Below are 115,343 nucleotides of genomic sequence, written 5' to 3' on the forward strand. Positions count from 1 at the left end.
AGCTCGACGAGTTCGAGACATTCGAGGAAGGGGACCTCATCGTTCGGCTCCATCCGGAGGAGGCGCCGGCGATAAGGGACTACGTAATCGACGTGGCGCAGGAGGCGCTCGACACGCTCTCTGCCCTGTACAACATGACGCCCGAGACCCCGGTCCTCATCGAGATCTTCCCGCGCCACGACGACTTCGCCGTCCGCACCCTCGGCCTTCCCGGGATGGTGGGTGCGTTGGGCGCCTGCTTCGGCCGCGTCGTGACGATGGTTTCGCCGCGGGCGAGCCCGTCCGGCAGCTTCCACTGGCTTTCGACCCTCTGGCACGAGATGGCGCACGTCGTCACCCTGCAGATGTCGAACCAGCGGCTGACGCGCTCGCTGAGCGAAGGCATCTCGTCGTTCGAGGAGAAGCGGCGGCATCCCGCCTGGGAACGCGACCAGTTGTTTGAGTTCCTGACCGCGATCAACGCCGGCAACCTCCGTTCGATTGCCGAGCTCGACAGCGAGTTCACGCAGGGGGGGCTCGGTCTTGCCTATTTCCATGCGTCGCTGGTCGTGCAGCACATCGTCGAGACATACGGCGACGACACGCTGCAGACCCTGATCCGTGCTTACGGCGACGGACTCGATACCGAAGGCGGGCTCGAACGGATCGGACTCACTTTCGACTCCCTGCAGGCAGGCTTCGATGCCGACATCGAGGAGCGCTACGGCGAATTGCGGCGCGCTCTGGAGGGCGCACCGGCCTTTCCGCCCGGGGAAGGGGAAGACCGGCTGGAGCTTCTGCACGGGCTGGCCGAGGAACACCCGGGCAGCTTCCAGGCCCAAATGGCCCTCGGCGTCGCGGCGCGTGCAGCGGGCCTGCCGGACGAGGCGCGCGCGGCGTTCGAACGGGCGGTCGAACTCTTCCCGATCACCGTGGGTCTGGAGAGCCCCCGCGGGCAACTGGCGCTGATCGCCGAAGAGGAGGGCGACACCGAACAGGCGATGCACGAGCTGGAGCTGCTCCTCGAGCATGACGAGAGTTCTCCCGAAACGGCCCGCATGCTGGCGGCGCTCGCGGAGGGAGCGGAGGATGACCGGCGGCTCAGGATTGCCTACGAGCGGCTGATCGAGATCGATCCTTTCGATCCCATCCCGCACCAGACACTCGGCCGGATGGCGAAGGAGGATGGGCGGACGGAGGTTGCCCTGCGTGAGCTTCGGATTGCGCTGGCGCTCGGTCCCGTGGATCGGGTGGCGACGCACACCGATTACGCCGAGACGCTCATCGCCGTGGGCGATCTCGACGCGGCGAAGCGGCAGGCCATGCTGGCGCTGGAGATTGCCCCGACGTACGAGCGGGCGCAGGATGCGCTTCTGAGGGTTATCGAGGCGTCGCCGTGAGAGCGGCGGCCATCCTCGCGGCCGCGGTGATCCTGGCGCCCTTGGGAACCGGGGCCGTGGGAGCCGGCGTCATGGGAACCGGCCTCGCCGGAACCGGGGCCGCCGCACAGGATGTCCCGCTACCGGAGCGCGACGGACTGACCGGCCTGGAGTGGCGCTTCGTTCGAGTCCGCTACACCACGCCCACCGATCAACTGGCCGAGTTCCTGCGCATCTACGGAGTCGATCCCTGGACGGTGGACGCGCCGGTGGCGGAGCAGAACCTGTCGCGCCGGATGGCGCGGGTCACGACGATCCAGGTGAACGAGCCCATCGTCGCCGCGTTGACCGATGACGCCCTCTGGGAGCAGCCCTGGATCTACATTGTCGAGCCGGCCAACATGATGCTCACCGACGACGAGGTGGCGAACCTGAGAGAGTTCCTGCTGCGGGGAGGAACCGTAACGTTCGACGACTTCCACGGCCCGGCCGAGTGGGAGCTGTTCGCGCGGCAGATGGAGCGGGTCTTTCCGGACCGCCCGATCGTCGATCTCGGTCCCGGGCATGCGGTCTTCTCGTCGTTCTACAACCTGGACGCCTACCCTCAAATCCCCGGCCTCGGGTCGTTCTTCAACAACGTCACCTGGGAGAAGGGCGGCTTCGAGCCGAAGCTGCGCGCCATCCTCGCGGACGACGGACGCGCCATGGCGCTGATCAACTTCAATACGGACATGGGCGACGGATGGGAGTGGTCGAACGCCGAGCAGTACCCCACGTACGTGCAGTACACGGCGCAGTCGTACCGCATGTTCATCAACGAAATCGTTTACGCGCTGACGCACTGATGGCTAACGGGTCGACGACAGCGCCGGCCGCGGTGACGGCGAGTGACGCGGTGGCCGCGGCGGCGGAGGCCACCGAGCGGGTCCGCGAAGCCCGCACCCGCATCCTGCGTGAGCTCCGCAAGGTAATCGTCGGTCAGGACGAGGCGATCGACCTGGTTCTGACCGCGCTCTTCACCGGCGGGCACTGCCTGATCACCGGAGTGCCGGGCCTCGCCAAGACCCTCCTCATCAAGACACTTGCCGACGTGCTGCACCTGTCGTTCAAGCGGATTCAGTTCACGCCGGACCTGATGCCGGCCGACATCACCGGGACCGAGATCATCGACGACTCCGCCGGCCACCGCGAGCTGACGTTCGTCAAGGGACCGATCTTCGCGCAGATCATCCTGGCGGACGAGATCAACCGGACGCCGCCGAAGACGCAGTCCGCCCTTCTGGAAGCGATGCAGGAGCATCATGTCACCGCGGCGGGCCGCACGTTCCCACTCGACGAACCTTTCCTGGTGCTCGCGACGCAGAACCCGATCGAGCTCGAGGGGACCTATCCGCTGCCGGAAGCGCAGCTCTCGCGCTTCATGTTCAACGTCGTCATGAGCTATCTGCCGGTGAGCGACGAGGTGGCGGTGGTGACGAGGACCACCTCGGACGAGACGCCGTCGGTCGACCGGGTGCTGGAGGGGAGCGACATTCTGGCTTTCCAGCACCTCGTCCGACAGGTGGTGGTCACCGAGGAGGTGGCGCGCTACGCGGTGTGCCTGGTCGACGCGTCGCGTCCCGGTCGCGCCGACACGCCGGACTACGTCGAACGATGGGTCACCTGGGGCGCCGGCCTTCGCGCGTCACAGGCGCTCGTCCTCGGCGGCAAGGCGCGCGCGTTGATGGATGGGCGATACCACGTCTCGGTCAGTGACATCCGGGCGCTCGCGAGGCCGGTACTCCGCCACCGCATCGTCACGAACTTCTACGCCGAATCCGAGGGTGTCGATGTCGAGGCGATCATCGCGCGGCTGCTCGACACGGTGCCCGTTCCGTCAAGCGGGATGTGATGCCGCGCCGGACGCTCGGCCGGGCGCGGGATACCGGCGTGGCCGGCCCCGGTTGGCTCGACCCGGCGGTCGTCGCCAGCCTCGGCTCGATGGAGCTGCGTGCGCGCACGGTCGTGGAAGGGTTCCTTCTCGGCCTGCACCGCAGTCCGTACACCGGCTTCAGCGTCGAGTTCTCGGAATACCGCCCCTACATACCGGGCGACGATCTCTCCACGCTCGACTGGAAGGTGTACGCACGGCTCGACCGCTACTACGTCAAGCGATTCGAGGAGGACACGAATCTCGAGTGCCGGCTGCTCCTCGACATCTCCGCATCGATGAGCTACGGCTCGGGACCGGTGTCGAAACTGGAGTACGGATCGTACCTCGCCGCCGCCCTGGCCTGGCTGATGGAGCGCCAGCGGGACGCGGTTGGTCTGGCGACCTTTGATGACCGCGTGGTTGCCGACATCCCGCCCGGCGTGCGACCGGGGCACCTGCGGCGGATCCTGATTGCGCTTGACCACCTGGAGGCGGGCCGGCAGTCTGACGTCGCCGCCCCCCTCAACCGGCTCGCCGCCTCCATGCGCCGGCGAAGCATGGTGGTGGTGATCTCCGACCTGCTGGACGATCCCGAGCGGGTCATCGGTGGTCTGCGCCACCTGAAGTTCGGGCGCAACGACGTGGTCGTCTTCCACCTGCTGGATCCCGCTGAACTGGCCTTCCCCTTCGAGCCGCCGACGCGCTTCGAGGATCTGGAGACGGGCGAGACGATCACCGGTGTGGCCGCCGAGCTGCGCGACGGCTACCTGCGGGAGATGGACCAGTTGCTGGAGTGCTACGCGCGTGAGCTGCCGCTCAGCGGCATCGAGTACCGTCGGGTCGACACGTCGCAGCCGCTCGACGACGCGCTGCGCGCGTACTTCTCGTCGCGGATCGCGCGAGGCTGAGCCACGGGCTCCTAGATGTCGTTCCTGTCGCCGCTGTTCCTGATTGGCGTCCTGGCTGCCGCATTGCCGGTGATTCTGCATTTCACCTTGCGCGGGCGCGCGCCGCGCCTACCATTCAGCCACGTCCGTTTCCTCGAGCGGGCGTTCGTCCACCGGGACCTGCGTCGGCGGCTGCGCGAGTTGATCCTCCTCGCCTTGCGCGTTGCCGCGATAGTCCTGCTCGCCCTCGCTTTCGCCCGGCCGTTCCTGGACGCGACGGACAGCGCGACGGAAGACGACGATCGAGCGGCTCGCGCCGCCGATTCGGTGGCGGGCGGTGGGGCGCCGGCCGTCACGGGCCCGGCCGGGACCGTCGATCCGACCGGCGTACTGGTGGTCGTGAACGCCGGGACCCTGGAGCCCGATGCGCTGTACCTGACGCGCGCGATGGACGCAGCCCCGCCGGAACGGCCGTTCGCCGTTCGCGCCGTCGCGCCGGAAGCGGTCGCGTCGGCCGAACCGCCGGTATGGGATGCGACCGACGTCGTGGTGGTCGTCGGGACCACCGGACTGAGTCGTCCGGGACGGGCACGCATAGCGCAGTTCGTGGGTGACGGCGGTGGCCTGTTGCTGGTTGCCGGACCGGGCGTCGACCCCAGCCTCGTGGGCGATCTGCTCGGCCCGCCGGTCGAGCTGGCGATGTCGCCGCCGGAGGAGGACGGCGCCCGTCGCCTCGCCGTCGCGGATCCGCGCCACCGCGTCTTCCGGCCGTTCGGCGATCGCGCCGCAGCCCTTGGGCAGGCGCAGTTCTCCACCACGGTCCGGACCACGCTGCCGGCTGCGGAAGTGCTCGCCCGCTTCGACGATGGCGCCCCGGCCCTGCTCGAATACCCGGACGCCCCGGGCCGGGTGCTCATCTTCGGTTCCGATCTGAACGATGACTGGAACGACTTCCCGCGACGGCCGGGCTATGTACCCTTTGTCCACGAAGCGCTACGCTACCTGGCGCCCCGAACCCCGGACGGGCCTCCTCCGGGTGACGCGGAGGCGGCATCCCGGCCACCGCCGGCCGATGTTGAACCGGACGCAGAGCCGGCGCTCTGGTGGTACGTCGTCGTGGCGCTTGGCCTCGTGCTGGTGGGCGAGCTGTTCGTGGGCCGCAACATGGTCTAGCAGCCCGTGGTGAAACCCCCACACCATTCGAGCGGCGATGCAACGCGCGTCCCGTGGGACCGTGGCATACACTGAGGCGTGATGGAAGCGTCCCGGGCCGACATCACGGCGCTGCTCCGGACGGTTCGCCGGCGGTGGGCCGCTGCCCGCCTGATGACCGCGGCGGCCCGGACGGCAGGAGCGGCGACGCTCGTCCTGGCCACTCTGCTGGGCATCGATCGTCTGCTGGGTCCGAACGATGGATTTCTCGCTGCCGTCGGCGTTCTTGCCGCCGGTCTGATCGTAGGGTTCGCCATCCGGTTCTTCCTTCCGTTCCGCACGCTGCCGGACGACCGTCAGGTGGCCCGGTTCATAGAGGAGCATTGCCCTGAACTGGAGGATCGTCTGGCGAGTGCTGTCGCGGTGCGTCCATCGGCGTCGCCGCTCGGTCGCCTCGTCCTGGACGACGCGGCGCGGCGCGCCCGGAGGGTGGATCCTGGCCGGATCGTGGACCGCGGCACGTTGCGCCGCGCGCTGGCGGCGGGTATCGGCGCGACTGCCGCTTTCGTCGCGCTGTCGGTCGCGGGCGCCGACTTCCTGGGCCGCATCGCACAGGCGGGTTGGCTGTATGCCGCCTCGCCCGGCGGCGTAGCCGCACCGGACGGCCGCGACGCGCCTGGAGGCGCAGCCGCGCCGCAGGTCGAGCGGATCGACGTGGCCTACGCCTATCCGGCGCATACGCGACTTGCTTCGCGGGTGGACCGCGGCGGCGGCGACGTCTTCGCGCCGGAGGGCACCACCGTCACCATTACGGTCTATACCGACGCGCCGGTGCGCACCGGTTCGCTGCGGTTCGGGTCGGGCGGGACGCTGACGCTCGCTCCCGCAGCCGCCGCATCGCTTGCCGCGACGTTCGACGTCGTGGGGGACGACGCGTATCGGGTGGCGCTCGGAAATGCGGGCAGCCAAGGGACGGAGTACCTCGTCCGGGCGATTCCCGATCGGCCGCCGGTCATCGAGCTCCGCCGTCCTGCCGGGGATCGCGAGATCACGTCGGTCGAAGAGCCGGTTGTCGAGGCCCACGCGGAGGACGACTACGCCCTGCAGGAGCTGGAGCTTGTCTACACCGTGGCGGGCCGCGATCCACGACGGGTGAACCTGTTGGGTGAACCGGCGGCGCGCGTTGCCGGCGCTCACACGCTCTACGCCGAACGACTCGGCGTGTCCCCGGGAGACGTCATCAGCTACTACGTCCGGGCCCGCGACGGGAACCCGCGCCGGACCCGGGATGTCCGCAGCGGCATCTACTTCATGACGGTACGTCCCTTCGCCCGAGAGTACCAGGTCTCGATGGCGCGGTCCGGAGCCGGCATGGACGCCGACACTATCCGCCGCCTTGCGGAGATGCAGAAGGAGATCGTCGCCGCTACCTGGCAGATCGATCGGGGCACGGAGACAGCCCCTGCCGTTCGGGACGATCTGACCGCCCTCGCCGATGCGCAGGACGAGTTGCGCGAACGGACCCTTGGCGCCGCGGCCCAGATGTTGCAGCGCGGACGATCACAGGCGGAGCGGGATGCGCTGGCCGCCGCGGTGGCGGCGATGGAGCAGGCGGAGGCGCAGCTTCGGATCGGGTCTGCGTCCAGGGCGCTGCCGCCGCAACTGGAGGCCCTCAACCAGTTGCATCGCGTCGAGGCGGCGATCCGGCGGATGGAACTCTCGTTCGGGCAGGCGCAGGGGAGTTCGGCGTGGTGGCAACCACAGGAAGATCTCTCCTCCCTTTTCGATCGCGATCTGCGCCGCGAGCAGCAGACCAACTACGAGGCGCTGGAGTCTTCGTCGGCGGATGGCGCCGCGGACGAGGAGAGTGATGCGCTCCGCCGGGTCCGCGAGCTGGCGGCGCGGCAGGAAGCCCTGAATCGGGCGCAGGCGGACCTTGTCCGGCGGGAGGACGCCATGAGCGCCGAGGAAGCGGCGCGCATCCTGGCCCGCCTGACGCGCGAGCAGCAGCAGTTGCGCGAGCAGGCGGAAGCGCTCCAGCGTGACCTCCAGCAACGGCTTGACGGCGCCGGCAGCGGTGACGGAACCGCCGACGGAGTGTCGGAGACGGCGCAGGCGCGACGGGCGCTCAATCAACTGCAGACCGAAGTGCGCGCGGCTGAACTCACCGCCGAGTTGCAGGCGGTGGAGGCCTTGCGGCGCCGGCTGGAGGCGAGCGGCGAGTCGGCTGGCGGCGAGGAGGATGGCGGCGCGTCGGGCGACGACGCCGGCGGGGAAGAGCAGGGAGAGGGTGGCGCAAGCGCAATCGGTGTTGCCGCACAGGCGCTGTTACGGCAGCTTGAGGCGTCGCCGGGCCTCGAAGCGGCGCTCCGCGGAATGCGTCCCGAGGCAGTGGAATCACTTGAGCGGTGGGCGGAACACCGGTTCACCGGGAGCTCTCCGGGAACGGAGGCGTTCAAACAGGACTACGCCGACTGGGAGATGCTCCGGGCTGGCCTGCGAGAGGCGCTCGAGGCAATCGCCGCCGACCGTGCTGGCGCCCTGCAACGCGCCCGGCGCGAGGGGCGGCTTGACGCGGGCGCGGACGACGCTGCACCGGACGGTTACGAGGCAGCCGTCCGGCGGTACTTCCGCGCCCTGGCGGAACCGCGGGCGCCAGCCGGCGCTCGCTAGATGGAATTCGGTCTTTCTGTTCCCTGGTGGGGTGTCGCCGCCGCCATCGCCGTCGCGGGCGGGCTGGCGTGGTGGGCGTACGCGCGGCCGCCGGTCGCGCTGACGCGGGGGCAGCGCGCGACGCTCACCGTGCTCCGTCTGGCCGTGCTGCTGGCCGTGGTGTTCTTGCTGCTGCAGCCGGTCCGGACGGAGCCGGCGCCACCGGGCGGTGTGGTTGCCCTTCTGATTGACCAGTCGCGGAGTATGGCGATCGCTGATGTCGATGGCGGCCAGCGCGTCGATCGCGCGCGCGCGATCGTGCGCGACACGCTGCAACCGATGCTGGCCGATACGGTGTTCGGGATCGCGACGGTCGATTTCGACGACTCGGACCTCGCCGGCGCCCTCGACGGCGTCGTCGAAAGGCTGGACGGCGAGGATGTGGCGGGAGTTGTCCTGCTGACCGACGGCGCCGACACCGGCGACGGCGACGCGGTGGAGGCGGCGGCGCGGATCGGCGCGCCGTTGCACGTTGTCGGTATCGGCGCCACGGCGTCGGGCATCGATCTGGAGGTGGCGGGATTGACAGCCGGTGAAGCCACGGCGCCCGGGTCGCTGATTGACCTGACGGCGACGATCGCCGCGCACGGCGGGAGCGACGCGCTGGCGACGCCGTCGGGGTCCCCTGCCCCTGGTGCAACCGGAGGCAGGTTGCGCCTCCTGGAAGCGGACCGTCTGGTCGAAGTACGGCCGTTCAGGCCAGCGGGCGAGGGGACACCGGTGGTCGAACGGTTTCGCGTGCCGGCCGTCCCGGACCGGCCGATCGCGTACACCGTGGAGGTGGCCGGCGACACGGTGGATCCGGTTCCCGGCAACAACCGGCGAAGCGTTCTCGTGCCGCCCGCGGCCGAGGAGCGCCGAATCCTGATGGTCGAGGGGGCGCCGGGCTACGAGCACAGCTTTCTGAAGCGGACATGGCAGGCGGATCCTGGCCTGACCGTCGATGCGGTGGTGCGTAAAGGGCAAAACGATCGGGGCGAGCAGACCTTCTACGTGCAGGGCGACGCCGGACGAACGGCGGCGCTCGCGGATGGCTATCCGCGTACCCGCGCCGATCTCTTCCGTTACGACGCGGTGGTCTTCGCCAACATCGAGGCGGAGTTCTTCCGGCCGGAGCAGCTTGGCCTGACCGCGTCGTTCGTCACCGAGCGCGGTGGGGGTCTCCTGCTGCTCGGCCCCTCGACGCTCCGCCGCGGCGGCTATGCCGGGTCGGCGATCGAGCCGGTCCTGCCGGCCGCGCTGGTCGAGCGGCTCGGCTTGTCGTCCGTAGACGACATCGCGGGCGCGGACCGTGTGCGTATGGCGCCGACGGATGAGGGATTGGCCCACCCGATGATGCGGCTTGCGGGCACCGCGGACGAGACGCGCGCCCGGTGGGACGCCTTGCCAGCCTTGAGCGGGAGTGTTCGACTGGGTCCGGTCCGTCCGGGCGCAACGGTGTTGGCCGCGGCTCCACCGGCAGGAGGCGAACGGACGGAGCGCCCGATGGTGGCCGTGCAGCGCTACGGCGCCGGGCGGTCGATGGTCTTTGCCGGGCGCGGCGCGTGGCGCTGGCGGATGCTGTTGCCGAGCGAGGATCGGACGTACGAAACTTGGTGGGGACAGACGGCGCGCTGGTTGACGGCTGGCGCACGCGGGCGACTCCACGTCACGGCGCGAGCGGCCGGGTCGCCCGAGGCGCGCGTGGAGGTCCGGGTCAACCTTCACGACGAGCAGTTCCGGCCGGTTCAGGATGCCGACGTGGTGGTGGTCATCACGGACCCGGCCGGTGAAGCGGAGGAGGCGCGCGCGGCGCCGGCGGCGGCGCCGGGACGCTATGAGGCATCAGCGGAGCGGATCGCCGCGGAGGGGGTTCATCTGGTGGAGGTGACGGCGACCCTTGGCGGAAACGCGATCGAGCAGGGCCGTGCCTGGGTGCTTGCGGGCGGCGCCGACCCGGAACTGGCGGATCCCTGGCTGCGTCCCCTGCGCCTCGCGCGGATGGCGGAGGCCGGGGGCGGAGAGTACTTCGACGGGTCGGCCGTCGCCGCACTGCCGGCGCGGGTTCAGGAAACCGCGCCGTCGCCGGCCCGGCACGTGACCCGCCAGATCTGGCATCATCCGCTCGTGTTTCTCCTGCTGGTGACGCTGCTCGGAGCGGAGTGGGTATTCCGCCGCAGGTGGGGGATGCGGTGAAGTGCCCGCAGTGCGGACAGGTGATCGACGACGACGCCCTCGTCTGTTACCGGTGCGGAGCCGCGACGAGCGAGCGAAAGCACGAGCCGGCGAGCCTGGAGGAGAAACGGGACCCGCGCCGATGGTCGCCGATCCTGCTCGGGCTCATTCTCGTCTGCAGCACGTTCCTCTTCGTGGGGCTGTCGATCACCGGGCGACCGGTCGATCCGCTGGTGTGGGCGATGCTCGCGGTTGCCGGCGGCCTCCTGGCGTGGCGGCTGCGTATCCGCTAGCTGCCAGGCAGCCTGTGGAAGGCGGCCAGGAGCTGGGCGCCCGCTCGCCCGCAAGGGCGCGCTAGCGGCGGCCGTGCGACGCCCTGGGAGCATCGGCTCCACCCAGCGTCATCTTGAGCACGCGCCCGCCGCCGGAGCGGCCACCGTGGGCGTTCCACATGCGCGAAGCGAGCCGCGTCGCGATTCGACTGATGTCGAGCAGCTTCGCCTGCCCGGCAACGAACTGGCCGTGCAGGCGACGGCACTCCTCGGTGATGTCGCGGTCGAGCGCGTCGAGCTGCGTCGCCCACGCTTCACTACGCCCAATTGGCGACTCGATGCTCCGTAGCAGACCCTGCAGGATCTCCAGATCGTGCAGCCGTCCCAGCGTCTCCTGCAACTGCTTCAGGCCGGCGACGGCGCTGGCCGTCTGCTCCGCTACGGCACCCGCGGCACCGGTGTCGACCGTCAGCTCGAGCGCGTACCGAAGCTGCTTGCCGACAATCCGCACTTCGTGAACCCGTTCCGAGACGTACATCGGTCCGGCTTCCCTCACTGCCTCGCGCAACCGCTCGGCCCGGCGCTCGATTCGGGTCGACAGGACGAGCGCCCATTCATCCGTGGCATCGTGCGTCCCGATCGCCTTCAGCACCTCGGCGACGTCGCGCTCGACCTTGCGCAGCGCGGCCGGCTTCAACCGGGTGTACATCCGTTGACGTTGCCGATCCCGCTCCTCGCGAACCCGCTGCCGCAGCCGAGCGGCGCCGGCGGGCTGAGCCCACCCTTCCTGCTCCAGCTCCAGCACGAGGTCCAGCGCCACATCCAGCTCACGAACCGGTCCGAGCGTGCGACCAAGCCCCCGGGCGCGACGCCGAGCCCGGCCCGCCAGCCGGCCGGTCAGCTCCGCCTCGCACAACGGCAGCAGCTCGCGCAAACGTCGGGTGGCCACGCGGCACTGGTGCAGCGGTTCCACATCGCCCGCCAGCATCGGCCGAATCGAACGGACCAGGGCGCGGACACGCCGTTCGAGCGGCGCCTTCAGCGGGTGCGATCCGGTCATCCGCGCGCCGGCCAGCCTGAATCGGTCATGGTAGGATGCCCCCGGCTCTAAAACAGGCGCGTTTCGGGAACGTAGGCGATTATACCGAAGCCGCCCTGCCACGCCACACGAAGTCACCCTTCTCTCGGGAAGGGAATGCTCCTGCATCGCTGACAAGTGCGCATAGCCGCCATCGACATCGGCACCAACTCGGTCCACATGATCGTGGTGCAGGTTCGCGACGACCACTCGTTCGAGGTGGTCGACCGCGAGAAGGAGATGGTGCGCCTCGGCGCGGGCGGCCTGGGCGGTCGCGCGCTGACCGAGGCGACGAGGCGATCGGCACTGCTTGCGCTGGCCAGGTTCAAGCGCCTCGCCGACTCGCATCATGTCGATGAAGTGATCGGCTGCGCGACGAGCGCGGTGCGCGAGGCGGAGAACGGCCGGGAATTCCTTGCGGAGATCCAGCACCGGACCGGCATCCAGACCCGCATGATTTCGGGCAGCGAAGAAGCGCGCCTTATCCACCGCGCCGCGGTCTACGGCGTCGACGTGGCGGGGAGCGCCGCGGTGGTGGTCGATATCGGCGGCGGCAGCGTCGAACTGACCCTGGGCCGGGCGTCCCGGCCGCAGATCGCGGAGAGCCTGAAGCTGGGTGTCATCCGGCTGACCGAACGTTTCGTCCGGAGCGATCCGATCAGCGACCGCGACGAGCGGCGAATGGTACGCCACATCATGGCGGAGCTGGCTCCGGCCGTGACGAAGATCCGCGAGCAGGGCTTCGATCGGGTAATCGGCACCTCGGGCACGATTCTCAGCCTCGGCGCGCTGGCGGCGGACGCCGCGCGCGAGGATCGACCCGACGAGCTCCGGAACCTGCGCGTGCCGGTGAAGCAGGTCCGACGGCTCCGCAAGGAGTTGACCGCCCTCGACCTGCCGGGGCGCATCGCCATCCCGGGACTCGATCCGCGCCGCGCCGATCTGGCCGTCGCGGGTTCGATTCTGCTGAGCACAATCCTCCGGCTCCTCGGTGCGCGGGAGTTGACGCTCTGCGATCTGGCGCTCCGGGAGGGGCTCGCGCTCGACTATATCGACCGGAACCGGGCTCACATCGCCAGGGTGGACCAGTTTCCCGACATCCGGCGCCGAAGCGTCGTGGAACTCGCCGACCGCTGCCGGGCCGAAGAACCCCATACGGAGCAGGTCGTGCGAATGGCCCTGGCCCTGTTCGATCAGACCGCGGCGTTACACGGCCTCGGCGCGCGCGAGCGTGAATGGCTGGAATACGCGGCGATGCTGCACGACGTCGGCGTCCACATCAGCTATCCGCGGCACCACCGGCATTCGTACTACCTCATCAGGAACGGCGACCTGCGCGGTTTCGAGCCGGGCGAAGTGGAGGTGATGGCGCTCGCCGCACGCTACCACCGGCGCGGCTTGCCGAAGCGGTCGCACGGAGAGTTCGGCGGTTTGCCGGGCGACAAGCGGCGCACGGTCAGAGTGCTCGCGGCCATTCTGCGCGTCGCCGAAGGGCTTGACCGGAGCCACGCGCAAAGCGTGGGGTCGATAGAGGTGGTCGCGGGCCAGCAGGACTGTGTCATTCGCGTGACCCCGGCCGGCGATACGGAGCTCGAGCTGTGGGCCGCGCAGCGAAACGCCGGGCCGCTCGAGAAGCTGCTCGGCCGCGTCATCCGGTGCGAGCTCGCGATCACGGCGCCGGCCCGCCCCGCGTTGGCGGCCCGCGCCGCGCTGACTTCATCGCCGGCACCTGACGGCCGGCGACGCGCCGATCTACAATCCCGCGGCAACCGGCTCCGCTCGACCACGCCCGCGGCGCGACCGAGCGGAACGGCGTCCGGGGAGTGGCCGTGACGAGCGAGGCGCGTTGCGCCCACTGCCGGAAGCGGCCGGTCGATCCAGCGTGGCGGCCGTTCTGCAGTGAGCGCTGCCGCCTCTTCGACCTGCAGAACTGGCTTGACGGCCGCTACCGAGTAGCCGGCGGGCCGATGTCGGTCGCCGACGCGGCGGAGCAGGACGGCGGCGGGTTGGAGACGGACGGCGGCGAAGGCCGCGACGGAGAACGACGGAAGGAAGGCGACAGGCAGACATGGGCGACACGCTGACCATTACCGACAACCGGACCGGGAAGCAGTACGAAGTACCGATTGTTGACGACACCATCCGGGCGATCGATCTGCGGAAGATCAAGGTGGATCCGGGCGAGTTCGGGATGATGACGTACGACCCGGCCTACCTGAACACGGCCAACTGCCGCAGCGCGATCACGTTCATCGACGGCGACAGGGGAATCCTCCGCTACCGGGGTTATCCGATCGAGCAGCTCGCGGAGCACAGTACGTTTGTCGAGACGGCCTGGCTGCTGATCAACGGCGAGCTGCCGACGCAGACGGAGCTGGACGCATGGACGGCCGAGCTGGATCGGGAGGCGCTCGACGCCGGCTCGCCGCTCAACCGGCAGGTCGAGGCGTTCATGGGTGGTTTCGACGACGGCGCCCATCCCATGGGAATCTTCCTCGCGACGATCGGCGCTCTCTCCACCTGCTTCCCCGACGCGAAACGGGTGCGCGATCCCGAAGTGCGCCGTGCGCAGATGTCCCGTCTGATCGCGCTCGTGCCGGGTATCGCCGCCTGCGCCTGCCGCCGCAGCAGCGGACGGTCGTTCGCCACCCCGGGTGACGGACTTGACTATGTCGGCCGCTTCCTGAGCGTTCTCTACGACGCGGAGGGAAAGCCCTATACCCCCAATCCCGTGCTCGAACGGGCGCTGGACATCCTCTTCATCCTGCATGCCGACCACGAGCAGAACTGCAGCACCAGCGCGATGCGCGGCATCGGCAGCTCCGAGGCCGACCCCTTCGCCTCGCTCGCCGGCGCGGCGGCGGCCCTTTCCGGGCCGCTGCACGGCGGGGCAAACGAGGCGGTGCTCCGGATGCTGCGCCAGATCGGATCGGTCGACAACATTCCGGACTTCATTCGATCCGTAAAGGACGGCGAGGGGCGCCTCATGGGCTTCGGCCACCGCGTCTACAAGTCGTACGATCCCCGGGCGACGGTGATCAAGAAGACCGCGTACGAGGTGTTCGAAGTCACCGGACGCAATCCGCTGCTGGACATCGCGATCGAGCTGGAGCGGATCGCGCTGGAAGACGACTACTTCGTGCAGCGCCGGTTGTACCCGAACGTCGACTTCTACTCGGGACTGATCTACGAGGCGATGGACTTCGATCCCGCCATGTTCACCGTTCTCTTCGCCATCGGGCGCACCCCGGGTTGGGTGGCGCAATGGAACGAACTGATGGGTGACAAGGAACAGAGGATCGCCCGTCCCCGGCAGGTCTTCACCGGTCCGGACGCCCGCGACTACGTTTCCCTCGACGCCCGCGGCTGAGGACGTCAGTAGCGGAATAGATACTGGAACTTCAGGAACGCCGCGCGGTTCGTCCGCTGCCGTCCGGTCACGTGCCGCCGCCGGACGCCCGTGCCGTACCAGTCCAGCAGGTCACCCTCTATCAGGTCGGCCTGCTGGTAGTGGTCGTCGTAGCCCGCGTAGAAAACCGTGCCCGCGTTTACGCGGTAGGTGAGCAGGAAGTTCAGGTCGAGCTTCCGGTCCAGAGTGTCGTACTCGCTGATGTTGCGAAAGAGCAGCCGGTTGGTGAACTGATAGGTCGTCAACGCGCGGAAGATCCGGACATCGAACACCACGTCCCTACCGCCTAGGGGGCCGGTGAACCGGTTGGTGGTGACGTTGATCGCCGACCGCAGGCGCGAGACGGGGCGGAGGTTGATCGATGCGGAGATCCCCTGCTCGTGCCCCAGGTAGGGGTTGATCGGGTCGAGCAAGATCTGGTCGCCCCGCCGGTACTCGAGAGTGAAGCCGACCCGCCGGCTCGTATCCACCCGGCCGAAGACGCGCGAGCGGGTCTTGAAGAAGTCGAGCCCCTCGTAGCGTTCCAGCTCCCGGCGCACGTTTCCGGCCACGAACATGTTCCTGAAGAGCGCCAGGTTGATACCCGCGTCGGCGATCTCGTCCTGCAGCACCCCGGTGAAGTCGTAGCTGCGCGTGTAGAGGAACTCCGGACCCCAGTTGCGGAGCCAGTGCTCCGGCCACCAGCGGTACCCGCCGGTGAGGCTCGTGAGCCGCTGGTCCGTCCGGGGCACGTGCCCGAGATCCGTCCTGAAATCGGGAGACAGCGCGTAGGTGGCCAGGGAGTAGCGCAGGTTCCGCCCGCGCTTGCGGAACGCGGCGTCGAGCAGGTAGCCCCGGGCCCCGGGGTCCCGTCCGTCCCGATGGTCGGTTCCCATGGCGAGGAACGACACCGAGTGGGTGTCGCCGAGGCGGAATCGCGCGTCCACGCCGCCGAGCCGGCTGTAGCCTTCGAGCGGCTCCCGGCTGGTAAAGATGGCGCCGACGTGGGATTCGGCGTAGAGGTCGTAGCGCATTCGGCCGACGAAGGCGTGGCCCGGCGCTCCGGATGCCGGATCCTCGCCGTCGCCCACGTTCCCGGGCTCCGCATCGTTGGCGTAGAGCACGCCGACGGTGGTCCGCCCGACTTTGCCGGTCAGCTTGGCGCCGAACGCGGGGTCCACGATCTGGCGCGTGTGGACCGGCGTGATCGCCGTCGGGATATCGAAGATCTCGGCGCCTTCGAGGAAGAACGGGCGCAGTTCCGGATAGAACAGCGCGAAGCGCTGGTTGACCTCGATCTGCGGAAGGTCCGACTCGACCTGCGAGAAGTCGGGGTTGAACGTCACGTCCGCGGTGAGGTTGGACGTAACGCCGTACTTGACGTTGACGCCGCTTTCGGGTGACAGGTCCTTGTCCGCGAAGCGGCCGGTCGCGCGGTTCAGGGAACCGAAGCGGATCGCCGTGAGTGTGGGCAGGATCTCCAGGTTGTGGCTGCGCGACAGGTCGGTCATACCTTCCAGGACGCCCATCTGCGGCAGGAAGCCGGCGATGTCGCGCGAGGTGGGCGACCAGACGTCGGCTTCGTCCCGGCCGCCGACGATCCGCGCAATCTGCAGCCCCCAGCGGTGCGGAACCCCGGCCTCGCGCCGCGGATACCGGAGACTCTTGAACGGAATGGCCATCTCGGCGACGAAGCCGTCGTCGACGAGCTCGGCCGCCGTCTCGAACAGGACGTCCCAGGAGGCGTCGCCGCGGGGGACGCCGAAGCGGCCGCCGCCGATGGCGCCTGCCTGCAGGATGGCGTCGCCCTGCACGCCGTAGCCGTTCACCGTGAAGACGTACGCCCGCTGCTGATCGAGGAAGGGATCGAGGTAGATCAGAAACAGGTCGTCCTCGATGGTCTGGTCGCGGTCGCGGCGGTTCGCACGGAGCATGCCGGGGTCGCCGTAGTGCGCATGCAGCCCCACGTAGAGGTTGCTGTCGTCGTAGGCGAGGTAGATGTCGCTCGCTTCGCTGGCCGGTATCCCGTCGAACGGCCGACGCTGAACGAGCTCCGTGATGCGCGCGGCTTCGCGCCAGACCACCTCGTCGAGCCGCCCGTCGATGGTCGGTGGGCGCGCCAGCCGTGGCGGGCGGACGGCCGGGCGGCCGGTCAGGACGCCGGCATCGACCGCCCGGGTCGCCCCAGGCTCCTGCCCGGGGACCTGACCGGCCTGCAGCGCAGACGGGCTGCCCGCGCTGGCCAACCCGATCACAAGGGCCAGGAGTCCGCCGCTCGGCAGCGTCCCGCCCGATGAAGTCCCCGTCACCCTCACCGCCCGTTCCTTCCCATGCTCGGCGACCGGATCGGTCCGCACGGGACCGAACGGATCCGGCACTCGCCCGCAAGGGCGCGCTAGCCGCCCCGCAGGAGCCAGCCGGCGGCGGCGCCGGCCAGGATCAGCCAGGTCGAGTTCGGCTGCTTCCACAGCAGCAGGCCGGTGGCGGCCGCCGCAACGGCCGCCGTGGACAGATCGACCACCGTGGTGCGCGCGAGCACCCAGGCAACCGCGCCCATCAGACCAAGCGAGGCCACCACCACGCCGTCGAGCACGCCGCTCAGCAGGCGCGACGCCCGCAGTTTCGGAATGAGCGGCTGACTGAGCGCCACGAAGACGAATCCGGGCGCGAAGATCGCCGCCGTCGCGAGCGCCGCGCCGCTCCAGCCGCCCAAGAGGTACCCGATGAACGTCGCTGTCGTAAAGACCGGCCCCGGTGTCACCTGTCCGACGGTAATCGCGTCAATCAACTGCTGATCGGTCAGCCACCCCCAACGTTCGACCAGGTCGGCGCGCAGGAAGGCAAGCAGCACATAGCCGCTCCCGAACAGCACCGAGCCCACCTTCGCGAAGAACAGGGCCAGCCGCGTCAGCGTGAACGGCAGCTCTGCCGCCGCCACGGCGGACGCCTGCGCCGCGACCTGGCCGATGCTGGTGGCTACCGCCGCCAACGCCGCCATCGCGGTTGCCCCGGCGCGTGGCCCGATCGCGAGGGCCAGCCCCGCCACTGCCCCGGCGGCCAGCAGCACCAGTTCGTTCACGCCGAGGATCGACAGCACCAGAACCGTGCCGCCAATCAATCCGAGCGCCACCCCGCGCACGGCGCTCACGCTCAACTTCACGATGGCCTGCGCGACGATGGCGATGACGACCGGACCGATGCCGTACATCAGCCAGCCCACCTGCGGCGTTTCGCCGTACCGCGCATAGCCCCAGGCGATGATCCCGACGATGAGCGCGGCGGGGAAGATGAACGACGCGCCCGCCACCAGCAACCCGGGGATTCCGCCGTGCCGGTAGCCAAGATGGATCGCCAGTTCCGTCGAGTTCGGCCCCGGGATCAGGTTGGTGGCGGCGACCAGGTCGAGGAACTCGCGGTCCGTGAGCCAGCGCCGGCGGTCCACGACTTCGTCGCGCATCATCGCAATGTGCGCGGCGGGTCCCCCGAACGCAGTGACGCCGAGCCGTACGAACAGCCCCGCCAGCTCGGTCAGGGGTACGCGCGGTGCCGCCACGGGTTGCCGTTCGCTAGAGGCTGTCCAGCAGGACAGCCGGGTCGAACTCGTCGATCTGCACCGGCCGCATCCTCGGGAGCGGGCCGTTCTGGAACGCCCGGGCATCCGTCTCGAGATCGAAGATGTCCAGATTCGGCATGTGCGTGTAGTCGGCGGCGAGGTATTCCCTGAACGCGAGGACGCCGATGTGGCGGTCGTCGTTACTTCCGAGCGCGGCGAGGGCTGAGGAGAAGTCCTTGTCGTGACTCAGCAGCAGGACGTCGCCCTCGCGGGCCTCGAGGGCGTGGAGCGTTTTCTGGATTCCTTCGTCCACCACCTTGCGGCCGTCCCGGCCGGTGAGCAGGACCGGACGGAAGTGGCAGGCCAGCAGTGCCTGCACGAAGGGCCAGGGAACCGTCGCTTCCGGGCGGACGTTGATGAAGAACATCGCCTTGGCAGAGCGTCCTCCCCAGAGGTTTTCGGCGAAGCGAAAGACCGTCTCCCAACGAGGCCGATCCTCCGATTGCGGCGGCCGGTTCAGGATCGTGCTGAGAGTCCCGTCTACGTTCTCGCCGTCGACCAGAACGTACACGTTGTGCCGGGAGTTCCCGTTGGTAGAGAGCATAAGTTCACTTCCTTTCCGGATATAGCCTGTCGTCGGCCAATCTACCACGCACGTCCAGACGGCGCGGGCGCCAGCCCCGGGGTGGACGCCGAAGGCGCCAGGCCACTACAGCTCGCGGATGCCGTGACTGCGGACGAGGAAGTAGGCGGCGATCATCACCAGCACTCCGCCGTTCATTGCGATCACGGTTGGGGTCGGGAGCGCGGTGGTCAGCCAGCCGCTTACGAGGCTGCCGATCGGCATGCCGCCGCGGAAGGCCATCAAGTACACGCTCATCACCCGTCCGCGCAATTCGTCCGGGACGGTCAGTTGCACCAGCGATGCCGTGAGCGAGAAGACCACCAGGAGGGCCGCTCCCGCCTGCACCAGCAGGGCGTAGCTCACGAGCGTGATCGGCAGCAGGGCGAACGCCGCGATGGTGGCGCCGAACAGGCCCAGCACCCAGAGCAGCGTCTCTCCCATGCGTTCGAACTTCCCGAGCCAGGCGACTATGAGGGCGCCGAACACGGCGCCGACGCCGAGGCAGGTCATCATCCGGCTGAGGGTTTCCGGGTCACCGGCGAAGACCGGCAGGAAGGCGCGGATAGGCAAACCCAGCGACGTCGTGCAGGCGGCAAGGACGGTCAGGGCGAGGAAGACACCGCGGCTGACGAACCGGAGCCCGCCCTTTATCTCCTCGGTCATCGGTTGGCGGTTGGCGCGGTTGGGCGGCGGCAACTGCATGAGAGCCAGGACGACGATTACCACCAGGAACGAGACGCTGTTCAACCCGAAGCAGGCGGCGAGGCCGAGGGTCGTGAACACCAGGCCGCCTATGAAGGGACCGACGGACTGCGCCAGGTTGAACTGAATCGAATTGAGCGCCACCGCGTTCGGCAGCGTGCTCCGCGGCACCAGGGCCGGGATGATGGACTGGAATGCCGGCCCGCCGAACGCCTGGGCCAGCCCGGTAGTGAAGGAGAGCGCGAGAATGTAGGGAACGCTGACCGCCCCGGTGAGGACCAGGGCGGTCAGCGTGAGGGCGCAGACCATCTGGATCGCCTGCGATGCCATCAGCAGGTGGCGGCGGTCGTACCGGTCGGCGGTCACGCCGCCAATCAGCGTGAACAGTAGCAGCGGAACAGCTCCGACAAACATGTCGAGTCCCAGGTAGAACGCCGACCCCGTCAGGTCGAAGATCAGCCACTGTTGCGCGAAGCGCTGCATCCAGGTGCCGACGGCGGATGTGAACGCGGCGGTCCAGAGGTTGCGGAAGTCCGGGAACGTAAAGGCAGCGCCCAGGCGGAGGAGGGCGCCGGTCAGACCGCGGCCGGCGGGCCGCGCCTCCTTGATGGGCGCGTCTGGTTCCGTGGCCTCGCCTACCGGTTCGGCCACGGAATGTAGAGCCCCTCACCCAGGAAGACGATGCCGGTCCAGAGCGCGGTCGCATGGCGGTGAAGAACGAACGGCCCGATTCCCGCCACCGCCATCCAGATGACCATCAACTGCGTTGTCGTAAGTGAGGTGAAGGACCGCATGAGCAGGTAGCCCGCAGCGACGACGCCAAGCGTCAGGCCGAGGTTGATGTAAACGGCGCCAAGCGACTGCCCCGGTTCACGTTCGAACGCCTCGCCGCATGCCGAACAGCGCTCGTGCAGCCGCGTCGCCGACTTGAAGAGCCGTCCGTAGCCGCAGCAGGGACATCTCAGCCGGCATGCGCGCAGCAGCATGACGACAACCTCGCGGAACACGGGCCACCCCCTGTGGCGGGCATGTTAACACCGTGCCGTCAGCGGCCGGCGCTGGCGCCACGCGACGGACGGCGCGCTTCCTCACCGGTCAACGCCTCCTCGAGCAGCGCCTCGGCCGTCGTGAGGGGGCCGTTCAGGTAGCGGACCACCGGCGCCAGGACCGTGAAGTCGCGCAGGAGCGAGGCGTAGAAGCGGGGATCGGTTGCGAAGGCCGGTTCGTGGGCCCGCCCTGCCAGGTATTGCTTCAGTCGGAGCAGGTCGGCCGCCGGATGGTCCGCGGCGTACCCGCGAGGCGTTCGCTGCAGACGCTCGCCGGCGAGATCGCCGAAGGTTTCCTGGAACGGCGGCGCGGCGACTATCGCGCGCAACTGCCGATGGTGGCCCGCGATGTACTCGCGCAGTTTCGCCAGTTGCCGCGGCTGCGGCCGGTACAGTCCGCCGCCGACGAACACGCCGTCCAGCGCGATGTGCACGTAGAGTCCGGCGCCCTCGTGTTTGGGCAGATCCCGATGCGGGAAAATCGCCGCGACGTGCGTCTTGTACGGCGTCTTGTCGGGCGAGAAGCGGGTATCGCGGTAGATTCGGTAGATCGACCGCTTCGGTTCGGCGATGAGATCGGGGGCGATGGCCGGCAGGTCGAGGGCCAGTTGCTCGACGAGCGCCACCATGGGCGCGCGGACATGTTCCTCGAAGCGGGGGCGGTTGGCATTGAACCACTCGCGGTTGTTGTTCCGCTTGAGGGCGCGGAGAAACGTGAGCGTCTTCGGTGAGAAGCAGGGTGTCGACATCGATGGTTCCGTTCGTCAGCGCGATGATGGGTCCTGGACGCGGGTCGTCCAGCCGGGTGTCGGCGCCCGCGGAGGCGGGTCGACGAAACGCACGATCGGGGTGAGCGACCAGTCGAACCCGTCGAGCCCATCGGGGCCCAGCCGTTCCACCTCAGCGCGGATCCGCGCCGCCTGGGCGAGCAGGTCCGACACGTTCACCGTCTGGCACGCCGGTGCGAACGGCCTCAGGTAGTCCGGTCCCCGGGTCAACATGTGCATCGCCCCGTGATGGTTCAGCCGGCCGATGTGGTACATCGCCACGCCGACCTGCAGGATGCCCTGGTATAGCCGTCGCACGTCGCGCGCCTCTGCGCGCCACAGGTCTTCAAGCGTCTCATGTTGTTCGAAGAACTCACCCCGGTTGAACTGCGCCACGCCCTCCAGCAGCAGCCGCGGGGGCGGTTCGCCGCACCAGTCGATGGTTTCCATGGGCGGGAGGATTATCACTCAGGCGCCCGTCATACGCGATACGATGCGCCGCGATGCAGTACGTCTACCTGCACGGATTTGCGTCGTCGCCGGCGTCGTCCAAGGCCGTGTACCTGGCGGAACGCCTGGCCGGGACGGGCTCGGTGCTCCACCTTCCGGACCTCAACGAACCCGATTTCTCGACCCTGACGGTTTCACGGGTCATCGCGCAGGTTTCGGCCCTCGTCGCGGAGCTCCCGCCCGATCCCGTCACCCTCTTCGGATCGAGCCTGGGGGCTTTCGCCGCGCTGCACGCGGCGGAGCGGCAGTGTGGCGGCGACTCCCGCCCGATCAGCCGCCTCGTGCTGCTTGCGCCGGCCCTCGACTTCGGCCGGGCCGCGATCGGTGAGTTGGGGGCGGAGGGAATGGCCCGGTGGCGCGAGACCGGTTGGTGGGAGCTGACGCACTACGCGTCGGGCGCGACCACGCGCGTTCACTACGAGCTGTATGCCGATGCCGCGCGGTACAACTCGTTCGCTGCGCGGCGTCGCATCTCCACCCTCGTGCTACAGGGGGACCGCGACGAGATCGTCGACGCCGCCATGGTGGCGCGCTGGGCCGAACGACGGCCGCACGTTCGGTTGGTCCACCTGGACGATGACCATCAACTCGCCGCCAGCCACGAACGGATCTGGTGGGAGACCGCCCGATTCCTGGATCTTCCCGCATGATGTCTGCCGCCCCGGTGGTCTCGATAGTGATCCCGGTGTTGCGGGACTCGGTAGAGCTGGAAGGCCTGCTCGGCAACCTTGACGACGCGGCGACGCCCGATGCCGGGGACTCGCCGGAGGTAATCGTCGTCAACAGCGAACCGGCCGATCCGGCGATAGCGGCGTTGCGGCGGCGCTTCCCGGCTGTGCGCTGGATGGATGGCGCGCGCGGGCGCGGCCGGCAGATGAACGCCGGGGCGGCGGTGGCCGGCGGGCGATGGCTCCTGTTTCTTCATGCCGACGCACGACTGGAGCCCGGGTGTCTGCGGGCCGTTGCGGGGCTGGATCGGGAAGATGTCGTGGGTGGCGCGTTCCGGCTGGCGATCGCCTCGCCGCACTGGTTTGCCCGGACCATCGAAAGGGGAGTGGCGCTTCGCACGAAGTGGCTGCGGTTGCCATACGGCGATCAGGGCATCTTCGTGCGCCGCGAAGCGTTCGATGCACTCGGCGGCTATGCGCCCTTGCCGCTGATGGAGGACGTCGATCTGATCCTGCGCCTCTGGAGGGTGGGGCGGTTGCGCTTTCCGCCGGAGCGCGTGCGCGTATCGGCGCGGCGATGGGAGCGGGATGGCTGGCTGCCCCGCACGATCTCCAATCTCTGGCTGCTGGTGCGCTACGTCGCCGGCGCATCGCCGGCCCGGCTGGCGCGCGCCTACTACGGCGAGGACCGGGTGCGGGCGGCGACCGAGTCCGCCGGATCAGGCGGCGGAGCCGCCACGAGCGGCGCGGTCTCGGTGATTATCCCGGCTCTGAACGAGGAAGCGGCGATCCCCGAGGTACTGGACGAGATCCCGGAGATTGCGGATCGCGTCATCGTTGCCGACAACGGCTCGACCGACGAGACCGCAGAGCTCGCACGCGCGGCGGGCGCGACGGTGGTGAGCGAACCGGTGCGTGGCTACGGAAGGGCCTGCCTTGCCGGGCTGCGTGCGTTGCCGCCCGCCGGAGGTGACGATATCGTCGTCTTCCTCGACGCGGACCGGAGCGACTATCCGGAGGAGATGCCTCTGCTGGTCGAGCCAATCCGCCGCGGCGAGGCGGACTTCGTGCTGGGTAATCGCGCCGGCGCCGGCCGTCCCTGGTCGGCGCGGTTCGGCACCGCGCTCTGCGTCTGGCTCATCAACCGCCTGTGGGGCACCCGCTACCGCGACCTCGGTCCGTTCCGCGCGATCCGCCGCGACGTCCTCGATGACCTCGGGATGAAGGATCTCACTTGGGGTTGGACGATAGAGATGCAGGTGAAGGCGGCCGAGGCGGCGCTCCGCGTCCGCGAGGTTCCGGTCCGCCAGCGCACCCGCATCGGGCAGTCGAAGATCTCCGGCACCGTCATGGGCACCCTCCGGGCCGGCGCCCGCATGCTCCATATCATCTGGTCGCTCCACCGCACGCGGCGGGCCCGGCGCGGCCGGCCGGAGGGAGGAGGCGGCGCGGAGTCGCGCAGCGCGTCATGACGGCCCGGATTGTCGCCTGCGGCATCGTCCTCCTGGTCGCCCTCTCCGCCGCCGCCGCGATCGACGCGCGCGCCAACGCCGAAGCGTTCGTCGCCTTCCTCGCCGTCGCGTCGATTGCCTACCTGACGGCGCTCCACGCGATCACGCGGCAGCCGCCGTCCCTGGACGCTCCGCCGCTCATCCGCCCCGCGCCGCCGGGGGCGGGAGGGCCCGGGGTGAGCCGGTCCCTGCTCTTCTGCCTTGCGCTCGCCCTGATCTGGCGCATCGTGTTCCTGGCCGCCAGCCCGCTCGTCTCGGATGATGTCTACCGCTACATCTGGGATGGCCGTGTCCAGCAGATAGGCGTCAGCCCCTACGCCATCGCGCCGGCCGATCCCACCGGAGCGGTTCTCCACACCGAGGCGACCCGTCGAATCGACCCGACCAGCGCCGTCCTGCCTTCCGTCTACCCGCCGCTGGCGCAGCGCTTCTTCCTGCTCGTCACGCTGGTAGACGACTCCGCCGTCGCGATGACGCTCGCCGTACTCCTGTGCGACCTGCTCGTTGTCGCCCTGCTCTGGCACTGGTTCACGGCGGCGGGACGCAGCCGCTGGTGGGTGCTTGCCTACGCCTGGCATCCTCTTGTGGCACTCGAGGGGGCAGGCGGCGCGCACGTCGACCTGCTCGGCACCCTGCTGCTTGTCGCCGCGGCCTACGCGCTGGCGTGGCGCCGGTCCCTGCTGGCCGCGGTCGCGCTTGCGGGGGCCATAGCGGTCAAGTTCCTGCCGGTCGTCCTGCTGCCGGTCTTCTGGCGGCGCATCCGGCCGATCGACGCAGTGGCCGGCACAGCGGTTATCCTGCTGCTGTACCTGCCGTTCATTACCGCGACCGGCGACTGGTTGCCGGTCGGATCGCTCGGAACCTACGTCGCCCAATGGCGTTTCAACGGCCCCGCGTTCCGTTGGCTCGAGGCGGGGCTCGGCGCGCGCGGGGCCGTGGTCGTGGCGGTCGCGGCGGGACTCGGGGTTGCGGCGTACATGCGCCGGACCCGGCTGCCCTACGATCCGGCGGCGTGGGCATGGCCGCTCGCGGCGACACTCAGCCTGATGCCGGCCGTCTACCCCTGGTACCTGGTCTGGCTGGTGCCGTTCCTGGTGCGGCCGGCCGCGTCGCCGCCGGTGATTTGGCCGCTGGGCGCCTGGACGCTCGCGTCCACCGCAACCTATGTCGTCTGGACACCGTTTCTGGCCGGTGAGGGATGGGTCTTGCCCGCGTGGGTGGAACTGGCGGAGTACGGGTGCGTCGCCGCGGCCGCCATCTGGGTCTGGCGGCGCCGGACGACCGCCGCCGGTGGACCTGCCCGGCGGCCGTCCCTGTGGGGGCGCGGTTGACAACGCCTCAGTCGTAAGGGGACCATGAAGCTGATGAGACCAGCCGCGAGGCCGACGCTGGATTACCGCGCGTCCCGACGGGAGAGAACAGACCGATGCTGATAAAGAAGGCGTCCGACATCCGCTCATCGGAGATCACCCCCGAGCACCTCTACTGGAACCGCCGCCAGTTCATCCAGACGGCTTCCGGCGCCGCACTGGGCGGCGCGGCGCTGCTCGGGCATTCCGACTCCGCGCTCCACGCGCAGGAGCCGCTGGGCGACCTCAGCCCCAGCCCATTCAGCACCGACGAGCGAAAGAACTCGTACGACGAGATCACGAGCTACAACAACTTCTACGAGTTCGGACTCGACAAGGAAGACCCGAAGCGCTACGCCGACGAGTTGACAGTCGAGCCGTGGTCGGTCCGCGTGGAAGGGCACATGAATCGCCCGGCGGCCGACTACGCGCTGGAGGATATCCTCAGCCCGCACCCGCTGGAGGAACGGATCTACCGGTTGCGCTGTGTCGAGGCGTGGTCGATGGTGGTCCCGTGGGTCGGGTTTCCGCTGGCCGACCTCGTCAAGCGATTCGAGCCGACTTCCCGGGCCAAGTACGTCCGGTTCGAGACGCTGTACCGCCCGGAGGAGTTCCGTGGCCAGCGCGCCCGCAACCTTGAGTACCCGTACGTCGAGGGGCTCCGGATGGACGAGGCGCTCAATCCGCTGGCGCTGATGGTGGTCGGCATCTACGGCCGCTCGCTCCTGAACCAGAACGGCGCACCGCTCCGCCTCATGGTTCCCTGGAAGTACGGTTTCAAGAGTCTCAAGTCAATCGTCAAGATCGAGTTTGTCGAGGATGAGCCGCGCAACACCTGGAACGTGGCCATCCCGCACGAGTACGGCTTCTACGCGAACGTGAACCCGGAAGTGGATCACCCGCGCTGGTCGCAGGCGAGCGAGCGCCGGATCGGCGACTTCTTCCGGCGGCCGACCGAGATGTTCAACGGCTACGGCGAGCAGGTGGCCCACATGTACGCCGGGATGGACCTGCGGGAGAACTACTAGCAGCCAGGAGGTCGTAGCCACTTAGCCATGGCGCTGTCGTCAGCACAGTGGATACGCCGCGTCAAGCCTGCTGTTTTTCTTGTCTGCCTCGTTCCCGCGCTGCTGCTCCTCCGGGACGCCTTTACACCCGGCGGGCTGGGCGTCAACCCGATTGAGACCATCACCCATCGCACCGGCGACTGGGCGTTGCGTTTCCTCCTGATTTCGCTCGCCGTCACTCCGGTGCGCTGGCTCACCGGCTGGCAGTTGCTCATCCGCTTCCGCCGGATGTGGGGACTGTTCGCCTTTTTCTATGCATGCCTGCACCTGTCGACGTACGTCGTCTTCGATCACTTCTTCAGCGTGACGGCGATCATCGACGATGTGATCGAGCGGAAGTACGTCACCGCCGGCATGTTCGGCTTCCTGATGCTGCTCCCGCTCGCGGTGACGTCGACGCAGGGGTGGATCCGGCGGCTCGGCCGCCGCTGGACGACGCTGCACCGGCTTGCCTACGTCGCCGCCGCGGCGGGTGTCGTCCACTTCCTCTGGCTGGTGAAGATCTCGATCTTCGAGCCGATGATCTACGGCGTGATCCTCGCCGTGCTCCTGGGCGCGCGCGTCGCGAAACGGTACAGCTCAGGCGTTGTGGGTGCTGCCCGGGGTCTTACCCCAGGCTCGTAGGAGCTTGCGCTAACGCTCCCGTAAGGGCGCGCGGTCTCGATACGGCGCCTACCCCCGGCGGTGTCAGAACACGTGCCGGTCCGGCTCCGGCCGCTTCGATGCCAGCCCGACCAACGCCTCCTCGCGGCGCGAACCGTCCATCCGTCCCGTCAGGTAGGCGCCTACCGCCGGACCCAGCTTGAAACCGTGCCCCGATCCGCCGCCGGCGAGCCAGACGTTCTCCGTTTCCGGGTGCCGGTCGAGCAGGAGGTCGCCGTTCCAGGTATTCGCGTACTGACACACGCGCGCCTCGACGAGCGGCGCGTTCCGCAACCCCGGCAGCCGCTCGGCGGCCGCGGCGCGGACCGCCTCCATGGCTCTTGCCGTCGGCATCCGATCGCCCGTTTCGGGATCGAAGGCGGGGCCGTGCTCGTGGAGCGCCACTTTCGCGCCTCGCCCGTCCAGCGCCGGCAGCCCGTATGCCTCCGCCCCCCGATCAATCCACGCCGGCATGGCGGGCGGCGCGAACCGTTCGTCTCCGGCTGGCGGACCCAGGAATCCGACCTCCTGGCGCGTCGGTCGGATCAAGGGTCCCAGCAGGCGGGGGAAGAGACGCGGCATCCATGCGCCGCACGCGAAGACGAATGTTCCCGCCGACAGGCGGCTCCCGTCCGCCAGCGGCAGGCTGGCAAGCCCCGCCGCGCCGCTAGACGGTTCGATGGGGGCGGCGGCCGCCAGGCGGTACTCCACGCCGTGCCGCCGGGCGTCGCGGGCGGCCAGCGCTACCGCACGCCGCGCCAGCAGCACGCCGCTCTCCGGTTCGAACAGCCCCCCTGCGTACGGTTCCACGTCGAACTGCGGAAACCGTTCGCGCAGCGCCCGCTGGTCCAGCCGTTCCAGAGGCACGCCGAGCGACTCGACGGTCCGCGCCGTCACCTCGGTCGCCGAATCATCCGGCCGGGCGAACCAGAGCACGCCGGTCCGCTGGAACAGTGCTTCGCCCGCCTCGTCGAACAGGCGCTGCCACTGGGGCAAAGCCTCCCGCGCCCACGTGGAGTAGAGCGCGCGGTCGCCGTACCCCACCCGTATGATCCGCGATTCCCCGCCCGACGCCGCCCGGGGGTGTCCCGACCCGTGCCCGTCGACGAGGACCACGGTTCGGCCGGTGGCACGAAGGTGCCGAGCGGTCCAGACTCCGAAGACGCCCGCCCCAATCACCGCCACGTCCGGATGCGCCATCCGGGCATGATAGCCGCGACCGCCCTGCCCGTTCGCCGGGCTGGAGGCCCGTTCAGGCGTCAAAACGGCCACTTCCCCGAAAAACGCTCGTCTTGTCGCACGGGGCGTGCGATGCTACGCAGGTCCTGGCGGGTGGTGTGTCTGTACGGCCGCCCGTTACTCTGGAGGCTCGGGAATCCCGGCACAAGGGTGAGACGATAATGCACAAGCCGATCAAGTACGTCGAGAAAGGGCTGTCGGTGGCGGCGAACGGGGCATGGTTCTTCTATGACCGGTTCAATGCGTTCAGCCAGCGTCCGTCGTTCACGCCGAACTGGTCCGACAAGCCGCTGCTGAAGTCGCACGAGAAGGTGAAGCCGCCCCTCGGATGGCCGCGCGAGACCGACTCGCTCTGCCCGACGTGCGTCCGCGAAGCGCGGCAGGACATCCTCGACGGAAAGAAGGACTACAAGATTCTCCTCAACGAGAAGGTGGGAGAGATCAAGGCGCAGATCGTCGAGCGCGACGGGAAGATCCTGATGGTCAAGGAGTGCCCCGTGCACGGGGTCTTCGAGGACGTGATGGCCATCGACACGGAGTTCTTCAAGCACCTCGAGGAGTCGTTCCCGGGGAGCGACATCCGCGCCCACAACGACGCGAAACTGCACAACCACGGCAGCAGCACGATCAAGTACGGACGCGGATCGGTCCTGACGATCGACCTGACCAACCGCTGCAACATGATGTGCGATCCCTGCTTCATGGACGCGAACCAGGTCGGCTTCGTCCATGAACTGTCGTGGGACGACATCAAGACGCTGCTCGACAACGCCATTTCCATCAAGCCGAAGCGGCAGATGTCGGTGCAGTTCTCCGGCGGCGAGCCGACCATCTCGCCCTACTTCCTCGACGCCGTCCGCTACGCGCGGAAGGTGGGCTACAACAGCGTGCAGGCGGCGACCAACGGCATCGAGTTCGCCAAGAGCTACGATTTCGCTCGCGCGGCGGCGGACGCCGGCCTGCGCTACGCCTACCTGCAGTTCGACGGCATCGGCAACGCCGCGAACTCGCACCGTCTCGTCGGCAACCTGTTCGACGTCAAGCTGCGGGCGATCGAGAACCTGCACAAGGCCGGCGTCGACATCGTGCCGGTCATCACGATCATCAACGGGATCAACAACGAGCAGGTGGGCCGCGTCGTGCAGTTCGCGCTCGACAACCCGAAGACCATCAGCTTCCTGTCGTTCCAGCCGGTGTCGTTCACCGGCCGCGACGAGGAGATCACCGACGAGCGCCGCAAGGCGCAGCGCTACACGCTTTCGCACCTGGCCCACGACGTCAAGGACCAGACCGGCATCGGCGAGCCGGCGCGCGACTGGTTCCCGATCTCCTTCATGGGGACGTTCACCGACTGGGCCGACCTGGTGCACGGTCCGGAGGAGAACTGGGGCCAGCTCAATTGCGGCTGCCACCCGAACTGCGGTGTCGGCATGGCCGTGATGATCGACAAGGAGACGAAGGAGGCGGTGCCCTTCACCAAGTTCGTCCGGGGCGAGCAGCTCGCCAAGGACATTGCCCGGGTCAACGACGCGGCCGGCGGGCGGTTCCGTTCGGTCCTCGGCATGGGGCTGGCGCTGATGCGGAACTACGACCCGTTCAATGCGCCGACCCACTTCAAGCTGGCCGACCTGCTGAAGAAGTTCGACAAGACGTTCGGGGCGACTGGCAAGGACTATGGCAAGGTGTCGGGCGACCGGACCCAGAATGACATCGCGAAGCGCCGCGGTGATCGCTGGAACTTCCTCTTCGTGGCCGGCATGTGGTTCCAGGACTTGTTCAACTACGACTTCCGGCGCACCGAGCGCTGCATCATTCCGTACGCGACGCAGGAAGGCGAGATCTCGTTCTGCGCCTACAACACCGGCATCGGCTGGCGGAACATCATCGAGAAGATGCACATGACCGCCACGCTGACGAAGTGGTACGAGGAGCGCGGGAGGCACGAGATCTTCGCCGGCGGGAAGCACGTGCAGCTCAATACCACCGAGCACTCGCTGGTGCTCGATCCGGAGGCGGTCGCGGCCGGCGAGCAGCATGACCTCGACGATGCGGGGATCGCCAAGAACGCCCGGCAGGAAAAGCTTGCCGCCCGCGCCGCGGCCAAGGCGGCGGCGAACGGCGGCAACGGCAAGCCGGCGGATCCGCAGCAGGCGGCGCACGACGCGCAGATGGCCGCCCTCTACCGCCAGCACGTCCTGAAAGAGCAGCAGGAGCCCCTGGTCCAGATCCAGGGCCTGAAGACCGCCAAGAAGGACGAGCCGGTCAGCGTCGGCTAGGCATTCTTGGCCGTAGAAGCTGCGCGCCAGCGGAACTTCTACGCGGCCGTGAGACTTCCAACGGGCCACACAGGGCGCGTACGCGCCCCGTCGTGCGAAGCCAGGTGCGATAATTGGGCCGATGCCGGTGCGTGACACGCTCGATCGGCCGCTGCGCAGCCTGCGGATCTCGGTTACCGACCGGTGCAATCTCCGGTGCCAGTACTGCATGCCGGAGATGGACTACGTCTGGCTCCCGCGTGAGAACATCCTCACCTTCGAGGAGACCCAGTCGATAGTCGAGGCGTTCACCGATGCCGGCGTCGACCGGGTCCGTCTGACGGGCGGCGAGCCGCTCCTCCGCAAGGACCTGCCGGAACTGATTGCACGGCTGGCGGCCCGACCAGGCATCCGCGACCTGGCGCTGACGACGAACGGGATGCTGCTGGCCGAGCAGGCGCAGGCGCTCCACGAGGCTGGCCTGCACCGCCTGACCGTCAGTCTCGATACCCTGCGCGCCGATCGGTTCCGGGCGTTGACCCGTTTCGACGGCGTCGACCGCGTCCGGGCGGGGCTCGCCGCGGCGCGGGATGCGGGGTTCACCGGGCTGAAGATCGACACGGTGGTGATCCGCGGCGTGAACGACGACGAGTTGATCGACCTGCTCGCTTATGCGAGGGAGGCGGACGCGGAGTTGCGCTTCATCGAGTACATGGATGTCGGCGGCGCGACCCATTGGTCGATCGCCGACGTCGTGTCGCGCGCCGAGATGCTTCGGGTAATCGGTGACGCACTCGGATCGGCCGACGCTATCGACGAGCCGGGGTCTACCGCGCCGGCGGATCGCTTCCGCCTGCCGAGCGGGCAGACTTTCGGGATTATTTCGTCGACGACCGAGCCGTTCTGCCGGTCGTGCGACCGGAGCCGGCTGACCGCGGACGGACTGTGGTACCGCTGCCTCTATGCGAGCGCCGGGACCGACCTGCGCAAGCGGCTGCGCGACGGGGCGACGCGGGAGGAGTTGCGCGCGCTGATAGAAGCGATCTGGAGACAGCGGACGGACCGCGGCGCGGAAGTGCGTCTGTCGGCCGAGCGCCGGGAGGCGCTCGTGCCGGTGGAGGTCCTTCGGCGCGAACCGCATCTGGAGATGCACACGCGCGGCGGTTAGCGCCGCCGCCCGTTGGGCATCCGCCGTCACTGTTGTCCCATCCGAGCATTCCATGATTCCTGCGGTTCGCGGTACGCACGACATTCTGCCGGGAGAGACCGAACGCTGGCAGCGGCTCGAGTCGGTCGTACGGGACACGTGCGCGCGCTATGGCTACCGTGAAATCCGGACGCCGGTCATCGAGCGGCAGGAGCTGTTCGAGAAGGGGACCGGCGAGACGACCGACATCGTGCAGAAGGAGATGTACAGCTTCGAGGACAAAGGCGGCGAACGCGTCACGCTCCGGCCTGAGGCTACTCCCAGCATGGTGCGGGCGTTCGTCGAGCATGCGCTGGAGCAGGAGTTCCCGGTCACCAAGCTCTTCAGCTTCGGGCCGATGTTCCGCTACGAGCGGCCGCAGAAGGGGCGCTATCGGCAGTTCCACCAGCTCGATGTCGAAGTGTTCGGGGTAGCCCACGCATCGCTCGACGCCGAAGTCATCGAGATGGCCGTGTCGATGGTCCAGGCGCTCGGCATCGACGATGCGACGCTCGTGATCAACTCGGTCGGTTGCCGCGAGTGCCGCCCGGGATTCAGCCGTGCGCTGACCGACGCGCTGGCCGACCGGCGCGGCGCGCTGTGCGGTGACTGTCAGCGCCGGGCGGAAACCAACCCGCTCCGCATCTTCGACTGCAAGGTGGAGAAGTGCCAGGCGAACATCGATACGCTGCCGCATACGATCGATAACCTGTGCGACGGCTGCTGCGCGCACTTCGAGCAGGTGACGGAACTGCTGACCGCTCTCGGTCTGGACTTCACGGTGTCGCACCGGCTCGTACGCGGTCTCGACTACTACATGCGCACCACCTTCGAGGTGGTGGGCGGGAGTCTCGGCGCGCAGAACGCGCTCCTCGGAGGCGGGCGCTACGACGGCCTCGTGGCGCAACTCGGCGGTCCCGACCGTCCCGGCATCGGATTCGCCGCCGGCCTCGAGCGCCTGCTGCTGGCGATGCCGGCGGGGACGGGGCCGCGACGGCCCGATGCGTTCGTGGTGGCGGCGGGAGACTCGGCGCGGGAGCCGGCCCACCTGCTGGCGCGCGAGCTGCGGCAGGCCGGACTGGTCGCGCTGGTGGACTACGAACCACGTTCGCTCAAGGCGCAGATGAAGCGGGCGAACCGCACCGGCGCGCGGCGGGCGCTGATACTGGGGGAAGACGAACTGGCGAGAGGCGAGGTGACGGTCCGGGAGATGGAGACGAGTGAACAGACGACGGTGCCGCGGGACGAGATCGTGCGGCGGTTCGTTGCGGAACGGAAGCAGGCATGACGACTGACTCGACAGCCACGCGCGAAACCGGCGCATTCCCCATCCGGACGCACACCTGCGGCGAACTGCGGCCGGTGGACGTCGGAACCGACGTAGTGCTGAACGGCTGGGTCCACAAGGTGCGCGATCTCGGGGGCGTCACGTTCCTCGACATTCGCGACCGGTACGGCATCACGCAGGTGGTGGCGCGTGACGGAGCAGAGGTGATCGCCGCGGCGAAGCGGGTTCGCCCGGAGTTCGTCGTTGCCGTCCGCGGTCCCGTGGAACGCCGCTCGGAGGAGACCCTCAACCCGAAGCTGGAAACCGGCGAGGTGGAGGTCGCGGCCCGCGAGATTCGTGTGCTAAACGAGTCACCTACGCCGCCGTTCCAAATCGACGAGGAGACGCCGGTTTCCGAGGAAGTGCGTCTTCGCTACCGTTACCTCGATCTGCGCCGCGCCCGGATGCGCGGGAACATTGGCCTGCGCCACCGGATCGCGCAGGCGATCCGCCAGAGCCTCGACTCCGACCGCTTCTGGGAGATTGAAACGCCGCTGCTGACGAAGTCGACGCCGGAGGGAGCGCGCGACTTCCTCGTCCCGAGCCGGCTGCACGCGGGCAAGTTCTACGCACTGCCGCAGTCGCCGCAGATCTTCAAACAGATTCTGATGATCAGCGGCATGGACCGCTACTTCCAGATCGTCAAGTGCTTCCGCGACGAGGACCTGCGCGCGGACCGGCAGCCGGAGTTCACGCAGGTCGACATCGAGATGAGCTTCGCTGACCGGGAGCTCGTCTTCGGCGTGGTGGAGCGTCTGATGCAGGCGGTCTTCCGGGTTGTCGGCCGCGACGTCCAGGCGCCCTTCCCGCGGCTTACCTACGACGAGGCTATGTCGCGCTACGGGAGCGACAAGCCGGACCTGCGTTTCGAACTGCCGTTGCGCGACGTGTCGGACGCGTTCCGCGCCGGGCAGTTCAAGGTCTTCCGCGGGATCGTGGAGGCGGGTGGGTCGGTCCGGGCGCTCGTCGTTCCGGGCGCGGGCGGCCAGGCGCGCGCCCAGTTGGATCAGATTGTCGATGGCGCGATCGCGGCCGGCGCGAAGGGCCTGGTCTGGGCTCGGCGGTCGGAGGACGGCGCGATGCAGAGTTCCATCCTGAAGGCGGCCGGGCCGGAGTCGCTGGAGCAGGCGGTCGCGCTGGCCGGCGCGGGAGCCGCCGACTTGACGTTGATGGCGGCGGGGGAGGGACACGAGGCGTCCGAAGTGCTCGGGCGGATCCGCCTGCAGCAGGCGGAGCGACATGGGTTGATCGACACCGGAAAGGTCGCCCTGAGCTGGGTGGTCGACTTTCCGCTGCTCGAATGGAGTGAGACGGAGCAGCGCCTTGTGTCCATGCACCATCCGTTCACGTCGCCTCGACCGGAGGACGTCGAACGCCTCGAGGATGATCCCGCCGGTGTGCGGGCGCGGGCTTACGACCTGGTGCTGAACGGGAGCGAAATCGGCGGTGGCAGCATCCGAATCCACGACGCGGCGCTGCAGGCGCGGATCTTCCGGCTTCTGAAGATCAGCGACGAGGAAGCCAAGGCGCGGTTCGGCTTTTTTCTCGACGCGCTGGGGTACGGCACGCCGCCCCATGGCGGCATCGCGCTCGGTCTCGACCGTATCGTGGCGCTGGTCGCCGGCGAGTCGTCCATCCGCGACGTGATGGCGTTCCCCAAGACCGCCGCCGCGGTCGACTTGATGGCTGGTTCGCCGTCCGCAGTCGACCGCCGACAGCTTCGGGATCTCCACTTGGACGACGGATGACGGGCGTACTGGTGCGCCGGCCTCCAGGCCGGCAGAACACGCTGCGCGCGCGTCCTTGACCCCTGCGCGGGGGCGTGCTACTCATTGTGCAGGCGCGCCCTTGCGGGCGCGTTGGAAGTTTCGCCGGCGCAAGAGCGCGCCGCGGGCGGCGCGTTGGAGGTTTCGCTGGCGCGAAACTTCTGCGGCGCAAGCTCCCAGGGGACAAAGACCGATACCTACGTCTGCCGCGACAGCATCCGTCAAGATCCCCATTCCCGACGAGGGGCTCGAAACCCTTTTCGGCGCCCGGGACGAGAACCTCCGCCAGATTGAAGATCAGTTCGACGTCGAGATCTCGACCGCTGGCGCCGAGCTGGTGGTGATCGGCGACGCGAAGGACCTCGCCAGGACCGAACGGGTCATCGACCATTTCACCGGGCTCCTGCGCGAGGGACACACCTTCTCGCGCGAGGACGTCCGGCGCGCCTCCGAGCTGGTGAACGACGACGTGCAGATCGACCTGCGCGACGTGTTCGTACGAACACCGGTGCAGGTGTCGAGCCAGCGGCACGTCAAGCCACGCAATCTGGGACAGCGGCGCTACCTCGACGCGATCGAGCGTCACGACCTGGTCTTCGGCATCGGTCCGGCCGGCACCGGAAAGACCTACCTCGCCATGGCGCAGGCGGTCGCCTACCTGGTGGCGAAGCGCGTGAGCCGGATCGTCCTTGCCCGCCCGGCCGTCGAGGCGGGAGAGAAGCTGGGGTTCCTGCCGGGTGATCTGCAGGAAAAAGTGAATCCCTACCTGCGTCCCCTGTACGACGCGCTGTACGACATGCTGCCCGCCGAGCGGGTGGAGCGCCTGCTCGAGCAGGGCGTCATCGAGATCGCGCCGCTCGCCTTCATGCGGGGGCGGACGCTGAACGATGCGTTCGTCATCCTGGATGAAGCGCAGAACACCACCGCCGAGCAGATGAAGATGTTCCTGACGCGGCTCGGCTACGGCTCGAAAGCGGTGGTGACCGGCGACATCACCCAGATCGACCTGCCGCCCGGCTGCACGTCGGGGGTCAAGCAGGCGCTGCGGGTGCTGCGCAATGTCAACGGCGTGTCGATGATCTACTTCACCGAACGGGACGTGGTGCGGCACAAGCTCGTCCAGGCCATCGTCAGGGCATACGATGCGCTGGCGCCGGCCGACGGCGACGGTGACGGAGCCGACGCCGCTTCTGCCGCCCCGCCCGAGACAAAATGAACGACGCTGACCCCGACGCCGACACGGACCCCGACGCGGGTCCGGACCAACCTCCGCCAGGCACTTCCCGGCTCCACGTTACCGTCACCGACGGCCGTGGCCGGGTTCGGCGCGACGTCGGTCTCCGGCGCTGGCTCGAGGACATCGCGCCGCGCGCCGCGCGGGGCGAGGTGGCCGTCGCCCTGGTGGGCGACGCGAAGATGCGATCCCTCAACCGTCAGTTCCGCGGCATCGATCGTCCGACCGACGTCCTGTCGTTTCCCGCGGAGACGAACGGTCATCTCGGCGACATCGTGATCGCGACGGGAGTCGCGCGGCGTCAGGCGCGCTCGGCCGGGCACCCGCTCGCGACCGAGTTCCGCTGCCTGGCGCTCCACGGTCTGCTGCACCTGCTCGGCTACGACCACGAGCGCGACAACGGACGCATGGCGCGCGTCGAGCGGCGGCTGCGGCGGCGTGGGGGGATTGCATGATCCCCGCCGCGTTCGCCTTCGTGCCGCTTCTGCTTTTCCTGCTCGCCTGTGCTTCCATCTACGTCGGCACGGTCGAGGCCGCGTTCGCCACGCTGATGCGCCTGCCGCTCCGTCTGGGCGCGGAACGGCGCGGACGGCTCGATCGCCTGGGTTATCTCGACGATCCGCTGCGCCTGTTCGTGCCCGCCCGCCTGTTGCAGGGGCTGGTGATCGTCGCCGTCGCGCTCCTGGCCCTGGCCAGCACGCCGCGCAACGTCCTTCCGGTAGTCGTCGTGGCGCCGGCCCTCGCCGCCTTCGTCGTGGTCTGCGGCCATCTGCTGCCGATGTTGATCGTGCGGCGCAACCCGGAGGGCGTGATCGAGGTCCTGCTGCCGTCCTTCCACGTCGTCGTCGTGCTGCTCCGTCCGGTGACCCGGCCCTTGCTTCGCCTGCTGCGGGGGGCCGGGCATAGGGGCAATGGCGCGGCGCCGCGGGCGAACGGCGCCGCGGCGGCGGACGAGACCCGGGAGACGGCCGCCGATCCGCACGACGGGAGCACGCCGCTCGACGACGAGGAAGAGGCGGAGCGGGAACTGTTGCAGTCGGTGGTCGACTTCGGTGACACGCTGGTGCGCGAGGTCATGACGCCAAGGCCCGATATCGTCGCGGTGCGGACGGACACGACGCTCGACCAACTGCGCCGGGTCTTCGTCGAGGAACGCTATTCCCGCCTTCCCGTATACGAGGAGAGCCTGGACCGGGTGCTCGGCTTCGTCTTCGTGAAGGACCTCGTCGCCCTCACCGACACTCCGGGCAGTGAGCAGGTTGTGAGCCGGCTGCTTCGCCCCGCGTACTCCGTTCCCGAGACCAAGCGCGTGGCCGATCTGCTGCGGGAGCTCCAGCGCGCCCAGGCGCAGATGGCGATCGTGCATGACGAATTCGGCGGCACCGCGGGCCTGGTGACGGTGGAGGATCTGCTGGAGGAGATCGTCGGCGAAATCCGCGACGAGTACGACATCGAAACGGAGCCGATCGTCGATGAGGGGGAGGGCAGCTTCGTCTTCGACGGGCGCGTCGGCTTCGACGATCTGTGCGAGCGGCTAGATGTCGCGATCGAAGCCGAAGGCTGCGACACGGTCGCCGCCTATCTGCTCGCCAGGCTCGGCCGCGTGCCCCAGGTCGGCGAGTCGTTTGATCTCGACGGTCTGGTCGTCGACGTGCTGGATGGCGAGCGCCGACGCGTCCACCGCGTGCGGCTGCGCCGGCAGGACCGCGCCGCGCCCGATGCCCGCGCTGACGTATGAAGGCCGGTTTCGTTTCGCTCATCGGCCGGCCCAACGCCGGGAAGTCGACGCTGCTGAACCGGCTGGTCGGGGCTAAGGTGGCGATCGTCTCTGACAAGCCCCAGACGACCCGGACACGGATCCTCGGCGTCAGTCATCGTGCCGGCGATCCGGACCCTGCCCGCAGGGGCCAGATTGTCTTTGTCGACACGCCCGGCATCCACCGGCCGATGCACCGGCTCAACGTCCGGATGGTCGATCAGGCGGTCGACACGATCGGCTGGGTGGACCTGCTGGTTGTCGTGCACGACGCCGCGACGCGTACCGGCGCCGGGGACCGGTTCGTCCTGGAGCTTCTCGATCGGGCCGAGGCGCCGGTGATTCTGGCCCTCAACAAGATCGACCGCATCGCGAAGCCGACCCTGCTTCCGCTGATCGACTGGTTCCGGCGACAGCGGGAGTTCGATGCCATCGTGCCGATCTCCGCCCTTACGGGAGACGGCGTCGACGGCCTGGAGAAGCTGCTCTGGGAGCGGCTGCCGGAAGGGGAGCCCCTTTACCCGGACGACATGGTTACCGATCAACCGGAACGGGTGATTGTCGCCGAGACGGTGCGCGAGAAGCTGTTGCGTCATACGCGCGCCGAGCTGCCTTTCTCGACCGCCGTGCTGGTGGACGGCTTCGAGGAGGTGTCCGCGGAAGCGGCCGGCGAAGCCGGCGCGGACGACCGGGCGGGCGATGCGGGCGGCCTGCTGCGCCTCTACTGTTCGATCGTCGTCGACCGGACGACGCACAAACCGATCGTTCTGGGTCGCAGGGGCGCCCGCATAAAGCAGATCGGGACGGAGGCCAGGCACGAGCTGGAGCGGTTCTTCGGAACGCGCGTCTTCCTCGATCTCCACGTCCGCGTCCGGACTGGCTGGCGCGAGAACGACCGCATCCTGCGCGAGCTCGGCCTCGAGCGCTAGCAGCCCGGCTGGGCCACGGCGGTTCGCGTGACGCTCGGCGGGTGCTTCGGGCGAATGCCCGTGCTATCATCAAAGGCTCTGTGAACGACCCAGTGGGACAACGATCCGGGATCGGAATACTCGTAACCGTCGTGGGGCCTTGCCGCTCCGCGGAACAGTGTCATGCCGCCGCTCCGTCGCCTCGACGTCGTGCTCGACTCAGTCAAGCGACTGCAGCGGATTGGTGCGACTGCTAACCTCCTCAACCTCCTTCAGAAGCAGCATCCGGCCGACCTGGCCGAAGTGCTGACCGCGCTGTCGGACGCCAACCGCAGCGACGCCTTCAACACGCTCGTCGAGCACAACCCCCGCCTCGCGATGGAGGCCCTCAGTGAGGTCGAGGTGGAGGTGAGCGCCACGCTCCTCGTCGGCCGGACGCCGACGGAGCTGGTGTCGCTGTTCGAGGAGCTGCCGAGCGACGACGCCGCGGCCCTCATCAATCAGCTCCCCGAGCCGGTGTCCTCGGAGGTGATCGAGCTGATGCGGCGCGCCGACGCCGGCGAGGCGCCCGACCTGCTGGCCTACCAGGATCAGACGGCCGGCCGGATCATGAACCCGGAGGTCTTCGCGCTGACCGAGGACCTGACCGCGGGAGAGGCCATCGAGGCGCTGCAGCAGTCGCGCGAGGTGGAGATGGTCTTCTATCTCTACGTGGTCGACGAGCGCCGCCACCTGGTCGGCGTCGTTTCGCTCCGCCGCCTGCTGCTGGTCGCCCCCGAGACTCCCCTCAAGCGGATCATGACGTCGGAACTGGTCAGCGCCCGGGTCGATACGGACCAGGAAGAGGTGGCCCTGGAGGTCGCCAACTACAACCTGCTCGCCATCCCGGTCGTGGACGACGAGAACAAGCTGGTGGGGATCATCACCGTGGATGACGTCATCGACGTCATCAAGGACGAGGCGACCGAGGACATCCTGCGTCTTGCCGGCGTGTCGGCTGACGAGCACATCGCGACCTCGCCCTGGGAAGCATGGCGGAAGCGGCTGCCCTGGCTCGGCGTCAACCTGGTGGCGGCCACCCTCGGGGCCCTCGTGATCCGCCAGTTCCAGGCGACGATCGAGCAGGTGGTGGCCCTGGCGGCGTTGATGACGGTGGTGGCGAGCGTCAGCGGCAACGCCGCGACCCAGACCCTGACCGTGATTGTCCGCGGCCTCGCCATCGGCGAGCTCGCCTGGAGCAATGCCCGCCGCGTGCTGGGCAAGGAAGTGGTGGTGGGACTGGCCAACGGGCTGCTGCTCGGCCTCGCCGGCTCGGTCATCGCCTGGCTGGTGTTCGGCAACCCCTACGTCGGCGCGATCCTGGCCGGCGCCATGGTGATCAACCTGCTGATCGCCGCCATCGCGGCAACGCTGATCCCGCTCAGCCTGCGCGCGCTGAAGTTCGATCCGGCGCTGGCGTCGGCGGTCTTCATCACGACGATGACGGACATGTTCGGGTTCTTCGCGTTCCTCGGTCTCGCCACCGCGTTCCTCCCGTATCTGCAGCGCGGCCTCTGACCTGGGCTGGACAGGCCGTGTGCTATTCTCGACCTCCAAGTGGAGGTGCCCATGTCACGCCGGAAGATCACCGTCTGGACGTCGCTGTTCGCCTTCTTCCTCCTCGTCCCGGCTGCCGCTCTCGCGCAGGATGAGGCTCCCCGGACATCGTGGGGCGCTCCGGATCTGCAGGGGGTCTGGGACTTCCGCACCATCACGCCGATGGAGCGGCCGGAGGATCGCGCCGATCAGGAGTTCCTCACTGACGAGGAGGCGGCAGACCTGAACCAGGAGGCGCTCGACCGGAACGCCGAGCTGGCCGCCCGACCTGCCCGGCGCACCGCGTCAGACCCGTCCGGGAACGTCGATCGGGGCGTTGACGGGGCGCCCGGCTCGTACAACAACTTCTGGTTCGACCGTGGCACCGAAGTCATCGCGACCGGCCGAACCTCGCTCGTGATAGATCCGCCGAGCGGCCGGATCCCGCCGCTCACGCCGGAGGCGGAGCAGAAGCGCGCGGACCTGACCGAGGCGCGCGAAGGGGTCGGCCCCCACACGCCGACGCCAGGCGGCTGGGTGGACGACCTGGGCGCCAATGGCCTGCAGGTGCGTTGCATCACCGGCTTCAATGCCGGTCCGCCGATGACGCCGGGCGGCTACAACAACAACATGCAGTTGTTCCAGACGCGGGACGAAGTGGTGATCTACAACGAGATGAACCACAACCCGCGGTTCATTCCGCTCGACGGCCGCCCTTACACGGGGCTGAAGCAGTGGGCCGGCGAGTCGCGCGGCGAGTGGGACGGCGACACGCTCGTCGTCAAGACGAAGAATTTCCTGCGCGAGACCAGCTTCATGCGCGGCGGAGCGAGCGCCGACCTGAATCTGACGGAGCGCTTCACGCGTGCGGGCCCAGACGTGCTGCTCTACGAGGTGACGGTGGACGATTCCACCACCTGGACCGCGACGTGGAAGTACGAAGTCCCCATGAAGCTCAACCCGGAGCCCGTCTTCGAGTACGCCTGTCACGAGGGGAACTACTCGATGGCGGTCATTCTCGCCGGGGCGCTGGAAGAACAGGACGGGCAGTAGTCGCCCGGCGGGGCTGCCCGGGAACTTCGCGGGAACCATGCCCCGAAACAGTCAAGTTTTTCTGCTTAAAAACTTGACATTTCTTCTTGCCGTGTCCAGAGTGGAGACATGGCAAGGCGCACGGAACCTCCCGCTTCACCACGATCGGCGGCCCACCGGGTTCGGCAGCGGATCGAAAGGGGCAGGGAGCGTCTCTGGCGCTTCGACGATTTCCCCGGTCTCCCGCCCGCGGCGCTGGCGCAGGCACTGTCCCGTCTGGTCCGCGAGGGAAAACTGGAACGATTGAGCAAGGGCGTCTACTACCGTCCTCGGCAAACCGTTCTGGGTACGAGCCGGCCCAACCCGGCCGCCATCCGCAAGCTCGCAACTACGCGGGGCAAGCCCGTTTTCCCCGCCGGCATTGCAGCCGCGAATCTCCTGGGGTTTACAACGCAAAGCGCCGGCCGCAGTGAAGTGTCAACGAGCGGCTATCGGCTGCCCCGAAAGCTCCTGGGTAGCGATACGGTGGTCCATACCCGTCGACCCGAAGCCTGGAAGAAGCTGGCCGAAACCGACGCTGCCCTGCTCGATTTCCTGCGCCGGGCCGGAAGGTCGAGCGAACTCTCGCCCGACGACACGGTCCAGCGCACGCTGAGTCTCTGTCGCCAGGGCGGGCGCTTCCGGAGGCTCCTCGGAGTCGCGGCCAGCGAGCCGCCGCGCGTGCGTGGCATGCTCGGCGCGATCGGTGCCGAACTTGGCGAGCGGCCTACGGCCCTCAAGCAGCTGCGTGACTCACTCAACCCCCTTTCCCGGTTTGACTTCGGGATGTTGCGTGGTCTTGCTCACGCGAAGGACTGGCAGGCGAAACGGCACACGACCCTATGAAGCTGTTCGAGCATCGGAAAGCCGCTCGCCGTCCCAGTGGGGAATCGATGTATTCGAGTCGATCTCGATGCCATCCTCGGCGAGCTTCCGTCCCGTCAAGGCCGCCTGCGCGTCGTGATGCTGTGGGCGGCGAGTAACGCAGCGGTGAGGAGTGTGGCGCCGGCGCCGAACGCCATCGAGGCCTCGTCACTCCTCGGATGCCCAAACGACCGCCATGGCAAGCGCGCCGACGGCGATTAGCGACTTCGCCCGAGGTTCCGGCTTCGGATGTGGCAATTGGGCAACCGTGAGACCTACGGGATCTCGTTCGCTGGCAGCGCAGGCGTGACCCACCACGTGTAGCCCTCCGCCAGGCGTGCGAACTCCGACCAGAGGTCGGACCCCGACCAGATGTCGGGAAACTGGGTCACGTCGTTGGCCTGATCGGGGACTAGTCCTGCGAGTGAGTCGGGGAAGGTCTCAAAGTAGATGATGAAGATCACGCGCCGAATCTCTCCGTAGTCCGTCACGGAGTAGAAGTGCAGTCGGCCACCCAAGAGCTGGGCGGCGCCCTGCACCTGCAGTTCGATATTCTGGAAGATCGCGTCGTAGTGCTCCCGGCGCACATCCACCAGATTCACGCCGTAGTAAGGTGGCTCCAGCGTCGGCATCTCCTGAGCAAAACGCTCGCCCCGCCGAGGCCCGTCAGGCGCGGTGCCCGATGGTCATTCAGGCAGAGCGAAAACGAAGAGGTTGTTCCCCGCGCTCGGGCTCAACTCCGGCGTCAGACCCGATCGCCGCGTGCCAGTGCTGGCCACGACGTACTGCCGTCCGTCGACGGCATAGGTGATCGGAAAACCGGTGACCGGCGACCCGAGGTTGACCTCCCACAGCACCTCACCCGATTCGTCATCGAACGCCCGGAACCGCCCGTTACCGTCGCCGCCGAAGACGAGCCCGCCGCCGGTCGCGACCAGCGCAAACGTGGCGGCCCGCTGCTCGTGCAGCCAGGCGCTCTCACCGGTCTCCACGTTGATCGCGTGCACGGTGCCGAGGTTCTCCGTGCCCGGCGCAAGCTGGAACCGGGCGGCCAGGCGGTAGATGGCAAGCCCGCCCTCCATCGTCGACAGCACGCGCGCGCAGGTGTTCTGCAGCGGAAAGTACATGGTGTTGGTCAGCGGGCTGTAGGCGCCCGCCGGCCAGTTCTTGCCGCCGCCCCAGGACGGGCATGACAGCACCTCCTGCCCCAGGGCGGTGAAGATCAACTCGGCGTTCTCGGTGACCTCGCCGGTGGCGCCGTCGATGTCGCTGATGACGTTCTGGGCGATGGTCGGGGTCGCCCAGAGGAACTCCCCGGTCTCGCGGTCGAGCGTGTACACGACGCCGGTCTTGCCGGGAATGCCCGTCACGACCCGGCGCTCCTCGCCGCGCCGCAGCCGCGGATTCATCCAGGAAACCGCGTCCGGGTCCGGAGCGACCGCCGTGTCCACGAGGATGCGCTCGTAGGGATGATCGAGGTCCCAGTGGTCGTTCAGGTGCTGGTAGTACCAGCGGATCTCGCCCGTCTGGCCGTCGAGCGCAAGCGTCGAGTTGTGGTAGAGGTGCTGGTTGTCGACGCCGCCGAGCATGAACTTCGGCGCCGGGGACGTGACCGAGGTGCCGACGTAGACCAGGTCCAGCTCGGCGTCGTAGCTCGGCACCATCCACGAGCCGACGTGCATGCGCTCCTCGTACGGCACGCCGCCCCACGTCTCGTCGCCCGGCTCCCCGGGCCGCGGCACCAGGCGCGTCCGCCACAGCTCCGCGCCGGTGGCGGCGTCGTGGGCGACGATGACGCACGAGACGGGCCCCGCCCGCGGGCGGCAGCTCCGCCCCGATACGACCTTGCCCCCGGCGATGATCGGGCCGGCGGAATGCCGGGCCGGATGCACCCGGTAGTCGAAGATCTGCGTCTCCCAGACGAGCTCGCCGGTCACCGCGTCTAGGGCATACACGTAGTCGTCGTTGCTGGTGTCGATGATCGTCCTGCCGTAGATCGCCACGTTCCGGTTGTTATCGGTCAGGCCGCCCATGATCTCGGGGACGTCCTCGGGAATGTCGCGCCGGTACTCCCACCGGAGGTCGCCGGTCACCGCGTCGATGGCCTGCAGGTGGTCCTTCGGGTTCGGCATGAACAGCGTGCCGCCGTAGGCCAGCGGCGTTCCCTCCTGGGCGCCCTCCGCGAGGGCCCGAGTCCACACCAGGCGCAGGTCGGCGACGTTGTCGCGATTCACCTGGTCGAGCGGGCTGTAGCCCCAGCCGTTCTGCGTGCGGCGCCACATGAGCCAGTCGCCCGGCGCCGGATCCTCGAGGATGGCGTCGGTGACGGGAACGAAGCCGGCATCTTCATCGGACTGTGCCGCCGCGACGAGCACGGTCAATGAAGCGATGGCAAGCAGAGGCAGGAAACGGCCGAAACGCTGTCGCAGCATCGCATGCTCCCCGGGAATCCGACATCCCGTGTTCCACAATCCCGAGTCGGCTGTCGCGCGCCATTGTAGATGGGAATCGGCACGTGACGACACCCGGCGGAGGGTGTAACATTATGCGGACGACTTACGTCTGTCGGCCTTCCGCGCGGCCGGCGAGGAGATTCACGAATGACCACCTTTCTGCGCACCGTGTCGGTTGTTGCGGCGCTCGGCGTCGTGTTCGCGTCGGCGGGTCCGGCGGCGGCGGCCAACGAGGACGGGGCGACGTTCTACAAGGACGTGCTTCCCATCGTTCAGGAGAACTGCCAGACGTGCCACCGGCCGTCGGGACTCAACATCAGCGGCCTCGTGGCCCCGATGTCCTTCATGAGTTACGAGGAGACGCGTCCCTGGGCCCGCGCCATCGCCCGCAAGGTGGAGTCGCGCGAGATGCCGCCCTGGTTCGCGTCCGAGCCCAAGGGCGTCTTCGAAAACGAGCGCGGCCTGACCGACGCGGAGATCGAGACGATTCTGGGCTGGGTCGACGCGGGCGCGCCCGCCGGCAGCCCGGCCGATGCGCCGCCGGCGCCGGTCTGGGCGGAGGAGTTGCATGACGGGTGGTCCCACGGGACGCCGGATTTCGTCGTCCGCATGGAAGAGCCGTTCGTGGTGCCGGACGACGCCTTCGACATCAACATCTCGTTCGACGTGCGGATCCCGGAGGATGTGGTGCCGGAGGACGTCTGGGTGCGCGGCTGGGAGCTGCGCACGGGCGCCGAAGGCCCGGGCGTGCACCACATGTGCGCGTTCGTGCGGCCCGAGGATGGCGAGGTCCTCACCGGCGCTAACAAGTCGGCGGTGGCGCTCGGCGGCCTGCTTAGTTGCGTGGCGGAGGGCGCCGAGTCGGGAATGCTGCCCGACGGCTATGGCCTGCTGATCGAGAAGGGCTCGGTCCTCAACTTCAACATGCACTTCAACAAGGAGCCGGGGCCGGGTACGTCGTTCACGAGCCAGGCCGAGGTCGGGTTCTTCGTCGAGGAGCGGCCGGTGGCCCACCAGGTCCTCACCGACACCCTGGGCAACAACGGGTTCGAGATTCCGCCGAACCATCCGCGCTATCGGGTCGGGATGGCCCGCACGCTCGAGAAGGACATCCTGGTGCTCAATCTGTGGCCGCACGCGCACCTGCGCGCGATCGCGTCCCGCTACACCGCCTTCTACCCGGACGGCCGCGAGGAGCTGCTGCTCGACGTCCCGCACTACGACCAGAGCTGGCAGGTGACCTACAAGTACAAGGAGCCGAAGCTGCTGCCGAAGGGTACGCGCATCGAGGCGAGCTTCTGGTACGACAGCACGGAGGAGCGCGGCGTGCGCCGCGGCTTCGACGGCGACCTCAGCGTCGGGTTCGGCCAGCGGACCAACGACGAGATGGCTCTGGCGTTCATCAGCTACACCGAGCTCGGCGACGACGGATCGACGACGAACGATCAGGACTGACGGGCGACGGCCTTGCAGTCGCAGCCGATGTCTTGCGCGAAGTCCGGGCTGTCGGCGCTGGTTCTGGGCGCCTGCCTGCTGGTCCCGGCGAGCGCCGGGGCCGGGCAGGGCGCAGAGTCCGAGCCGGCGGACGTCGTCCGCACGGAACTCACACTGAACCTGCGTCCGGTCGCGGTTTCCTTCGAGACGGGACTCCGCGCGGCGGATCCCGCGCATCGTGAACTGCTGGCGGCGACCGAGTCCGCGTCGGGCACGCGGGTCCGCGTCGGCACGATCGAGGCCCTGCCGCGGCTGCGCATCGGTACGCTCGACGGCTCGCAACCCGGCGGCAGCGAGTCGCCGAACCCGGCGAGGACGACCCTGGAGCTCTGGCTGGCGCGCACCGCCGGCGGCTGGTCGCTCGATCTGCGGGGAGAGCCGGACTCCGGTCCGGACGAGGCGGACGGCGACGAAGCGGAGGAGAGCGAAACGGGGCAGAACGCAGCCGCCGCCGGGAGGGATAGCGCGGTGATCGGTCAGGTCCCGCTGACCCGGGACGCCGACGGGGCGCAGGAGACGCTTGCGGCGGCGCTGGTTCCCACCGGCGAGGCCGCCGGGCAGTTGGTGCTGCGCTGGAGCGACCACCGCTGGACGGCCGACTTCCACCTTGCCGAACCCCCGGAATCGGACGAAGACGACGAGACGCCCGAGCCGGATGAAGAGGAGGAGGAGGGTCCCCGCGTCGCGAACGAAAGGGAGTCGCTGCCGTTCGACGCCGACACCAGCGCCCTCTACCGCCTGGCGCGGCTCGCCGAGAGGCACGCGTCGACCATCGAGATTCCGGGCGGCAAGCGTCTGGAGGTGCTCTTCTGGCAGGAGCAGAGCGTGGATCTGGCGGACTTCGCAGCGGTCGCGGCGCTGGCTGACGGCGAGGTCCTGCGCCTGACGCAGGCGGCGGTGCTCCGCCTCCGGAACGAGGTTCCGCTGAGTTTCGGCGACGCGGCGGTTCCGACCGGCAATCTGGCGCCGGGCTTCGCCGGCTCCTACGGTTTGTGGCTGAAGCGGCATGGGAACGGCTGGCGGCTGGTGTTCAACCACGAGGCCGACTCGTGGGGCACGCAGCACGATCCGGCGTTCGATGCCTTCGAGGTCGATCTGGCCTACTCGCAGGGCGGGCTTGCCTCGCGTCCGCTCGGCGCCGCCCTCACGCCGGTCGCGGCGGGTGCGGGCCGGCTGGTCATCCACTGGGGCCCCCACGAGTGGGTGGCGGACTACACTGTCACGGAGTAATCCGGCAGCGTCGGAGCGGAGGAATCCCATGGCTGGACGTTACGTTGCCGTCTTCGTCGTCGTCCTGGCGTCGGTTGCGATAGCGTCCGGGGCGGCGGCTCAACCGGCCGGGGAGTGGAGCGTCCCGCGCACGCCGGATGGCCACCCGGACCTGCAGGGCGTGTGGGCGAACAACAACGCCACGCCGCTCGAGCGCCCGGCGGCGTGGGCCGGCAAGAGCAGCCTGACCGACGAGGAGCTCGCCGCGTTCAGGGCCGCCGCGGCCGACGTGACAGCGAGCGGCCAGGACGCCGTCTTCGGCGATCAGTTGGCGCTGGCGGCCCTGGCCGGCGTCACCGACGTCGATTCCTACGACCCGGCGACCGGCAACTACAACCAGTTCTGGCTCGTCGAGCGCGACTTCGACAACCGGACCTCCCTGATCGTCGATCCTCCCGACGGGCGGATTCCGCCGCGGACGCCGGACGCCGAGCGCGCCGGTCGGGGGCAGCCGCCGCCCCCCATCGCCGAGAAGGCCGACTCGTGGGCCGACCGGCCGCTGAGCGAGCGCTGCATAACGTACGGCGTGCCGTCCCTGTTCGCCGGCTACAACAGCTACTACCAGATCTTCCAGAGCCGCGACCACGTTGTGGTCCTGATGGAGATGATTCACGACGCGCGCGTGATCCCGATCGACGGAACGCCCCACCCGAACGGCGGGATTCGCCAGTTGCACGGCGACTCGCGCGGCCGGTGGGAGGGAGACACGCTGGTGGTGGAGACGCGCAACTACTCTCGCCTCGGGGCGTTCTGGGGAGCGTCCGAGGACCTCGTTGTCGTGGAGCGGTTCACGCGCGCCGCGCCGGATACGATCCACTACGAGGTCACGTTCCACGACGAGACCACGTGGACGCGCCCCTGGACGGTGATGATCCCGCTCCGGCGGAGCCCGGATCCGCTGTTCGAGTATGCCTGCCACGAGGGCAATCTCGGCATGGAGGGCATTCTCGCCGGCTACCGCGCCGAGGAGCGGGCTGCCACGGGGGAAGCCCGGTAGACGGGGCGTGAAGCCCCGCACTCAGCGGTCCGCGCTAACGGACCTCAAATGACTCGACCTGCAGTCGTCCGGCGCCTTCCGGCGGCGGGTGCCAGCGTCCCGACACACTTACCGGTTGATCACCCACCCCCGTCGCCAGGGCCGTGAGGCCGTCGCTTTCGACGAGCGGGAGGGCGAAGTCGGGTGCGAGGGCGAGGGCGGGCGCACCGTTCATCTCGGTAACGTGCCCGATGGCGATGACTGCCAGGCCGTCGGGAATGAACCCGGCGTTGCGCACCGTGTCCCACACCGCGGCAAGGTCCAGGTGGCGGCCGGGCTCGACGGCGAGGACGATCTGCGCGTCGGGGGCGCTGACCTCGACATCAGCGACGTAGTCCAGGCGGCGCAGCCGCCGTTCAAGCCCGACGGCGCAAGAAGGGCACGACAGCTCCACCTCGATCGTCACCCGCACCATGCCCGGCACGCTTGACGACTGCGGGGCTCCCGCGCCCGCGCTGGTGGACGCCGAACCGATCAGGAGTAGGGCCAAACCGCGGCGCAACGCGCCGGTTGCGGCTCTGGGACTCATTCGCGCAACGTTAGCGACACCAACGCCAGGAATGCCCGACCTCATACCGACGTGTGCGGCTGGTATCGCTCGACGTTGATCCGGTGTTCGTCCTTGCGCGCCTGAACGAGATCCCAAGTCGTCTGTCGGCGCAACCAGAACTCGGCATTGGAAGTCGAGGTCCGAGGGCTTCCGAGCATCGTCAATATCTGTACCGCGTGCCGGTACACATGTCAATTGGTGATCCTGCCTGACCGCAGCTCGAACCCTCGCCCCGCACGGGGCCTTCGTCGCGGTCTGGCCAAACTACAGCGCACCGATTGCAGCACTGGTATGCTTCCGGCGTCACGACAGTCTGGAGGTGCGCCATGTTGCGAGTGCTCGTGTTCCTCGCGTCGGTGTTGGGTGTTGTCAGCGGGCACTCTCTGGGCGCCCAGACGGCCCCGACCTGCGATCCCGCCGGAGATGTGAACTTCGTCTGCGGCACGACCAATCCGGAAGATCTTTACGCGGTTCCGGGCGCCCCCTGGGTAATCGCGTCGGGACGCTACTCCGATTCGGAGGGTCCCGTCTACGCGGTGAGCCTTCGTGATCACCGCGTCCAGGAGATATTTCCCGCGGGAGCGTTGCCGCCGGAGCACGACCGGGACACCTATCGCGCCTGCCCCGGTCCCAACGACGTGTTCCAGCCGCACGGACTGACCCTGCGGGAGGGCCGCGACGATGTGCATACGCTCTACGTGGTCGGTCATGGCGCGCGCGAGGCCATCGAAGTCTTTGCCCTGGACGTCGGCGGCGCCGTGCCCACGATGAAGTGGATCGGATGCATCCCGGCGCCGGCAGGCACTGCCCGCATCAACTCCATTACGGCGCTGCCGGACGGCTATCTTGGCGCGACGAACTTCGACCGCGCAGGTGGGGAGCTCTGGGAATGGCATCCCACGACGGACTGGGTCGAAGTGCCCGGTAGCCAGATGCCCGGTCCCAATGGTCTCGTGTCCTCGGATGATGGGCAGTGGTTCTACATTGGGGGCTGGAGCGATCGGGCGCTGGTGCGGCTGTCACGCGGCCAGAGCCCGGTGCGCGTCGACAGGATTCCGGTTGGCTTCAACGTCGACAACGTGCGCTGGGGACCCGCCGGCCAAGTCATCGTCGCCGGCCACGTGACCCAGTGTGAAGACGTTGATCCTTGTGAGCTGTCGGCGGCTCGCGTGGCCGAGGTCGATCCGACGACGTTTGAAGTCCGGCAGTTGGTGGACTACAAGGGAAACGAGTTCTTCAGGCTCGGCACCGTGGCCATCGAGGCGAATGACGAGATCTGGATTGGCGGGATCAGGGGCAGCTATGGGATCGCGCGATTCCCGCGCTAGACGGCTCGAAGCCGCGTCCGGACCGCGCAGGTCGTCGTATGGGCGTCCAACCGCCGATGGCCGGCCGGGCCGGCAGCTTCGAACGCTCCCTCCCGTTCAGGATGGGCGCCCTTCCAGCGCGTCGATCTCCTTCTCGCGCCGCCACTCGCCCCGGACGTACTTCCACAGCGGCGCCAGTTGGATCACGAACGGGTTGTGCCCGACGAAACCGGTCGTCACCCCGTAGCGCACCGGCTCGACCTCCGCCTGATAGGTCCCGAACAGCCGATCCCAGACGATGAGCGCCCCCGCGTAGTTCCGGTCGATGTACACCGAGTTCGACCCGTGGTGCACACGGTGGGCGGAGGGCGTGTTGAGCAGCTTCCCTTCGAGCCAACCCAACGGCGGCACCGCGTCCGTGTGCAGGAAGAACTGGTAGAACAGGCCCAGTGCCAGCGAGGCCGTCATCCACTCCGCCGAGACGCCCAGCAGGATGAACGGCGCGAAGAAGAACGGGCTGACGAAGTTCGCGACCCAGTTCAGCCGCACCGCCGTCGTCAGGTTCATCCACGGGCTGGAGTGGTGCGTGTGGTGCATCGTCCACAGCACCGGAACCTCGTGGCTCAGCCGGTGGTACCAGTAGTAGGCGCAGTCGGCGACCAGGAACGTCACGACGAACGCCCACGGCGTGAAGGGCAGCGCGTAGACCTGGAACGGCTCGACCCACGAGAAGACCACGTACTTCCAGGCCAGCGACAGCGGCCGGAGCAGGTTGTTCCCGACCGAGATCGCGACGTTCGCCAGCGAGTCGCGCAGGTTGTAGGTGCGGCGCTTGCGCAGGGCCGACCACGTCGACTCCGCCGCCACGAAGACCAGCAGGAAGGCGAGCAGCCGGAGTCCGATCCCGTCCATCGTCAGCGGCGTTGGCGCAGGCGTTCCCGCATCGCCTCCCGGTTCTCCTCCTGGATCTCCTTGTAGGTCTCGAGCTGCTCGGCGGTCAGCACCGCTTCAAGGTCCTCGAGCGTCTGCTCCCGCACGGCGTTGAGATCCCGCTGGAGGCGGCGAAGCTGACGGAACCGGAGTCGATTGGTGCCGCCCGAGCGGTCCCGAAGATCGATCCCGTGCTCCTGGAGTACCCCGGCCAAGGCTTCGGAGCCCGCCCGGAGGATAGGTCTGACCTGCTCGACCTGCTCGTCGGTCAGGTCGAGCCGGGTGCGGGCTTCTTCGAGGCGTTGCCGAAGCTCTTCAAGCTGCTCGGCCCGCGCCTCTTCCTGCCCAGGGGCGGTCGAGACGTTGCTGGCCGCGGGTGACGCGCACCAGACGACGGCCGCGATGGCGATGGCGACGATCCGATAATCACGAGTCATCCTTGTAGCGTAGCGCACTGGGGTCCTGTCAACCAGGGCCGAACGCCCGTCACGCGAAGTCAAGGAAGCGCGAAGACGAACAGGTTGCTGCCGCTGCTCGGCCGCAACTCCGGCGTCAGCCGCATGTTGACCCCGGCGCCGGCGCCGGTATTGACGGCAACGTACTGCCGACCGTCGACGGCGTAGCTGATCGGATAGCCGACCACCGGCGATCCGAGGTTGATTTCCCACAGGACCTCGCCGGTCTCCTGATCGAAGGCGCGGAAGCGCCCGTTGGTGTCGCCGCCGAAGACGAGGCCGCCGCCGGTCGTGACGAGCGACATGGTGCCGGCCCGCTGCTCATGCAGCCAGAGGGTCCGCCCGGTCTCCGCCGACACCGCGTGGATGGTGCCGAGCTGGTCGGTACCCGGCGTGATCTGGTGGCGGGCGGCGAGCGCGTAGATCTCCAGGCCGCCCTGCCCGCCCGCGGTGAGGGCCAGCGCGCGTTCGCTTCGGACGTTGTCCGTCGCCAGCATCCGCGCGCACGTGTTGCGCAGCGGCATGTACATCGTGTTGGTGAGGGGCGAGTAAGCGCCCGCCTCCCAGTCCTTGCCCCCCGCCCACGTCGGGCAGGCGAGCACCTCCTGCCCGAGCGCGGTGAAGGTCACCTCGGCGTTCTCGGTCACCTGGCCCGTCGCGCCGTCGATGCTCGTGATGACGTTCTGGGAGATCGTGGGAGTCGCCCAGAGGAACTCGCCGGTCTCGCGATCGAGCGTGTAGACGACACCCGTCTTGCCCGGTACCCCGGTCACCACCTTGCGAACCTCGCCGCTTTGGATGCGCGGGTTGATCCAGCTCACCGCGTCGGGGTCGGGCGCCACCGCGGTGTCGACGAGCAGCCGCTCGAACGGGTGGTCCAGATCCCAGTGGTCGTTCAGGTGCTGGTAGTACCACCGGATCTCGCCCGTCTCGACGTCAATCGCCAGCGTCGAGTTGTGGTAGAGGTGCGTGTTCTCGACCCCGCCGAGCAGGAACTTCGGGGCCGGCGAGGTGACCGAGGTGCCCTGGATGATCAGTCGCAGCTCCGGGTCGTAGCTGGCCGGCATCCAGGTGCCGACGTGGATGCGCTCTTCGTAGGGCACGCCGCCCCACGTCTCGTCTCCCGGCTCGCCCGGGGCGGGGACCGTCCGCCGACGCCACAATTCCTCGCCGGTGCGCGCGTCGTGGGCGACGATGACGCACGATTCCGGTCCGCCGAGCGGCCGGCAGCTCCGGCCGGAAATGACCCGGCCGTCGGCGATGATGGGCCCGGAGCTGTGGCCCGCCGGGATCTCCCGGTAGTCGAAGATCAGGGTTTCCCACGCGATCTCGCCGGTCGTCGCGTCGAGGGCGAAAGCATAGTCGTCGTCGCTCGTGTTGATGATGTACCGGTCGTAGATCGCGATGTTGCGGCTGTTCCGCGCGTTCCCGCCGACGTACTCGTAGACGTCCTCCGGCAGGTCGCGCCGGTACTCCCACCGCAGATCGCCGGTCGCGCCGTCGATGGCCTGAATCACGTCGCCCGTGTTCGGGACGTAGAGCATGCCGTTGTAGGCGAGCGGTGTCGATTCACCGGTCCCCCGTTCCATCGCCCGCACCCAGGCCAGGCGCAGCCGTCCGACGTTGCTCCGGTCGATCTGATCGAGCGGGCTGTAGCCCCATCCGTTCAGCGTCCGCCGCCACATCAGCCAGTCGCCATCATCCGGATCCTGGAGGATGGCGTCGGTCACCGGGACGAAGTCATCCGACTGCGCCAGCAGGCCGGCCGCGCCCACCGCCAGTCCCGTCGCCATGACAATGGACGCCGACTTCTGCCGCAAGTTCGCTCTCATCACGTCCCCCTGTCATCGGCGACGCTCCCCTGAGCCCGCGCCGGTTCAGGAGAGCCGAATCGTCTATCTTGTCCGGTCAAGTCACCAACGCGCTAACATCCCGCCGTGGCGGGCGACAATCCCGATAGGGTAGCACCGGACCCAAGCATGCCCGGGAACGGTTTCGGGATGCCGGCCGGACTGTGGGCGTTGCTCGCGATTGCGCTCCTGGCCCTTCCCGGCATCGGCGCCCGCTACCACCTCAACGGGGATTTCCATGTCCTCCACGTTGTGTTCAGCCTGTTTTTCTCCGTCAACCTGCTGATCTGCTATTGGGAGGCGTGCCTGTTCTTTCGGCGGGATTAAATCGAAGCGCGCCGGGTGTCCTGGCGCGACCGGGCACGGGACACCGGCCGAAGACCGGTCCGGGAGTTTCTGTCCACCAGCGTGCCGCCGGGACGGGTATTGTCCCCGACGATCTGAGCGGATGTCTGGGCGACCTGCTCCCAGTTCGATGAGTCGTATTCGGATCGCCGAACGTATGGTTTCAACGTCGACATCGCCAACGGCTTCGTTACGCCGGCGCCGACGCTGGAACTCCCCCTGGGTGCTGTGCGCGCTGGTGGGCCTGTACGTCTCCGTTCGCCTGATCCTGGACGGCGACTACGGCGTTCTGGGCTACTGACGGACCCGTCTCTCGCGGGGGGATGAACCGGGTTCCGCTCCGCCGGCATTATCATGCGGCCATGCGAAGACTGCTTCTGGCGGCAACGACGTTCGTCGTGGCAGGTGTGCTGGTGGCGCGGGCGGGTCAGCCGGCGGAAACGGTGACCGTCTCACCCGCGTTCGGGATCGCCGGCCACTACGGCACCTGGACCGTCACCTACACGGTCGGACCGGGCGGCCTCGACCCGGGCGGCGCGCTGCGCGTGCAGTTGCCCGACACCTGGCACGCGGGGGAGCGCAACTCGGGAAACCGGCTGCAGGCGTCCGATCCGACCGACGACCACTACATCGCGGCGTACGGTTCCGGGACCGACGTCCGGGTCGAGGCGGAGGTGGAATCGGAAACGTCCGACTTTCTCGTGAAGACGGGGCGGCCGGGCCTCGATGGGCGAATGGAACGCTACGTCTTTGTCGTCCGCGCGGACGTCGTATCCGGATCGCTGCGCGAGGGAGAAACCATAGAAGTCGTGTACGGCGACACCTCGCAGGGTAGCCGCGGGATGCGCGCGGCGATCATCTCGACGGACCCGGAGCCGATACTGGTGAGCGTCGACCGCGACGGCAGCGGCAACTTCGAGCCGGTCGCGCACGAGGCGACCCTCACGTCGCGCAGCGGCATCGCGACCGAGCTGCTCGTCGCCGGGCCGTCCGCCCTGGTCGTGGGCGAAGCGGCGGAGCTGCATCTCTCGGCGGTCGACCTCCACTCGAATCCGGCCGTTCCCTTCCACGACACGGTGACGCTGCGGGTGCTGCAGGGGGACGTCGATCTGCCGGCGACGGTGGAGTTTCCGGAGGGCCAGGGCTGGACCACGGTGCCGTTTACGCCGCGAAGCGAGGGAATCGTACGCCTGGAGGCGGTGGCCCGGGTCGACCTGCTGCGCGCCCGGAGCAACCCGATGGAGGTGTTCGCGGACCGGCCGGCCGAGCAGACCTACTGGGGCGATCTCCATTCGCATACCGAACACAGCTTCGACGGGGTCGGCAGCAACGTCTTCGACTACGCGCGGTGGGTGTCGGGGCTCGACTTCCACGCGATGACGGATCACAGCAACGGGCCGGAGCGCGAGGATTTCACGCGCGGTCTCGGACCGCATGTCTGGGAGGAGTACACGGCGGCGACCGACGCCCACCACGCGCCGGGCGAGTTCGTCACGCTGCACGCTTACGAGGCGTCGTTCCAGGCGCCCTGGGGTCACCACAACGTCTACTTCCGCAGCGCGCCGGGGCCGCTGCTGTCGCCCAGCCAGGTGGCGCTGCCGGAGTTGTGGGCGGCTTTGGCGGCGGGCGAGGCGCTGACGATTCCGCACCATACGAACAAGTTTCCGCAGCCGCTGGACTGGAATGAGGACGATCCGGAACTGCGGCGCAACTTCGAGATCTACTCGGCGCATGGATTGAGCGAAGCGTACGACCCGAGCCATCCCCTTGCCTTCGAGCACAGCGAGTTCACGAACCGGTCGACGTCGGCGCGAACCGGCATATCGGCCCAGGACGCCTGGGTGCGTGGGATGCGTCTCAGCACCATCGCCGCCTCGGACGATCATCGCTCGCAGCCAGGCAAGCCGCACTGGGGATTGGCGGCGGTGCGGGCGCCGGAGCTGACCCGCGAGGCGATCTTCGACGCGCTGCACGCCCGGCGGACGTACGGCACGACCGGCCAGCGCATCCTGCTGGACTTCCGGGTGAACGATGCGCCGATGGGGAGCGAGATCACGCTCGCCGCACCCCTGCCCGAGCCGTGCGCCGGCACGTCGCCAGAGTGCGGCGAACGCGCCGCCGCCACCGCCGCCCTGGCGCCGCATTTCGACGTCACGGCGCATGGGACCGACGTCATCGAATCGGTCGAGATTCTCCGCTACTCCGAGCCGGATGGCGGATTCCGCGTCATCCACGACCTGCGACCGGACGCGCTGGACTTCGCCTGGTCGGGGCGCGACGCGGGCTTCCGCGACGATGCGATCTACTACCTCCGCCTGCGCCAGCGCAGCCAGGTCCGGGGGCGGGTCGTCATGGCCTGGTCGAGTCCGGTGTGGGTCAACGCCCGCGATTAGGGCAACCGCGGGGCCTGATTCGCATACTTAAAGAATACGGCCAAGGAGTTAACATGGCGGATGCGTTGGAACCTGCCATACTTACACTTCAGCCATTACATTTAGTATGCGTAGCACGTAAGTCAATCGTGCCGGGAACCCTGAGGTCGGCATCGACCCGTACGGTGCGGGATCCGGCGGGGCAAACTCCCGGGAACGGCATGGTTATAGAATACGGCCCTCCAAAGGGAGTTACGCACGATGGCAGACCGCAACGTAGCTAGAGACCCTTGGCAGGCGCTACGCTGCGTCGCGCTGACAATCGCGTTCGTAACCTGCATCGCCGGAGTGGGCCTCCTGGCGGCCGAGCTGCACGAGGAAACGATCGCCGCCTGGGACCGCTATATCGCGGCCACGGAGCAACGCGTGACGGCCGAGCTTGAAGATGGCGAACGTTTCCTCGTCCTCGATTTCCAAGAGGACGGCGCCAGGCTTCGACGGGAGGCGCTGGCCGGCAGCCTGGTCGTGGAACGGCTGCACTCGGTCGACGAGCGAGGCGACCGGTTCGACGTGCCGAGGGGTACCGTCCAGCACTGGCTGGGCGCCGTGCTGGTACCGAACGCGGAACTGGACGACGTGCTCAACGGCCTGCAGTACGACATTCCGCCGCACGAGCTGCAGGAGGATGTCCTCGAATCGCGCGTCCTTTCGCGCGACGGCGACAGGCTCGAGCTGTATACGCGGGTGCAGCTCGACGCCCCGATGGCGTCGGCGGAGTACAACCTCGAGCAGATGGTCGAATACGTGCGTCTAGGCGGCGGTCGGGCCTGGAGCTGGGTCGAGGGGACGCGGATCGCCGAACTCGACGATCCCGGTTCCTCGAACGAGCGCGAGAAGCCGATCGGAAACGACAGTGGCTTCCTGTGGCGGTTGAAGCTCTGGTGGCGTTACGAGCAGGTCGACGGCGGCGTGCTGATTGAGTGTGAGCAGGTGACGCTGAGCCGGGGCATTCCCCGTCTTGCACGCTGGTTCCTGGCGCCGATCATCAACGGGGCGCCGCGCTCCGCCATGGAGAAAACGCTGCAGGGGATGGTCGACCACCTGCGACCGCCAGCACCGTCCGGCGGGTAGGGACCCTGCATAGGCGCTAGCGGCAGCCCGCGGCTTGCATCAGGCGTCTTGGGAGGGCCAGATTCCGCCTGAGTGAAGAGGCGGAGGCGGTGGGGCTCGCTCGCGCTTGCGCCGAGGGGCTACCGGCCTGGCAAGACTCGGAGGGCCATTGCCATCAATCGCGTTCATGCGCTCGCCACCGCGTGGAGGACCTTCAGCGACTTGAGGTGCTTCTCGAGGTGGTTGGTGATGAGGGTCTGGTGGGCGGAGGCCAGCTCGCGTTCGGCGGGCGGCGGTAGCGACGCCTCGTCCAATCTGGCGGGCGGCAGCTCGCGCGCGGACTGCAGGAACGCAACTGCGGCCGGTGACAGATCCAGGCCGCGCTCCGAGGGGTACACACCCTGCAGGCGGAGGAGCCAGTACTCGAAGTAGCGCGCCAGGCGTTCAACCGAGACACCGGCGGCAAGCGCCTGGACGACCGCCGCCCCGAGGCGGAACAGGCGCTCGTTCGGGTCCGCCTCGGGCGCCCACTCGTCGATCAGCTCGGCGAAGTAGCCGACGTGCGCCAGTCCCTCCGCGCTCGGCGCGGCAAGCGGCGAGCAGACCGGCTCGACGTACCGGAGCCGCACCAGCTCGCGCTGCTCCCGTTCGAAATAGGCGACCCGTCCGAGCGTCAACGGCTCCAGCGCGCCCAGGTAGCGCGACCGCGGCCGGCGTGCGCCACGCGCCACGCCGCGGCGCTTTCCCCGGTCGGCGGTCAGGAAGACCACTATCCGATCCGTCTCGCCCAGCTTGTAGGTCCGGAGCACCAGTGCGTCCGAGGCGTGGAGCGGCATGCGGTCGTCCGGCATGGTAGCGTAATGGCGTCCCGAATGCCGGCAAGAGGTGCAGCGATGAGCATGTGGCGACAGCGGCGGACGGCGGCGTTTGTGGCGATTACCGCGGCGGCGGGTCTGCTGGCGACAGCGGCGCCGCTGGCGGCCCAGGTGCCCGACGGCGAATGGCACGCGTTCGGGCGGGACGGGGCCAACACGAAGTACTCGCCGCTCGATCAGATCACGGCGGACAACTTCCTCGATCTGGAGGTGGCGTGGCGCTGGACGTCGCTCGCCCGGACGGTCGCGGAAGCGAACGACCGCATTCAGCCGAGCGGCTACAAGGGCACCCCCCTTGTCGTGGACGGGATGATCTACGCGATCACCGCCCTCGGCCAGGTGGCGGCGCTCGATGCGGGCACCGGCGAGGAGATCTGGACCTACGATCCCCGGATTTACGACCGGATGGAACGGCCTCCCAACATGGGCTGGCGTCACCGGGGCGTGGCGTACTGGAAGGATTCGGACAGCGGCGACGCGCGGATCATCTTCTCGAATCACGATTTGCGCCTGGTCGCGCTGAATGCGAAGACGGGGGAGATGTACCCCGATTTCGGCGCCGGCGGCTTCGTCGATCTCCGGGAGGGGCTGGGACGCGAGATCGACCAGACGCGGATGACCTACTCGTCCCCGGTCGCCATCGCGGGCGACACGGTGATCGTGGGCAGCATCGTGCAGGACACGTACATCACGCGGCGCGAGGCGTCGCCGGGGCACGTCCGCGCCTACGACGCCCGCACCGGCGAGATGAAGTGGATTTTCCACACGATCCCCCAGGGAGACGAGTTCGGGGCCGACTCATGGCAGAACGAGTCGTGGCGCTACAGCGGGCACTCGAACGTCTGGTCCTACATGGCGGTCGACGAGGAGCTGGGACTCGTGTACCTCCCCACCGGCACGCCGTCGAACGACTGGTACGGCGGGATGCGTCCCGGCGACAATCTCTTCGCCGAGAGCATCGTCGCCGTCAGTATCGAGACCGGCCAGCGCGAGTGGCACTTTCAGGCGGTCCACCACGGACTCTGGGACTGGGACTTCCCGACCGGGCCGAACCTCATCGACATCACCGTCGACGGCCGTCCCATCAAGGCGCTCGCCCAGGTGAGCAAGCAGGCGTTCACCTACGTCTTCGACCGGGCGACCGGCGAGCCGGTCTGGCCGATAGAGGAGCGGCCGGTGCCGCAGGGCAACGTGCCGGGAGAGTGGTATTCGCCGACGCAGCCGTTCCCGACGAAGCCGCCTCCCTTCGACCGGCAGGGGATCTCGATCGACGACGTCATCGATTTCACGCCGGAGTTGCGCGAGGAGGCGCTGAGGATCATCAACTCGCGCGCCCGCTTCGGACCCATCTTCTCGCCGCCCGTTCTGCGCGGCGCCGAGACTCCGTTCATCCAGGTGCCGGGCGCCGGGGGCGGCGCCAACTGGCAGGGTGCGGCGGTCGATCCCGAGACCGGGATGCTGTACGTGTCGTCGTCGTCGACCCTGATCGTCGTCGAGGTGATCGCCTACGACCCGCCGGCTACCGTCGGCTACTTCACGGATCCGTGGGGCTACGGGTTGTCCGGCCCGCGGGGGTTGCCCATCTTCAAGCCGCCCTACAAGCGGGTGACGGCGATCGACCTGAACACCGGCGACCATGCCTGGCAGGTGCCTCACGGGGACGGCCCGCGCAATCACCCGGCCATCGCGCACCTGGATCCGGGTCCGCTCGGCGGCGGCGGCGGGATCAGCTCCGGGCTCCTGGTGACGCCGACGCTGCTCATCATGAACCACGGCGCGCGGGACGTCGCGGAAGAGGCGGACAGCTCGCGCGCCATCAGCGCGTATGACAAGGCGACCGGGGAGCATCTGGGCTCGATCCCGCTCCCGTCATCGCCCGGCGCGAATCCGGTGACCTATCTCCACGACGGGAAGCAGTACCTGCTGGTCGGCGTCGGCACCGGCGGCGACGATTCGGAGCTGATCGCACTGACCCTGCCGTAGCCGCCCGTACGGCGTTCGGGGTGGACGGGGCGTTACGCGCCGAGCCGCCACAACCGTTCGTTCGGATCAGGTGCCGATTGGGGAGGACAGCGATGAGCAAGCGGCGACAGCGGTGTCCGGCGGCGATGGTGACGCTTGCGGCGGCGGCGGTCGTGCTGGCGGTCGCGGCGCCGGTCGCGGCGCCGGTCGCGGCCCAGGTGCCCGATGGCGAATGGCATGCTTTCGGCCGGGATGGGGCGAATACGAAGTACTCGCCGCTCGACCAGATAACCGCCGACAACTTTCTGGACCTGGAGGTGGCGTGGCGCTGGACGTCGCTCTCCCGGGCCGTTGCGGAGGCGGACGACCGGATTCGGCCGACCGGCTACAAGGGAACGCCGCTCGTGGTGGACGGGATGATCTATGCGATCACCGCCCTCGGCCAGGTGGCGGCGCTCGATGCAGGCACCGGCGAGGAGATCTGGACCTACGACCCGCGGATATACGACCGGATGGAACAGCCTCCCAACACGGGCTGGCGTCACCGCGGCGTGTCCTACTGGAAGGATCCCGCTAGTGACGATGCGCGGATTGTCTTCGCGAATCACGACCTCCGCCTCGTCGCGCTGAACGCGAAGACGGGGGAGATGTACCCCGACTTCGGCGCCGGCGGCTGGGTCGATCTCCGGGAGGGGCTAGGGCGCGAGATCGATCAGACGCGGATGACCTACTCGTCCCCGGTCGCCATCGCGGGCGACACCGTGATCGTCGGCAGCATCGTGCAGGACACCTTCATCAGCCGGCGCGAGGCGAACCCGGGGCATGTACGTGCTTACGACGTGCGAACCGGCGAAATGAAGTGGATATTCCACACTATCCCGCAGGGAGACGAGTTCGGTGTCGACTCGTGGCAGAACGAGTCGTGGCGCTACAGCGGGCACTCGAACGTCTGGTCCTACATGGCGGTCGACGAGGAGCTGGGACTCGTGTACCTCCCCACCGGCACGCCGTCGAACGACTGGTACGGCGGGATGCGTCCCGGCGACAATCTCTTCGCCGAGAGCATCGTCGCCGTCAGTATCGAGACCGGCCAGCGCGAGTGGCACTTTCAGGCGGTCCACCACGGACTCTGGGACTGGGACTTCCCGACCGGGCCGAACCTCATCGACATCACCGTCGACGGCCGTCCCATCAAGGCGCTCGCCCAGGTGAGCAAGCAGGCGTTCACCTACGTCTTCGACCGGGCGACCGGCGAGCCGGTCTGGCCGATAGAGGAGCGGCCGGTGCCGCAGGGCAACGTGCCGGGAGAGTGGTATTCGCCGACGCAGCCGTTCCCGACGAAGCCGCCTCCCTTCGACCGGCAGGGGATCTCGATCGACGACGTCATCGATTTCACGCCGGAGTTGCGCGAGGAGGCGCTGAGGATCATCAACTCGCGCGCCCGCTTCGGACCCATCTTCGCGCCGCCGGTGCTGCGCGGCGCCGAGACGCCGTTCATCCAGGTGCCGGGCGCCGGCGGCGGCGCGAACTGGCAGGGCGCGGCGGTCGACCCGGAAACCGGGATGCTGTACGTGTCGTCGTCGTCGACCCTGATCGTCGTCGAGGTGGTCCCGTACGACCCGCCGGCGACCATCGGCTACTTCACCGACCCGTGGGGCTACGGCTTGTCCGGCCCCCGGGGGCTGCCGCTCTTCAAGCCGCCCTACAAGCGGGTGACGGCCATCGACCTGAACACCGGCGAGCATGCCTGGCAGGTGCCGCACGGCGACGGACCGCGCAACCACCCGGCGATCGCGCACCTCGATCCGGGGCCTCTCGGCGGCGGTGGGGGGCTCAGTTCCGGCCCACTGGTGACGCCGACGCTGCTCATCATGAACCACGGTGCACGCGATGTCGTCGAGGAAGCGGACAGTTCAAATGCCATCAGCGCCTATGACAAGGCGACCGGGAGGCACCTCGGATCGGTCCCGCTGCCGACGTCGCCCGGGGCGAATCCGGTGACCTATCTGCACGACGGGAAGCAGTACCTGCTGGTTGGCGTCGGCACCGGCGGCGACGATTCGGAGCTGGTTGCGCTGACCCTGCCCTAGAAGCCGTCGCCCCGGAAGTCTCGCGCTGGCGGGACTTCCTATGCGCCCGCACGGGCGCGCGCGGCCGGCGCGGGCTTTCGTGTATTCGAGACCTGCGAGTGACCGATGGGCGTTACGCTACAATGCGCCTCGCGCCCCCGCCATGACCCTTCAGGACCTTATTCTCAGGCTGTCCGGCTTCTGGTCCGAGCGCGGCTGCCTGATCCAACAGCCTCTCGACATCGAGGTGGGTGCGGGCACCATGCACCCGGAGACCTTCCTGCGCGTCATCGGTCCCCGCCACTGGAACGTCGCCTACGTGCAGCCGTCCCGCCGGCCGGCCGACGGCCGTTTTGGCGAGAACCCGAACCGGCTCTTCAAGCACCACCAGTTCCAGGTGATCCTGAAGCCGTCGCCGGACGCCGCGCAGCGGCTCTATCTGGACAGCCTGGAGGCGTGCGGCATCGATCCGGCCCGCCACGACGTACGCTTCGAGGAGGACAACTGGGAATCGCCGACGCTGGGCGCGTGGGGCATCGGCTGGCAGGTGCTGCTCGACGGACTGGAGATCACGCAGTTCACCTACTTCCAGCAGGCGGGTGGCATCGATCTCGCCCCGATCTCGGTCGAGCTGACTTACGGGCTGGAACGCATCGCCATGCACCTGCAGGGTGTGGACGACGTCTACGACCTGGAATGGGCGCCCGGCGTCTCCTACCGCGAGGTGCGGCACCGCGAGGAAGTGGAGCAGTCGAAGTACGCCTTCGGCCGGGTCGACTTGCCCGCCGGCGAGTTCGGACGCATGCACCGCGACCTGTTCGATCGCTACTACGACCTGGGCGAGCGGCTGCTCGCATCGGGCCTGACCCTGCCGGCGCTCGACCACTGCCTGAAGTGCTCGCACGCCTTCAACCTGCTCGACGCCAGTGGCAGCATCGGCGTGACCGAACGCGCGGCGTACATCCTGCGGGTCCGGAAGCTGGCTGTCGCCATTGCCGAGGCGCATGCGGAATGGGAGCGCGGCGAGATGGCGGCCGGCGCTCCGGAGGCGGACCGCCCCGCGCTGGCGGAGGCGGCCGACGGATGAGCATCGAGTACCGCGAGCTCCTCTTCGAAATCGGCTGCGAGGAGATGCCCGCGAGCTGGATTCCCGGCATCGAGGCGCAGCTTGCGGACCGGTTGGCGGCGCGGCTGGACGAAGTTCGCATCGACCGCCGGACGCCGGTTCGCGCGTTCGTCGCTCCCCGCCGGCTCGTGGCCACGGTGGCGGAGCTGGCCGACCAGCAGGCCGATCTGGAAGAAACGGTGACGGGCCCGCCCGTTCGCGCCGCCTTCGACGCCGAGGGCGAGCCGACGCCGGCGGCCCTGGGCTTTGCCCGCAAGCAGGGGGTCGACGTGGCTGCGCTGGAGCGGGTGCAGACCCCGAAGGGCGAGTACCTCGCCTGCCGGCGCACGCAGGCGGGTGACGCGACGGCTTCCGTGCTCGGCGGCGTCCTGGCCGCCACCCTGCGGGACCTGGCGTTTCCGAAGGCGATGCGCTGGGACGCCATGATCGACGATGGCCGCGGCGAGTTCCTTTTCGGCAGACCGGTGCGCTGGCTCGTCTTCCTGTACGCGTCCCGCGTCGTGCCGTTCGAGATTGGCCGGACCCCTGGCGCGGAGGCGCCGGGCGTGGCGGCGGTCCGGGCCGGCGCCGTCACCTATGGACACCGGTTCTTTGCCCGGGAGGGGGCGCCGGGAGCACCGATCGAGGTGGCGTCGTTCGCCGACTACCGGGCGCGTCTGGCCGACGGCTGCGTGCTGATCGACCGGGAGGAGCGGCGTGCGCGCGTCACTTCCGGGCTCGAGGCGGGCGCCGCCGCGGTCGGCGGACGGGTGGCGACGCTCGACGAACAGTCGGCCCTTCACGCCGAGGTGCCCGATCTCGTCGAGCATCCCGCCGTGGTGACCGGGACGTTTCCCCGAGAGTTCCTCGCGCTGCCGGACGAGGTGCTGGCGACCACCATGGTGCACCACCAGCACTACTTCCCGGTCGTCGACGGGGAAGGGCGGCTGTTCGCCCACTTCCTCGCCGTGACTAATACGCCGGGCGACGATGCGGCTCGTAACCGGCGGATTGCCCGCAACGCCGAGCGCGTGCTCGTGGCGCGGCTGCGCGACGCGCGGTTCTTCTGGGACGCGGATCGGGCGCAGCGCCTCGAGGATCGGCTGGAGCGGCTCGACACCCTGCTGTTTCACAAGGCGCTCGGCAGCTATCGGGCCAAGTCGGAGCGGGTGGCGAAGCTGGCAGAGCGGATCGCAGGGAACGTGCTCGGCCGGCCGGACATGGCGGGCGCGGCGCGGCGGGCCGCCACGCTCTGCAAGGCTGACCTGGCCACCGACATGGTGGGCGAGTTCCCGGAACTGCAGGGCGTCATGGGAGGCGTCTACGCGCGCGAACAGGGCGAACCGGAGACGGTCTGGAAGGCCGTCTACCATCACTACCTGCCGATCGGCACCGGCGCCGGCGACCCGCCGTCACGCGACGATCTGGGCGAGGCGGCGGTGACGTGGGCGGCGGTTGCACTCGCCGACAAGCTGGATACCGTCGTCGGCCTGTTCGGCGCCGGCGAGAAGCCGACCGGGTCGCGCGACCCCCTCGGGATCCGGCGTCAGGCGCAGGGAATGCTGCGGATTCTGATCGATCTTCCCGAGCTGACGGGCCTCGACGCCCGCGTTTCGGTTGGAGAGGTCCTCAAACTCGCCCGAGAAATGCACACACGGGACGACTGGTCCAGGGTGTATTGGGCTCTCGACCAGGATTGGGAAGGAAGGGATTTCAGGACCATAGGGGGCATCGGCAAGGAAATCAGCCTGGATCGGAAGCGCGTGGAGCAATTGATCGAGGAGCATCCATCCGAAGTACGCAAGGCCACGGCAACGAAACAACGTCTGTACACGCTGCGACTCAAGCCGGTGAGCTTTCTTCGCGAACGACTCCGCTACCTTCTCGAGGAGCGGGGATTCGACCGGCGGAACGTGCGCGCCGTGACTCACCTGCCGCTAGACCAGATTCGGCCGCTAGACGCCCGCCGCAAACTGGAAGTGTTACCTGAATTCACCGACACGGCCGACTTCCGGACGCTGGCGACTCTCTTCAAGCGCGTCAGGAACATTGCCCGGGAACTAGAGAGGGACGAAGCGGAAGCGGAATCCACCGAGACGATCGAGAGCATGCTCAAGGAGCCGGCCGAACGGGCGTTGGTCGCGGAACTGACCGCTCGGCGCGCCGTGATCGAGGCTGCGGTGGCGACCGGCGCCGGCTTCCGCGGGGCGTTCGCCGAGGCTGCGCGGATCGGTCCTGCCGTCGATCGTTTCTTCACCGACGTGTTCGTCATGGCCGATGACCCGACGCTGCGGCGCGCGCGGCTGCGCCTCATGTACGAGGTCGAGCAGGTCATCCTCCAGCTCGCCGACGTGTCGGAGATTGTGCAGGAGACCTAGCTGTTACGAGTGGACACCTCAGGCGCCGCCGAGGTTCTCGACCCACCGCTTCCAGGGCGAGCGGGCGACGCGCTTGAGGAAGACGCGGTCGGCAGTGACCATTCGCGTCCGTTCACGCTCGGCGAGGGCCAGGTACAGACAGTCGTAGACGGGGTGGTTCAGCGCGACTGCCATCGCGAAGGCCGCTTCATGCAACCGTTCCGATGGCGCCAGCGAATCGAACCAGTGCGGCAGCGTTTTCAGGAACGCCTGCGCCTGGGCTTGCGGCACCGCCCGACTTCGAACCCGTCGCCACGCCACGTTCGCGCACTCGGCGAGAATCATGTCGGGGGCAGTGAAGATGGTGTCTGAAGTTGCCAGGCTGCGCGCTTCGGACGAGAGCGGTTCCTCGAAGAACCACTTGCAGGCGACGCTTGCGTCGATCACGAGCGCCACCGGCGCTCGCGATCCTCACGCAGCAGCGACACGCTGTCTTCCAATGGACCGCCGCTCATGGCTCGGATTCGGTCGGCCTCGGCCACCAGTTCGGCACGGCCGGGCTTCGCCGCGCGCGTCAGGAGCAGTCGAAGCTCGCCTTCCAGCGACCGGTTGTTTCGCCGGGCTCTCTGCTTCAGTGCTGCTACGACTTCGTCGTCCAGGTTTCGTACGATCACCTGTGAATTCCCACGGACGCCGGATTGCGTGCGCCGGCTCGCGTCGCCGACCCTGACGAAGCGCACCTGCTTGTTGACAAGATCGGGTTTTCCGTCCGCCGCCCAGCCCGCCCGCAGCCAACTCAAAGCCTGGGTATGGGTCTTGTCGTTAGCCCACCACTGCGCGTAGCGCTTGGGGTTGCTCGCCGTAGACGGCAGCGATGCGCCGATGATTCCTTCGACTTCCGAAAACGCAAGCAGGCAGAATCCCGCTTGCCGGTCCTCCAGATATCGGGTGAGTGGTTGGTACTTACCCAATGGATGCCTCTTTGGATAGGGATTCTTGATACGGGAATGATATCACCATGTCTCCCAGTTCGCACGACGCGATCCCGCCTCACATGAAGCCGAACAGCAGCGGGAACGCGACGACGACGAACCCGGCCCAGACCGCGTAGACAGGCAGGTAGTCCGTCTGCCAGCGTTCGAGGGCGGAGAACGGCGCCCGACCGGTCAGGAAGCGTGCGTATAGCCAGGCCGACCAGGCCAGGTTGACGAGCAGGACGATGTTCTCGCCCAGGGCCGCCACGCGGTTCGGGCTCAGGCCGAACTCGGAAATGCGTCCCGCGATGGCGGCGAGCGCCACTCCGTCGACTACGAGGGCGCTCACCACGAGCAGGAGTTGCAGCGCATCGAACGCGTCGGGTGGCGCCTGCGCGTCCCGCGCCGAGACCGCGTAGAGGAGCAGGCCGAGGACGAGCGCCAGCAGCAGGTCGAAGCCGATGAGCACCTCCCGCTCCATGTCGATGCCGCGCCCGGTCCAGACCATGGTGGCGAGGAAGACCAGCAGGACGGCCGCGAACAGCGGGGTGAACAGGCGCGTCAGCACGGGCGCCATGTTCTCGACGACGCTCTGCTTCGCCTCGACCAGCCAGGCGCCGACGATGACCGCGCCCATCGCGCCGCACGGAAGCATCCATTGCGTTGCGAACCACGCGATGTCCGCCCCGATGGCGCGGAAGGTCACCGCGGTGAAGCCGGTGAGGACGCCACCGCCCAGAGCCATCAACACGTAGTAGATGAACAGTTCGCCCGAGAAGCGGACGAAGTCCATGCGCCGGCGGCTGTCGCGCCAATGCCCGCCGGTGTAGGCAATGCCGACGGCGAGCCAGAGCGCGATGGGGAGATGCAGCGCGGCGAGCGTCCACGTATGACCGGCTGGCGCGAAGGGATAGATGTTGATGACGAGCGCGGCCGCGGCGAACGCTACGGCCAGGCGGACGCACCCCCGGCGATCCAGGCGACGCTTCCACGCGAAGTAGCCGGCGAGGAACGGGAACACGAAGAGGCTGAGGTTCGGGAAGTAAAGGTCGCCGGAGTCGCCCACGCCCTCTCCCGATCCGATATGCGGGTAGCCGAACAGCTCGGGCACCTTGACCGCCGCCGCCGCGGCTACGGCCAGGGCCAGCACGACAACGGTCTCGCGGTTGGTGCCAGCGCCCGCCGCGCCGTCCGACTCCGGGGAGACGACGAGCTGTTTCCAGAGCCGTTCGGAGTGCTCGCGCGCGAACTCGCGTGACACCGCGTCGAGGTTGCCCATCCGTTTGACAGCGACCAGAAACGCCTCGTCCGGGGCGAGACCGGCATCGACGAGCTCGGCCACCTGATCCCGGAGGTGGGCTTCCAGCTCGTCCACGTCGGACGCGCTGATCGCCGGCCGCTGGCGCAGCCAGTTGCGCCATTGCGTGAACTGTCCTTCGAGCGTGCCGTCGTCTGTCACCATGTCGGCTCCAGTCCCCACCCGGGCGGCGTCAGTCCGGCGTCGGGCGCTGCACGGAACTCCATCCAAACCCCGCGCAGCGTCGAGTCCACCACCTGCCACTGCCGTCGCTGGGTCGCCAGGTGCGCCCGCCCGGCCTCGGTGATGCGATAGTAGCGGCGGCGTCGGCCGCTATCGGCGGTCGCCCAGCGCGCCTCGACGTAGTCGAGCCGCTCCAGGCGGTGCAGGACGGGATACAGCATCCCGTCAGTCCATCGGAGCTGTCCGCCGGAGAGTTCGCCGACCCGCTTGATGATCGCGTAGCCGTAGCTGTCCCCGTCGGCCAGTATGGACAGCACAAGCGGCGCCGCCGACGCGGCTACCAGGTCCTTGCTGATGTTCATGGTCGAGTTCGTGACGGTTAGGTGAATATACATAGCATAGCAATGCATAGTGTTTCAAGGCGTTAAGTCTCTCAGTTGCCGAAGCGCCGCCCTTTTCTGCGGTTCCCTGCCCCACCCGGGAAGGAAAAGGCGTGATCAAAATATGAGTGCGTGATATCGTATTAGGATATTTCTAGAGGATATCCATGAATGCAATCTCTCTCAAGCTTCCGGAACAACTGCTGGTGGCAGCGGGTGAGTGCGCCGCAGCTCTGCAACTGTCGCGCGCCGAGTACATCCGGCGGGCGCTCGAGGTGATGAACCGTGACACTCGCGCGCGCCTGCGGGCGGACCGGTTGCGGGCGGTTTCCCATCGTGTCCGGCGGGACAGCATGCGCATCAATGCCGAGTTCGATGCCATCGAAAGGGATGTCGATGCCTGATCGCGGCGAGATCTGGATCGCAGATCTGAATCCGCCGCGCGGCACGGAACCTGGCAAGACCCGGCCGGTCCTCGTTGTGCAGGCGCAGGCACTACTCGACGCCGAGCATCCTTCAACTCTTGTCGCTCCGCTGACTACACGGCTGCTGGACGATGCCGAACCGCTCCGGATCAGGATCCCGGCTGCAGGAGAGCTGCGACGGGAAGCGGACGCGCTGATCGATCAACTCCGGGCCATCGACAACCGGCGGCTGGTCCGGGGACCTCTTGCACGCGCGGGTCCGCACGTGATGGGAAGGCTGGGCGAAGCGCTGCTGGAGGTTCTGGGCCTCGCCGAGTAGCCAGATTTCTCAGAGGGCGGGCCTCAGGCGGCCCTGACCCAGCGGATCAGCGTCCTGACGTCGGGCGGCTTGCCGTACATCAGCAGGCCGATCCGAAACACCTTGGCGGCGACCCAGACCGCCGCGACCACCGAGGCGAGCCCGGTGCCGATGGAGATCCACACCTCCCACCACGGCGGCGGCTGGGTCGACGCCATGCGGAAGAGCATGGTGAAGGTGTTGAGGGGCGGCAGATGGCTGGTCACGACGGCGAGCGTCGAACCGGGATCGCGGGAGATGGCCGGCCAGAGGAACCAGGGGACCATCATGACCATCATCAGCGGCATCTGCAGCGACTGCGCTTCCGTCATGTCGTTGACCGCCGCGCCCACCGCCAGCATCAGGGACCCGAGGACGAAGAAGCCGATCAGGAAGAAGATCAGCAGGTAGAGAATCAGCCACGGATCGAGCAGGCCGAACATCGAGAAGGACCAGAGCGCGACGAGGCCCAATCCGACGTAGACGCCGATCATGACCAGGCTGATCGCGACCGCGCCGAGCAACTTGCCGGCCATCAGCTCCATGGGTGATACGGCCGACAGAAGCACCTCCACCACCCGGGTCGACTTCTCCTCGATGGTCGACGTCAACATGGTCTGACCGCCGGCCATGATCCCCATGAACAGCAGGATCATGAAGGCCATCGGGAGCAGCGAGTTGAATCCGCGGACGGTTTCTCGCTCGTTCTCGGGGCCGACGGTCGTCGCCGTTTGCCGCGGTACGTCGAACAGGGTGTCGAGCGCGGCCCGGTCCAGCGCGCGGGACGCGGCGCGCGCGTCCGCGATGGCGTCCCGGACGTTGCGGTGGATGAACGACAGGTCGCGGTCGTCGAGACCGGGCGGCACGTAGAGGTCGTACGTGCCGAGTTCGTCCCCGGGCGCCGCCGCTTCCACCGCGTCGGCGTGAATCACGATGAGCGCCGTGTGGCGCGGCCCGTCCGTGGTCTCGTTGAGCCAGTCTTTAGCCGCTTCAACGTCCGTGTCCGCGGGAAGCGGCGACAGGCGGACTTCCGGCGCGGGGCCGAGCGCTTCTTCCATTGCTCCCTGTGCGGCCGCCTCGGCCATGTCCTGCACTACCTGCGGGGCCTGGTCGAGAGTCCGCCGGAATTCCTCCATCCTGCGCCGGGCGACGGAGTCCGGATCCAGCGCGTCGGCCATTTCCGCGTAGACGGCGCCGGTCGGGTCGATGACGGCGTATTCGCCTTCTATCTGGTAGCCCCCGTCGCTGAAGAGGCTGGGCGCCAGCAACGCCACCGCCACGCCGATGGCGGGCGTAATGAACAGCCCGATAATGAAGCCCTTGGTGGCCACGGTCGCCAGGAAGTCCCGGATCGCGACGCGCAGGATGCGCCTCATGGGGACACCTCGTCCGCCGCGGTCTCGCGAAGCGCCGCGCGCAGCCGTTCCGCTTCGGTCGCGGCGCCGCCGCCCGCCACCAACTCGATGAACACGTCTTCGAGCCGCGGACGGGACAGCTCGATGCGGGCGGCCGGGGTCGTTTCCATGAAGCGGCGCATCGCGGCGGCCGGATCGGTGCCGGCGCGCAGCAGGATTTCCAGTTCACCGCCCTCGGTCATCACCCGTTCCACGCCGGGAATGGAGGCAAGCCCGGTCGTGTCGGCTTCGGAATGGAGCGGCTCGAACCGGATCGTGCGCGGATCGTAGCGGCTCCGGACCTCGCTCAGGTCGGCGTCCAGTACCTTGCGGCCCTCGTGCACCATGATGACGTGCTCGCAGATTTCCTCGGCCTGCGGCATGACGTGCGTCGAAAAGAGCACGGTGGCGCCCCGGGCGTGCTCCTCGAGAATCAGGTCGCGCAGCAACCGCATGCTGACAGGATCGAGTCCGCTGAAGGGCTCGTCCAGGATCAGCAGGTCCGGCTTGTGGATCGTCGCGCCGACGAACTGCACCTTCTGGGACATGCCCTTGGACAGCTCGTCGCAGCGTTTCGACTCGACGCCTTTCAGGCCGACCCGTTCCAATGCCCCGGCGACCCGCCCGTCGAGGTCGGGACCGTCGGCGCCCTTGAGGCGCGCGAGGTAGCGCAGGAACGGTCCCACCTTCATTCGTTTATACAGGCCGCGCTCCTCCGGCAGGTAGCCGATGCGGTCCTTCGCCTCCAGTGCGGAGGCGTGACCCAGGATGGAGAGGTCGCCGGCGTCCGGGAACAGGATCGACATGATCATCCGGATGGTGGTCGTCTTGCCGGCCCCGTTCGGTCCGATGAAGCCGTAGAGGCCGCCTCGCGGCACCTCCAGATCGAGATCGGAAACCGCGGTCATATGGCCGAACGTCTTCCGGACGCCGGTCAGCCGGATGGCGGGTTTCATGCTCCTCAAGGTCAGGACGCCGGTTCGCTTCCGGGGGTTACGTGTGACACCTCGCACCCTTCCGCGCGCGCGGCGTGCGATAGGTCTTCGTCCCAGCAGGCGAATATCACCGACTCGCCGATCCGTCGAGCCAGCTCGAGACATGACGCGAGATGCACGCAATCCGCGCCCCGCAGGGCGTACCGCTCCGCGAGGCGTCGGATCGAGGGTTCGAGCACGGGCGTCAGCTCCACGATCGCCAACGTCGACCAGTCGCGCTCGAAGTCGGCCAGGGCCTTGTCCAGGCTTGCCCGTGTGCGTGGTTCGGTGCGCGCCTTGCGCCGGAAGGCGCATACGGTCTCCGCGTAAGTGAGTCGCGACGTCGCGAGGTGATCCGCTCCCTCCCAGAGTGCCAGCATCCGCACCGTGCCCGGCTCGCGTACGTAGCGCTTTACCAGCGCGCTCGTGTCCAGATAGACGGTCATCGCCGGTCTTCGGAGACGATCAGCGAAAGCGGTTTGCCGGCGAGCCGGTAGGTTGTCAGGCCGGCGCGCCGATGCGGCTTGTCGCGTAGCGTCAGAAAGCCCGTATCCGCCAGTTCCTTGAAGCGTTCTTCGATCGGTCGGGCGCGCGCCGACTCTCTGACGATACGCGCCACCGGCCGGCCCCGGTCGGTAATCAACACCTCTTCACCGGAGCGAACGGCGGCGAGAAGACTGCTGAGGCGAGACTTCACCTCACGGATTCCCGCGGTAATCATGATCCGGATGTCCTTGAAAGAACTACGTTTCCATCAATGTAGTCACATGCCGGTTGGTTGGTCAACCCCGCGGGCGGGGATCGTGGTTGCCGGCGCGCGCCAGTCGCCGATCCCTGCGCCACGGGGGAAGCCGGCTGCTAGAATAGCCGCGCGGATCCCGCCGTCCACCGTCAGGGAACCACCGCAGGAGACGGACCTACAAGGATGCCCAGGAAGCAGTCGGCGCCGAAGCGCAAGCCCACCACACGCACTCGCCAACAGGCCGCTCCGAAGAAGAAGTACGTCCATTTCTTCGGCGGCGGATCCGCCGAGGGGGATCGGACCATGCGCGACCTGCTGGGCGGCAAGGGCGCGAACCTGGCCGAGATGACCAACGCCGGGCTGCCGGTGCCGCCCGGATTCACGATTTCGACCGATGCGTGCACCGCTTACTACGAGCAGCGGCGTCGCGTGCCGGCCGCCATCGACACCGAGATGGATCGGCATCTCGCCCGGCTGGAAGAACTGGCGGGAGCGCAGTTGGGGTCGGCGGAGCAGCCGTTGCTGGTGTCGGTCCGGTCGGGGTCCAAGTTCTCGATGCCGGGGATGATGGACACCATCCTGAACCTGGGTCTCAACGATCGGGCCGTAGAAGGCCTCAAGGCGCGCACGTCCAACGGCCGGTTCGCGTTCGACAGCTACCGGCGCTTCATTCAGATGTTCGGCAACGTCGTCCTGGAGATACCGAAGGAGGCGTTCGAGGAGGAGTTCGATGGCGTGAAGGCGAACCGCGGCGTCGAGCTGGACACCGAGCTGGACGAAATCGCCCTGCGCGAAGTGGTCGACCGCTTCAAGGCGGTGGTGATCCGCGAGAGCGGCGAGCCGTTTCCGCTCGACCCGCGACGGCAGCTCCGGATGGCGCGCGACGCGGTCTTCCGTTCGTGGCAGAACCCGCGCGCGAAGGAGTACCGCCGCATCTACGACATCCCGGACGCTATTGGCACGGCCGTGAACGTGCAGGCGATGGTGTTCGGCAATACCGGCGAGCGCTCCGGCACCGGCGTCGGATTCACTCGCAACCCGTCGACGGGGGCCAATGAGTTCTACGGCGAATTCCTGATCAACGCCCAGGGTGAGGACGTCGTGGCAGGCATTCGCACGCCGCAGCCGATCCACGAGCTGGAGCACGTGATGCCGCGCGCCTACGACGAGTTGCGGACGATCACGAAACGCCTGGAGCAGCACTACCGGGACGTGCAGGACTTCGAGTTCACGATCGAGAACGAGAAGCTGTACATGCTGCAGACCCGGAACGGGAAGCGCACGGGACACGCCGCCGTGGTGATTGCCACCGATCTGGTGGACGAGGGAGTGATCGAGCCGGCTGACGCGGTCCGCATGGTGGATCCGGACGCGCTGACCCAATTGCTGGCGCCGGTCTTCGAACCGGCCGCTTGGCGGGCGTTGCCGACGGTGACCCGCGGTCTGCCCGCCTCGCCCGGTGCGGCATGCGGCGAGGTGGTCTTCACCGCCGACGAAGCGGTGCGCTGGGCCGGCCAGGGCCGCGACGTCCTGCTGGTGCGCAAGGAGACGGTGCCGGACGACATCCATGGCATGCACGTGGCGCGGGGCGTCCTGACGGCAACCGGCGGCATGACGTCGCACGCGGCGGTGGTCGGCCGTCAGATGGGCAAGCCGTCGGTGGTAGGGGCGGGTGAACTGCACGTTTCCGAGACGCAGCGGATCGTGACCGTCAATGGAGAGCGTTTCGAGCAGGGCGACTACGTGTCGTTTGATGGACTGACCGGCGAGGTGAAAATTGGCCGCGTCCCGACGAAGCCCAGCGAGATTCTGCAGGTGCTCTCCGGCGAGTTGAGCCAGCGCAAATCCGACATCTACCGGCGATTCTCGAAGCTGTTGAAGTGGGCCGACAAGATTCGCCGCCTCGGCATCCGCGCCAACGCGGACCAGCCGGACCAGGCGGCGACGGCCTATGCGTTCGGCGCGCGCGGCATCGGTCTCTGCCGGACCGAGCACATGTTCTTCGGCGAGGAACGCATCCCGATTGTGCAGCGGATGATCCTGGCGGAGACGGAGGCGGAGCGGCGGATGGCGCTGGACGAGCTGCTGCCGATGCAGCGCGAGGACTTCTACGGCGTCTTCCAGGCGATGCGCGGCCAACCCGTCACCATCCGGCTGATAGACCCGCCGCTACACGAGTTCCTCCCCAAGCGCGAGGAGTTGATGGTCGAGATCGCGCGGGACGAAGCTCACGGACGCACGGACGGGCTTGAGGCCAAGCGGGCTCTTCTGCGGCGGGTCGAACAGCTCCACGAGTTCAACCCGATGATGGGTCACCGGGGGGTCCGGCTCGCCATCAGCTACCCGGAGATAGCCGAGATGCAGGCGCGGGCCATCATGGAGGCGGCCTGCCGCCTGGCGAAGGAGGGCGCGAAGGTCATTCCGGAGATCATGATCCCGCTGGTTGGCCATGTCGGCGAGTTCCAGGATCAGAAGGCCGTAATCGACCGGGTCGCGGCGGAGACGATCACCACCGCCGGCGTGAAGGTGAAGTACCTGGTCGGGACGATGATAGAAATCCCGCGCAGCGTGCTGGTGGCCGACGCGATCGCGGCCGACGCGGACTTCTTCTCGTTCGGCACCAACGATCTGACCCAGATGGCCTTCGGGTTCTCGCGGGACGATATCGCCAAGTTCCTGAAGGACTACCAGGAGCGTGGGATCCTGACCCGCGACCCGTTCGAGACCATAGACACCGAAGGCGTCGGCGCGCTGATCCGTATCGGGGCCGACCGGGGGCGCGCCGCGAAGCCGAAGCTCAAGCTCGGAGTCTGCGGCGAGCATGGAGGCGACCCCGCCTCGATCTACTTCTTCGACGACGTGGGGCTCGACTACGTCAGCGCGTCCCCCTTCCGTGTGCCGACGGCCCGGCTGGCGGCGGCGCAGGCCACGCTTGCCGCAAAGGACTGAGAACCCGTGGCGCAGGCCACCCGCATCAGGCAGCTTCCCGCCGGGCTGGCGAATCAGATCGCGGCGGGCGAAGTGGTCGAGCGGCCGGCGTCGGCCGTCAAGGAACTGGTCGAGAACGCGCTCGACGCGGGCGCGACCCGCATTGCCGTCGCCATCGAGTTCGGCGGCAAGCGGCTGATCCGGGTCGAGGACGACGGCGAGGGGATGACCTCGGCGGACGCCGTACTGGCCGTCGAGCGGCACGCCACGAGCAAGATTCGGACGCCGGACGACCTGGCCGCCATCGCGACGCTCGGTTTCCGGGGGGAGGCGCTCCCGAGCATCGCGTCGGTCTCCCACTTCCGGTTGCGGACGCGCGCGCGAGGCGAAGCAAGCGGCACCGAGGTGCGCGTGGACGGCGGCGGGAAACCGGAGGCGACCGAGACCGGCGCGCCCGAGGGCACGCTGGTCGAGGTGCGCGACCTTTTCTACAACGTTCCCGCACGGCGGAAGTTCCTGAAGTCGGACGGCGCGGAAACGACGCACATCTCGCGGGCGATGACCCAGGTCGCGCTCGGCTACGTCGGCGTCGGGTTTCTCCTGAAGAGCGGCAACCGAACCCTGATCGACTGCCCGCCGGCGTCTGACTTCGACGAGCGTTTCTTCCAGATCTACGGCGAGCGGCCCGATCTCGTGCCGGTCAGGAAGCAGGCCGGAGGCGTTCGCCTCACCGGTCTCGCCGCGGCCCTCGCCGAGGAGGGATCGACGCGCGGCCCGCAGCACCTGTGGGTGAACCGCCGCGCGGTGAAGGACAAGACGATCCTGCACGCGGTGAACGAAGGCTACCGGCGCGCCACGATCAAGCCGCGCAGCCCGGAGGTGCATCTGTTCATCGAGCTGCCGCCCGACCGGGTCGACGTCAACGTCCATCCCGCGAAGGCGGAGGTCCGCTTTCTGGAGCAGTCGCTGGTGCACGAGGTGGTGCGCCGCGGGATGCTGGAAGCGCTCGGCGGGGACGCGGTGCCGACCCTGTCGCTCGAACCGCCGGGCGCGCCGGCGCCCGAACCGCGCGACCGGTCGATACCCGGTATCGTCAGCACCCTTGGCGCCGGGGGCGGCTGGAAGCCGGCGGCTGGCGGTTCGCGCGGGCCGGGTGGCGCATCCGTGGCGCATGACCGCGCGGACGCCGCGAGCGGGGCGCCGGGCGGACGCCGGCAGGACGCCGTGGAGTCGGCGGCGGTCTCGCCGACGGTCACCTGGAGGCCGGCCGGCATGGAGGCGGGAGGCGCCGAGACGGCGCCGCTCATCCCGCTCGGCCAGTTCCGCGACACCTTCATCGTGGCGGTGGACAACGATGGAGTCGTCCTGATCGATCAGCATGTGGCCCATGAGCGGATCCTTTACGAGCAGGTGAAGGAGCGGCTGACGTCGGGCCGCCTCGAGTCGCAGCGCCTGCTCGAGCCGCTGCTGATGGATCTTCCCCCCGGCGCGCGCGAGGCGCTCGCCGCCCACGCCGCCGAGCTGGACCGCCTCGGCTTCGAGATCGAGCCGTTCGGCGGTGACAGTATCCGGGTCGCGGCGGTTCCGGCGCTCTTCGACCGTGCCGCCTGCGAGGCGACGGTCCGTGCCCTGGCGAACGACCTGGAAGGGTTCGAACGGGGCGCCAACGTCGAGGACGCGATCAGCCGGATAGCCGCCACGACTGCCTGTCACGCCGCCGTGAAGGCGCATGACACGCTGACTCGCGAGAAAATGACCTGGATCCTGCAGGAGCTCCGCCGGACGTCGTACTCCACCGTCTGCCCCCACGGACGCCCGGTGCTCCTTCGTATTCCCCGGCTGGAGATCGAACGCCGCTTCGAGCGCATCTAGGGCGCCGACGCCCGGTGCGCCGGCCTCCTGGCCGGCACAATCACGCGGGTTGTGGTCAGGTCAACTCGCTACAATAGGAGCCGCCATACGCTGCGAGGCTCCAGGAGTTTCATCATGCAGACAACTCGGCTCGCCCTGGCGCCAGGGCTGCTAGCGGTTCTCGCCGTTCTCGCGGCGCCCGCGATGGCGCAGACCGACAACGGCGAGTGGCGGAGCTACGGGGGCGACATCGCCAATACGCGGTACGCGCCGCTCGATCTGATTGACGGCTCCAACTTCAACGACCTCGAGGAGGTGTGGCGCCTCCAGACCCGCAACTTCGGACCCGAGCCGGAGTTCAACTTCCAGGCGACGCCGCTGATGGTGGACGGCGTCGTCTACTCGACGGCCGGTCTGCGCCGGGCGGCCATCGCGGCCGATGCCGGCACCGGCGAACTGCTCTGGATGCACCGGCTGGACGAGGGGGAGCGGGCGGAAGTGGCGCCGCGCCGCCGGTCCGGCCGCGGCCTTGCCTACCGCGACGACGGAGGCGATGGCCAGATCTTCTATGTGACGCCCGGCTACCGGCTGGTCGGCCTGAACGCCCGGACCGGCGAGCGCCTGCCCGGCTTCGGCGAGGATGGCATCGTGGACCTGATGCAGAACATGGACCAGGAAATCGATCCCCTCTCGGGTGAGATCGGCCTGCACGCGACGCCGCTGGTGGCGGGTGACACCATCGTCGTCGGCGCCGCGCACGTTCCCGGAAGCGCACCCCGTTCGATGCGGAACACGAAGGGCTATATCCGCGGCTTCGATGCCGACTCGGGAACCCGGAAGTGGATCTTCCACACGATTCCGGGCGCCGACGAGTTCGGTAACGACACGTGGCTGAACGATTCGTGGCGTTACACCGGCAACACCGGGGTCTGGGGGCAGATTGGCGCCGACCTGGAACTCGGCATCGTCTATCTGCCGACCGAGATGCCGACCAACGACTACTACGGCGGTCACCGCCATGGCGACAATCTGTTCTCGGACAGCATCGTCGCGGTCGATATCGAAACCGGCGACCGCCTCTGGCACTACCAGGTGATCAAGCACGACGTCTGGGACTGGGACTTTCCCTGCGCGCCGGTCCTCGTCGACGTGACGATGAACGGTGTCGAGCGGAAGCTGATCGCGCAGCCGAGCAAGCAGGCATGGCTGTATGTGCTCGACCGCGAGACGGGCGAGCCCATCTGGCCGGTCGAGGAGCGCGAGATGCCGGCCTCCGACGTGCCCGGAGAGCTCCTTTCCCCGACCCAGCTCTTCCCGACGAGGCCGCTGCCGTACGACCGGCAGGGGGTGAGCATCGACGATCTGATCGACTTCACGCCGGAGCTGCGGGCCGAGGCGGTGGAGCGGGTGGCGAACTTCCGGATGGGTCCGATCTTCACGCCGCCGGTGGTCGCTGACCCGGCGAGCCCCTACGGTACGCTGATGCTGCCGTCGGCGGGCGGGGGGACCAACTGGCCGGGCGGGTCGGTCGACCCGGAAACCGGCATCTTCTACCAGTACTCGTTCACGCAGGTCACCTCGCTCGGCCTCGTGAACGACCCGGAGCGTTCCGACATGAACTACATCCGGGGGAATCCGCCCGGCGTGTCGGCCCGCCTGCGTTCGCTCACCATTGATGGCCTGCCCCTGATTCAACCGCCGTGGGGGCGCATCACGGCGATAGACCTGGCGACCGGCGAACACGTCTGGCAGATTCCACATGGCGAGCCGCCGGACGCGGTGCGGAACCATGCCGCTATCGCCGGGCGGGCCCTGGGCCGCCTGGGCTGGATCGGCCGCGTCGGAACCCTGATCACGCCGACATTGGTGATCGCGGGCGATCCCGTCTCGTACACCACGGAGACGGGCGACGTGGGAGCCATGCTCCGCGCGTACGACAAGGCGACCGGAGAGGAACTGGGCGCCGTCTACATGCCGGCGGCCGTCTCGGGCGCGCCGATGACCTATCTGCATGAGGGACAGCAGTACATCGTCACCGCGATCGGCAACGGCGGTCACGTGGGCGAGCTGATCGCCTACCGGCTGCCGGAAACGGAATAGGAACTTGCGCCGTAGAAGTATCGCGTCAGCGAGACCTCCAACGCGCCCGTAAGGGCGCGCGTCCGCAGGCGCAACGAGCCGCATCGACGCGCGGCCACAAACTTGAGGGAGGGGAGCGTGCCAACACGGGCGATGCAAGTTGCGGCGGGTGTCGTGGCCGGCGGGCTGCTGGCGGCGGCGCCATCCACGGCGGCGGCGCAGACCGACAACGGCGAGTGGCGGAGCTACGGCGGGGACATCGCCAACACGCGATACGCCCCGCTGGACCAGATAACGGGCGGCAACTTCAACGAGCTGGAGATCGCCTGGCGGGTCAACACCGCCAACTTCGGGCCGGAGCCGGAGTTCAACTTCCAGGCGACGCCGCTGATGGTGGACGGGGTGCTGTACTCCACCGCCGGCCTGCGCCGCGCCGTGATCGCGGTGGACGCCGGCACGGGCGAGCTGCTCTGGATGTACCGCCTCGACGAGGGCGAGCGGGCGGAGGTGGCGCCCCGGCGGCGATCGGGACGCGGCCTCGCCTATCGGGACGACGGCGGCGATGGGGAGATCTTCTATGTGACTCCCGGCTACCGGCTCGTCGGACTCAACGCCAGGACCGGCGAGCGCATCGCGAGTTTCGGCGAGGACGGCATAGTCGACCTGATACAGAACATGGATCAGGAGATCGATCCGCTCTCGGGCGAGATCGGCCTGCATGCGACGCCGCTCGTGGCCGGCGACACCATCGTCGTCGGCGCGGCGCACGTACCCGGCGGCCGGCCCCGCTCCATGCGCAACACGAAGGGGTACATCCGCGGTTTCGACGCGGATACCGGCACGCGCAAGTGGATCTTCCACACCATCCCGGGGGCGGACGAGTTCGGCAACGACACGTGGCTGAACGACTCGTGGCGCTACACCGGCAACACGGGGGTCTGGGGGCAGATCAGCGCCGATCTGGAAGAAGGCATCGTCTACCTGCCGACGGAGATGCCGACCAACGACTATTACGGTGGCCACCGGCACGGCGACAACCTCTATTCGGACAGCCTGGTGGCGGTCGACATCGACACCGGCGAGCGCCTGTGGCACTTCCAGTTCATTCATCACGACGTATGGGACTGGGACCTGCCGTGCGCGCCGATCCTGGCCGACGTGATGATCGACGGCGAGCTTCGCAAGATCGTGGCGCAACCGAGCAAGCAGGCGTGGCTGTACGTCTTCGATCGCGTGACCGGGGAGCCGATCTGGCCGATCGAGGAGCGCGAGGTGGAACCGTCGAACGTGCCGGGCGAGCTGCTGGCGCTGACCCAGCCCTACGTGACGAAGCCGCCCGCGTATGACCGGCAGGGGGTCGACCTCGACGACCTGATCGACTTGACGCCCGAGCTGCGGCGGCGGGCCGAAGAGATCGCGTCGCGGCACCTGATGGGGCCCATCTTCACGCCGCCGACCGTCTCGGAGGCGGACGGGGTTTACGGCACCCTGATGCTGCCGTCGCAGGCGGGCGGAACCAACTGGCCGGGCGGCTCGCTCGACCCCGAGACCGGCATCATCTACCTGTACACGTTCACCCAGGTGGTATCGCTCGGTCTGATCAACGATCCGGAGCTATCGGACATGAACTTCATCCGCGGGCGCGGAGAGGGGATTTCCGCCCGGGAAGCGTCGCTGGCCATTGAGGGAATCCCGATCGTCAAGCCGCCCTGGGGCCGCATCACCGCCATCGACCTCAAGGAGGGAGAGATCGTCTGGCAGGTCCCGCACGGCGAGACGCCGGACAACATCCGCAACCACCGGCTGCTCGAAGGCGTCGACGTCCCCCGCACCGGACGCATTGGGCGGGTCGGGACGCTGAACACTCCGACGTTGGTTATTGCGGGGGAGGCGGGTACGTTCACCACGCCGTCCGGCGAAGTGGGAGCGATGCTGCGCGCCTACGACAAGATGTCGGGCGAAGAGGTGGGCGCCGTTTACATGCCGGCGGGAGTTACCGGGTCGCCGATGACCTACCTGCACGACGGCCGGCAGTACATCGTTACGGCGATTGGCGGCGCCGGGGTCCCGGGCGAGTTGATCGCCTACCGCCTGCCGGAGGAGTAGCCGCCCGGGTGTCCCAGTCGTAACGCTCCGGAAAGCGGCCTTCCGGCGCAGCGCCGAAAGTGCTCCTGAGGGCGGTCGTTGGATCGACCGGCGCCGGAGGGGGCGGGGGGCGGGTTCGCGTCGGGCGACGACTTGGTCACGGCTGCTGCTCTTCGATGCGGTAGAGATGGGTGTCGGTGCGTATGAACGCCGCGCCGTCCGAGACCGCCATCGAAGCGAGCGTCGATCCATCGAGCCGGTTCCGGGCGAGCTCGCGGTACTCCGTTCCGGGCTCGATGACGATCGTTACGCCTTCCTCGTTCTGGAAGTAGATGCGCCCGCTGGCGAAGATCGGTGAGGCGGAGTGGTTGCCGCCGAGCCGCTGCTGCCAGTGAATCTCCCCGGTCAGCGCGTCGACGCAGGTCCCGATGCCGAAGTCGGTGACGATGTACAGCTCGTCGCCGACGAGAATCGGCGACGGAGTAAGCGGCGCGCCGCGGCGCAGCCGCCAGGCGACGTGCGAGCGTGTGACGTCGCCGGTGCCGTCCGCGCGGACGGCCATCAGCGTTGGTGTCTGGAAGCCGGTCGACAAGTAGACAAGCCCATGGCCGTAGACGGGACGGGGAACGTTCGAGAAGCCGTTCGGGTAGCCGACGCTCCAGATCTCGTCTCCCGTAGCGGGGTCGTGGCCCGTCGTGCGGAACGCGCTGACGTTGACGATCTGCTCGCGGTCCCCGACCTCGATGGCGAGGGGCGTCGAGTAGGCCTGCGACACCGGATCCGGCCGCATCGATCGCCAGCTTTCCTCCCCCGTGCGCGCATCGACCGCGACGAGGTAGGCCGTGTCGTAGCCGTCGATGCTCACGATGAGCCGGCCGTCATGGAGGATCGGCGATCCGCCGTTGCCGTGCTGGGTGATGTGCGGAAAGTGCGTTCGCCAGAGCACCTCGCCGTCCGTGCTGACGGCGGCCGTGCCCGTCGCCCCGAAGTGGACGTACACCCGCTCGCCGTCCGGGTCCAGGACCGGCGTCGGCGAGGCGAGGCTGTTCTTCGGATTGAGCGGACTTACCTCGCTGCTGTCGAACACCGCCACGTCGAGCGTGTTCGAGCCGGTCGCGACATCGTAGGCGAGCAGCCGCAGCGAGCTGCCTTCATCCGGATCGACGACGGCGGTCGTCATCCAGAGACGCCCGTCGGCAATGACCGGGGACGACCAGCCGAGGCCTGGAATCGGCGTCTTCCAGGTGACGTTGCGTGTCTCGCTCCATTCGAGTGGGACCGAGGCGTCGGGTGCATGTCCCTGTCCCGTCGGTCCTCGAAACTCGGGCCAGTCGTCGGCCTGCGCGACGACGCCGTCGCCGGCGGCGCAGGCCACGATCGCGACGACCGCCGCGGCCAGCCGTGTCGATGCGGTCCCGTTCATTGTTCGCTGGCCGCATTGTATACACCGCTCCGGGAGTACGCCGAGTGGCCTTGGCCGGTCGTATAATCCGGTGGCGAATGGCGCCACCTCGGGGAGGGCGAGATGCGTGACATGACGAACGCGGCGGTGCTTCGGCTGGCGTTGATCGGCGTGTTCGCCGGCGCGGCGATCGCGACGATGGTCGTGATCGGACAGGAACCGGAGACGTTGAGCATCACGGAGGTCAAGGACGGCGGCGGCGTGATGACGCGCGCTGACGTCCAGGCGTTCCGGGATCAGTTCGTCGCGGTGCGCGAGCGCATGCACACGCTGATTGAGGGAGGCCTGCGCAAGGAGGACGCGGAGGCGCGGATCGTCACGCCGGAGCTGAGTTGGACCCAGGCGGAGAACGGACTGTTCATGCGCCGCAGCATCCCCGGCTTCTACGATGAGATCGCGGCGGAGCGGTAGGACTCGGAGGATGACGATGCCGATCTGGAGGGGGCGGGCGGCCCTAGCCGCCGTCGTGATGTTCTGCGGACTGGTCCCGGCGCCGGCCGCGGCCCAGGATGTCGAATGGCGGTCGTACGGTTCGGACGCCGCCAGCAGCAAGTACTCGCCGCTCGATCAGATCAATGCCGACACCGTCGGCGACCTGGAAATCGTCTGGCGACAGTCGGTGGTCCCGGAGGCGATCCGGCCGGACGCCGACTTCACGCCGCCGATCGCATCGCAGAACACGCCGTTGATGGCGGACGGCCGCCTCTACATCAGCACCGGCCTCGGCACCGTCGCCGCCCTCGACGCCACGACCGGCGAGTTGCTCTGGCACGATCTCCCGCCGGGGCGCGACGGCGAGCCGTTCACGCGGGTTCGCCAGACGCGGGGAGTGGCCTACTGGGACGATCCGCAGAGCGACGACGCCCGCGTCCTGGCCGTGGTCGGCTCGTCGCTGGTGGCCTTGAACGCAAGCACCGGCGAGCGCTATCCCGACTTCGGCGACGGCGGGGAAGTCGACCTCCGGGAAGGATTCCGCCGCCCCGTGGAGACGTTCGGCTGGGGCTCGGCGCCGCTCGTTGTCGGCGATATCGTCGTCATCGGCTCGTTCATGACCGACGTGACGAACGCGTCGATGCCGGCGCTCAAGGAAATGCCGCCCGGCGACGTCCGCGGCTTCGACGTGCGGACCGGCCGGCAGGTCTGGATCTTTCATACCGTCCCGCAGGAAGGGGAGCCGGGCAACGAGACGTGGCTCACGGCCATCAACGAGGACCGGGCGTCCTGGGAATACACCGGCAATACCAACATGTGGGCGTGGCCGAGCGCCGACGAGGAACTGGGCTACGTTTATCTGCCGCTGTCGACCCCCACCAACGACTACTACGGCGGGTACCGGCCGGGGGACAACCTCTTTGCCGAGAGCATCGTTTGCCTGGATGCGCGGACCGGCGAGCTGGTCTGGTACTTCCAGGCCGTGCACCACGGCATCTGGGACTATGACTTCGCGGCCGCGCCGAACGTCGTCGACATCCGGCTGCCGGGCCGCGCCGAGCCCGTGCGCGCGCTCGCCGCGGTGAGCAAGCAGGCGTTCACCTACGTCTTCGACCGGGCGACTGGGGATCCGATCTGGCCGATCGAGGAACGGCCGGTCGCGGCGGGCAACGTGCCGGGCGAGTGGTACGCGGAGACGCAACCCTTCCCGACGAAGCCGCCGCCCTTCGATCAGCAGGGGACGGCAATCGACGACCTGATCGATTTCACGCCGGAGTTGCGCCGCGACGCGCTGGAGGTGTTCGAGCAGTACGTCACGGGCCCGCTGTTCACGCCGCCCTCGTTGGTGGATCGCGAGCCCGGGGGCACCAAGGGCACGCTCCAGATGCCCGGAGTCGTGGGCGGCGCCGACTGGGGCGGCGCGGCGGTCGATCCGGAAACCGGCATCCTGTACGTTCCTTCCGTCCACAGCGAATCGGTGATCGGCATCGTCGAGTCCGAGCATCCCCGCTCGGACATGCGCCTGGTCGTGGAGACGCTGGCTACGCTGCAGGGACCGAACGAGCTTCCCCTCTTCAAGCCGCCCTATGGCCGCCTCGTCGCCATCGACCTGAACCGGGGCGAGATCCTCTGGTCGGTCGCCAACGGCGACGGCCCGCGCGACCATCCCGCCCTGCGCGACCTCGATCTGCCGAAGCTGGGCCAGCCGGGACGCGTGTCGCCGCTTGTCACGAAGTCGCTCGTCTTTCTGGGCGAAGGCGGCAACGCCGGCGTCGTCGTGCTGAACAACGTGTACGGCGGGGCCGGCGGGAAGATGTTCCGCGCCTACGACAAGGCGACCGGCGACGTGGTCTGGGAGAAGACGTTGCCGGGCGGCACGACCGCCGCGCCGATGACGTACATGGTGGACGGCCGCCAGTACATCGTGGTTACGCTCGGCTGGGAAGACATGCCCTCGGAATACGTCGCCCTCGCGCTCCCGGACTAGAGCGAAGCCGGAATCTAGGTGCAGCCTGGGCGTCGATCGTCCGATACAACGGACGATGATCGGGGGACAGGAGTGAGCCCGATGCTGCAGCCGCCGCTACCGTTCGATCTCCTAGGCGCGGCCTCGATCCCGAAGCGGGTTGCCGCGACGGCGGCCGGGTCGGATTCGACGCGATTCGTTTCCGGCGAGAGGCTGCCCTTCCTGGGCCGCGGCATTCCGCTGGCAATCGAAACCGACCGGGAGATCCGCACGCCGCAGGTGCATTTCGAGATGAAGCGGTTCCGCGTGGTCCTGCCGCCTGGTCTGCCGGCTGACGATCGCGCCGACCGGATCCGCCACGCCTTCGTTGCCTGGTACCGGCGCGAGGCGGACCGGCGGCTGAACGACAGCGTCGAACGGTGGTACCCCCGATTCGACGTGGCGACGAAACCGCGGGTGCTCATTCGGGATCAGCGGCGGCGGTGGGGGAGTTGCGACCGGGACGGCACGCTGCGCCTCAACTGGCGAAACGTGATGCTGGAGCCGGGGCTGTTCGACTATGTAGTCGCGCACGAACTGGCGCACCTGGCCGTCAGGAATCACTCGGACGCCTTCTGGAAGCACCTCACGAGCGTCATGCCGGACGCGCGCGCCCGCAGGCAGCGGCTGGCCGACGCGGGACGCCGCTTGCCCTTCTAGCAGGCTATCGGCGGCGCACGAGCAGCCAGCCGAGGACGAAGACGGCGACGCCGGCGCCGAAGATTCTCGGACTGGGTCCGAGCGGTCCGGCGGTGACGATCGAGACGAGCAGCAACCACATCCCGAGGAGCTGAAGGCCGCGGCCGACGTAGTAGACGACACTGGGCATCAGCTCTCGCTTTCCTCGTCCGGGCGGCGCTTCTTCGCCTTCAACCGGATCCAGGCGTCCAGCCGGCGTGCAAGTTCCTTCTCGAAGCCGCGGCTCGCGGGACGGTAGTAGCGTCGGCCGGAGAGCACAGAGGGAAGACAGTCCATGCCGGTGACGGCGTCGGGGTCGTCGTGAGCGTACCGGTAGCCCTTTCCGTAGTCGAGCTCCCGCATCAGTCGGGTCGGGGCATTCCGGAGATGGAGGGGCACCGGCTCCGCGACGTCCTTCTGCGCATCCGCCGCCGCCTGGTTGTAGGCGGCATACACGGCATTGCTCTTCGGCGCGGTCGCGAGGTACGTGACGGCCTGGGCCAGCGCCGTGTTTCCCTCCGGCATGCCGATGAAGTGGGCGGCGTCCTTGGCCGCCACCGCAAGCGTCAGAGCCGCAGGATCGGCGTTGCCGACGTCTTCCGATGCGAAGCGGATGAGGCGCCGCGCGATGTAGAGGGGATCCTCGCCGGCCTCGAGCATTCGCGCGAGCCAGTAAACCCCCGCGTCCGGGTCGCTGTTCCGGAGTGACTTGTGGAGGGCCGAGATCAGGTTGAAATGTTCCTCGCCCGACTTGTCGTAGAGGAGCGAGCGTTTCTGCAGGGCCTTGGCGAGGAGCGTGCTGTCGATCCGGCCTCCGCCGTCCGGCCCCGCGGCGAGCGTCACCGCCAGCTCAAGCAGGTTCAGCCCGACCCGGGCGTCGCCGTTCGCATGCCGCGCGATCGCGGCCAGAGCCTCGTCGTCCGCCGCAACGCCGGTTCCGCCCAGTCCGCGCTCCGGGTCGTCGAGAGCGCGCCGGAGGATTGACGTCGTCGCCTCCGGCGCGAGCGGCTGCAGGACGAATACCCTGGATCGCGAGAGCAGGGCCGCGTTCACCTCGAACGAGGGGTTCTCGGTCGTCGCACCGATCAGCGTGATGTCGCCGGCCTCGACGCGCGGCAGGAAGGCGTCCTGCTGCGCCTTGTTGAAGCGGTGGATCTCGTCGACGAACAGAATGGTCCTGCGTCCCAGCCGGCGGCGCGCATCCTCGGCTTCCGCCATGACTCCCTTGATGTCCTTGATGCCCGAAAGAACCGCGCTGAACGCGATGAAGTGGGCCTCGGTCGCGCCGGCGATCAGACGCGCTATCGTCGTCTTCCCGGTGCCGGGCGGTCCCCAGAAGATGATGGACTGGAGTGCGTCCTGTGCGATTGCCTCTCGCAGGGGCTGCCCCGGGGCGAGCAGTTCGGGCTGTCCTTCGATCTCGTCGAACGTCCGCGGCCGCATTCGTTCGGCGAGCGGCGCCCTTGCCGCGCTCCCGTGGTCCGGGTCGTCGAGATCGAACAGGCCGGCCGGCTTCATGGGTGCGCCATCCCGGCCGGCGCCGGCCGGTCCGCCGCGGTGCGCTGCCGGCGCGCCTCGTACGCGACGAGAGCCGCGGCAACCGCCGCATTGAGTGAATCGACGCCATCCGCCATCGGGATGGAGAGAATCACGTCGGCGGCGTCCGTCACCCCCGGATCGATCCCACCTCCCTCGCCGCCGATCATGACGACGGTCGGCGGCCGCAGATCCACCGCGTAGAGGGACTCGCCGCCGCGCGGCGTCGCGGCGACGACGCGGCACCCTGCCGCCGCGGCGTGCGCGGCAAGGTCGTCGGCCCGCCCGACGTCCGCCACGGGAATCCGAAAGGTGCTGCCCATCGCGCCCCGCAGCGCCTTGTCCCCGAACGGATCCGCGCTCTCCGCCGAGACGATGACGCCGCTCGCCCCCGCCGCGTCCGCCGCCCGGACGATAGCCCCGAGATTGCCGGGGTCCTGCACTCCCGCCGGCGCCAGCACGCACCCTCTCGCGAGGACCGTGCGCCGTAACAGGTCGTCCACGGCGATGGGGCAGTGTGTTGCCAGGGCGACCGCTCGTGACGGCGAGGCGGCACGGCTTACGGCGGACATCACCCGTTCGCTGCCGGCAACCAAGGCGACCCCGGCGGCCTGGCATGCCCGGACCAGCGCCGCCACCGCGGGGTCCGACTGGCGAAAGGCGGCCTGCGCCACGATCGCGGCCTCGATCTCCACCATCGCCCGAAGCGCGTCGGTCACGAGACGGACGCCGTCCAGCAGCAGATGGGTCCGAGCGCGGCGGCGGGCACGGGTCACCTCGCGGAAACGGATGACGAGTGGGTTCTGCCGGCTGCTGATTGTCTCCAAGGCAGGCGCGGTCAGTGTAGCACCCGTGGCGAAACCCTCCACAAACTGTGCTACGCTGTGAATCGCCTCTGGATCCCGGTCCATCGCCCGCATGAAGGCACGGCTCATCAAACGGTTCGAAGACGAAATCGCCACGCTCGATCGCGAGCTGAAGCACGAACTCCCGAAAGAGATCCAGCGTGCGCGGGAGCTGGGTGATCTGCGCGAGAACGCCGAGTACCATGCCGCCAAGGAACGGCAGCGCCTGGTGGAAGCGCGTATCGGCATGCTGCGGGCCCGCGTGTCGGAACTGTCGCTCATGAACCTCGACAGCCTCCCGCATGACCGGGCCGGTTTAGGTTCCCGGGTGGAGTTGCGCGGCGTCGATGGGGAGACGGTCAGCTACGAGCTGGTGATGCCGGAGGATGCCGACCCGTCCAAGGGGTGGGTCTCCACCGCGTCGCCGATCGGCCGGGCGATCGTCGGTAGGGAAGAAGGGGACGAGATTCAGGTGACCACCCCGGCGGGCGTTCGTGACTTCGAATTGATCAGGTTGACCACCCTCCACGAGGTGTAACGTCCGGCCGTGCCAGTTGCCGAGTCGTCGCATCGCTACATACCGCAGTTGCGAACCGCGCTCGTGTTGACGGGCACCGGCACCGCCGGCGCGTACCACGCCGGCGTGCTCCGCGCCCTTTCGGAGGCGGGCGTGAAGATCGACTTGATTGCCGGGCGCGGCATCGGGGCGGTCGGTGCGCTGTTCGCAGCGGTGGACGGCGGCGCGCGGCTCTGGGAGGACGGCGGCCGATGGCGGGGGCGCGGCGTCCGCAAGCTGTATCGGTGGCGCCGCTCGCTCCGGATCGCCACGTGGATTCTCGCCGCCATTCTCGCCGCCCTGGCAGTCCCGCTGCTGGCGTTGGCCGGAGCGGCGGTCGTCTATCCCGCGAGCTACTTCCTCGGGCTTCTGGGGATCGACGCGGGGGCGGCGGTGGCCGCCGCGTACGGCCGACTGCTTGCGGCGCAGTTCGATCCGTCCGGCCTCTCCGGCTACATCTCGCGGCTCGTGGTAGCGGCCGTCGCGACGCTTCTGGCGTTTCTGCTGATTGACGCATTCCAGACCAAGACCCGATCGCATCGGCGCCGCCGTGCCCGGGGCGGCCTTTGGTGGCGGCTGGTCGGCACGCCGCTAGACCGGCAGGCGCCGGCCGACTGGTTCATCGGCGGGCTCTGGGAATTGATGCGTGGAGCCGCGTCCGTCGCTCCGCCCGGGCGGGACGACCTGGGAAAGCGCTACGCCGAGTTGTTGTCCGACAACCTGGGGCATCCCGGTTTCCGCGAGCTGCTCGTGCTTGTGCACGATGTCGACGCCCGGCGGGACATCGCGTTCGGCCTGCTGGGCGAACCGTACCGCGCGGCCTTCTTTCAGGGCGCCGCGGACGACCCTGACCGGCCGCTGGAAGCGATCGACGCGAGCGGCGATGCGGGCCGCCATCTGATGGACGCGCTGGTGGGTGCGCTGAGCGTTCCGGTGGTGACCGACCCGCATCTTGTGGCGTTCGCGGCGGAGAGCGCCTGGCGGGGCGAGACGCATCGGCTGTGCGACCGGTTCGAGGGGACCGCGCGCCTGCTCGACGACGTGGCGCGGGCCGGAGCGACGCAGGTGATCGTTGTTTCCGCCGTTCCCGCCGCCGCCGGCCCGCACGCGCTGGATGCCGATCGCCGCGACATGCGGGGCCGGGCGGGACAGTACCTGGTCGGCCTGGAGACCGCCGCGCTGCAGGACGCCATCGCGAGCCGGCGTGATCGCTTCTCGGCGGTGTTCGAGGTGCGGCCCTCCCACAATCCGATCGGCCCTTTTGATTTCGACGGCTGCTACGACGAGCGCTCCGACCGGCGCGTTGCGCTCGCCGAGCTGCTCAACCGGGGCTACGAGGACGGGGGCTCGCAGTTCGTCGATGCGGTGGTGGGAGCCAGCGGCGAACTGATCGAAACGCCGCAGGGCGAGCGCTCGGCCGCAACGGAGCCGTCGCTGTCGGAACGCCTGGCGGGTCATGGCGGGACGCCCGTGATCGACCCGACGCCGCCCGGATCCGCCGGCCCGGCCAGCTTGTTCCCCGACGACTAGCTGGCGCGGTTGAATGCCGGCCTGGAGGCCGGCGCACCGGAGGCCGGCGCACCGTAGTGCTAGGAACGGCGGTCGGCGCCGCCACCGCGACGCGGCTCGGAAAGGAACTCCCGTGCGAGACTTCCGAGCCGTGAGGCGATCGCCTCCTCACCGGCGGCCCCGAAGGTCGTCTCGAAATCTGCAAGCGGCATGACCGCCTTTGCCATCGAGCGGTGCCCCCCGGCGCTGCCGATCGTATTGAAGAGCCTGGTGACGAACCGGCCGGCGTTACGCGAGTAGCCCAGGTTGCGGACCGACACGATCAGATTCCCGTTCAGGACCCCGGAGACTACCGACCACTGCACCTCGTCGATCTGCAACAGGTAGTCGGCGACGAAGGGCACCAGGTCCTCGCGCGGCAGTTCCCCGAGGTGTGCGGCGAACACCTGATCGTGCACTTCGCCGGATTGCGCCGCGCGGGCGACGTAGCGCAGCCGCTCGAGGGTGATGGAGCCTTCCATCTTCCGGACCAGCGCGGTGTCGGCAAGCGGGTAGAGGTATGTGAACGCCTGGAGATCGCTTTGGTTGGTTTGCCGCGACAGAAAGAGCGTGTCCGACTTGATCGCATAGAGCATCGCCGTCGCGATGCGCTCGGAGATGTTGACATCCACCGCCCGCAGGTGCTCCGTCAGAATCGTGGCGGTCGAGCCGTAGTCGGGCCGGATGTCCCGGAAGCGGGCCTTGTAGCCGGGCCGCTGGGGATGGTGATCCACCACCAGGTCGGCACTGTCGAGTAAACCGCCGAAGTAGCTGGGCTGCACGTCGACCGTCACGATGCGGTCGTACGACCCGAGAGACTCCGCCGTCAGCGGTTCCACTTCGATGTCGAGCAGCTCCGCCATGCGCAGGTTCTCGGGGCGCGTGACGCCGTGGAACGCGCCCAGTATGGCCGTGGTCTTGTTCCGGTGAAGCAGCGCGCGCATGGCGAGACCGCTCGCCAGGGCGTCCGGGTCGGGATCGTGATGCAGAAGGATCAGGACGCGGCCGGCATCGTCGAAATGGTGTTGGTACCGCTCGACGAGCGTTCGAAGGGAGGGCTCGGCTTTCTCCGCAAGCTCCACCTTCGCCTGCTTCATGACGACAAGAGGATTATAAGCGTGGTCGATACGGACCGGCGCGTGACGCTGCGCCGGCCCGTCGTCGCTGCGGTATCATCAGCGCACGATGACGCGAGTCCGCCGGGGCGCCCAGCCGGGTTTCCTGCCCGCCACCGGCTGGATCGCGGCCCTGGCCATCGTGTTTAGCGCAACCGGGGCGGCGGCCCAGCGTCCCACCTTCACGAGCGGCATCGACCTGGTCCACGTCGGCGTGACGATCACCGACGACGACGGCAACCTGATAACCGACCTCACGGTCGACGACTTCGACGTGCTGGAGGATGGCCAGCCCCAGGAGATCAGCTATTTCTCGGTCGGCCTGGAGAGCGACGCGGAACTGATCCCTCTTCACCTCGGTCTGCTGTTCGACATGAGCGAGAGCATGGGACGGAGCGAACGGTTCCAGAAGACCGCCGCCATCCGTTTCCTCAACACGCTCACCTATGCCGCCGACATGACGGTGGTTGATTTCGACACCGAAGTGCGCGTCGGCCGGTACGGCCAGGCGGATTTCGGCCGGCTCATCGAGCGGATTCGGGGCCGGCGCCCCGGGGGCTACACCGCGCTCTACGACGCGCTCGGCGTCTATCTGGACGGGGCCTTCGAGCAGGATGGACGAAAGGTGCTGGTGCTCTACACGGACGGCGAGGATACCCGGAGCCGGTTGACGATCCGGGAAGCGCGCGACCTGCTGCGCGCGTCCGACGTCACCGTGTACGCGGTCGGATTCCAGGAGTCGCTCAGGTCGCGCCAACGGTTACGCCAGCGGGTGCTGCTGAACCAGTTGACGGAGCTCACGGGCGGCTATTCGTACTTCCCGAACACCGTCGACGAACTTGACGAAATCTACGCCCGGATTGCCGAGGAACTCGACGGGCGCTACTCGCTCGGTTTCGTCTCGGCCAATGGGCGCCGTGACGGCACCTGGCGGGAGCTGGAGGTACGCCTGCGGGATCCGGATCGCCGCGACGAGCTGCGCGATGCGCGAATCCGGGTGCGCGAAGGCTACTTCGCTCCGTGGAGCGAGGCGGAGGCCGAGGGCGAAGCCGCGCCGGACCGCGACGACGGGCGCTGATCGCTCGCATGCCTTCCACCTACGATCGCTTCGCGCTGGTCACCGACTTCGAGCTCCGGGGCGATCAGGAACGGGCCATCGCCGAACTGACCGATGGGCTCGACCGGGGAGATCCGCACCAGGTGCTCCTCGGTGTCACCGGTTCGGGTAAGACCTTCACGATGGCGCACGTCGTGGCGACGGTGAACCGCCCGACGCTGGTGATGGTCCACAACAAGACGCTGGCCGCCCAGCTCTACCAGGAGTTCAAGCGGTTCTTTCCCGACAATGCGGTCGAGTACTTCGTCAGCTACTACGACTACTACCAGCCCGAGGCGTACGTCCCGGCGACGGGGACCTACATCGAGAAGGAAGCGACCATCAATGACGAGATAGATCGGATGCGGCTGTCGGCCACGCGGTCGCTCTTCGAACGGCGCGACGTGCTGATCGTGGCGAGCGTGTCATGCATCTACGGTCTGGGATCTCCCGAGGCGTACTACGGCATGCTGCTGCCCCTGGAGCGGGGCCAGACCGTCGATCGCGACGCGATTCTCCGAAAGCTGGTCGAGATCCAGTACGAACGGAACGACCATGAGTTTGGCCGGGGCGTCTTCCGGGTTCGGGGCGACATCATCGAGGTGTACCCGTCGTACGACGATCAGGGGGTCCGGATCGAGTTGTTCGGAGACGAGGTGGACGAACTGATCAGCTTCGATCCCCTCACCGGTCGCGCGCAGCAGCGTCACGACCGCATCGCCGTCTACCCGAAGTCGCACTTCGTGATGCCCCGCGAGCACACGCTCGACGCCATCGACGGAATCAAGGCGGAACTGGCCGAGCACCGCAACTGGCTGGAGCGGGCGGGGAAGCTGCAGGAGGCGCAGCGGCTGCACGAGCGGACGATGTTCGATCTGGAGATGATGAAGGAGATCGGCTACTGCCACGGCATCGAGAACTACTCCCGTCACCTGTCGGGCCGCGCCGCGGGCCAGCCTCCGCCGACGCTGCTTGATTACCTGCCGGAGGACGCGCTGACGATCATCGACGAGAGCCACCAGACCCTCCCCCAGGTGCGCGGCATGTACCACGGCGACCGCGCGCGGAAGGAGACGCTGGTCGAGTATGGATTCCGTCTACCGTCGGCGATCGACAACCGTCCGCTCAGCTTCGACGAATGGAAGGCGCGCGTCAGCCAGGTGATCTTCGTTTCGGCGACGCCGGGTCCGTACGAGCTGGAGCAGAGCGGCGGCGTCGTCGTGGAGCAGATCATCCGGCCGACCGGCCTCATCGATCCGGCGGTTGACGTCCGGCCCGTGAAGGGTCAGGTCGACAATCTCCTGCACGAGATCCGGGAGCGCTCAGCGCGGCGTGAGCGGGTGCTCGTGACGACGCTGACGAAGCGGATGGCGGAGGACCTGACGCAGTTCTATCAGGAGCTGGGAGTGCGGGTCCGCTACCTGCACTCCGACATCGACACGCTCGAACGGGTGGAGATCCTGCGCGATCTGCGCCGCGGCGCCTTCGATGTCCTCGTCGGCATCAACCTGCTGCGCGAGGGGCTCGACCTGCCGGAGGTTTCGCTGGTCGCGATTCTCGACGCCGACAAGGAGGGGTTTCTCCGTTCCGCCGGATCTCTCATCCAGACCGCGGGCCGTGCCGCGCGCAATGTCAACGGCCAGGTGATCATGTACGCCGACGCGGTAACGGAATCGATGCGCGAGGCCCTCGGCGAGATGGCGCGCCGGCGCGAGCGCCAGGAGGAGTACAACCGGACGCACGGGATCACGCCCGCATCGATCAGGAAGGAAATCGACGGTGTGCTGTCGAGCGTCTACGAGCGTGACTATCTGTCCCCGCCGGCTATCGACGTTCCGACCGAGACCTTCGCCTCGGCGGCCGATCTCGAACGGCGGATTGCCGACCTGGAGGCCGAAATGCGCGCGGCGGCGGCCAATCTGGAATTCGAGCGGGCGGCCGAACTGCGCGACCGCGTACGTGGCCTGCGGAACCTCGAACTGGGGGTCGGCAGTGTTTGAAACGGCGCCTGCGTCCGAGAAGAATATGAGAAGATCAAACAGGAGGAAAGACGGGATGAGCAGAGATTCTGATGGTAATGCGGCGATGGTCCTCGTGGCTTTCGTCATGGGTGCGGTAACCGGCGCGGCGGTCGCGCTGCTCTGTGCGCCGGCGACCGGCGAGGAGACCCGGCGTATGCTGAACGACCGGGCCCGTGAGGGGCGCGATCTCGCGGTGAATGCTGCGGAGAAGGGACGCACCATGGCGGTCGACGCCGCGCAGCGCGGCCGTGAGTTCGTGCGCGAGCAGCGGGAGCACCTGACCGAGGCCATCGATCGCGGCAAGGCTGCCTACGCCCGGGTCTCGGGCGGCCCGGACGTGGAAGACGAGCAGAGCTGACGGATGCTCGCGGACCCACAGTCGCTGCAGTTGACGCTGCTGGCCGTGATCGCGGGGGCCACCGCCATCATGGCGATCGTGCAGATCGCGCTGCTGATCGCCGGCGTCCGGCTCGCCCGGCGGGTGCAGGATCTCGCGGATACGGTTGAGAACGACATCCGCCCGGCGCTCGGAAAACTCGAGCGCGTGAGCGATGAGGCGACTCGAGTCGTCACTGCGGCGGCCGATCTCGCGGAGCAGTCGAAAGCGTTTCTTGATCGCGTGGGCGGTCGCGTGGACGGCCTCATGTCCGCCGCGCGCCTCGTCCTGGGAGGACGGGGTATGGCTGCCTTTGCCGGTGTTCGCGCTGCGGTCGAGTCGTTCGTGGGCGGTAACGGGCCCGCCCCGGCGACGGGAGGGCAGACGCCGCCCGGACCGCGGTCCGGAGACGCCGTTCAACGCTGATCTTGTGTTCCGGCGTTGACGACGCGCCCCGGCGGTGGTAGAAACGGGTTGTTACGAACCGATGTCGGGGAGGAGAGTCGCCATGACTATCCAAGAGAGATTCCGTGTAGTGTCGGTGGTGCTGGCTGCAACGGCGGTCGTGTTGAGCGGCTCGGTGGCGCTGGCTCAGGAGTCGGGCAGTCTGGCGAGCGAGCTGTCGGAGGTCCTCAACGCGGCGGGCCTCGACGCCATCGCGGCGCAGGATACGGAGGGCGATGACCGGTTTGTCGCCGCCCTTGCGTTTCCTGGGCAGCTCCTGGTGGTATCGGCCCGCTACGAAGTGCCGATGTACGTGCAGCAGAAGATAGAGGACGCGCAGTACCGCGAGGTCTATATCGACCTGAACGCGGCGTCGATAGCGGAAACGAAGATCCTGATCACCGATGTCGGCGCCGACGGGCTCACCGAGTCCGACATGGTCGACACCGGTGCCGGTCCCGCGCCGTTCGACGGCGACGCGGACGCCGACGCCCAGTACGCGCGGATGTTGCGTGCGTTGATCGAACAGGCGCGGTAGTCGTTCCCAAGGTCGGGCGCTTGGCTCAGCGGTAGAGCATCGCCTTCACACGGCGGGGGTCAGTGGTTCGAATCCACTAGCGCCCACCATTCTCCGGCCTCAGCCCAAGGCTTCTCAGCCCACCAGCGGGGATTCCTGCACCCGGCGTTCGCCCGGTCCGTCGTAGGCGTGCTTCGACGGATCGATCAGGCGCATGGCCTCCTGGCGGCGCGTTTCCTCGATCGCATGAGCCACGAGGCCCGGGACGCGCGCGATGGTGAAGAGCATCGTTGCCGTCTCGGCGTCGAGTCCCAGGTCGCCCGCGACGGCGGCGATGGCGCCGTCGACGTTCAGCGAAACGGTCGGCAGTCCGCTTGCTGCCCGGCGTTCGATCAGCTCCTGCTCGATCGCTCGGGCGAGTTGCGTGTGACCGCCTTCGAGCTCCAGCTCGAACGCGAGTTGCATCAGCCGTGCCGCCCGCGGGTCGCGCATATGTTGGCGGTGGCCGAAACCGGGCGGCGTCTGTCCGGTGGCGCTCATCTGATCGAGCAGCCGACGGGCGGCGTCGTCGTACGACACCCAGTCACCCACCAGCGCAAGTCCGTCATCCAGGAGGCGCATGCAGCTCTCGATGCTGCCGCCACCGCCAAGCCGTGAGCCGAGGGCGAGAAGGCCGGCCGCCGCCGCCGCGCGGAGCGGCGCCCCCGTGCTCGCGACGTTTCGGGCCGCGACGGTGGCGGGCGGCGTCGCACCATGGTCAATCGTCGAGATCAGCAGCGCGTCCATTACGCGGCTGACGGTACGGTCCGGCAGCTCCCCCGTCAGGACCAGATAGATGGCGTCGCTGAACGACACCCGTCCCATCAACTCGTCGACCGGATAGCCACGCAGCAACACCTTGTTGGGTTCCACCTGCGTGATAGCGGTCGGCCAGCGCTCGGACGGCTCGGCGCGTGTCGTCGTCGAAGGGGGAGTACTCATTTTCTTCGCCTCGCTTCCTGAGCCTCGCGGCAGGGGCTATGATGGCTGACAGCCGCGAGATAGGGAAGTTGAAGATGCAACCGGAGCGTACATCATCGCCCGTCGGATTCCGTATGACGGTACTGCTGTTGGCGACGGCCCTCTGGCTGCTGCCGGTGGCGGCCGCCACGCCGGTGGCCGCACAGCCGCGCGCCACAGAAGGGGATCACCCCGACATTCGTCTTTTCTTTCTGGCTCTCGACCAGGACCGTGACAAGGCCGCGGAGGCGCTCGACCAGATTGCCGAGCAGTGGCGCGACGGCTACGCGGGCATGCTCTGGGACCTTATCCGGTTCTACCCTCCGCCGCGCGATCCGGCGCCAGCGTTCTCGACGGATCCGACCGACCCCACTAATCAGACCCGCGAGTTGGAGCCGCCGCCGGTAGAGTCGCCCGGTACGCGGGTCTGGCGCGACCTGATGGGGTTCCTGGAGGACCAGACAGGCCAGCGATTCCGCGGCAGTCTCGTGCGCGCGCACCAGTGGATCTGGGCCCAGCCGTACGATCCGCACCCCGACTACCCCTTCTTCAAGGGCGTCTGGTACCGCGAGATAGACCCTGCGTTTGCCGACTTCTTTCCTCCCGGCACGGAGACGTTGATTCGGCTCGACGAGATTGACTGGGGCGGCGTTCCGGTCAACGGCATTCCTCCGCTCGAGTACTCCGAGTACGTCGGCGCGAACGACGATGCCGCCGACTACCTGGACGACGACGACATCGTCTTCGGCATCGCCGCCGGTGGAGAGATGCGAGCCTATCCGAAACGAATCCTGGCGTGGCACGAGATGGCGCTCGACCAGGTCGGCGGCATCGAGTTGACGATCGTCTACTGCACGCTCTGCGGTACGGTCATCCCGTACGAGAGCGTTGTCGATGGCCGGCACATCAAGTTCGGCACGAGCGGCCTGCTCTACCGGTCGAACAAGCTGATGTTCGACCATGGCACCAAGAGCCTGTGGAACACGTTCGAGGGGGTGCCGGTGGTGGGTGCGCTGGTGGGCAGCGGACTCCGGCTTACGCATCGCGCCGTAGTGACCACGACGTGGGGCGAGTGGCGGCGGATGCACCCCGGGACGACGGTGCTCACCCTCGCCACCGGCCACGAGCGGGACTATGGCGAAGGCGTGGCGTACCGCGACTATTTCTCGACGGATGCGCTGATGTTCCCCGTTCCGGACCTGGACGACCATCCGGACGGCGAACTGGACAACAAGGACGAGGTGCTGACGCTGCTGCTCGAGGATGCGGCCGGACAACGCCAGCCGCTTGCGATTTCGACGGAGTTTCTCGAGGACAACCGGCTCCACCCGGAACAGCATGCCGGTCGGCGCCTGCTGGTGGTGACGACCGGGGAGGGTGCGAACCGCGTCTTCGACCCGGGCGACAGCAACTTCGTCCGGCTCGAGGGCGACCTCGTGGTGGTGGACGCGGACGGCGGGCGATGGCAGGTGACGGAGGATGCACTGGTGCACGCGGACAATCCGTCCCGGCGCCTCCCGCGGGTGGCGGCGCAGCGGGCGTTCTGGTTCGGCTGGCGGGCCCAGTTCCCGGAGACCCGCCTGGTGCGCGACTAGCAGCTCGGGTTGCCAGGTCCGCCGGCCTCCAGGCCGGCAAGAGAAAAAAGTCGATGCCGGCCTGGAGGCCGGCGCACCGTAGTGAAGCCGCTAGGCGAATCGGGTTCGGATCGGCTAGGCTAGTGCCTTCCGAGCGGCGGTATCTTGTAGTGGCGGTGACGGGAGACTCGAAGGAGCAGGCACGATGAAGCTACTCTGGACCCTGACTCTGGCGGCGGCGGTTCTTGCGCTCGGCGCGACCGGCGCCCAGGCGCAAGATCTGCAGGTGGGTGACGACGCGCCCGCCTTCGACCTGCCGGGGAGCGACGGAAATACCCACAGCCTCGGGCAGTACGCCGGACGCACCGTCGTGCTGGCGTGGTTCCCGAAGGCCTTCACCGGTGGTTGAACGGCCGAATGCAAGTCGCTGCGTGAGTCCAGCGACCAACTTCAGCAGTTCGATCTGGCGTACTTCATGGTGAGCGTTGACGATGCGCAGACGAACCGGGAGTTCGCCGAATCGCTCGGGGCCGATTTCCCGATCCTGAGCGATCCCGGCAAGGGCGTGGCCCGGGCCTACGGCGTCGTTAACGCCGAGCGGGAGTTGCCGTTCCGGTGGACATACATCATCGGCGCGGACGGCAAGATCCTCTCGATCGACAAGGACGTGACCCCCAACACGGCGGGTGCGGATCTCGTGGCGGACTTGACGCGGCTGGACGTTCCGCGTCAGTAGCGAAGACCGGAACGGGCCGCGGGAACGCACGCTGGTGGAGGCGACGCAAGATCCGCCGACATCGGGCCCGGGCCCGCCGGCAATTGCACTACCGTGTCCAGGAGCTATGGACAGCGCGGCCGCTGTGCGCAGCGTGGCGTCAGTCGGATGACCGGGAGGAAGAAGACGATGACGCTTCCGAGGACTGCGCCTTCTCGTCGATGCGAACCTCTTCCTTGAAGCCGCGAATCGCTTGACCGAGCCCCTTGCCGAGGCCTGACAGCCGCTTCGCACCGAAGATGAGGATCACGATGGCGAGAATGACGATCAGTTCCAACGGACCGACCGGCCCAAGCAGCGCGAGCATCAGTCCAGAGTGCATGTTCTGACCTCTCTTCCGGGGCGTTCCTGCCCTGGATCACGACCCGCCCCGCGAGCAGATCGTCCCCAGAATATCACGTCCGGCGGCGCATAGGGATGACCGACAAGACCACAGCCCGCAACCCGGACGTGCAGGCGACCGAAGCCGCGCAGGCCCGTTTTGACGCGGCCCGGCGGCGGGTCGGGCTGATCCTCGGTCCCGCGCTCTTCGTGCTGTTGCTCCTAGCGCCGCTCGAGGCGCTGACGCCGGAGGGACAGCGTCTGGCTGCCGTCACGGCGCTGGTTGTCGTTTTCTGGACCACCGAGGCGCTGCCGCTTGCGGTTACCGCACTGCTCGGACCGGTGCTCGCGGTCATTCTGCGCGTGGCGCCGGTCGGCACCGTACTGGCGCCATTCGCCCACCCGCTCATCTTCCTCTTCATCGGAAGCTTCATCCTGGCCCAGGCGCTGTTCGTTCACCGCGTGAACGAGCGGATCGCGTACGCCGTGCTGTCGCTCCGCATGATCGGCGCCCGGCCGACGCGAATACTGATCGCGTATGGCGCCCTCGCCGCGTTCCTGTCCGCCTGGATGAGCAATACCGCGACGACCGCGATGCTGGTACCCATCGGCATCTCGCTCGTCGTCTTCATGGAGTCGGCCGGCGACCTTCCGAAGCGTTACGCAACCGCGCTGATGCTGATGACGGCGTACGGCTGCTCGATTGGCGGCATGGCGACCCCGGTCGGGACGCCGCCCAACATCATTGCGATTGCCGCGATTCAGGAACAGCTCGGCGTCCGGATCTCGTTCGTCGAGTGGATGCTCTTTGCCGTGCCGATCACGGTCGTGTTCATGGCCATCGTCTTCGTCTATCTCAATTGGGCGGGACGGACCGGCATCCGCGAGATCCCCGGCGCGGAGAAGATCATCGCGGAGCGCCGGGCGGCGCTCGGGCCCTGGAAGCCGGGCGAGCGGAACGCCATCATCGCCTTCGGGGTTACGGTCTCGCTCTGGGTCGGTCCCGGTCTCCTGCCGCTTGTGCTGGGCCGTGAACACCCGTTTGCCGTCGCCGTGCTCGGAAGCATGCCGGAGGCGGTCGCCGCGCTGACCGGCGCCATCCTGCTGTTTCTGTTGCCGATCAGCCGGACCGAGCGAAGCACGCTCACGTGGAAGCAGGCGGCGCAGATCGACTGGGGCACCATTCTCCTGTTCGGCGGCGGGCTCTCGCTCGGTACGCTGTCGGGCGCGACAGGCCTGGCGCAGGTTGTGGGCGAGGGAATCACGGGCCTCGTTCCTTCCAACGACGTCGTACCGATCACCATCGCCGCGACGCTCTTCACGGTAGTGCTTTCGAACACGATGTCGAACACCGCCGCCGCGAACATTGCCGTGCCGATTGTCATCGCCATCGCGGTCGCGGCCGGCGTAGACCCGATTCCGCCGGCCATCGCCGCCGCCCTCGGCGCGTCGGTCGCGGTCGTCCTCCCGGTCTCGACGCCGCCGAACGCCATCGTCTATGCCTCTGGCCGCATACCGATCACCAAGATGATCCAGTACGGCCTCCTGATGGGCTTCCTCGCCATTGTGCTCGTTCCCATCGTCACGCTCGCGGTCCTGTCTGTCGTTCGCGGCTAGGAGCCCACTCGAGCGACTCGGGAGGGAAGGTCCGCCGGCGGTCCGCGGCGCGCGTCAACCTGAAGTCCGCATGCTATTCTGGCAACAGGTATCAGCGAGTGCGGGGACTGTTGCGACTGCCGGGTGTGCGACATCTGCACGAGCGGCAGTTGCTTTTTCCTGCGCTCGTGCTGCTTGTCGTGGCGGGTGTTCTGATCCACGGAGCGCTCGATCGCGAGCAGGCGGCACGGGCCGACCTGGGCAGCACCGATACGACCGCCGCGGAGTCGGTCGGCGCCGACCAGCGGGAGACGAGCGTTCCGGTGCGGGCGCCGTCCGGCCCGCTGCTGTCACTCCGGGGCGATCTTGAGAAGACGCCGCTGACCTACTTCTCGGACTACTGGGCACAGTTGGCTTCGGAGATGGGCGCGCACCTGCTGAAGGTGGGCGCGACGGGAGAAAGCGGCCTCGTGGTCGAGCCGGGACTGGCGGTCACGTCGATCGTCGCGGCGGACGCGTTGATGGCGGTGGAGGCGCGATCCCGGTTGAAAGCGGCGAGCCGCGAGACGGCCGAGACGACCGAGAACGTTGACGAGGCGACCGGCACGGCGACCGACGACGACGCCGATGTCGAGGCCGACCCCTGGGCGCTGGCGTCCTCGGGCGTCCGCGCCATCGATCGAGAGGAAGGCCTGGCGCTCGTTGAGGTTGATGACGGACTGCCGCAGTTCGCCCACGGCGATGCGCGGGGGCTTGCCTCCGGTTCGTATGTCGGCGCGGTGACGCTTGATCGCGCGGGAGCGCCTTCCATCACACCGGGCTACCTGGTTTCCGCAGCGGCCGACGGCAGCCTGGAGCTCTCCTTTGGGCCGCCTGCGAGCGGGCTGGCGGCGGTGGTCGATCTGGACGGCTTCCTGGTCGGCGTTACGTATCTTGCTCCCGACGGGGCGCGGGCAATGGCGGTTGACGCGCTCAGGCGCAAGCTGGATGCAATGGTCCAGCCGGAGCCCTGCCGCGCAATCTCGGTCGCGCAGCTCGACGTCGGCGTGCTTGACCTGCTTGGGAGACGCGGGCTGCTGATCGATCGGGTCGTTGCATCCGCGTTCGCGCCGGAGCCCTCGTTGCGCGCGGGCGACGTGTTGATCGAGTGGAACGGCGAGCCGGTCAACAGCGTCGAGGGGTTCGAAGCGAGCTACGACGCGCTGGAGGCGGGCCAACTGGTTCGCTATCGGGTCATCCGCGGTCGGCGGACTGTTGCGGGTGGTACGGTGCTGCCCGACGCTGAGTGCCGGGCCGAGGCGCCTGCCGTCGTGCGCCTCGCACGTCTCGGTCTGGAGGTCGAGTGGCGTGATGAAGCCGACGCGGGTGGCTGGATCGTGACGACCGTCGTGCCTGATGGTCCGGCTGGGCTGGCCGGGGTCGCCGAGGATGATCGGCTGCTGACCGTGGACGGACGCGCGGTCGCGGCGGGCGACAGCCCCCGGGCGCGCGCAGCGGTCGAACGTCTCGATACGAGCGACAGTCCGGTGCTCCTGAGTCTTGGCCGCGGAGACCGCGTTACGCTGGCTGCCATCACGCCCCCGGGCCTGTAGCCGTCGTTGTGTCTGCATCAGACCTCCTGGAACGCGTCGGCGGCGCGCTCGCGCGGATCAGTTCGCGGCTCTCGGTCTGGCGCTGGGCCCGTGTCTGGCTGCGGAGTTCGTTCCTGCCGGAGCAGAACTACCTCATTATCCTGGCCGTCGTCGTCGGCGTCCTGACCGGCCTCGGGTCGGTCGGCTTCATCTACGTCCTGGAGATGGTCGCCGACTTCGCGCGCGGACCCGTCGCATCACTCTTCGATCGTTTCGGCGCGGCGCAACTGGTTCTCCTGCCGGCGCTTGGCGGATTGATGGTCGGCCCTCTCGTGCAGCGCTTCGCGAAAGAGGCGAAGGGCCACGGCGTGCCGGAGGTGATGACGGCGCTGGCGCGTTTCGGGGGCTACATTCGCAAGCGGGTGGTGACGGTCAAGGTAATCGCTTCCTCCCTCACCATCGGCTTTGGCGGCACCGCCGGCCGTGAAGGTCCGATGGTTCAGATCGGCGCTGCCATAGGGTCCATCGTCGGGCAGTGGACGCGGCTGACCACGACGGATCTCCGCACTCTGGTGTCCTGCGGCGCCGCCGGCGGGGTGGCGGCGACGTTCAACGCGCCGATTGCCGGCGCCATCTTCTCGATGGAGGTCCTGATCGGCCGGATCCGGACCGATTTCCTGCTGGTGCTGCTCACCTCGCTCAGCTCGTGCCTGGTGGCCCGCTACTTTCTGGGGAACTTCCCGGCGTTCATGGCGCCCACCTACAGCCTGGTGTCGCCGGCGGAAGTCCCGCTCTACTTCCTCATGGGGACCATCATGGGGGCGGCGGCAACTGCCTACGTCCGCATGCTCTACTGGTCGGAAGACGTGTTCGGCCGGTGGCGGTTTCCCGAGTGGCTGAAGCCGGCGGTGGGCGGCCTGATGGTCGGTCTGGTAATCCGGTTCTTTCCGGAAGTGTACGGTTCGAGCTTCGAGGCGATTGAATCGGCGCTCTGGGTCCGGTTCGACGCCGACCTGCTCTGGTGGCTCTTCATTGCGGCCCTCGTCGCCAACTGCGCAACCCTCGGCTCGGGCGGGTCGGGTGGCGTGTTCGCGCCGAGCCTGTACATGGGGGCGATGCTGGGCGGTGTCTTCGGGTCCTTCGCGCACGCCTGGTTTCCTGACTGGACGGCCGGTTCCGGTGCCTATGCGATGGTGGGGATGGCCGCGTTCTTCGCAGCGGCCGCGAAGGCGCCGACCACGGCGATCATCATCCTCTTCGAGATGACGAACGACTATCGGATCATGCTGCCCCTGATGGCGGCCGTGGTGGGGAGCGTCTATATCTCGCACCGGTACTCGCCGTTCAGCATCTACACGCTGCGGCTGCACCGGCGCGGAATCCCGTTCCCGTACGTCGACACGGAACAGCGGCCTACGTCGGAGGAGGCGCCGGCGACCTCCGGGCGTACGCCTCCCGAGACTGCCGGGGCGTGACGCTCCGCTACCGGGCGTGACGCCTTACTGCGATTCCTGGCTGATGATGATCGACTCGAGCTCGGTCTGGTCGGTCGGAAGTTCCGTGTCGCCGGCAGGGAAGTCGTTCACCTCGAGCATGTAGGCGACAATATCGACGTAAGCCTGCGGACTGAGGCTCGCGGGAGCCCCCTGCGGCATCGTCGTCCGTATGGCGACCACCATGTCGCCCACCGACAGGTCGCTCCAGCGGAAGTGGAACGGCGCGCCAATCAGCGCCGGGGCGATACCGTCGCCGAGCAGGTCGTCCAGGTGGCATTGCGCGCATTCCTGCTGGTACGACTCCAGGCCGCGCATCGCCTGCTCCGCGGTATAGACGGAGTCCATCGTGGTCTTCTGCTGCGCTGCCGCGTGCAGCGTGAACGCACCTGTCGCTGCCAGGAGCAGCGCCGCCGCTGCGACCGTCACCGTCACCCTGCCGTTCATCCGTGCTGCGCTCATGGCCCCCTCGTCAGTCGTGTCGATCAGTGAGATCCGTGCCGCCGGGCCGGTCGTGCAACGCCGGCCAAACCCGGTCACTATACCAGTACGCGGTGGATGGCTGCGGGGCGGCTGCCGGCCCGCTGGGCCGGATTGCCCGCGTCAGTCCGGCGCGGGCAGGAAGAGCAGCAGGCAGCAGAGCGACGCGTTGATTCCGTGCGACGCGAAGCAGAGCGGACAGGGTACCCGCAGCACGACCAGCAGCGCGTAGCTGAGGTAGATGCCCAGCCCGACGGTTGCGAGGCTGCTCGCCACGCACAGCCGCCAGACCCACGGATCGCCCAGGATACCCAGGGCCGCGCCCGCCATCAGCGCCACGTAGTACACCTGCCCCAGCAGCGAGTTGGGCGGCCCGAACACCCGGGCGTCCCGAGTGAAGATGACCGTAGCGCACGTGCGCTCGTCCATCCGGCAAACACGGGGGATCCAGCGCGCATCGGCTGGCGTCCACCGCCAGGCGACCGCCGTGAAGTAGCTGGCGATCGCGAAGCCGGCGGCGGCGAGCAGCGCGATCGCGATCGTCATGATGCGCCGTGAGCGGCCCGGCCCGAAGCGCGTGGCGCCGCCCGTGGGCCGCCGCCGGTTCGGCCTACCGGAACGTGTCGCGGTACGGCTGCAGATGCCACTCGAGGAAGGTCCAGATCCGGTTCCACGAGTCGCGCTGCTGCGGGCTGTCCACGCGCTGGTAGCCCCGGTCGGGATCCACCCGCCGGTTGAACCGGTGGCCGCCGCCGAACTGATCGATCGGCGGATCATGGTAGATGCGGGTCTCGGCCAACTCCGGCTTGTGGTACTCCAGCGCGTGGATGAGCTGCTGCGCCTCTTCGAAGTTCACGTCACGGTCGTTGTCGGCGACATGCACGAGCAGTGGCGTTTCCAGTCGCTCGACCTGGAACACCGGTGAGCGCTCGACATAAACGTCGCGCCGTTCGTGCACCCGGCCGCCTATCCGTTCCTGCGCGACGAAGAGCCGCTCGTACCGCGGCCCCTTGTACGACAGCCGGTGGACCAGATTGCTGACCGGCACCAGCGCCGCCGCCGCGCTGAAGGCGCCCTGGTCGCGAAACACGGAGTGAAGCGCAATGAAGCCGCCGTGGCTCCAGCCGATGACGCCGACGCGCTCCGGGTCGACGTACGGCATGCGGTCCCGCATTTCGTCGAGCGCCGTCAGGCAATCCTCCACCTCGTGACCGCCGTAGTCGATGGCCTCATGGTGCGTCCGGCCGTAGCCGGTGCTGCCGCGGTACTCCGGCGCGACGATGACGTAGCCGCGCGCCACCGCTTCCCGGATGAACGGGAAGTAGGTCGGATCGAGGTCGCCGTGGACGCCGCCATGAATCCAGACGAGAGCCGCATGGCCCCGCGGTCCGCGCACGCGGAGCGGCTCGAATACGTAGAAGGGAATCTCCAGTCCATCGGCGCGGCTGGCGTAGGTCGATTTCCGCATGGAGATCACGCCTTCACTCAGCTCGCGGAAGATCCGATCGCGTTCCGCCTTGCGATCGATGTCGGCGGCAAAGCGATCGATATCCGACTGGGCATGGAGCGGCTGGGCTCCGGAGCCCAGGACGAGCAGCAGGAGGGTTGCGCCGACGGCGCGACGAATCGTCATGAGAATGTGCCTTGTCATCCGATGAGCCGCGCCAGCGCGGCCGTCAGCCGCTCGTGCTGCGGGTCGGTTCCGACGGTGATACGGAGCTTGTCGTCCAGACCCGGTTCCGCGAAGTATCGCACAAGGATACCGTCCGCCCGCAACGCCTCATGGAGGCGGCCGGCGTCACCGCCTGGAGGCCGTACGAGGACGAAGTTGGCCTCGCTCGGCCATACCCGGCAACCGAGTCCGTTCAACCGTGCAATCAGCCGGTCGCGTGATGCGCGGATGCGCGCGACGGTCCTGCTGGTGTAGTCGGTGTCGCGGATTGCCGCGGCCCCGGCGCGCGCCGCCAGGGCGTCGACGTTGTAGCTGTCCTTTACTCTGGCCAGGCCGGCGAGCAGATCGGGGCGCCCGACGCCGTAGCCGATCCGGAGGCCCGCCAGTCCATGGCCTTTCGACAGCGTGCGAAGCACGAGCACGTGGTCATGCCGCCGGACCAGATCGAGGGCGTCGTGATCGGCGAACGCGACGTACGCTTCATCGACCGCCAGCACGCCGGTGGTTCGTTCGGCCAGCTCCGCCAGTTCGTCCGGCGTCGCGGCGGTACCGCTGGGCGAGTTGGGATGGGCGACGATCGTCAGGGCGGCGCGCGCCGCCACCAGCGTATCGACCGGCACGGCGTAGGCCTCGTCGTAGCGCGCCTCCATCACCGGGGCTTCCTGCATCGCCGCAAGCGTGCGATACAGCACGTACGTGGGCGTCGCGTAGGCGACGGGCCGCCCCGGACCGGTCACGGCCCGGAACAGCATGGTCAGCAGGTCATCGCTCCCGTTGCCGGCCAGGATCCAGTCCGGATCGACACCGAGCGCATCGCCCGCGGCGCGGCGAAAGTCGTCCGCCATCGGCTGCGGGTAGCGGCGCAGCGCGTCGGGGTCCGCCGTTCGGATCGCCTCGAGCGCCCGCGGGCTCGGCGGATACGGGTTCTCGTTCGTGTTCAGCTTGACGACCGCCGCGTCGTCCGGGGGCTGTTCCCCGGGGACGTAGGGGTCGAGACGCTCGACGGCGGGGCGAAACCGGGACATGGCAGGCGGCGATTGTAATCGCTGGGGGCGGATGGTCTACCGGAGGCGGGCGATATACTCGGATCGGAATGCGAGCGCTTTGCCGCTCTCTGTGCTACGCGGGGTTTCACCACCGGCTGCCAGCGGGTGGCCTGCTCGTCCTCGCCGCGGCGGTCGTTCTGGCGTTGTCTGCCGCCGCGGCGCAGGGGCAGGCTCTCGGCCAGTTGTACATCGAGGCCCTGGACGACGAGGGGCAGGTGGTCCCCGACCTGACGGCGCGGGACTTCATCGTGCTGGAGGACGACACGCGGGTCAACATCGTCTCGGCCGAGCGGGTCGGCCCGATGAAGGTGGCGCTGCTTGTCGACAACGGCGAGCGGATGTCGGAGCTCGCCGCGTACTACCCGGCGCGGGACGCGGTTGGGGCCTTTCTCGACACCCTCGGGCCGGAACACGAGGTTGCCCTGTTCACGATCGCCCGGAGCATTCAGCGCCGGGTCGACTTCACGATGGACCGCGCGGCGTTGCGGCAATCGGTCGAGGACATGGTTCTGGATTCGGGGGGAGGCACGCTCCTGCTCGACGGCATCCGGGAGATCTGGGACAGCTACTACGAGGGTGACGATACGCTGCCGGCAATGGTCGTCATCCTGACCGATGGCCCCGAGGGCAGCAGGAACTACAACGACGCCGAATTCGCGGAACTCGTCGACCGGCTCATCTTCAACGGCATCATGGTTAACGTCGTGCAACTGTCTGGCCTCAGCGGCAGAAGCCGCGGCGGCGAGATCAGCACGATGCCCGAGTACGCCCGCAGCATCGCCGAGAACACGGGCGGCGTCTACGAGACCATCACCACCGCGACCGGTATGCCGGAGTGGATGGAGAGGTATGCGGAACGGCTGAACACCCACTACGCGGGAATGTCGAAGCGCTACCGCCTGCGGTACGAGCCGCCCGATCCGCGCGGCGCGCAGATCTCCGCGGGAGCGCGCCCCGGCGTCAACATCCGCCTTTTTACCGACGTCCGTATGGAGCAGTAGCCCGCGCCAGCCGGCGTGCCTGCGGCCCGCTCCGGGAGATAAGGCGTATACTTCGGACGAGCGACGGCACGCGGCCGGAGCTAGCGCCCTTGCGGGCGCACCAGCGCCAGCGCCTGGCCGGCAGTCGCCCGGGCGGCGTCCGACTTGACGCGCCCGGCCGCCGGGAAAGAGCAAGGAGGAACCAGATGCATCGTTCCGTAACCGGCGGCGGGTTGATCCTGTTCGTGGCCGTCACGCTGGGGCTGTCGGCGCCCGCGACCGCGGAGGCGCAGGACCTCGCACAACTGTTCATCGAGCCGCTGGATGCCAACGGAGAGGTGATTTCCGGCTTGGGGGTCGACGACTTCATCGTGCAGGAGGACGACACGCCGGTCACCATCGTGTCGGCCGACCGGGTCGGTCCGATGAAGATCGCGCTGCTGATCGACAACGGCCAACAGATGTCGGAGATGAACGCGCTCAACTCGTTGCGGGCCGGCATGGACGGGTTCTTCGACACCCTCGGGCCGGAGCACGAGGTGTCCCTCTTTACGATCGGCCGCAACATTCAGCACCGGGTCGACTTCACCACCGACCGCGACGAGCTGAAGGACTCGGCCGGGTCGATCTTCCTGGATCAGGGCGCGGCCTCCATCATGCTCGATGGCATCAGGGAAACCTGGGAGCGCCGCTACGAGGAAACCGATGTGTTTCCGGTAATGATGATGGTCCTGACCGACGGCACGGAGAACAGCAGCAACTACAGCGACCCGGAGTACCTGGCGCTCATGCAGACGCTCATCGACAACGGGGTTACCGTGAACATCCTGCAGCTCTCGAGCCGCGGCGGTAGCGTCATGTCGCAGTACGCTCTCAACTTCACCGAGAATACGGGCGGAATATACGAGAGCATAGCCGCCGCGAGCGGCCTGGCGCAGTGGCTGCCGACATTCGCCGAGCGCCTGAACGCCCACCACGCGGAAATGTCGAAGCGCTACCGCCTGCGGTACGAACCGCCCGACCCGCGTGGCGCGGCGATCGCCGCGGGGGCGCGTGGCGCCCAGGACATCCGCCTCTTCGCCAGCCTCCGCGTGGAGGAGCCGGAGCAGTAGAGGGCGCCGGCGCGGCCGTGTTGGGCAGGCTCCTCTCACTGGAGCCGTAGCACTTACGTCACAGTATGAGCTGTTTCAGGGCCTGGGCACGGCCACGGCTAACGGTCAGGGTTGCACCGCCCTGCAGAGTCACACGATAACGGCTGCTTCCGGCGGGGTGTACTTCCAGAATCCGATCGAGCCGCACGATCGCGGAGCGATGCACGCGCAGGAATTCGGCTGGATCCAACCGCTCTTCAAGTTCGTTGAGCGTGCGGTACACGAGGTAACTCTTGGCGTCGGCGTGAATCCGCGCGTAGTCCCCTTCGGCTTGTATCCAGCTTATGGCTGAGACGGCGACGGGTACGATGCGGCGCCCCTCAGGCACGAGCAACCGGTCAGGGCGGCGGCCAAGATCGCGCAGAAGGCGCGGGACACCGTCGGCAGGCGTGCCGCGCCGCTGGTATTCCCGCAGTCGCCCGATCGTCTCCGCGAATCGAGATTCCGTGAAGGGCTTCACGAGGTAGTCCACCGCGTTCATCTCGAACGCGCGCACGGCGTAACGGTCATACGCGGTCGCAAAGACAAGGGCGGGCAGCGGTTGCTCTTGCCGAATGTAGTCAAGGACTTCGAACACGTCGCGTCCCGGCATTCGGATGTCGAGCATGGCCGCGTCCGCTCCCCCCTGTTCGAGTGCGGCAGCCAATGTCTCGACGTCGATGCACTCGTGCACGATGCTCACGCCGGTACATCGGGCCGCGTAGTCCCGCACGAGCCCTCGGGCCAGTGCCTCGTCGTCGGCCACGATCAGGCGGAGGCGGTCAGGAGCCATTGCCAGCAGCCGCGGAGGAACCAACCAGGTCCTCGGGCTCCACAGGGAGGTCTAGACGCACTGTAAAGCCCGTGAAGCCTCCACTCTCTTCGCGGGACATGCTCAGCGAGGCCCCATTGTCACCGTATGTTGCACGGAGTCGCCGTCGAGTCAGGTCGATACCCCTGCCGCTCGTACCATGCGAGGCGCTCGGGCCGCTCCCGGTGTCGGATACAGCGACATGGACGCGGGAGCCCCGACGATGCGCCGTGACGCGCACCTCGCCTGGACGCGCGTGCGGCTGGATACCATGCTTGACGGCGTTCTCTACGAGCGGTTGCAGCAAGAATGGGGGGACGGTTACCTGCTCCGCTTCATCATCTGCTTCGATGGTGAAACGCAGCCGATCCTCGAATCGGACTTGCTCGATCTTCAGGTAATCACGAATCGTATCCAGTTCGCGGTGCAGAAGGACGACCGGTTCGTCGAGACGATCGAATACGGACTGCAGGAGTGAGGCCAACCGTTCGAGCATGGCCTTGGCCTTCGTCGAGTCATGCTCGACGAGGGCCAGGATCGAGTTGAGCGAGTTGAGCAGGAAGTGCGGCTGCAGTTGCGACTTGATGGCGGTCAACTCCGCGTCCCGCGCCAGGAGTTCGACTTCGGCTTCGCGTTGCCGGCGGAGCCGCTCCCGATCGAAGCTCTCGACGATGACGCCGAGTCCAACCGCCGCGGTATACAAGGACGCGGCACTGAGTAGCTGCAGCGTCCAGCTATCGGCGTACACGACTTGCCAGAAGTTCTCCCCGTACCTGAGACGCGCGAAGGTCGCTTCGGCCGCGCCCCAGATCGCGAGCGCGCCAACCCCCACGGCGACATGAACGGACGTCGCGTACAGGGGGCGGCGCTTCCAGAGCTCCAGTCGGGCATGCGCGCGCCACACCTGCCAGACCACGATGCCCAGGACCGCATGGCTGATAATCGAGTTCGGGAACCCGTGCTCGAACGACACCGCCCCGGACGCATCCAGAGCGACTGCGTGGATCACGGCAACCGTACTCCAGCCGGCCACCACCAACCAGATGCGGTAGCGCTTGCCGGAAGCCGACGGATCGATAGCATGTGCCACGTCTACCCCCTAAGGTCGTCCGGCGCCGTTCAGGGCCGGCAGCAGCACGAACTTCACCCACCCCGAATCGGGCGCCAGTGACAGGGCCGTATCGTACTCGGCACGGGCGCCCGAAGGGTCGTTCTGTCTGGCGAGTGTCTGGCCAAGCCAGACGTGGGCGTCGAACCGGCCCCAGTTGGGCCACGGCTTGTCCGGAGGCTCACGCGAGAAGAGATCGAGGCTGCGCCTCAGCAGCCGCTCTGCTCTGTCGAGGCCACCCCCGAATCTGGCTGGTTTGTGGAACGCGCTGATACCCTGAAGGAGCGCGGCGCGCGGGTTGTCGGGCGCCGCCGCCTCGGCGCGATCGTGAGCGTCCGAGGCGCGCACGCCCAGCACGACACCTTTGGATGAGTCCAGCCCGATCTGCAACCCGTAAAGCGATCCGAGCAACGCGCGCGCTTCGGCGTATTCCGGATCGTCGTTTACGAGGGCCTCCAGCCGCCCCACGGCGTCATCGAGAAGGTCGGCCTGTTCCTGCTCGGTGACGTCCGGCGCGTTAGCCAAACGCCATGCGACGTAGGCGATCGCGTAGTCCAATAGTGATTGCGCGGGTGTCTGTTCCGTGGGCTGCACCAGTTGTCTGAGAAGATCGACCCGAACGGCCCGGAGCTCTTGCCCGGACCCGGCAAGTGCCGCGCTTTCGAGTCGCTCGGTGAGCTCGGACCACGCGACCTCCTGCCGCAGGGAGAGTGCGGGCACAGTCATCGTTGCGACCAATGCGAGTGCTAGGTGAGTCCTTGCCACGATTACCTCCTGAGGGACACCCCGACATACACCGAGCGGGGCGCCGCGTTGACGACCGGCTGGCGTGACGCATAGTCGGGTGTGTAGACGTAGTCGAAGAAGTTGGCCCGTCCGAGGACGTTGTCGACGGTCGCGAAGAGGATCGCCACCCCGTCGCCAGCCGGTACGAGCCAGCTCGAGGAGACATCAAGCCGTTCGTAGCGTGGGAGGCGCTCGGAGTTGACGGGGCCGAAGACGGGAAGGAAGCGGTCGCCGATCGCGCGGCCATCGACGATCGGGGTATGGGGCCGTCCGGCGGCCGACCGCCACGACGCACTCACGTTCATGCTGTTCGAGAGGGGCACGGTGGTGATGATCTGCACCCACCAGGGAATCTCGAAGTCCGGTGTCCAGGTCCCGTCCGGAAGGTCGTAGCGCTCGCGCTGATCGACTGGAGTCCATCGCCGCTTGGCTCGCAGCCAGCTGGCGGTGCCGCGCACCTCGAGTCGGCTTGACAGCCACTGAACGAAGAGATCGACCCCGCGGGCCGAGCCGTACCCGTCGGCGGTATACCCTCGGACTTCCTCTTCCAGGGGAAGGTCCGCGTACGTCTTAACGAACCCCTCGGCCCGAACGTAAATGCCTTCGGTTTCGCGACCGGCCTCGTATCCGGCGACATAGTGCAGCGCCCGCATGGGCGGCAGGCGCGAAGCCCCTCGCTCGCGGTCGTAGTACGAGGGGGAAGGGGCCTGGTGGTACACACCGGTTGCGAAGCGGAGCGCATGCGTGCGGCCCAGACCGATGCGAACGTTGAGCCGTGGATCGACGGTGGTCGCGCGCGCCAGACCGAACCGATCAGCGCGTGCCCCGATCGTGGTCGACACGGCCCCGGTGTGTGCCGTGGCCTCCAGATACGCGCCGCCATACCAATCATCGACGACGGCATCAAACCGAACGTCACCAGAAACGCCAGCCAGGTCGCCGCCTCTCACTGGCACACGCCCCGCAATCGCCGTCTCGGCGAGGGAGCCATTGGCGCCGACGCGCCACTCGACCACACTGGTCGTTGGTGCACTGAGATCCATCCGCCACGATGTCACTCGGTCCGTAGTCGTCCGGTCGAGGATGCCGACGCGGGTACCGCGCTTGTAGTCGTCGTGGCCGAAAGACGCCGCGGCCGCCCAGTCTCCGAGGGCGCCATCCCACCGCGTGCCGACGAACCCGTGCGCGGTTGAGGATTGCAACAGCCCCGTGAACGCGTCCTGCTCGATTCCGACGCCCACTCGATCCCGCTGCATCAACGAGAAGCCCTTCAGTCGACCGCCTCTTCCCAGATTCCAGGCAAACCCGGCGGACCCATCCCAGCCTTCGGGTGGCGGATCAAACGGGCGCGGGCTACCGTTGACGGCGAAGAGGACGCCGGTGAAGGTCCGATTGAACGCGCCGTGCACGCCGAATCGGTCGCCGGCTGGTGCGGCGATGGAGGCAGAGGCACCGGCGAGTCCGAACGTCGCGGTTGTCTGCGGTGCCTCGGGGCGCTCGAGCCCTCGCAGGTCGAGGATGCCACTGAGGGCGTTGCCGTACCGAGCGGAGAAGCCGCCTGTACTGAAGCTGAGCCCTGAAATGAGGAGTGGGTCGACGGCGCCCCGATATCCGCCGGTCGGTGTCTCATACCGGTAGGGATGGGCGATTACAGCGTCATCAAGCGACACCAGCACTTCGCTGACGTCGCCGCCCCGCACAAACAGACCAGCGGCGTCGTCAGGTGCGGCGACACCCGGCAGGGTCTGCAGGGCTCTGAAAACGTCAGCGCGTGCGCCGGGCGTCCGGTAGACCTGGACGGGTTCGAGCAGGAAGAGACGCGTGACCGCTTCCTCGGGTGACGGGGCCGTGACGGTGACTTGATCCTGCATGCGGCTGACCGCCAGCACGACGTTGAGTCGCACGCCCCGGCTCACCTCGAGAACGGATTCGTGTGGGTCAAACCCAGGTAGTGTCACGACCGCTCGGTAGCGCGCACCGGACGCCAAGTCGATCTCGAAGCGGCCTTCGGCGTCCGAAACGGCAACGAGAGAATCGTCGATTTCGATCATGGCGCCAGGCAGCGGCAAACCGGTCGTGTCGCGAACTGTGCCCACGACGTGAGTCGAGACGTCTGGTTGGATCGGACGCTGCTCAGCGGCGAATGCGGCGAAGGGCTGAGCCAGGAAGAGGACCAGTGCCAGCGTTGTCATACTTCTTGCTAACACGGGGCACGACGCCTGGGGATCCGGTTTTCGGTGAACGGCACCAGGAGTCGCCCAACGGCACGCCGGACGCCCGACAACGCTTGTCCGGTGTGTCGTAAGTGCAGCTCCATCGCACGAGTCGCGCCAGCGCCTGCTTTGTCACTCGGCGGCGAGTGCAAGCGAACACCGAGGAAACGACGGCGGGGTGAGTCCAGATTCGGCTTGGTTGAATTACTACATACGTGGTAGTGTGGCTACGCTTGTAGTGGACAGAAACCTCAGGCGACCGCTCTCGCGAACCGAATGGACCATCATGCAGATCTGCTGGAGGCTCGGGCGGGCGACCGCCCGGCAGGTCCATGACGCATCGGACCGGACGCGAGACTACCGTACCGTCAAGACCCTGCTCGATCGCATCGCCGCCAAGGGCTTTCTGCGTATCGAGAAGCTGGGGCGGCTGAG

The 115,343-nt window shown here is 68.1% G+C and carries 97 protein-coding genes, 1 tRNA gene and 2 pseudogenes (2 of these 100 running past the window's edge); 63 read left to right on the forward strand and 37 right to left on the reverse strand.

All coding sequences use genetic code 11. The features are described from left to right. The 7 genes from F4Y45_15665 to F4Y45_15695 all read left to right on the forward strand — a co-directional run. On the forward strand, positions 1-1,379 hold the final stretch of the coding sequence (locus F4Y45_15665) for a tetratricopeptide repeat protein (GenBank protein ID MXY25941.1). It extends 1,483 nt beyond the left edge of the window; the window shows 1,379 of its 2,862 coding nt (coding positions 1,484-2,862); the start codon falls outside the window, past its left edge; it ends in the stop codon at positions 1,377-1,379. Then, positions 1,376-2,203: a DUF4159 domain-containing protein gene (locus tag F4Y45_15670; GenBank protein ID MXY25942.1), complete on the forward strand. Its 828-nt coding sequence runs from the start codon at positions 1,376-1,378 to the stop codon at positions 2,201-2,203. The genes F4Y45_15665 and F4Y45_15670 overlap by 4 nt, the downstream gene beginning before the upstream one ends. Then, entirely contained in the window at positions 2,203-3,249 is a 1,047-nt protein-coding gene (locus F4Y45_15675) for an AAA domain-containing protein (GenBank protein MXY25943.1), read from the forward strand. Before F4Y45_15670 ends, F4Y45_15675 begins: the two co-directional genes overlap by 1 nt. Further along, on the forward strand, positions 3,249-4,178 hold the full coding sequence (locus tag F4Y45_15680; GenBank protein ID MXY25944.1) for a DUF58 domain-containing protein: 930 nt from the start codon (positions 3,249-3,251) through the stop codon (positions 4,176-4,178). Before F4Y45_15675 ends, F4Y45_15680 begins: the two co-directional genes overlap by 1 nt. A gap of 15 nt (positions 4,179-4,193) precedes the next feature. Then, positions 4,194-5,330: a hypothetical protein gene (locus tag F4Y45_15685; GenBank protein ID MXY25945.1), complete on the forward strand. Its 1,137-nt coding sequence runs from the start codon at positions 4,194-4,196 to the stop codon at positions 5,328-5,330. Between the two features lie 81 nt (positions 5,331-5,411). Beyond that, positions 5,412-7,982, forward strand: a complete 2,571-nt coding sequence (locus F4Y45_15690; GenBank protein MXY25946.1) for a DUF4175 family protein — start codon at positions 5,412-5,414, stop codon at positions 7,980-7,982. Between the two features lie 1,862 nt (positions 7,983-9,844). Continuing rightward, positions 9,845-10,468, forward strand: coding sequence for a zinc ribbon domain-containing protein (locus F4Y45_15695; GenBank protein ID MXY25947.1), 624 nt, complete (start codon positions 9,845-9,847; stop codon positions 10,466-10,468). 61 nt (positions 10,469-10,529) lie between these two features. Here F4Y45_15695 and F4Y45_15700 read toward each other — a convergent pair whose 3' ends face one another. Next, on the reverse strand, positions 10,530-11,654 hold the full coding sequence (locus tag F4Y45_15700) for a CHAD domain-containing protein (GenBank protein MXY25948.1): 1,125 nt from the start codon (positions 11,652-11,654) through the stop codon (positions 10,530-10,532). A gap of 9 nt (positions 11,655-11,663) precedes the next feature. Here F4Y45_15700 and F4Y45_15705 point away from each other — a divergent pair, with 9 nt between their 5' ends. From F4Y45_15705 to F4Y45_15720, 4 genes and pseudogenes are all read left to right on the forward strand, one after another. Continuing rightward, a complete protein-coding gene (locus F4Y45_15705; GenBank protein MXY25949.1) occupies positions 11,664-13,358 on the forward strand; it encodes a Ppx/GppA family phosphatase in 1,695 nt (564 codons plus the stop codon). Further along, complete coding sequence (locus tag F4Y45_15710; GenBank protein ID MXY25950.1) at positions 13,355-13,609, forward strand: DNA gyrase inhibitor YacG; 255 nt, start codon at positions 13,355-13,357, stop codon at positions 13,607-13,609. The genes F4Y45_15705 and F4Y45_15710 overlap by 4 nt, the downstream gene beginning before the upstream one ends. Then, positions 13,594-14,895 carry a citrate synthase gene (locus tag F4Y45_15715; GenBank protein MXY25951.1) on the forward strand — a complete coding sequence of 434 codons (1,302 nt, stop codon included), beginning with the start codon at positions 13,594-13,596 and terminating at the stop codon, positions 14,893-14,895. The genes F4Y45_15710 and F4Y45_15715 overlap by 16 nt, the downstream gene beginning before the upstream one ends. A gap of 1,702 nt (positions 14,896-16,597) precedes the next feature. Further along, positions 16,598-16,747, forward strand: a pseudogene (locus tag F4Y45_15720) (cell division protein ZapC). Between the two features lie 561 nt (positions 16,748-17,308). On the opposite strand, the gene chrA reads toward F4Y45_15720, so the two are convergent. The 6 genes from chrA to F4Y45_15750 all read right to left on the reverse strand — a co-directional run bounded on the left by chrA (position 17,309) and on the right by F4Y45_15750 (position 22,056). Then, positions 17,309-18,571, reverse strand: coding sequence for a chromate efflux transporter (gene chrA, locus F4Y45_15725; protein MXY25952.1), 1,263 nt, complete (start codon positions 18,569-18,571; stop codon positions 17,309-17,311). Further along, complete coding sequence (locus F4Y45_15730) at positions 18,480-19,070, reverse strand: nuclease (GenBank protein MXY25953.1); 591 nt, start codon at positions 19,068-19,070, stop codon at positions 18,480-18,482. The genes chrA and F4Y45_15730 overlap by 92 nt, the downstream gene beginning before the upstream one ends. 105 nt (positions 19,071-19,175) lie before the next feature. After that, positions 19,176-20,351: an MFS transporter gene (locus tag F4Y45_15735; GenBank protein MXY25954.1), complete on the reverse strand. Its 1,176-nt coding sequence runs from the start codon at positions 20,349-20,351 to the stop codon at positions 19,176-19,178. 77 nt (positions 20,352-20,428) lie between these two features. Continuing rightward, on the reverse strand, positions 20,429-20,800 hold the full coding sequence (locus tag F4Y45_15740) for a DUF983 domain-containing protein (GenBank protein ID MXY25955.1): 372 nt from the start codon (positions 20,798-20,800) through the stop codon (positions 20,429-20,431). Between the two features lie 38 nt (positions 20,801-20,838). Continuing rightward, complete coding sequence (locus F4Y45_15745) at positions 20,839-21,588, reverse strand: DUF2461 domain-containing protein (protein MXY25956.1); 750 nt, start codon at positions 21,586-21,588, stop codon at positions 20,839-20,841. A 15-nt stretch (positions 21,589-21,603) separates the two neighbouring features. Beyond that, a complete protein-coding gene (locus F4Y45_15750; protein ID MXY25957.1) occupies positions 21,604-22,056 on the reverse strand; it encodes a DUF309 domain-containing protein in 453 nt (150 codons plus the stop codon). A 53-nt stretch (positions 22,057-22,109) separates the two neighbouring features. Between F4Y45_15750 and F4Y45_15755 the strand changes: the two genes are divergently transcribed. From F4Y45_15755 to F4Y45_15775, 5 genes are all read left to right on the forward strand, one after another. Continuing rightward, on the forward strand, positions 22,110-22,766 hold the full coding sequence (locus tag F4Y45_15755; protein MXY25958.1) for an alpha/beta fold hydrolase: 657 nt from the start codon (positions 22,110-22,112) through the stop codon (positions 22,764-22,766). Continuing rightward, on the forward strand, positions 22,763-24,256 hold the full coding sequence (locus F4Y45_15760; GenBank protein MXY25959.1) for a glycosyltransferase: 1,494 nt from the start codon (positions 22,763-22,765) through the stop codon (positions 24,254-24,256). The genes F4Y45_15755 and F4Y45_15760 overlap by 4 nt, the downstream gene beginning before the upstream one ends. Further along, complete coding sequence (locus F4Y45_15765; protein MXY25960.1) at positions 24,253-25,626, forward strand: hypothetical protein; 1,374 nt, start codon at positions 24,253-24,255, stop codon at positions 25,624-25,626. Before F4Y45_15760 ends, F4Y45_15765 begins: the two co-directional genes overlap by 4 nt. A 95-nt stretch (positions 25,627-25,721) precedes the next feature. Next, positions 25,722-26,672, forward strand: a complete 951-nt coding sequence (gene msrP / locus F4Y45_15770; GenBank protein MXY25961.1) for a protein-methionine-sulfoxide reductase catalytic subunit MsrP — start codon at positions 25,722-25,724, stop codon at positions 26,670-26,672. Positions 26,673-26,699: 27 nt separating this feature from the next. Continuing rightward, complete coding sequence (locus F4Y45_15775; GenBank protein MXY25962.1) at positions 26,700-27,335, forward strand: sulfoxide reductase heme-binding subunit YedZ; 636 nt, start codon at positions 26,700-26,702, stop codon at positions 27,333-27,335. 63 nt (positions 27,336-27,398) lie between these two features. On the opposite strand, the gene F4Y45_15780 is transcribed toward F4Y45_15775, so the two are convergent. Next, on the reverse strand, positions 27,399-28,553 hold the full coding sequence (locus F4Y45_15780) for an FAD-dependent oxidoreductase (protein ID MXY25963.1): 1,155 nt from the start codon (positions 28,551-28,553) through the stop codon (positions 27,399-27,401). A 200-nt stretch (positions 28,554-28,753) separates the two neighbouring features. On the opposite strand from F4Y45_15780, the gene F4Y45_15785 reads away from it, so the two are divergent. From F4Y45_15785 to F4Y45_15835, 11 genes are all read left to right on the forward strand, one after another. Further along, positions 28,754-30,868, forward strand: a complete 2,115-nt coding sequence (locus F4Y45_15785) for a radical SAM protein (protein MXY25964.1) — start codon at positions 28,754-28,756, stop codon at positions 30,866-30,868. Positions 30,869-30,989: 121 nt separating this feature from the next. Further along, the gene (moaA, locus tag F4Y45_15790) at positions 30,990-32,015 is read left to right on the forward strand and encodes a GTP 3',8-cyclase MoaA (protein ID MXY25965.1); all 1,026 of its coding nucleotides are present in this window, start codon (positions 30,990-30,992) and stop codon (positions 32,013-32,015) included. 52 nt (positions 32,016-32,067) lie between these two features. After that, positions 32,068-33,321, forward strand: a complete 1,254-nt coding sequence (locus F4Y45_15795; GenBank protein ID MXY25966.1) for a histidine--tRNA ligase — start codon at positions 32,068-32,070, stop codon at positions 33,319-33,321. Further along, entirely contained in the window at positions 33,318-35,108 is a 1,791-nt protein-coding gene (gene aspS / locus F4Y45_15800) for an aspartate--tRNA ligase (GenBank protein MXY25967.1), read from the forward strand. Before F4Y45_15795 ends, aspS begins: the two co-directional genes overlap by 4 nt. Before the next feature lie 211 nt (positions 35,109-35,319). Further along, positions 35,320-36,342: a phosphate starvation-inducible protein PhoH gene (gene phoH, locus F4Y45_15805; protein ID MXY25968.1), complete on the forward strand. Its 1,023-nt coding sequence runs from the start codon at positions 35,320-35,322 to the stop codon at positions 36,340-36,342. Then, positions 36,339-36,815, forward strand: coding sequence for an rRNA maturation RNase YbeY (ybeY, locus tag F4Y45_15810; protein ID MXY25969.1), 477 nt, complete (start codon positions 36,339-36,341; stop codon positions 36,813-36,815). Before phoH ends, ybeY begins: the two co-directional genes overlap by 4 nt. Next, positions 36,812-38,098, forward strand: coding sequence for an HlyC/CorC family transporter (locus tag F4Y45_15815; GenBank protein MXY25970.1), 1,287 nt, complete (start codon positions 36,812-36,814; stop codon positions 38,096-38,098). Before ybeY ends, F4Y45_15815 begins: the two co-directional genes overlap by 4 nt. Then, entirely contained in the window at positions 38,095-39,045 is a 951-nt protein-coding gene (locus F4Y45_15820; protein ID MXY25971.1) for a GTPase Era, read from the forward strand. Before F4Y45_15815 ends, F4Y45_15820 begins: the two co-directional genes overlap by 4 nt. A gap of 162 nt (positions 39,046-39,207) precedes the next feature. Beyond that, positions 39,208-40,581 (forward strand): magnesium transporter, encoded by a 1,374-nt coding sequence (mgtE, locus tag F4Y45_15825; protein ID MXY25972.1) that lies wholly within the window; start codon positions 39,208-39,210, stop codon positions 40,579-40,581. A 51-nt stretch (positions 40,582-40,632) separates the two neighbouring features. After that, entirely contained in the window at positions 40,633-41,652 is a 1,020-nt protein-coding gene (locus F4Y45_15830; protein MXY25973.1) for a hypothetical protein, read from the forward strand. 108 nt (positions 41,653-41,760) lie between these two features. Further along, complete coding sequence (locus F4Y45_15835; GenBank protein MXY25974.1) at positions 41,761-42,516, forward strand: hypothetical protein; 756 nt, start codon at positions 41,761-41,763, stop codon at positions 42,514-42,516. Between the two features lie 293 nt (positions 42,517-42,809). On the opposite strand, the gene F4Y45_15840 is transcribed toward F4Y45_15835, so the two are convergent. Both F4Y45_15840 and F4Y45_15845 read right to left on the reverse strand, forming a co-directional pair. Beyond that, entirely contained in the window at positions 42,810-43,166 is a 357-nt protein-coding gene (locus F4Y45_15840; GenBank protein MXY25975.1) for a hypothetical protein, read from the reverse strand. Between the two features lie 54 nt (positions 43,167-43,220). Next, a complete protein-coding gene (locus tag F4Y45_15845) occupies positions 43,221-44,966 on the reverse strand; it encodes a PQQ-binding-like beta-propeller repeat protein (protein MXY25976.1) in 1,746 nt (581 codons plus the stop codon). A gap of 168 nt (positions 44,967-45,134) precedes the next feature. Here F4Y45_15845 and F4Y45_15850 point away from each other — a divergent pair, with 168 nt between their 5' ends. From F4Y45_15850 to F4Y45_15860, 3 genes are read left to right on the forward strand one after another with little or no spacing between them, the layout of a single operon-like run. Further along, positions 45,135-46,442: a hypothetical protein gene (locus F4Y45_15850; protein MXY25977.1), complete on the forward strand. Its 1,308-nt coding sequence runs from the start codon at positions 45,135-45,137 to the stop codon at positions 46,440-46,442. Positions 46,443-46,469: 27 nt separating this feature from the next. Beyond that, positions 46,470-47,711: a DUF2911 domain-containing protein gene (locus tag F4Y45_15855; GenBank protein MXY25978.1), complete on the forward strand. Its 1,242-nt coding sequence runs from the start codon at positions 46,470-46,472 to the stop codon at positions 47,709-47,711. A 28-nt stretch (positions 47,712-47,739) separates the two neighbouring features. Continuing rightward, entirely contained in the window at positions 47,740-48,747 is a 1,008-nt protein-coding gene (locus tag F4Y45_15860) for a hypothetical protein (protein ID MXY25979.1), read from the forward strand. 34 nt (positions 48,748-48,781) lie between these two features. Here the strand turns inward: F4Y45_15860 and F4Y45_15865 are convergent, their stop codons facing one another. After that, entirely contained in the window at positions 48,782-49,315 is a 534-nt protein-coding gene (locus tag F4Y45_15865; protein MXY25980.1) for a heavy-metal-associated domain-containing protein, read from the reverse strand. A 347-nt stretch (positions 49,316-49,662) separates the two neighbouring features. Between F4Y45_15865 and F4Y45_15870 the strand changes: the two genes are divergently transcribed. Then, positions 49,663-50,664, forward strand: coding sequence for a hypothetical protein (locus F4Y45_15870; GenBank protein ID MXY25981.1), 1,002 nt, complete (start codon positions 49,663-49,665; stop codon positions 50,662-50,664). 96 nt (positions 50,665-50,760) lie between these two features. Here the strand turns inward: F4Y45_15870 and F4Y45_15875 are convergent, their stop codons facing one another. The 3 genes from F4Y45_15875 to F4Y45_15885 are packed head-to-tail and all read right to left on the reverse strand — an operon-like array spanning position 50,761 to position 53,860. Continuing rightward, on the reverse strand, positions 50,761-51,555 hold the full coding sequence (locus F4Y45_15875; GenBank protein MXY25982.1) for a sterol desaturase family protein: 795 nt from the start codon (positions 51,553-51,555) through the stop codon (positions 50,761-50,763). A 2-nt stretch (positions 51,556-51,557) separates the two neighbouring features. Then, a complete protein-coding gene (locus F4Y45_15880) occupies positions 51,558-52,010 on the reverse strand; it encodes a hypothetical protein (protein ID MXY25983.1) in 453 nt (150 codons plus the stop codon). A gap of 59 nt (positions 52,011-52,069) precedes the next feature. Continuing rightward, positions 52,070-53,860, reverse strand: a complete 1,791-nt coding sequence (locus tag F4Y45_15885) for a PQQ-binding-like beta-propeller repeat protein (protein ID MXY25984.1) — start codon at positions 53,858-53,860, stop codon at positions 52,070-52,072. Between the two features lie 147 nt (positions 53,861-54,007). On the opposite strand from F4Y45_15885, the gene F4Y45_15890 reads away from it, so the two are divergent. The 3 genes from F4Y45_15890 (at position 54,008) to F4Y45_15900 (ending at position 57,726) form a co-directional block, all read left to right on the forward strand. Continuing rightward, positions 54,008-54,205, forward strand: coding sequence for a hypothetical protein (locus F4Y45_15890; GenBank protein ID MXY25985.1), 198 nt, complete (start codon positions 54,008-54,010; stop codon positions 54,203-54,205). A 380-nt stretch (positions 54,206-54,585) separates the two neighbouring features. Next, positions 54,586-56,616, forward strand: a complete 2,031-nt coding sequence (locus tag F4Y45_15895) for a DUF3604 domain-containing protein (protein MXY25986.1) — start codon at positions 54,586-54,588, stop codon at positions 56,614-56,616. Positions 56,617-56,856: 240 nt separating this feature from the next. Further along, positions 56,857-57,726, forward strand: a complete 870-nt coding sequence (locus F4Y45_15900; GenBank protein MXY25987.1) for a hypothetical protein — start codon at positions 56,857-56,859, stop codon at positions 57,724-57,726. Positions 57,727-57,890: 164 nt separating this feature from the next. On the opposite strand, the gene recO is transcribed toward F4Y45_15900, so the two are convergent. Next, complete coding sequence (gene recO, locus F4Y45_15905) at positions 57,891-58,556, reverse strand: DNA repair protein RecO (protein MXY25988.1); 666 nt, start codon at positions 58,554-58,556, stop codon at positions 57,891-57,893. A gap of 9 nt (positions 58,557-58,565) precedes the next feature. Here recO and F4Y45_15910 point away from each other — a divergent pair, with 9 nt between their 5' ends. The 4 genes from F4Y45_15910 (at position 58,566) to F4Y45_15925 (ending at position 66,094) form a co-directional block, all read left to right on the forward strand. Beyond that, positions 58,566-60,563 carry a pyrroloquinoline quinone-dependent dehydrogenase gene (locus F4Y45_15910; protein ID MXY25989.1) on the forward strand — a complete coding sequence of 666 codons (1,998 nt, stop codon included), beginning with the start codon at positions 58,566-58,568 and terminating at the stop codon, positions 60,561-60,563. A 92-nt stretch (positions 60,564-60,655) separates the two neighbouring features. Further along, entirely contained in the window at positions 60,656-62,632 is a 1,977-nt protein-coding gene (locus F4Y45_15915) for a pyrroloquinoline quinone-dependent dehydrogenase (protein MXY25990.1), read from the forward strand. Between the two features lie 142 nt (positions 62,633-62,774). Next, on the forward strand, positions 62,775-63,698 hold the full coding sequence (locus F4Y45_15920) for a glycine--tRNA ligase subunit alpha (GenBank protein ID MXY25991.1): 924 nt from the start codon (positions 62,775-62,777) through the stop codon (positions 63,696-63,698). After that, a complete protein-coding gene (locus F4Y45_15925; GenBank protein ID MXY25992.1) occupies positions 63,623-66,094 on the forward strand; it encodes a glycine--tRNA ligase subunit beta in 2,472 nt (823 codons plus the stop codon). The genes F4Y45_15920 and F4Y45_15925 overlap by 76 nt, the downstream gene beginning before the upstream one ends. 18 nt (positions 66,095-66,112) lie before the next feature. Here the strand turns inward: F4Y45_15925 and F4Y45_15930 are convergent, their stop codons facing one another. The 4 genes from F4Y45_15930 to F4Y45_15945 form a co-directional block, all read right to left on the reverse strand. Then, complete coding sequence (locus F4Y45_15930; protein ID MXY25993.1) at positions 66,113-66,529, reverse strand: type II toxin-antitoxin system VapC family toxin; 417 nt, start codon at positions 66,527-66,529, stop codon at positions 66,113-66,115. Further along, on the reverse strand, positions 66,517-67,044 hold the full coding sequence (locus F4Y45_15935) for a hypothetical protein (GenBank protein ID MXY25994.1): 528 nt from the start codon (positions 67,042-67,044) through the stop codon (positions 66,517-66,519). The genes F4Y45_15930 and F4Y45_15935 overlap by 13 nt, the downstream gene beginning before the upstream one ends. Positions 67,045-67,123: 79 nt before the next feature. Next, a complete protein-coding gene (locus F4Y45_15940; protein MXY25995.1) occupies positions 67,124-68,509 on the reverse strand; it encodes a hypothetical protein in 1,386 nt (461 codons plus the stop codon). Continuing rightward, positions 68,503-68,889: a PadR family transcriptional regulator gene (locus F4Y45_15945; protein ID MXY25996.1), complete on the reverse strand. Its 387-nt coding sequence runs from the start codon at positions 68,887-68,889 to the stop codon at positions 68,503-68,505. Before F4Y45_15945 ends, F4Y45_15940 begins: the two co-directional genes overlap by 7 nt. Before the next feature lie 185 nt (positions 68,890-69,074). On the opposite strand from F4Y45_15945, the gene F4Y45_15950 reads away from it, so the two are divergent. Together F4Y45_15950 and F4Y45_15955 are read left to right on the forward strand one after the other, a co-directional pair. Then, on the forward strand, positions 69,075-69,311 hold the full coding sequence (locus F4Y45_15950) for a CopG family transcriptional regulator (GenBank protein ID MXY25997.1): 237 nt from the start codon (positions 69,075-69,077) through the stop codon (positions 69,309-69,311). Further along, positions 69,304-69,651 carry a type II toxin-antitoxin system PemK/MazF family toxin gene (locus tag F4Y45_15955; protein MXY25998.1) on the forward strand — a complete coding sequence of 116 codons (348 nt, stop codon included), beginning with the start codon at positions 69,304-69,306 and terminating at the stop codon, positions 69,649-69,651. Before F4Y45_15950 ends, F4Y45_15955 begins: the two co-directional genes overlap by 8 nt. 23 nt (positions 69,652-69,674) lie before the next feature. Here F4Y45_15955 and F4Y45_15960 read toward each other — a convergent pair whose 3' ends face one another. The 4 genes from F4Y45_15960 to F4Y45_15975 are packed head-to-tail and all read right to left on the reverse strand — an operon-like array spanning position 69,675 to position 72,758. Then, on the reverse strand, positions 69,675-71,045 hold the full coding sequence (locus tag F4Y45_15960; GenBank protein ID MXY25999.1) for an ABC transporter permease: 1,371 nt from the start codon (positions 71,043-71,045) through the stop codon (positions 69,675-69,677). Continuing rightward, positions 71,042-72,163 (reverse strand): ATP-binding cassette domain-containing protein, encoded by a 1,122-nt coding sequence (locus tag F4Y45_15965; protein ID MXY26000.1) that lies wholly within the window; start codon positions 72,161-72,163, stop codon positions 71,042-71,044. Before F4Y45_15965 ends, F4Y45_15960 begins: the two co-directional genes overlap by 4 nt. Continuing rightward, a complete protein-coding gene (locus F4Y45_15970; GenBank protein ID MXY26001.1) occupies positions 72,031-72,483 on the reverse strand; it encodes a type II toxin-antitoxin system VapC family toxin in 453 nt (150 codons plus the stop codon). Before F4Y45_15970 ends, F4Y45_15965 begins: the two co-directional genes overlap by 133 nt. Next, positions 72,480-72,758, reverse strand: coding sequence for a type II toxin-antitoxin system prevent-host-death family antitoxin (locus F4Y45_15975; protein MXY26002.1), 279 nt, complete (start codon positions 72,756-72,758; stop codon positions 72,480-72,482). Before F4Y45_15975 ends, F4Y45_15970 begins: the two co-directional genes overlap by 4 nt. Before the next feature lie 204 nt (positions 72,759-72,962). On the opposite strand from F4Y45_15975, the gene F4Y45_15980 reads away from it, so the two are divergent. The 4 genes from F4Y45_15980 to F4Y45_15995 all read left to right on the forward strand — a co-directional run bounded on the left by F4Y45_15980 (position 72,963) and on the right by F4Y45_15995 (position 81,743). Further along, positions 72,963-75,728 carry a pyruvate, phosphate dikinase gene (locus F4Y45_15980; protein ID MXY26003.1) on the forward strand — a complete coding sequence of 922 codons (2,766 nt, stop codon included), beginning with the start codon at positions 72,963-72,965 and terminating at the stop codon, positions 75,726-75,728. A 6-nt stretch (positions 75,729-75,734) separates the two neighbouring features. Next, positions 75,735-77,579 carry a DNA mismatch repair endonuclease MutL gene (mutL, locus tag F4Y45_15985; GenBank protein ID MXY26004.1) on the forward strand — a complete coding sequence of 615 codons (1,845 nt, stop codon included), beginning with the start codon at positions 75,735-75,737 and terminating at the stop codon, positions 77,577-77,579. A gap of 111 nt (positions 77,580-77,690) precedes the next feature. Then, positions 77,691-79,658: a PQQ-binding-like beta-propeller repeat protein gene (locus F4Y45_15990; GenBank protein MXY26005.1), complete on the forward strand. Its 1,968-nt coding sequence runs from the start codon at positions 77,691-77,693 to the stop codon at positions 79,656-79,658. Between the two features lie 117 nt (positions 79,659-79,775). Further along, positions 79,776-81,743, forward strand: coding sequence for a PQQ-binding-like beta-propeller repeat protein (locus F4Y45_15995; protein MXY26006.1), 1,968 nt, complete (start codon positions 79,776-79,778; stop codon positions 81,741-81,743). Between the two features lie 136 nt (positions 81,744-81,879). On the opposite strand, the gene F4Y45_16000 is transcribed toward F4Y45_15995, so the two are convergent. Continuing rightward, a complete protein-coding gene (locus F4Y45_16000; protein MXY26007.1) occupies positions 81,880-83,145 on the reverse strand; it encodes a PQQ-binding-like beta-propeller repeat protein in 1,266 nt (421 codons plus the stop codon). A 102-nt stretch (positions 83,146-83,247) separates the two neighbouring features. Between F4Y45_16000 and F4Y45_16005 the strand changes: the two genes are divergently transcribed. From F4Y45_16005 to F4Y45_16015, 3 genes are all read left to right on the forward strand, one after another. Next, on the forward strand, positions 83,248-83,595 hold the full coding sequence (locus F4Y45_16005; protein MXY26008.1) for a hypothetical protein: 348 nt from the start codon (positions 83,248-83,250) through the stop codon (positions 83,593-83,595). A 16-nt stretch (positions 83,596-83,611) separates the two neighbouring features. Further along, on the forward strand, positions 83,612-85,603 hold the full coding sequence (locus F4Y45_16010; GenBank protein MXY26009.1) for a PQQ-binding-like beta-propeller repeat protein: 1,992 nt from the start codon (positions 83,612-83,614) through the stop codon (positions 85,601-85,603). Positions 85,604-85,684: 81 nt separating this feature from the next. After that, entirely contained in the window at positions 85,685-86,281 is a 597-nt protein-coding gene (locus F4Y45_16015) for a M48 family metallopeptidase (protein MXY26010.1), read from the forward strand. 168 nt (positions 86,282-86,449) lie between these two features. On the opposite strand, the gene F4Y45_16020 is transcribed toward F4Y45_16015, so the two are convergent. Together F4Y45_16020 and F4Y45_16025 are read right to left on the reverse strand one after the other, a co-directional pair. Then, complete coding sequence (locus tag F4Y45_16020; protein ID MXY26011.1) at positions 86,450-87,817, reverse strand: replication-associated recombination protein A; 1,368 nt, start codon at positions 87,815-87,817, stop codon at positions 86,450-86,452. Next, positions 87,814-88,770 carry an RNA methyltransferase gene (locus F4Y45_16025; GenBank protein ID MXY26012.1) on the reverse strand — a complete coding sequence of 319 codons (957 nt, stop codon included), beginning with the start codon at positions 88,768-88,770 and terminating at the stop codon, positions 87,814-87,816. The genes F4Y45_16020 and F4Y45_16025 overlap by 4 nt, the downstream gene beginning before the upstream one ends. Here F4Y45_16025 and F4Y45_16030 point away from each other — a divergent pair. Together F4Y45_16030 and F4Y45_16035 are read left to right on the forward strand one after the other, a co-directional pair. Continuing rightward, positions 88,754-89,218 (forward strand): transcription elongation factor GreA, encoded by a 465-nt coding sequence (locus tag F4Y45_16030; GenBank protein ID MXY26013.1) that lies wholly within the window; start codon positions 88,754-88,756, stop codon positions 89,216-89,218. The genes F4Y45_16025 and F4Y45_16030 overlap by 17 nt on opposite strands. A gap of 96 nt (positions 89,219-89,314) precedes the next feature. Continuing rightward, positions 89,315-89,410 (forward strand): annotated as a pseudogene (locus tag F4Y45_16035) (patatin). A 1,415-nt stretch (positions 89,411-90,825) separates the two neighbouring features. Here the strand turns inward: F4Y45_16035 and F4Y45_16040 are convergent. Continuing rightward, a complete protein-coding gene (locus F4Y45_16040; GenBank protein MXY26014.1) occupies positions 90,826-91,881 on the reverse strand; it encodes a phosphoethanolamine methyltransferase in 1,056 nt (351 codons plus the stop codon). A gap of 88 nt (positions 91,882-91,969) precedes the next feature. On the opposite strand from F4Y45_16040, the gene F4Y45_16045 reads away from it, so the two are divergent. From F4Y45_16045 to F4Y45_16070, 6 genes are all read left to right on the forward strand, one after another. Continuing rightward, positions 91,970-92,977, forward strand: a complete 1,008-nt coding sequence (locus tag F4Y45_16045) for a VWA domain-containing protein (protein ID MXY26015.1) — start codon at positions 91,970-91,972, stop codon at positions 92,975-92,977. An 8-nt stretch (positions 92,978-92,985) separates the two neighbouring features. After that, positions 92,986-94,995 (forward strand): excinuclease ABC subunit UvrB, encoded by a 2,010-nt coding sequence (uvrB, locus tag F4Y45_16050; protein MXY26016.1) that lies wholly within the window; start codon positions 92,986-92,988, stop codon positions 94,993-94,995. Further along, on the forward strand, positions 94,988-95,374 hold the full coding sequence (locus F4Y45_16055; protein MXY26017.1) for a YtxH domain-containing protein: 387 nt from the start codon (positions 94,988-94,990) through the stop codon (positions 95,372-95,374). The genes uvrB and F4Y45_16055 overlap by 8 nt, the downstream gene beginning before the upstream one ends. A 3-nt stretch (positions 95,375-95,377) precedes the next feature. Then, entirely contained in the window at positions 95,378-95,818 is a 441-nt protein-coding gene (locus tag F4Y45_16060) for a hypothetical protein (protein MXY26018.1), read from the forward strand. Between the two features lie 82 nt (positions 95,819-95,900). Continuing rightward, on the forward strand, positions 95,901-96,374 hold the full coding sequence (locus F4Y45_16065) for a hypothetical protein (protein ID MXY26019.1): 474 nt from the start codon (positions 95,901-95,903) through the stop codon (positions 96,372-96,374). A 14-nt stretch (positions 96,375-96,388) separates the two neighbouring features. Next, positions 96,389-96,463, forward strand: a tRNA-Val gene (locus F4Y45_16070). 25 nt (positions 96,464-96,488) lie between these two features. Here the strand turns inward: F4Y45_16070 and F4Y45_16075 are convergent. Further along, positions 96,489-97,334, reverse strand: a complete 846-nt coding sequence (locus tag F4Y45_16075) for a citryl-CoA lyase (GenBank protein MXY26020.1) — start codon at positions 97,332-97,334, stop codon at positions 96,489-96,491. A gap of 38 nt (positions 97,335-97,372) precedes the next feature. Here F4Y45_16075 and F4Y45_16080 point away from each other — a divergent pair, with 38 nt between their 5' ends. Next, complete coding sequence (locus F4Y45_16080; GenBank protein MXY26021.1) at positions 97,373-98,947, forward strand: DUF3179 domain-containing protein; 1,575 nt, start codon at positions 97,373-97,375, stop codon at positions 98,945-98,947. A 184-nt stretch (positions 98,948-99,131) separates the two neighbouring features. Then, positions 99,132-99,662, forward strand: a complete 531-nt coding sequence (locus F4Y45_16085; protein MXY26022.1) for a peroxiredoxin — start codon at positions 99,132-99,134, stop codon at positions 99,660-99,662. A 139-nt stretch (positions 99,663-99,801) separates the two neighbouring features. Here the strand turns inward: F4Y45_16085 and tatA are convergent, their stop codons facing one another. Continuing rightward, positions 99,802-100,008 carry a twin-arginine translocase TatA/TatE family subunit gene (gene tatA / locus F4Y45_16090; GenBank protein MXY26023.1) on the reverse strand — a complete coding sequence of 69 codons (207 nt, stop codon included), beginning with the start codon at positions 100,006-100,008 and terminating at the stop codon, positions 99,802-99,804. 110 nt (positions 100,009-100,118) lie between these two features. Between tatA and F4Y45_16095 the strand changes: the two genes are divergently transcribed. From F4Y45_16095 to F4Y45_16105, 3 genes are all read left to right on the forward strand, one after another. Further along, entirely contained in the window at positions 100,119-101,639 is a 1,521-nt protein-coding gene (locus F4Y45_16095; GenBank protein MXY26024.1) for a DASS family sodium-coupled anion symporter, read from the forward strand. 125 nt (positions 101,640-101,764) lie between these two features. Next, positions 101,765-103,210, forward strand: coding sequence for a hypothetical protein (locus F4Y45_16100; protein MXY26025.1), 1,446 nt, complete (start codon positions 101,765-101,767; stop codon positions 103,208-103,210). Between the two features lie 8 nt (positions 103,211-103,218). Continuing rightward, on the forward strand, positions 103,219-104,664 hold the full coding sequence (locus tag F4Y45_16105; protein MXY26026.1) for a chloride channel protein: 1,446 nt from the start codon (positions 103,219-103,221) through the stop codon (positions 104,662-104,664). 24 nt (positions 104,665-104,688) lie between these two features. Here the strand turns inward: F4Y45_16105 and F4Y45_16110 are convergent, their stop codons facing one another. The 4 genes from F4Y45_16110 to hisC form a co-directional block, all read right to left on the reverse strand. Further along, the gene (locus F4Y45_16110; protein ID MXY26027.1) at positions 104,689-105,144 is read right to left on the reverse strand and encodes a cytochrome c; all 456 of its coding nucleotides are present in this window, start codon (positions 105,142-105,144) and stop codon (positions 104,689-104,691) included. A 141-nt stretch (positions 105,145-105,285) separates the two neighbouring features. Next, the gene (locus F4Y45_16115) at positions 105,286-105,708 is read right to left on the reverse strand and encodes a vitamin K epoxide reductase family protein (GenBank protein ID MXY26028.1); all 423 of its coding nucleotides are present in this window, start codon (positions 105,706-105,708) and stop codon (positions 105,286-105,288) included. A 64-nt stretch (positions 105,709-105,772) separates the two neighbouring features. After that, on the reverse strand, positions 105,773-106,813 hold the full coding sequence (locus tag F4Y45_16120) for a S9 family peptidase (GenBank protein MXY26029.1): 1,041 nt from the start codon (positions 106,811-106,813) through the stop codon (positions 105,773-105,775). Then, positions 106,810-107,859 (reverse strand): histidinol-phosphate transaminase, encoded by a 1,050-nt coding sequence (gene hisC / locus F4Y45_16125; GenBank protein MXY26030.1) that lies wholly within the window; start codon positions 107,857-107,859, stop codon positions 106,810-106,812. The genes F4Y45_16120 and hisC overlap by 4 nt, the downstream gene beginning before the upstream one ends. A 68-nt stretch (positions 107,860-107,927) precedes the next feature. Between hisC and F4Y45_16130 the strand changes: the two genes are divergently transcribed. Further along, the gene (locus tag F4Y45_16130; GenBank protein ID MXY26031.1) at positions 107,928-108,881 is read left to right on the forward strand and encodes a VWA domain-containing protein; all 954 of its coding nucleotides are present in this window, start codon (positions 107,928-107,930) and stop codon (positions 108,879-108,881) included. Positions 108,882-109,066: 185 nt separating this feature from the next. Beyond that, positions 109,067-109,972 carry a hypothetical protein gene (locus F4Y45_16135; GenBank protein MXY26032.1) on the forward strand — a complete coding sequence of 302 codons (906 nt, stop codon included), beginning with the start codon at positions 109,067-109,069 and terminating at the stop codon, positions 109,970-109,972. A 58-nt stretch (positions 109,973-110,030) separates the two neighbouring features. Here F4Y45_16135 and F4Y45_16140 read toward each other — a convergent pair whose 3' ends face one another. From F4Y45_16140 to F4Y45_16155, 4 genes are read right to left on the reverse strand one after another with little or no spacing between them, the layout of a single operon-like run. Next, entirely contained in the window at positions 110,031-110,783 is a 753-nt protein-coding gene (locus tag F4Y45_16140; GenBank protein ID MXY26033.1) for a response regulator transcription factor, read from the reverse strand. After that, a complete protein-coding gene (locus tag F4Y45_16145; GenBank protein MXY26034.1) occupies positions 110,773-111,891 on the reverse strand; it encodes a hypothetical protein in 1,119 nt (372 codons plus the stop codon). Before F4Y45_16145 ends, F4Y45_16140 begins: the two co-directional genes overlap by 11 nt. 9 nt (positions 111,892-111,900) lie before the next feature. Then, positions 111,901-112,635: a hypothetical protein gene (locus F4Y45_16150; protein MXY26035.1), complete on the reverse strand. Its 735-nt coding sequence runs from the start codon at positions 112,633-112,635 to the stop codon at positions 111,901-111,903. Between the two features lie 41 nt (positions 112,636-112,676). Further along, positions 112,677-114,887 carry a TonB-dependent receptor gene (locus F4Y45_16155; GenBank protein MXY26036.1) on the reverse strand — a complete coding sequence of 737 codons (2,211 nt, stop codon included), beginning with the start codon at positions 114,885-114,887 and terminating at the stop codon, positions 112,677-112,679. A gap of 307 nt (positions 114,888-115,194) precedes the next feature. Between F4Y45_16155 and F4Y45_16160 the strand changes: the two genes are divergently transcribed. After that, positions 115,195-115,343 carry the 5' portion of a BlaI/MecI/CopY family transcriptional regulator gene (locus F4Y45_16160; GenBank protein MXY26037.1) on the forward strand. Its footprint extends 190 nt past the window's final position, so 149 of the gene's 339 nt are visible here — the first part of the coding sequence; it begins with the start codon at positions 115,195-115,197; its stop codon lies off the right edge, out of view.

This window comes from Acidobacteriota bacterium, from assembly GCA_009838525.1.
Classification (GTDB): domain Bacteria; phylum Acidobacteriota; class Vicinamibacteria; order Vicinamibacterales; family UBA8438; genus VXRJ01.

Bases quoted from the DNA above. Each gene is read 5' to 3' on its own strand.
- F4Y45_16155 (MXY26036.1), bottom strand. From the start codon at position 114,887: ATGACAACGCTGGCACTGGTCCTCTTCCTGGCTCAGCCCTTCGCCGCA.
- F4Y45_15885 (MXY25984.1), bottom strand. From the start codon at position 53,860: ATGAGAGCGAACTTGCGGCAGAAGTCGGCGTCCATTGTCATGGCGACG.
- F4Y45_15975 (MXY26002.1), bottom strand. From the start codon at position 72,758: ATGATTACCGCGGGAATCCGTGAGGTGAAGTCTCGCCTCAGCAGTCTT.
- F4Y45_15970 (MXY26001.1), bottom strand. From the start codon at position 72,483: ATGACCGTCTATCTGGACACGAGCGCGCTGGTAAAGCGCTACGTACGC.
- F4Y45_15675 (MXY25943.1), top strand. From the start codon at position 2,203: ATGGCTAACGGGTCGACGACAGCGCCGGCCGCGGTGACGGCGAGTGAC.
- F4Y45_16065 (MXY26019.1), top strand. From the start codon at position 95,901: ATGACTATCCAAGAGAGATTCCGTGTAGTGTCGGTGGTGCTGGCTGCA.
- F4Y45_16130 (MXY26031.1), top strand. From the start codon at position 107,928: ATGCGAGCGCTTTGCCGCTCTCTGTGCTACGCGGGGTTTCACCACCGG.
- F4Y45_15765 (MXY25960.1), top strand. From the start codon at position 24,253: ATGACGGCCCGGATTGTCGCCTGCGGCATCGTCCTCCTGGTCGCCCTC.
- F4Y45_15965 (MXY26000.1), bottom strand. From the start codon at position 72,163: ATGTCTCGAGCTGGCTCGACGGATCGGCGAGTCGGTGATATTCGCCTG.
- ybeY (MXY25969.1), top strand. From the start codon at position 36,339: ATGAACGACGCTGACCCCGACGCCGACACGGACCCCGACGCGGGTCCG.
- F4Y45_16080 (MXY26021.1), top strand. From the start codon at position 97,373: ATGATGGCTGACAGCCGCGAGATAGGGAAGTTGAAGATGCAACCGGAG.
- F4Y45_16015 (MXY26010.1), top strand. From the start codon at position 85,685: ATGCTGCAGCCGCCGCTACCGTTCGATCTCCTAGGCGCGGCCTCGATC.
- moaA (MXY25965.1), top strand. From the start codon at position 30,990: ATGCCGGTGCGTGACACGCTCGATCGGCCGCTGCGCAGCCTGCGGATC.
- msrP (MXY25961.1), top strand. From the start codon at position 25,722: ATGCTGATAAAGAAGGCGTCCGACATCCGCTCATCGGAGATCACCCCC.
- F4Y45_15815 (MXY25970.1), top strand. From the start codon at position 36,812: ATGATCCCCGCCGCGTTCGCCTTCGTGCCGCTTCTGCTTTTCCTGCTC.
- F4Y45_16025 (MXY26012.1), bottom strand. From the start codon at position 88,770: ATGAGCCGTGCCTTCATGCGGGCGATGGACCGGGATCCAGAGGCGATT.
- F4Y45_15785 (MXY25964.1), top strand. From the start codon at position 28,754: ATGCACAAGCCGATCAAGTACGTCGAGAAAGGGCTGTCGGTGGCGGCG.
- F4Y45_15945 (MXY25996.1), bottom strand. From the start codon at position 68,889: ATGAACATCAGCAAGGACCTGGTAGCCGCGTCGGCGGCGCCGCTTGTG.
- F4Y45_16030 (MXY26013.1), top strand. From the start codon at position 88,754: ATGAAGGCACGGCTCATCAAACGGTTCGAAGACGAAATCGCCACGCTC.
- chrA (MXY25952.1), bottom strand. From the start codon at position 18,571: ATGCCCGGGCGTTCCAGAACGGCCCGCTCCCGAGGATGCGGCCGGTGC.
- F4Y45_15960 (MXY25999.1), bottom strand. From the start codon at position 71,045: ATGAGGCGCATCCTGCGCGTCGCGATCCGGGACTTCCTGGCGACCGTG.
- F4Y45_15700 (MXY25948.1), bottom strand. From the start codon at position 11,654: ATGCAGGAGCATTCCCTTCCCGAGAGAAGGGTGACTTCGTGTGGCGTG.
- F4Y45_15915 (MXY25990.1), top strand. From the start codon at position 60,656: ATGAGCAAGCGGCGACAGCGGTGTCCGGCGGCGATGGTGACGCTTGCG.
- F4Y45_15775 (MXY25962.1), top strand. From the start codon at position 26,700: ATGGCGCTGTCGTCAGCACAGTGGATACGCCGCGTCAAGCCTGCTGTT.
- F4Y45_16140 (MXY26033.1), bottom strand. From the start codon at position 110,783: ATGGCTCCTGACCGCCTCCGCCTGATCGTGGCCGACGACGAGGCACTG.
- F4Y45_15730 (MXY25953.1), bottom strand. From the start codon at position 19,070: ATGCTCTCTACCAACGGGAACTCCCGGCACAACGTGTACGTTCTGGTC.
- recO (MXY25988.1), bottom strand. From the start codon at position 58,556: ATGCCGGACGACCGCATGCCGCTCCACGCCTCGGACGCACTGGTGCTC.
- F4Y45_16135 (MXY26032.1), top strand. From the start codon at position 109,067: ATGCATCGTTCCGTAACCGGCGGCGGGTTGATCCTGTTCGTGGCCGTC.
- F4Y45_16060 (MXY26018.1), top strand. From the start codon at position 95,378: ATGCTCGCGGACCCACAGTCGCTGCAGTTGACGCTGCTGGCCGTGATC.
- F4Y45_15955 (MXY25998.1), top strand. From the start codon at position 69,304: ATGCCTGATCGCGGCGAGATCTGGATCGCAGATCTGAATCCGCCGCGC.
- F4Y45_15925 (MXY25992.1), top strand. From the start codon at position 63,623: ATGGGAGCGCGGCGAGATGGCGGCCGGCGCTCCGGAGGCGGACCGCCC.
- tatA (MXY26023.1), bottom strand. From the start codon at position 100,008: ATGCTCGCGCTGCTTGGGCCGGTCGGTCCGTTGGAACTGATCGTCATT.
- F4Y45_15950 (MXY25997.1), top strand. From the start codon at position 69,075: ATGAATGCAATCTCTCTCAAGCTTCCGGAACAACTGCTGGTGGCAGCG.
- F4Y45_15685 (MXY25945.1), top strand. From the start codon at position 4,194: ATGTCGTTCCTGTCGCCGCTGTTCCTGATTGGCGTCCTGGCTGCCGCA.
- hisC (MXY26030.1), bottom strand. From the start codon at position 107,859: ATGTCCCGGTTTCGCCCCGCCGTCGAGCGTCTCGACCCCTACGTCCCC.
- F4Y45_15855 (MXY25978.1), top strand. From the start codon at position 46,470: ATGTCTTGCGCGAAGTCCGGGCTGTCGGCGCTGGTTCTGGGCGCCTGC.
- F4Y45_16040 (MXY26014.1), bottom strand. From the start codon at position 91,881: ATGAAGCAGGCGAAGGTGGAGCTTGCGGAGAAAGCCGAGCCCTCCCTT.
- aspS (MXY25967.1), top strand. From the start codon at position 33,318: ATGACGACTGACTCGACAGCCACGCGCGAAACCGGCGCATTCCCCATC.
- F4Y45_15980 (MXY26003.1), top strand. From the start codon at position 72,963: ATGCCCAGGAAGCAGTCGGCGCCGAAGCGCAAGCCCACCACACGCACT.
- F4Y45_15680 (MXY25944.1), top strand. From the start codon at position 3,249: ATGCCGCGCCGGACGCTCGGCCGGGCGCGGGATACCGGCGTGGCCGGC.
- F4Y45_16020 (MXY26011.1), bottom strand. From the start codon at position 87,817: ATGAAGCCGGCCGGCCTGTTCGATCTCGACGACCCGGACCACGGGAGC.
- F4Y45_15895 (MXY25986.1), top strand. From the start codon at position 54,586: ATGCGAAGACTGCTTCTGGCGGCAACGACGTTCGTCGTGGCAGGTGTG.
- F4Y45_16120 (MXY26029.1), bottom strand. From the start codon at position 106,813: ATGACAAGGCACATTCTCATGACGATTCGTCGCGCCGTCGGCGCAACC.
- F4Y45_15875 (MXY25982.1), bottom strand. From the start codon at position 51,555: ATGGACGGGATCGGACTCCGGCTGCTCGCCTTCCTGCTGGTCTTCGTG.
- F4Y45_15920 (MXY25991.1), top strand. From the start codon at position 62,775: ATGACCCTTCAGGACCTTATTCTCAGGCTGTCCGGCTTCTGGTCCGAG.
- uvrB (MXY26016.1), top strand. From the start codon at position 92,986: ATGCCTTCCACCTACGATCGCTTCGCGCTGGTCACCGACTTCGAGCTC.
- F4Y45_16010 (MXY26009.1), top strand. From the start codon at position 83,612: ATGCCGATCTGGAGGGGGCGGGCGGCCCTAGCCGCCGTCGTGATGTTC.
- F4Y45_15835 (MXY25974.1), top strand. From the start codon at position 41,761: ATGGCAAGGCGCACGGAACCTCCCGCTTCACCACGATCGGCGGCCCAC.
- F4Y45_15850 (MXY25977.1), top strand. From the start codon at position 45,135: ATGACCACCTTTCTGCGCACCGTGTCGGTTGTTGCGGCGCTCGGCGTC.
- F4Y45_15795 (MXY25966.1), top strand. From the start codon at position 32,068: ATGATTCCTGCGGTTCGCGGTACGCACGACATTCTGCCGGGAGAGACC.
- F4Y45_15840 (MXY25975.1), bottom strand. From the start codon at position 43,166: ATGCCGACGCTGGAGCCACCTTACTACGGCGTGAATCTGGTGGATGTG.
- F4Y45_15880 (MXY25983.1), bottom strand. From the start codon at position 52,010: ATGACTCGTGATTATCGGATCGTCGCCATCGCCATCGCGGCCGTCGTC.
- F4Y45_15890 (MXY25985.1), top strand. From the start codon at position 54,008: ATGCCCGGGAACGGTTTCGGGATGCCGGCCGGACTGTGGGCGTTGCTC.
- F4Y45_15830 (MXY25973.1), top strand. From the start codon at position 40,633: ATGTCACGCCGGAAGATCACCGTCTGGACGTCGCTGTTCGCCTTCTTC.
- F4Y45_15690 (MXY25946.1), top strand. From the start codon at position 5,412: ATGGAAGCGTCCCGGGCCGACATCACGGCGCTGCTCCGGACGGTTCGC.
- F4Y45_16005 (MXY26008.1), top strand. From the start codon at position 83,248: ATGCGTGACATGACGAACGCGGCGGTGCTTCGGCTGGCGTTGATCGGC.
- F4Y45_16110 (MXY26027.1), bottom strand. From the start codon at position 105,144: ATGAGCGCAGCACGGATGAACGGCAGGGTGACGGTGACGGTCGCAGCG.
- F4Y45_15900 (MXY25987.1), top strand. From the start codon at position 56,857: ATGGCAGACCGCAACGTAGCTAGAGACCCTTGGCAGGCGCTACGCTGC.
- F4Y45_15750 (MXY25957.1), bottom strand. From the start codon at position 22,056: ATGGAAACCATCGACTGGTGCGGCGAACCGCCCCCGCGGCTGCTGCTG.
- F4Y45_16095 (MXY26024.1), top strand. From the start codon at position 100,119: ATGACCGACAAGACCACAGCCCGCAACCCGGACGTGCAGGCGACCGAA.
- F4Y45_15755 (MXY25958.1), top strand. From the start codon at position 22,110: ATGCAGTACGTCTACCTGCACGGATTTGCGTCGTCGCCGGCGTCGTCC.
- F4Y45_16115 (MXY26028.1), bottom strand. From the start codon at position 105,708: ATGACGATCGCGATCGCGCTGCTCGCCGCCGCCGGCTTCGCGATCGCC.
- F4Y45_15860 (MXY25979.1), top strand. From the start codon at position 47,740: ATGGCTGGACGTTACGTTGCCGTCTTCGTCGTCGTCCTGGCGTCGGTT.
- F4Y45_15760 (MXY25959.1), top strand. From the start codon at position 22,763: ATGATGTCTGCCGCCCCGGTGGTCTCGATAGTGATCCCGGTGTTGCGG.
- F4Y45_15745 (MXY25956.1), bottom strand. From the start codon at position 21,588: ATGTCGACACCCTGCTTCTCACCGAAGACGCTCACGTTTCTCCGCGCC.
- F4Y45_16150 (MXY26035.1), bottom strand. From the start codon at position 112,635: ATGACTGTGCCCGCACTCTCCCTGCGGCAGGAGGTCGCGTGGTCCGAG.
- mgtE (MXY25972.1), top strand. From the start codon at position 39,208: ATGCCGCCGCTCCGTCGCCTCGACGTCGTGCTCGACTCAGTCAAGCGA.
- F4Y45_16075 (MXY26020.1), bottom strand. From the start codon at position 97,334: ATGAGTACTCCCCCTTCGACGACGACACGCGCCGAGCCGTCCGAGCGC.
- F4Y45_16000 (MXY26007.1), bottom strand. From the start codon at position 83,145: ATGAACGGGACCGCATCGACACGGCTGGCCGCGGCGGTCGTCGCGATC.
- F4Y45_15780 (MXY25963.1), bottom strand. From the start codon at position 28,553: ATGGCGCATCCGGACGTGGCGGTGATTGGGGCGGGCGTCTTCGGAGTC.
- F4Y45_15820 (MXY25971.1), top strand. From the start codon at position 38,095: ATGAAGGCCGGTTTCGTTTCGCTCATCGGCCGGCCCAACGCCGGGAAG.
- F4Y45_15845 (MXY25976.1), bottom strand. From the start codon at position 44,966: ATGCTGCGACAGCGTTTCGGCCGTTTCCTGCCTCTGCTTGCCATCGCT.
- F4Y45_15715 (MXY25951.1), top strand. From the start codon at position 13,594: ATGGGCGACACGCTGACCATTACCGACAACCGGACCGGGAAGCAGTAC.
- F4Y45_15910 (MXY25989.1), top strand. From the start codon at position 58,566: ATGGCGTCCCGAATGCCGGCAAGAGGTGCAGCGATGAGCATGTGGCGA.
- F4Y45_15870 (MXY25981.1), top strand. From the start codon at position 49,663: ATGTTGCGAGTGCTCGTGTTCCTCGCGTCGGTGTTGGGTGTTGTCAGC.
- F4Y45_15940 (MXY25995.1), bottom strand. From the start codon at position 68,509: ATGGTGACAGACGACGGCACGCTCGAAGGACAGTTCACGCAATGGCGC.
- F4Y45_16045 (MXY26015.1), top strand. From the start codon at position 91,970: ATGACGCGAGTCCGCCGGGGCGCCCAGCCGGGTTTCCTGCCCGCCACC.
- F4Y45_15865 (MXY25980.1), bottom strand. From the start codon at position 49,315: ATGAGTCCCAGAGCCGCAACCGGCGCGTTGCGCCGCGGTTTGGCCCTA.